Origin of the sequence: Paenibacillus sp. 37, assembly GCF_008386395.1 — a bacterium.
GTDB lineage: Bacteria > Bacillota > Bacilli > Paenibacillales > Paenibacillaceae > Paenibacillus > Paenibacillus amylolyticus_B.
In genome coordinates this window covers 403,700-519,042 of the sequence record NZ_CP043762.1, presented here as the reverse complement: position 1 = coordinate 519,042, position 115,343 = coordinate 403,700, and the positions used below count along the sequence as shown (strand labels likewise).

106 protein-coding genes and 5 pseudogenes (2 of these 111 running past the window's edge) are annotated in these 115,343 nt (G+C 41.4%); 86 read left to right on the top strand and 25 right to left on the bottom strand.

The window, feature by feature from the left end; all coding sequences use genetic code 11:
* The 6 genes from F0220_RS32220 to F0220_RS32195 form a co-directional block, all read left to right on the top strand.
* On the top strand, nucleotides 1–1,518 hold the 3' portion of the coding sequence (locus F0220_RS32220; protein WP_149847196.1) for a glycosyl hydrolase family 95 catalytic domain-containing protein. 1,194 nt of this gene lie to the left of the window's left edge; the window shows 1,518 of its 2,712 coding nt (coding positions 1,195–2,712); the start codon falls outside the window, past its left edge; its stop codon occupies nucleotides 1,516–1,518.
* A gap of 125 nt (nucleotides 1,519–1,643) precedes the next feature.
* Complete coding sequence (locus F0220_RS32215) at nucleotides 1,644–2,594, top strand: ABC transporter permease (protein WP_076222886.1); 951 nt, start codon at nucleotides 1,644–1,646, stop codon at nucleotides 2,592–2,594.
* A gap of 185 nt (nucleotides 2,595–2,779) precedes the next feature.
* Complete coding sequence (locus tag F0220_RS32210) at nucleotides 2,780–3,514, top strand: carbohydrate ABC transporter permease (RefSeq protein ID WP_223200043.1); 735 nt, start codon at nucleotides 2,780–2,782, stop codon at nucleotides 3,512–3,514.
* 61 nt (nucleotides 3,515–3,575) lie between these two features.
* Nucleotides 3,576–5,096 carry an extracellular solute-binding protein gene (locus tag F0220_RS32205; protein ID WP_188310578.1) on the top strand — a complete coding sequence of 507 codons (1,521 nt, stop codon included), beginning with the start codon at nucleotides 3,576–3,578 and terminating at the stop codon, nucleotides 5,094–5,096.
* Nucleotides 5,097–5,212: 116 nt separating this feature from the next.
* Nucleotides 5,213–6,979: a cache domain-containing sensor histidine kinase gene (locus F0220_RS32200; protein WP_149847194.1), complete on the top strand. Its 1,767-nt coding sequence runs from the start codon at nucleotides 5,213–5,215 to the stop codon at nucleotides 6,977–6,979.
* Nucleotides 6,954–7,730 (top strand): response regulator, encoded by a 777-nt coding sequence (locus tag F0220_RS32195; protein WP_149847193.1) that lies wholly within the window; start codon nucleotides 6,954–6,956, stop codon nucleotides 7,728–7,730. The genes F0220_RS32200 and F0220_RS32195 overlap by 26 nt, the downstream gene beginning before the upstream one ends.
* A 51-nt stretch (nucleotides 7,731–7,781) precedes the next feature.
* Here the strand turns inward: F0220_RS32195 and F0220_RS32190 are convergent, their stop codons facing one another.
* Nucleotides 7,782–8,123 carry a winged helix-turn-helix transcriptional regulator gene (locus F0220_RS32190; protein ID WP_342345622.1) on the bottom strand — a complete coding sequence of 114 codons (342 nt, stop codon included), beginning with the start codon at nucleotides 8,121–8,123 and terminating at the stop codon, nucleotides 7,782–7,784.
* A gap of 137 nt (nucleotides 8,124–8,260) precedes the next feature.
* On the opposite strand from F0220_RS32190, the gene F0220_RS32185 reads away from it, so the two are divergent.
* Nucleotides 8,261–9,160, top strand: coding sequence for an SDR family oxidoreductase (locus tag F0220_RS32185; RefSeq protein WP_149847192.1), 900 nt, complete (start codon nucleotides 8,261–8,263; stop codon nucleotides 9,158–9,160).
* Nucleotides 9,161–9,488: 328 nt separating this feature from the next.
* On the opposite strand, the gene F0220_RS32180 is transcribed toward F0220_RS32185, so the two are convergent.
* Complete coding sequence (locus F0220_RS32180) at nucleotides 9,489–9,734, bottom strand: GntR family transcriptional regulator (RefSeq protein WP_223200042.1); 246 nt, start codon at nucleotides 9,732–9,734, stop codon at nucleotides 9,489–9,491.
* Here F0220_RS32180 and F0220_RS32175 point away from each other — a divergent pair.
* The 3 genes and pseudogenes from F0220_RS32175 to F0220_RS32165 all read left to right on the top strand — a co-directional run.
* Nucleotides 9,679–10,086 (top strand): annotated as a pseudogene (locus F0220_RS32175) (carbohydrate ABC transporter permease); the annotation flags it as partial. The gene F0220_RS32180 and the pseudogene F0220_RS32175 sit on opposite strands and share 56 nt — an antisense overlap.
* Before the next feature lie 12 nt (nucleotides 10,087–10,098).
* Nucleotides 10,099–10,407 (top strand): hypothetical protein, encoded by a 309-nt coding sequence (locus F0220_RS32170; RefSeq protein WP_105598973.1) that lies wholly within the window; start codon nucleotides 10,099–10,101, stop codon nucleotides 10,405–10,407.
* Nucleotides 10,368–10,556 carry a hypothetical protein gene (locus F0220_RS32165; protein ID WP_146117037.1) on the top strand — a complete coding sequence of 63 codons (189 nt, stop codon included), beginning with the start codon at nucleotides 10,368–10,370 and terminating at the stop codon, nucleotides 10,554–10,556. The genes F0220_RS32170 and F0220_RS32165 overlap by 40 nt, the downstream gene beginning before the upstream one ends.
* 335 nt (nucleotides 10,557–10,891) lie before the next feature.
* On the opposite strand, the gene F0220_RS33180 is transcribed toward F0220_RS32165, so the two are convergent.
* Entirely contained in the window at nucleotides 10,892–11,074 is a 183-nt protein-coding gene (locus F0220_RS33180) for a hypothetical protein (protein ID WP_146117038.1), read from the bottom strand.
* Nucleotides 11,075–11,343: 269 nt separating this feature from the next.
* Between F0220_RS33180 and F0220_RS32160 the strand changes: the two genes are divergently transcribed.
* The 3 genes from F0220_RS32160 (at nucleotide 11,344) to F0220_RS32150 (ending at nucleotide 15,327) form a co-directional block, all read left to right on the top strand.
* Complete coding sequence (locus tag F0220_RS32160) at nucleotides 11,344–11,757, top strand: Lrp/AsnC family transcriptional regulator (protein WP_076334219.1); 414 nt, start codon at nucleotides 11,344–11,346, stop codon at nucleotides 11,755–11,757.
* Nucleotides 11,758–11,828: 71 nt separating this feature from the next.
* A complete protein-coding gene (locus F0220_RS32155) occupies nucleotides 11,829–14,342 on the top strand; it encodes an excinuclease ABC subunit UvrA (RefSeq protein ID WP_197997659.1) in 2,514 nt (837 codons plus the stop codon).
* A 202-nt stretch (nucleotides 14,343–14,544) separates the two neighbouring features.
* On the top strand, nucleotides 14,545–15,327 hold the full coding sequence (locus F0220_RS32150; protein ID WP_076334221.1) for an MBL fold metallo-hydrolase: 783 nt from the start codon (nucleotides 14,545–14,547) through the stop codon (nucleotides 15,325–15,327).
* A gap of 972 nt (nucleotides 15,328–16,299) precedes the next feature.
* On the opposite strand, the gene F0220_RS32145 is transcribed toward F0220_RS32150, so the two are convergent.
* From F0220_RS32145 to F0220_RS32135, 3 genes are all read right to left on the bottom strand, one after another.
* A complete protein-coding gene (locus F0220_RS32145; protein WP_149847191.1) occupies nucleotides 16,300–17,124 on the bottom strand; it encodes a DJ-1/PfpI family protein in 825 nt (274 codons plus the stop codon).
* Nucleotides 17,121–17,759, bottom strand: a complete 639-nt coding sequence (locus tag F0220_RS32140) for a DUF2306 domain-containing protein (RefSeq protein ID WP_105598975.1) — start codon at nucleotides 17,757–17,759, stop codon at nucleotides 17,121–17,123. The genes F0220_RS32145 and F0220_RS32140 overlap by 4 nt, the downstream gene beginning before the upstream one ends.
* A gap of 112 nt (nucleotides 17,760–17,871) precedes the next feature.
* Complete coding sequence (locus tag F0220_RS32135) at nucleotides 17,872–18,912, bottom strand: DJ-1/PfpI family protein (protein ID WP_076334224.1); 1,041 nt, start codon at nucleotides 18,910–18,912, stop codon at nucleotides 17,872–17,874.
* A gap of 434 nt (nucleotides 18,913–19,346) precedes the next feature.
* Here F0220_RS32135 and F0220_RS32125 point away from each other — a divergent pair, with 434 nt between their 5' ends.
* Nucleotides 19,347–20,033, top strand: coding sequence for a response regulator transcription factor (locus tag F0220_RS32125; RefSeq protein WP_149847190.1), 687 nt, complete (start codon nucleotides 19,347–19,349; stop codon nucleotides 20,031–20,033).
* A 1-nt stretch (nucleotide 20,034) separates the two neighbouring features.
* Nucleotides 20,035–21,387 carry a sensor histidine kinase gene (locus tag F0220_RS32120; RefSeq protein ID WP_149847189.1) on the top strand — a complete coding sequence of 451 codons (1,353 nt, stop codon included), beginning with the start codon at nucleotides 20,035–20,037 and terminating at the stop codon, nucleotides 21,385–21,387.
* A 332-nt stretch (nucleotides 21,388–21,719) separates the two neighbouring features.
* Here F0220_RS32120 and F0220_RS32115 read toward each other — a convergent pair whose 3' ends face one another.
* Together F0220_RS32115 and F0220_RS32110 are read right to left on the bottom strand one after the other, a co-directional pair.
* Nucleotides 21,720–21,980 (bottom strand): hypothetical protein, encoded by a 261-nt coding sequence (locus F0220_RS32115; protein WP_149847188.1) that lies wholly within the window; start codon nucleotides 21,978–21,980, stop codon nucleotides 21,720–21,722.
* Nucleotides 21,981–22,085: 105 nt separating this feature from the next.
* Nucleotides 22,086–22,361, bottom strand: a complete 276-nt coding sequence (locus F0220_RS32110) for a substrate-binding domain-containing protein (protein ID WP_149847187.1) — start codon at nucleotides 22,359–22,361, stop codon at nucleotides 22,086–22,088.
* Here F0220_RS32110 and F0220_RS33175 point away from each other — a divergent pair.
* The 16 genes and pseudogenes from F0220_RS33175 (at nucleotide 22,360) to F0220_RS32035 (ending at nucleotide 37,081) form a co-directional block, all read left to right on the top strand.
* Complete coding sequence (locus tag F0220_RS33175; protein WP_223200041.1) at nucleotides 22,360–22,473, top strand: DsrE/DsrF/DrsH-like family protein; 114 nt, start codon at nucleotides 22,360–22,362, stop codon at nucleotides 22,471–22,473. The two genes, F0220_RS32110 and F0220_RS33175, sit on opposite strands and share 2 nt — an antisense overlap.
* A gap of 16 nt (nucleotides 22,474–22,489) precedes the next feature.
* Nucleotides 22,490–22,579, top strand: coding sequence for a DsrE/DsrF/DrsH-like family protein (locus F0220_RS33530; protein ID WP_076334229.1), 90 nt, complete (start codon nucleotides 22,490–22,492; stop codon nucleotides 22,577–22,579).
* 1,570 nt (nucleotides 22,580–24,149) lie between these two features.
* Entirely contained in the window at nucleotides 24,150–24,845 is a 696-nt protein-coding gene (locus F0220_RS32095) for a response regulator transcription factor (RefSeq protein ID WP_105598976.1), read from the top strand.
* A 2-nt stretch (nucleotides 24,846–24,847) separates the two neighbouring features.
* Nucleotides 24,848–26,095: a HAMP domain-containing sensor histidine kinase gene (locus F0220_RS32090; protein ID WP_181156143.1), complete on the top strand. Its 1,248-nt coding sequence runs from the start codon at nucleotides 24,848–24,850 to the stop codon at nucleotides 26,093–26,095.
* 105 nt (nucleotides 26,096–26,200) lie between these two features.
* Nucleotides 26,201–26,890, top strand: a complete 690-nt coding sequence (locus tag F0220_RS32085) for an ABC transporter ATP-binding protein (RefSeq protein ID WP_105598978.1) — start codon at nucleotides 26,201–26,203, stop codon at nucleotides 26,888–26,890.
* The gene (locus tag F0220_RS32080; RefSeq protein WP_149847186.1) at nucleotides 26,883–29,543 is read left to right on the top strand and encodes an ABC transporter permease; all 2,661 of its coding nucleotides are present in this window, start codon (nucleotides 26,883–26,885) and stop codon (nucleotides 29,541–29,543) included. Before F0220_RS32085 ends, F0220_RS32080 begins: the two co-directional genes overlap by 8 nt.
* 732 nt (nucleotides 29,544–30,275) lie before the next feature.
* Entirely contained in the window at nucleotides 30,276–30,716 is a 441-nt protein-coding gene (locus F0220_RS32075) for an OsmC family protein (protein ID WP_105598980.1), read from the top strand.
* A gap of 58 nt (nucleotides 30,717–30,774) precedes the next feature.
* Nucleotides 30,775–32,457 carry a dihydrolipoyl dehydrogenase gene (gene lpdA / locus F0220_RS32070; protein WP_149847185.1) on the top strand — a complete coding sequence of 561 codons (1,683 nt, stop codon included), beginning with the start codon at nucleotides 30,775–30,777 and terminating at the stop codon, nucleotides 32,455–32,457.
* Between the two features lie 110 nt (nucleotides 32,458–32,567).
* Nucleotides 32,568–32,993: a MarR family winged helix-turn-helix transcriptional regulator gene (locus F0220_RS32065; protein WP_149847184.1), complete on the top strand. Its 426-nt coding sequence runs from the start codon at nucleotides 32,568–32,570 to the stop codon at nucleotides 32,991–32,993.
* A 327-nt stretch (nucleotides 32,994–33,320) separates the two neighbouring features.
* Nucleotides 33,321–33,881: pseudogene (locus tag F0220_RS32060) on the top strand (GNAT family N-acetyltransferase).
* A 229-nt stretch (nucleotides 33,882–34,110) separates the two neighbouring features.
* Entirely contained in the window at nucleotides 34,111–34,434 is a 324-nt protein-coding gene (trxA, locus tag F0220_RS32055) for a thioredoxin (protein WP_076334302.1), read from the top strand.
* A gap of 131 nt (nucleotides 34,435–34,565) precedes the next feature.
* Nucleotides 34,566–35,249 carry an ArsR/SmtB family transcription factor gene (locus F0220_RS32050; RefSeq protein ID WP_076334301.1) on the top strand — a complete coding sequence of 228 codons (684 nt, stop codon included), beginning with the start codon at nucleotides 34,566–34,568 and terminating at the stop codon, nucleotides 35,247–35,249.
* On the top strand, nucleotides 35,246–35,686 hold the full coding sequence (locus F0220_RS33525) for a rhodanese-like domain-containing protein (protein WP_076334300.1): 441 nt from the start codon (nucleotides 35,246–35,248) through the stop codon (nucleotides 35,684–35,686). Before F0220_RS32050 ends, F0220_RS33525 begins: the two co-directional genes overlap by 4 nt.
* A gap of 21 nt (nucleotides 35,687–35,707) precedes the next feature.
* Nucleotides 35,708–36,037 (top strand): thioredoxin family protein, encoded by a 330-nt coding sequence (locus F0220_RS32040; RefSeq protein ID WP_076334299.1) that lies wholly within the window; start codon nucleotides 35,708–35,710, stop codon nucleotides 36,035–36,037.
* Nucleotides 36,038–36,190: 153 nt separating this feature from the next.
* Nucleotides 36,191–36,364, top strand: coding sequence for an alcohol dehydrogenase catalytic domain-containing protein (locus tag F0220_RS33165; RefSeq protein ID WP_223200040.1), 174 nt, complete (start codon nucleotides 36,191–36,193; stop codon nucleotides 36,362–36,364).
* 87 nt (nucleotides 36,365–36,451) lie between these two features.
* Nucleotides 36,452–37,081, top strand: a complete 630-nt coding sequence (locus F0220_RS32035) for a zinc-binding dehydrogenase (protein ID WP_223200039.1) — start codon at nucleotides 36,452–36,454, stop codon at nucleotides 37,079–37,081.
* A gap of 745 nt (nucleotides 37,082–37,826) precedes the next feature.
* Here the strand turns inward: F0220_RS32035 and F0220_RS33160 are convergent.
* Nucleotides 37,827–37,949 carry a LacI family DNA-binding transcriptional regulator gene (locus F0220_RS33160; protein ID WP_223200038.1) on the bottom strand — a complete coding sequence of 41 codons (123 nt, stop codon included), beginning with the start codon at nucleotides 37,947–37,949 and terminating at the stop codon, nucleotides 37,827–37,829.
* A gap of 210 nt (nucleotides 37,950–38,159) precedes the next feature.
* Here F0220_RS33160 and F0220_RS32025 point away from each other — a divergent pair, with 210 nt between their 5' ends.
* Complete coding sequence (locus F0220_RS32025; RefSeq protein WP_076334298.1) at nucleotides 38,160–39,500, top strand: 6-phospho-beta-glucosidase; 1,341 nt, start codon at nucleotides 38,160–38,162, stop codon at nucleotides 39,498–39,500.
* A 129-nt stretch (nucleotides 39,501–39,629) separates the two neighbouring features.
* On the opposite strand, the gene F0220_RS32020 is transcribed toward F0220_RS32025, so the two are convergent.
* A complete protein-coding gene (locus F0220_RS32020; RefSeq protein WP_076334297.1) occupies nucleotides 39,630–40,298 on the bottom strand; it encodes an ArsR/SmtB family transcription factor in 669 nt (222 codons plus the stop codon).
* 330 nt (nucleotides 40,299–40,628) lie between these two features.
* Between F0220_RS32020 and trxB the strand changes: the two genes are divergently transcribed.
* The 9 genes and pseudogenes from trxB to F0220_RS31975 all read left to right on the top strand — a co-directional run bounded on the left by trxB (nucleotide 40,629) and on the right by F0220_RS31975 (nucleotide 47,094).
* Entirely contained in the window at nucleotides 40,629–41,558 is a 930-nt protein-coding gene (gene trxB, locus F0220_RS32015; protein ID WP_149847183.1) for a thioredoxin-disulfide reductase, read from the top strand.
* A gap of 26 nt (nucleotides 41,559–41,584) precedes the next feature.
* Nucleotides 41,585–42,073, top strand: coding sequence for an OsmC family protein (locus F0220_RS32010; protein WP_076334295.1), 489 nt, complete (start codon nucleotides 41,585–41,587; stop codon nucleotides 42,071–42,073).
* 29 nt (nucleotides 42,074–42,102) lie between these two features.
* On the top strand, nucleotides 42,103–42,435 hold the full coding sequence (locus F0220_RS32005; protein WP_076334294.1) for a thioredoxin family protein: 333 nt from the start codon (nucleotides 42,103–42,105) through the stop codon (nucleotides 42,433–42,435).
* 100 nt (nucleotides 42,436–42,535) lie between these two features.
* A pseudogene (locus F0220_RS33520) lies at nucleotides 42,536–43,411 on the top strand (12-oxophytodienoate reductase).
* Nucleotides 43,412–43,516: 105 nt separating this feature from the next.
* A complete protein-coding gene (locus F0220_RS31995) occupies nucleotides 43,517–44,173 on the top strand; it encodes a carboxymuconolactone decarboxylase family protein (protein WP_149847182.1) in 657 nt (218 codons plus the stop codon).
* Nucleotides 44,174–44,198: 25 nt separating this feature from the next.
* Nucleotides 44,199–44,927, top strand: coding sequence for a DsbA family oxidoreductase (locus tag F0220_RS31990; RefSeq protein WP_076334292.1), 729 nt, complete (start codon nucleotides 44,199–44,201; stop codon nucleotides 44,925–44,927).
* 61 nt (nucleotides 44,928–44,988) lie between these two features.
* Nucleotides 44,989–45,504, top strand: a complete 516-nt coding sequence (locus tag F0220_RS31985) for an OsmC family protein (protein ID WP_076334291.1) — start codon at nucleotides 44,989–44,991, stop codon at nucleotides 45,502–45,504.
* Between the two features lie 118 nt (nucleotides 45,505–45,622).
* Nucleotides 45,623–46,813 carry a MalY/PatB family protein gene (locus tag F0220_RS31980; RefSeq protein ID WP_149847181.1) on the top strand — a complete coding sequence of 397 codons (1,191 nt, stop codon included), beginning with the start codon at nucleotides 45,623–45,625 and terminating at the stop codon, nucleotides 46,811–46,813.
* A 125-nt stretch (nucleotides 46,814–46,938) separates the two neighbouring features.
* Nucleotides 46,939–47,094 carry a fibronectin type III-like domain-contianing protein gene (locus F0220_RS31975; protein WP_105598984.1) on the top strand — a complete coding sequence of 52 codons (156 nt, stop codon included), beginning with the start codon at nucleotides 46,939–46,941 and terminating at the stop codon, nucleotides 47,092–47,094.
* 472 nt (nucleotides 47,095–47,566) lie between these two features.
* Here the strand turns inward: F0220_RS31975 and F0220_RS31970 are convergent, their stop codons facing one another.
* Complete coding sequence (locus tag F0220_RS31970) at nucleotides 47,567–48,754, bottom strand: ROK family protein (protein ID WP_105598985.1); 1,188 nt, start codon at nucleotides 48,752–48,754, stop codon at nucleotides 47,567–47,569.
* A 277-nt stretch (nucleotides 48,755–49,031) separates the two neighbouring features.
* Between F0220_RS31970 and F0220_RS31965 the strand changes: the two genes are divergently transcribed.
* The 5 genes from F0220_RS31965 to F0220_RS31945 all read left to right on the top strand — a co-directional run bounded on the left by F0220_RS31965 (nucleotide 49,032) and on the right by F0220_RS31945 (nucleotide 54,817).
* Complete coding sequence (locus tag F0220_RS31965; protein WP_149847180.1) at nucleotides 49,032–49,667, top strand: chromate transporter; 636 nt, start codon at nucleotides 49,032–49,034, stop codon at nucleotides 49,665–49,667.
* Nucleotides 49,668–49,680: 13 nt separating this feature from the next.
* Nucleotides 49,681–50,214, top strand: coding sequence for a chromate transporter (locus F0220_RS31960; RefSeq protein WP_105598987.1), 534 nt, complete (start codon nucleotides 49,681–49,683; stop codon nucleotides 50,212–50,214).
* 353 nt (nucleotides 50,215–50,567) lie between these two features.
* Nucleotides 50,568–52,451, top strand: coding sequence for a beta-glucoside-specific PTS transporter subunit IIABC (locus F0220_RS31955; RefSeq protein WP_149847179.1), 1,884 nt, complete (start codon nucleotides 50,568–50,570; stop codon nucleotides 52,449–52,451).
* Nucleotides 52,452–52,468: 17 nt separating this feature from the next.
* Entirely contained in the window at nucleotides 52,469–53,875 is a 1,407-nt protein-coding gene (locus F0220_RS31950; protein ID WP_149847178.1) for a glycoside hydrolase family 1 protein, read from the top strand.
* Between the two features lie 93 nt (nucleotides 53,876–53,968).
* On the top strand, nucleotides 53,969–54,817 hold the full coding sequence (locus F0220_RS31945; protein ID WP_149847177.1) for a BglG family transcription antiterminator: 849 nt from the start codon (nucleotides 53,969–53,971) through the stop codon (nucleotides 54,815–54,817).
* A 252-nt stretch (nucleotides 54,818–55,069) separates the two neighbouring features.
* Here the strand turns inward: F0220_RS31945 and F0220_RS31940 are convergent, their stop codons facing one another.
* Complete coding sequence (locus F0220_RS31940) at nucleotides 55,070–56,035, bottom strand: LacI family DNA-binding transcriptional regulator (RefSeq protein WP_149847176.1); 966 nt, start codon at nucleotides 56,033–56,035, stop codon at nucleotides 55,070–55,072.
* Between the two features lie 140 nt (nucleotides 56,036–56,175).
* On the opposite strand from F0220_RS31940, the gene F0220_RS31935 reads away from it, so the two are divergent.
* Nucleotides 56,176–57,498, top strand: coding sequence for a 6-phospho-beta-glucosidase (locus F0220_RS31935; protein WP_149847175.1), 1,323 nt, complete (start codon nucleotides 56,176–56,178; stop codon nucleotides 57,496–57,498).
* A 162-nt stretch (nucleotides 57,499–57,660) separates the two neighbouring features.
* On the opposite strand, the gene F0220_RS31930 is transcribed toward F0220_RS31935, so the two are convergent.
* Nucleotides 57,661–58,335 carry a GntR family transcriptional regulator gene (locus F0220_RS31930; protein ID WP_149847174.1) on the bottom strand — a complete coding sequence of 225 codons (675 nt, stop codon included), beginning with the start codon at nucleotides 58,333–58,335 and terminating at the stop codon, nucleotides 57,661–57,663.
* A gap of 225 nt (nucleotides 58,336–58,560) precedes the next feature.
* Between F0220_RS31930 and ytxJ the strand changes: the two genes are divergently transcribed.
* The 11 genes from ytxJ to F0220_RS31875 all read left to right on the top strand — a co-directional run bounded on the left by ytxJ (nucleotide 58,561) and on the right by F0220_RS31875 (nucleotide 67,563).
* Nucleotides 58,561–58,899, top strand: a complete 339-nt coding sequence (gene ytxJ / locus F0220_RS31925) for a bacillithiol system redox-active protein YtxJ (RefSeq protein WP_149847173.1) — start codon at nucleotides 58,561–58,563, stop codon at nucleotides 58,897–58,899.
* Between the two features lie 41 nt (nucleotides 58,900–58,940).
* Nucleotides 58,941–59,405 (top strand): DinB family protein, encoded by a 465-nt coding sequence (locus F0220_RS31920; RefSeq protein ID WP_149847172.1) that lies wholly within the window; start codon nucleotides 58,941–58,943, stop codon nucleotides 59,403–59,405.
* A 36-nt stretch (nucleotides 59,406–59,441) separates the two neighbouring features.
* The gene (locus tag F0220_RS31915) at nucleotides 59,442–59,933 is read left to right on the top strand and encodes an OsmC family protein (RefSeq protein WP_105598995.1); all 492 of its coding nucleotides are present in this window, start codon (nucleotides 59,442–59,444) and stop codon (nucleotides 59,931–59,933) included.
* 40 nt (nucleotides 59,934–59,973) lie between these two features.
* Nucleotides 59,974–60,315, top strand: a complete 342-nt coding sequence (locus F0220_RS31910) for a thioredoxin family protein (RefSeq protein ID WP_145325437.1) — start codon at nucleotides 59,974–59,976, stop codon at nucleotides 60,313–60,315.
* A gap of 142 nt (nucleotides 60,316–60,457) precedes the next feature.
* Nucleotides 60,458–61,138, top strand: coding sequence for a hypothetical protein (locus F0220_RS31905; RefSeq protein WP_149847171.1), 681 nt, complete (start codon nucleotides 60,458–60,460; stop codon nucleotides 61,136–61,138).
* Between the two features lie 52 nt (nucleotides 61,139–61,190).
* The gene (locus F0220_RS31900; RefSeq protein ID WP_149847222.1) at nucleotides 61,191–61,895 is read left to right on the top strand and encodes a cytochrome c biogenesis CcdA family protein; all 705 of its coding nucleotides are present in this window, start codon (nucleotides 61,191–61,193) and stop codon (nucleotides 61,893–61,895) included.
* A gap of 16 nt (nucleotides 61,896–61,911) precedes the next feature.
* Nucleotides 61,912–62,475 (top strand): TlpA family protein disulfide reductase, encoded by a 564-nt coding sequence (locus tag F0220_RS31895; protein ID WP_149847170.1) that lies wholly within the window; start codon nucleotides 61,912–61,914, stop codon nucleotides 62,473–62,475.
* Between the two features lie 102 nt (nucleotides 62,476–62,577).
* A complete protein-coding gene (locus F0220_RS31890) occupies nucleotides 62,578–62,976 on the top strand; it encodes a rhodanese-like domain-containing protein (RefSeq protein ID WP_149847169.1) in 399 nt (132 codons plus the stop codon).
* A gap of 233 nt (nucleotides 62,977–63,209) precedes the next feature.
* Entirely contained in the window at nucleotides 63,210–64,052 is an 843-nt protein-coding gene (gene licT, locus F0220_RS31885; RefSeq protein ID WP_149847168.1) for a BglG family transcription antiterminator LicT, read from the top strand.
* Between the two features lie 107 nt (nucleotides 64,053–64,159).
* Nucleotides 64,160–66,091, top strand: a complete 1,932-nt coding sequence (locus F0220_RS31880) for a beta-glucoside-specific PTS transporter subunit IIABC (RefSeq protein WP_149847167.1) — start codon at nucleotides 64,160–64,162, stop codon at nucleotides 66,089–66,091.
* 41 nt (nucleotides 66,092–66,132) lie between these two features.
* Nucleotides 66,133–67,563 carry a 6-phospho-beta-glucosidase gene (locus F0220_RS31875; protein ID WP_149847166.1) on the top strand — a complete coding sequence of 477 codons (1,431 nt, stop codon included), beginning with the start codon at nucleotides 66,133–66,135 and terminating at the stop codon, nucleotides 67,561–67,563.
* Nucleotides 67,564–67,740: 177 nt separating this feature from the next.
* Here the strand turns inward: F0220_RS31875 and F0220_RS31870 are convergent, their stop codons facing one another.
* On the bottom strand, nucleotides 67,741–68,289 hold the full coding sequence (locus tag F0220_RS31870; RefSeq protein WP_149847165.1) for a cysteine hydrolase family protein: 549 nt from the start codon (nucleotides 68,287–68,289) through the stop codon (nucleotides 67,741–67,743).
* Between the two features lie 121 nt (nucleotides 68,290–68,410).
* On the opposite strand from F0220_RS31870, the gene F0220_RS31865 reads away from it, so the two are divergent.
* The 7 genes and pseudogenes from F0220_RS31865 (at nucleotide 68,411) to F0220_RS31835 (ending at nucleotide 77,090) form a co-directional block, all read left to right on the top strand.
* Entirely contained in the window at nucleotides 68,411–68,851 is a 441-nt protein-coding gene (locus F0220_RS31865; protein WP_149847164.1) for an Lrp/AsnC family transcriptional regulator, read from the top strand.
* A gap of 198 nt (nucleotides 68,852–69,049) precedes the next feature.
* Complete coding sequence (locus tag F0220_RS31860) at nucleotides 69,050–69,343, top strand: ArsR/SmtB family transcription factor (protein WP_149847221.1); 294 nt, start codon at nucleotides 69,050–69,052, stop codon at nucleotides 69,341–69,343.
* Nucleotides 69,340–71,807: pseudogene (locus F0220_RS31855) on the top strand (FAD-dependent oxidoreductase). Before F0220_RS31860 ends, F0220_RS31855 begins: the two are co-directional and overlap by 4 nt.
* 423 nt (nucleotides 71,808–72,230) lie before the next feature.
* Nucleotides 72,231–72,962: a response regulator transcription factor gene (locus F0220_RS31850; RefSeq protein ID WP_188310575.1), complete on the top strand. Its 732-nt coding sequence runs from the start codon at nucleotides 72,231–72,233 to the stop codon at nucleotides 72,960–72,962.
* Nucleotides 72,963–73,003: 41 nt separating this feature from the next.
* Nucleotides 73,004–73,843, top strand: a complete 840-nt coding sequence (locus F0220_RS31845; protein ID WP_149847162.1) for a sensor histidine kinase — start codon at nucleotides 73,004–73,006, stop codon at nucleotides 73,841–73,843.
* Complete coding sequence (locus F0220_RS31840) at nucleotides 73,840–74,508, top strand: response regulator (RefSeq protein WP_149847161.1); 669 nt, start codon at nucleotides 73,840–73,842, stop codon at nucleotides 74,506–74,508. Before F0220_RS31845 ends, F0220_RS31840 begins: the two co-directional genes overlap by 4 nt.
* Nucleotides 74,509–74,651: 143 nt before the next feature.
* The gene (locus F0220_RS31835; protein WP_262928167.1) at nucleotides 74,652–77,090 is read left to right on the top strand and encodes a heavy metal translocating P-type ATPase; all 2,439 of its coding nucleotides are present in this window, start codon (nucleotides 74,652–74,654) and stop codon (nucleotides 77,088–77,090) included.
* A 181-nt stretch (nucleotides 77,091–77,271) separates the two neighbouring features.
* Here the strand turns inward: F0220_RS31835 and F0220_RS31830 are convergent, their stop codons facing one another.
* Nucleotides 77,272–78,156, bottom strand: coding sequence for an SDR family oxidoreductase (locus F0220_RS31830; protein ID WP_105599001.1), 885 nt, complete (start codon nucleotides 78,154–78,156; stop codon nucleotides 77,272–77,274).
* Between the two features lie 144 nt (nucleotides 78,157–78,300).
* Here F0220_RS31830 and F0220_RS31825 point away from each other — a divergent pair, with 144 nt between their 5' ends.
* From F0220_RS31825 to F0220_RS31725, 21 genes and pseudogenes are all read left to right on the top strand, one after another.
* Entirely contained in the window at nucleotides 78,301–78,624 is a 324-nt protein-coding gene (locus F0220_RS31825) for a winged helix-turn-helix transcriptional regulator (protein ID WP_105599002.1), read from the top strand.
* Between the two features lie 420 nt (nucleotides 78,625–79,044).
* Nucleotides 79,045–80,025 carry an ABC transporter substrate-binding protein gene (locus F0220_RS31820; RefSeq protein ID WP_149847159.1) on the top strand — a complete coding sequence of 327 codons (981 nt, stop codon included), beginning with the start codon at nucleotides 79,045–79,047 and terminating at the stop codon, nucleotides 80,023–80,025.
* 6 nt (nucleotides 80,026–80,031) lie between these two features.
* Nucleotides 80,032–81,039 (top strand): FecCD family ABC transporter permease, encoded by a 1,008-nt coding sequence (locus F0220_RS31815; protein WP_149847158.1) that lies wholly within the window; start codon nucleotides 80,032–80,034, stop codon nucleotides 81,037–81,039.
* Nucleotides 81,036–81,821: an ABC transporter ATP-binding protein gene (locus F0220_RS31810; protein ID WP_149847157.1), complete on the top strand. Its 786-nt coding sequence runs from the start codon at nucleotides 81,036–81,038 to the stop codon at nucleotides 81,819–81,821. Before F0220_RS31815 ends, F0220_RS31810 begins: the two co-directional genes overlap by 4 nt.
* A 283-nt stretch (nucleotides 81,822–82,104) precedes the next feature.
* Nucleotides 82,105–83,031 carry an ABC transporter substrate-binding protein gene (locus F0220_RS31805; protein WP_188310574.1) on the top strand — a complete coding sequence of 309 codons (927 nt, stop codon included), beginning with the start codon at nucleotides 82,105–82,107 and terminating at the stop codon, nucleotides 83,029–83,031.
* Between the two features lie 380 nt (nucleotides 83,032–83,411).
* Nucleotides 83,412–84,218: a nicotianamine synthase family protein gene (locus F0220_RS31800; protein WP_105599164.1), complete on the top strand. Its 807-nt coding sequence runs from the start codon at nucleotides 83,412–83,414 to the stop codon at nucleotides 84,216–84,218.
* 14 nt (nucleotides 84,219–84,232) lie between these two features.
* Nucleotides 84,233–85,573 (top strand): opine metallophore biosynthesis dehydrogenase, encoded by a 1,341-nt coding sequence (locus tag F0220_RS31795; protein ID WP_149847155.1) that lies wholly within the window; start codon nucleotides 84,233–84,235, stop codon nucleotides 85,571–85,573.
* Nucleotides 85,570–87,162 (top strand): nickel ABC transporter substrate-binding protein, encoded by a 1,593-nt coding sequence (gene nikA / locus F0220_RS31790; RefSeq protein WP_105599008.1) that lies wholly within the window; start codon nucleotides 85,570–85,572, stop codon nucleotides 87,160–87,162. Before F0220_RS31795 ends, nikA (F0220_RS31790) begins: the two co-directional genes overlap by 4 nt.
* Nucleotide 87,163: 1 nt before the next feature.
* Nucleotides 87,164–88,108 carry a nickel ABC transporter permease gene (gene nikB, locus F0220_RS31785; protein ID WP_149847154.1) on the top strand — a complete coding sequence of 315 codons (945 nt, stop codon included), beginning with the start codon at nucleotides 87,164–87,166 and terminating at the stop codon, nucleotides 88,106–88,108.
* Nucleotides 88,105–88,962, top strand: a complete 858-nt coding sequence (gene nikC / locus F0220_RS31780; RefSeq protein ID WP_105599010.1) for a nickel transporter permease — start codon at nucleotides 88,105–88,107, stop codon at nucleotides 88,960–88,962. Before nikB (F0220_RS31785) ends, nikC (F0220_RS31780) begins: the two co-directional genes overlap by 4 nt.
* A 31-nt stretch (nucleotides 88,963–88,993) precedes the next feature.
* A complete protein-coding gene (locus F0220_RS31775) occupies nucleotides 88,994–89,839 on the top strand; it encodes an ABC transporter ATP-binding protein (protein WP_223200037.1) in 846 nt (281 codons plus the stop codon).
* 6 nt (nucleotides 89,840–89,845) lie between these two features.
* Complete coding sequence (locus tag F0220_RS31770) at nucleotides 89,846–90,637, top strand: ABC transporter ATP-binding protein (protein WP_076331704.1); 792 nt, start codon at nucleotides 89,846–89,848, stop codon at nucleotides 90,635–90,637.
* Nucleotides 90,638–90,674: 37 nt separating this feature from the next.
* The gene (locus F0220_RS31765; RefSeq protein WP_105599011.1) at nucleotides 90,675–91,523 is read left to right on the top strand and encodes a DMT family transporter; all 849 of its coding nucleotides are present in this window, start codon (nucleotides 90,675–90,677) and stop codon (nucleotides 91,521–91,523) included.
* Nucleotides 91,524–91,557: 34 nt separating this feature from the next.
* Nucleotides 91,558–92,268, top strand: a complete 711-nt coding sequence (locus tag F0220_RS31760; RefSeq protein ID WP_223200036.1) for a class I SAM-dependent methyltransferase — start codon at nucleotides 91,558–91,560, stop codon at nucleotides 92,266–92,268.
* A gap of 225 nt (nucleotides 92,269–92,493) precedes the next feature.
* Nucleotides 92,494–94,002 (top strand): nickel ABC transporter substrate-binding protein, encoded by a 1,509-nt coding sequence (gene nikA, locus F0220_RS31755; RefSeq protein WP_149847220.1) that lies wholly within the window; start codon nucleotides 92,494–92,496, stop codon nucleotides 94,000–94,002.
* Between the two features lie 2 nt (nucleotides 94,003–94,004).
* Nucleotides 94,005–94,940: a nickel ABC transporter permease gene (gene nikB, locus F0220_RS31750; RefSeq protein WP_149847152.1), complete on the top strand. Its 936-nt coding sequence runs from the start codon at nucleotides 94,005–94,007 to the stop codon at nucleotides 94,938–94,940.
* A gap of 2 nt (nucleotides 94,941–94,942) precedes the next feature.
* Nucleotides 94,943–95,785 (top strand): nickel transporter permease, encoded by an 843-nt coding sequence (gene nikC / locus F0220_RS31745; protein WP_149847151.1) that lies wholly within the window; start codon nucleotides 94,943–94,945, stop codon nucleotides 95,783–95,785.
* Between the two features lie 7 nt (nucleotides 95,786–95,792).
* Entirely contained in the window at nucleotides 95,793–96,605 is an 813-nt protein-coding gene (locus tag F0220_RS31740) for an ABC transporter ATP-binding protein (RefSeq protein WP_149847150.1), read from the top strand.
* The gene (locus F0220_RS31735; RefSeq protein WP_149847149.1) at nucleotides 96,602–97,384 is read left to right on the top strand and encodes an ABC transporter ATP-binding protein; all 783 of its coding nucleotides are present in this window, start codon (nucleotides 96,602–96,604) and stop codon (nucleotides 97,382–97,384) included. Before F0220_RS31740 ends, F0220_RS31735 begins: the two co-directional genes overlap by 4 nt.
* A gap of 595 nt (nucleotides 97,385–97,979) precedes the next feature.
* A pseudogene (locus F0220_RS31730) lies at nucleotides 97,980–98,240 on the top strand (cation transporter); the annotation flags it as partial.
* 957 nt (nucleotides 98,241–99,197) lie between these two features.
* Nucleotides 99,198–99,968, top strand: coding sequence for a hypothetical protein (locus tag F0220_RS31725; RefSeq protein ID WP_149847147.1), 771 nt, complete (start codon nucleotides 99,198–99,200; stop codon nucleotides 99,966–99,968).
* 1,934 nt (nucleotides 99,969–101,902) lie between these two features.
* Here the strand turns inward: F0220_RS31725 and F0220_RS31720 are convergent.
* From F0220_RS31720 to F0220_RS31670, 10 genes are all read right to left on the bottom strand, one after another.
* On the bottom strand, nucleotides 101,903–104,092 hold the full coding sequence (locus F0220_RS31720) for a hypothetical protein (protein WP_149847146.1): 2,190 nt from the start codon (nucleotides 104,090–104,092) through the stop codon (nucleotides 101,903–101,905).
* 341 nt (nucleotides 104,093–104,433) lie between these two features.
* Entirely contained in the window at nucleotides 104,434–104,691 is a 258-nt protein-coding gene (locus tag F0220_RS31715; protein WP_149847145.1) for a hypothetical protein, read from the bottom strand.
* An 808-nt stretch (nucleotides 104,692–105,499) separates the two neighbouring features.
* Nucleotides 105,500–107,251, bottom strand: coding sequence for a P-loop NTPase fold protein (locus F0220_RS31710; protein ID WP_149847144.1), 1,752 nt, complete (start codon nucleotides 107,249–107,251; stop codon nucleotides 105,500–105,502).
* Nucleotides 107,252–107,266: 15 nt separating this feature from the next.
* Nucleotides 107,267–108,013, bottom strand: a complete 747-nt coding sequence (locus F0220_RS31705; RefSeq protein WP_149847143.1) for a putative phage abortive infection protein — start codon at nucleotides 108,011–108,013, stop codon at nucleotides 107,267–107,269.
* A 1,421-nt stretch (nucleotides 108,014–109,434) separates the two neighbouring features.
* Nucleotides 109,435–109,728: a hypothetical protein gene (locus F0220_RS31695; RefSeq protein ID WP_149847141.1), complete on the bottom strand. Its 294-nt coding sequence runs from the start codon at nucleotides 109,726–109,728 to the stop codon at nucleotides 109,435–109,437.
* A 500-nt stretch (nucleotides 109,729–110,228) separates the two neighbouring features.
* Nucleotides 110,229–110,678, bottom strand: coding sequence for a hypothetical protein (locus F0220_RS31690; protein ID WP_149847140.1), 450 nt, complete (start codon nucleotides 110,676–110,678; stop codon nucleotides 110,229–110,231).
* Nucleotides 110,679–111,127: 449 nt separating this feature from the next.
* Entirely contained in the window at nucleotides 111,128–111,460 is a 333-nt protein-coding gene (locus F0220_RS31685; RefSeq protein WP_149847139.1) for a hypothetical protein, read from the bottom strand.
* The gene (locus F0220_RS31680) at nucleotides 111,444–111,932 is read right to left on the bottom strand and encodes a hypothetical protein (protein WP_149847138.1); all 489 of its coding nucleotides are present in this window, start codon (nucleotides 111,930–111,932) and stop codon (nucleotides 111,444–111,446) included. The genes F0220_RS31685 and F0220_RS31680 overlap by 17 nt, the downstream gene beginning before the upstream one ends.
* Nucleotides 111,922–113,760 (bottom strand): dynamin family protein, encoded by a 1,839-nt coding sequence (locus F0220_RS31675; protein ID WP_149847137.1) that lies wholly within the window; start codon nucleotides 113,758–113,760, stop codon nucleotides 111,922–111,924. The genes F0220_RS31680 and F0220_RS31675 overlap by 11 nt, the downstream gene beginning before the upstream one ends.
* On the bottom strand, nucleotides 113,757–115,343 hold the 3' portion of the coding sequence (locus F0220_RS31670; RefSeq protein ID WP_149847136.1) for a dynamin family protein. 240 nt of this gene lie beyond the right edge of the window; 1,587 of the gene's 1,827 nt are visible here — the last part of the coding sequence; the start codon falls outside the window, past its right edge — the gene reads right to left on this strand; its stop codon occupies nucleotides 113,757–113,759. Before F0220_RS31670 ends, F0220_RS31675 begins: the two co-directional genes overlap by 4 nt.

The following is a 115,343-nucleotide window of genomic DNA, read 5'->3' as shown; positions in this document are numbered from 1 at the left end:
ACCAGTGCACCGCGCTTATATGGAATGTGGACCGGGGAGTGGAATCCTGGCTGGCGGGGTATTTATACGCTTGATGCTAATGTGAATCTGCAGGTTGCTTCCATGAATACAGGCCATTTAACGCAAGCACAGCTCGGATATATTATATTTTTCTTGAGAAATACTCCCGACTTTGAATACAATGCGCGGATGGCGTACGGGATGCACGATGCACTGCAGGTTTCCGTTAACTCTGACGGCGATCGCGGGATGCATGTGGAATATGACAATGATTATCCGTTCGAATACTGGAACGCGGGGGCAAGCTGGTGCCTTCTGCCCATTTATGAATACTGGCAGTGTTACGGCAACCAAAAGATACCGCTTCATGATAATATGCGGATTCATGAACTGCAGACCATTCTGAGTGTACAAGATGGAGGCATGAGCGATGAGGAGTTCACACAGCTGTTAGACAAAGGCTATCTGGATCTTGCAGAAGATATTCTGCTTCCCTTGCTTACCAAGCAGGCAAACTTTTGGCAGCAGATCTGCACACCGGAATATTACACGGACATCAACGGCAAGGCATGCTACCAGTTTGACAAAAAGACTTTGAATTCAGGAGAGAAATACCTAATTATTCCCACATATTCTCCAGAGAATCACCCCATCGGATATAACAGCACAATCACGGCGAATGCCACCATGGACATTTCTGCTGCACGGGATGGTCTATCTATGGTTATCTCCATGGAAAAGGCAGTCAAGCGCGATGGTTATGAAAAAGCCATAGCTAAGTGGACAGCATTGCTTGAGTTGCTGCCAAATTATAAATATGACTATGATGGTGCTTTGCGCGAATGGGCTATGAGTGATTATACGGAAAATAACAATCATCGACATTTGAGCCATCTTTATGTGGCATGGCCAGCCTATGAAACACAAACCGATCCGGAGTTAAAGCAGGCTGCAAAGATTGCGATTGACAATAGAGATCGATTTAATACTGTCGACGATACCGCTGGGCATGGTTGGATGCATAAGGCGCTAGTTCAAGCTAGGCTGAAAAATGGTGACGGAGTGCTCTCAGCACTTCTTCCCATGATGAGGGATGCGGGTTATTACAGCTCCTTAATGACAGATCATGATTCAAACAGAAGATGCAATTGTTATTGCACGGATACCTCTTTCGGTACTGTAGGAGCCATTAATGAAGCGCTGTTATTCTCGGATACGGGTGAAATAGAGATTCTTCCGGCTTTGCCTTCTGATTGGACAAAGGGTTCTATACATGGGCTTATGGCGAGAACCTGGGTCGAAGTCAAGGCATTATCCTGGAATCTTTCCGCCAAAACGGTGCATGTAGTAGTGAGTTCCAGCAAGAATGGAAATACCATCCGAATAAGGGTGGGACTATCTTGGACTCAAGCCAAGATCGACGGAAGTAAAGCGGATGTACAACAGGACTTACGCGGGAAATATATTCAGTTAACACTTAGTGAAGGTACCGAGGTTACAGTTGCGTTTCAATTGTAGGACCAGTCCAACTGTGACACCTTGAAAATGGACATCTCATTATTGGAAATGAACTGTGTTCATGACGGTTTGAGGAACCTATAATTTAACCTAGAAAGCGAGTTAATCTATTAGCCGTCAAGGAGGTGGACATCATTCAAGAAGAACTATTTCTAAAACGTTTACACAAGCAGCTACCCTTTCATTTGTTCGTAGGACTTGGGATTCTTTTCTTGCTGGTCTTCAGCTACATTCCGATGTTCGGCATTATCATCGCCTTCAAGAATTACAAAATTTCTACTGGTATTGAAGGTATCTTCACCAGTTCCTGGGCAGGATTGTCGCATTTTAGAGAGTTGATTAACGATTACAACTTTCCAAGCCTGGTGCGCAATACGTTAATACTCAGTGTACTGAAAGTGATTTTTTCGTATCCGATTCCGATCCTGTTTGCGATTATGCTTAGCGAGGTCAAACATGTATTTTTTAAAAGGTTTGTACAGACTGTAAGCTACCTGCCACATTTCATTTCCTGGGTTGTAGTGACTGGTATTGCATACGCTTTCTTTTCATCCGGTTTTGGAATTTTCAATGAGTTGATGCTATCGCTGCATATCATCAAGGAACCTGTACAAATCCTGACCGATCCCGATTCGTTCTATGGCTTGGCGGTTATGACTGCGATCTGGAAGGAGGCAGGCTGGTGGACAATTATTTTTCTGGCAGCTTTGGCTGGCATTGATCCAGCATTGTATGAGGCAGCGGAGATTGACGGGGCTGGCAGACTTAAACGAATTCTGTACATTACCTTACCGGGGCTCAAAAGTGCCAGCATAGTAGTGCTCATTCTGACCATCGGTAGTATTCTGGGAGGCGGATTGGTAGGGTCAAATTTCGAACAGTCGATGCTGCTGGGGAATCCGCTCAACAACGAGAAGTCGCAGATTATCCAGACATATGCATTTTCGGTTGGTCTAGCCCAGGGACGGTTCTCTTTTGCCACAGCAATTGACCTTATGCAGTCGGTAATCTCGGTTTTCCTGATCTTCACCAGTAATTTTATCGCCAAGCGGTTCTCGGGAACCGGATTGTTCTAGCCTAGGGTCATTACTCAAACAGAAAAGGCAGTGAAGCCATGCGCAGGAAAAGAACGATGGAGGATTGGATACTGGACATTCTGATAACGGTAATTTTATTAATCATTGTGTTTATTACGCTGTACCCCTTCTATTACATTCTTATCATTACATTCAATTCAGGATCTGATTCTAACCTTGGAGGAATGTATTTATGGCCGAGGGAGTTCACGCTGGGGAATTACATCTACTTTATTGAAGATCCCAAATGGGTAAATGCTTTTCTGGTTTCGATCCTACGGACGATAGTGGGTACGGTGCTCGCAGTGTTTTTCACCAGTATGGTTGCATATGGGCTTGCGAAGCGAGATTTGATGTTTAGAAAAACGTATTTTTTTATCGTGGTAGTAGCGATGAATTTCTCGGGTGGACTGATTGCTTTCTACATTGTGCTCAAAAGCCTCGGGCTGATTAACACATTCGGGGTATACGTGATTCCCAGCATGCTGAATTTGTTCTTCCTGCTGATAGCCATCTCTTTCTTTCGTGAAATTCCAGATGAACTAGGAGAATCTGCTCGAATAGATGGAGCAAGTGAACTGAGGATATTCTTCAGCATCGTTGTACCTGTCTCCATGCCGCTGATGGCGACGATGAGCCTATTCATTGGCTCCGGACAGTGGAACTCCTGGCTCGACTCTGCATATTTCGTTCAGAACGAGAACTTGAGAACGCTTACTTATCGGATGATGCAGGTAATCAATCAGTCAATGGTACCCACGGGGGATGCTGCAGCAGCTTCGATGTCCAGAGCTAAGGTTACGCCCTTCTCTATTCAAGCGACGGCAATGGTGGTGTCTATTATTCCGATTCTCGGGGTTTATCCGTTTCTGCAAAAGTACTTTGTTTCGGGGATGATGCTCGGTTCGGTAAAAGGTTAAACATCCGGTAATTTCCAAAATCACATGAATGGGGGAAAGAAAGATGGGGAAAAGCTCACGTATGCTATTTAAGCTTATACTGGCGGTGCTTTTGGTAGTCGGCGTACTTTCAGCATGCAGCAAAAATGGGGAACAGAGTGGTGTTGCATCATCTACCGACAATGGAAATAAGCCAGTGGAGCTGAGTATGTTCGTTGATGCAACATGGTATCCTTTTCAGGACTGGTCCGGGGAAATTCCGGAAATGATCACTAAAGCTACTGGGGTGAAACCGAAAATTACGGTTGCCACGGACGATAAGCAATTGGCGCTGATGGTAGCTTCAGGGGATCTCCCGGATATCATTGTTTCTTTTAACTTCAAGCTAATGTCAGATGGCAATCTAAGCTTGCCGTATAACGAAATTTTTCCTAAATATGCTCCTGATGTGAAGTTCGATCCAGTAAAGGAACTAGTGAATACTGTAAGTGACGGGAATTATTACGCCATTCGTAATGACTTTTCTCCTGAATCCGAGTGGAAGGCTAATCCTTATGCCCATATGATGGTTCCCGGGTTAGCCATGCGCAAGGATGTTCTGGAGGAAATAGGTAATCCGTCCATTAAGTCACTGGATGATCTTGATAATGTGTTCGCAACTGTCAAAGAGAAATATCCGGAGATGACGCCTTTAATTCTTAATCCTAACTGGCAAAGGCCATATTTCGATGCACAATTCGGTGCTTATGGAGGTTTTGTGGACGAGAATGGGAAGATTGTTTACTATCTGAGACAAGACGCTGTACGCAAGTCGATGTTGTATATGAATAGCCTATATCGGAACGGATATATAACATCCGAGAACTTTGCCTATAAGAATGAGACGGAGACAGAGCAAATGATGGCTGCCGGGAAGGGCTTCGCCTATACCTGGACCTATTCCGGGGCAGAACGCCTCAATGCGGATAACAAAGACAACGGTATCAGCTTTGTTCAATTGGCCGAACCGCTTGAACCAGAGGCCTCCATCCTAAGCTCAGGAACCGGGGGGCTGGGAATGTATGTCACCAAGAGTAATAAAAATGTGGAAGCGACCGTCAAATTTTTGAAATATCTATACTCAGAGGAAGGCTGGAGAACGGCAGAGTGGGGCGTAGAGGGCAAGGATTGGAGCTGGAATACAGCCGGGTACCCGGAATTCACTTATGATATTAACGATCTCGAGCTACTGAAGAAAAAAGGGGTGTACTGGTGGGGTGTGCCTACTGAGACAGGTGTAGGAATGGCATTAACATCTTACAAAGAAGGCTCGGAAACGACACGGCAGGGAGAGAAGTACTCACCAATAATTAAGTTTAATCCGGCGATAGGTATGATTAATCCTGACACGGATTCACCCGAACAGATTATCCGCACGAACATCGAAAATATGGTGAAAACGGAGGTCACTAAGATCTATCTGGCTGCTACAGAAGCTGAAGCACAGGCTGCCTTCGACGAGCTGATTAAAAAAGCCGAAAAAATCGGAATGAGCAAGCTCGAAGAATGGGCAACCGCGCAGTACGGTCCTCTTAAGCAAAAGTATGATCAGTTAACGAAGTAACAAGCAAACATACAGGCACTATACCGCTCATACAGGATGCAGGCTCAAGAAGCCCGCATCCTGTATGAGCTCACCAACGTTAAAATACCATATTAGACAGCGGGGAGATATGTAATATGCGTATACGTACAAAAATGTACTTGGGTTACATTCTCCTCATTGTGCTTCCATTTCTGTTCTTCGCTCTGTTCTCCTATATTCAGCTGTATGACAAAATGCTCACTCAATATCAACTTGCAAACCAGCAAAATTTGGAGCAGACTGCATCCAATCTGGATTCAAGCCTGGCTAAGCTGGAATCACTTACTTCGGTTTATCAAAACAATGCAGCTTTAATTGACTTTTTGCAAGGAGGGTTTGTGGATGACCGTGATTTAATCTACTCGTATTTAAAAGAAATTAATCCAGCATTTTCGTTTGCTTATCTGGCAGATCCTTTAGTGCAAAATCTTACAGTTTATCCCAAGTATCAGAAACGGCTATTGGAGGCTCCCGGTTTTCAGAACTATCGTGATATAGGGAGATTCCTAACTCCTGATGAAATTGGAGAGTTGCGTCCAGCCCAGGGACTATGGAAGCAATCTTTCGATCCTGCCGCTCCGGCACTGAGTTATTTCCAGAAGCTGTACAGTAATTCCTATATTACTGATCTAGGTATTATTCAGATAAGTGTTGACCCTGCAATGTTAGATCAATTCGTGTCGGCCTTGACTCAAGTACATCCGGATAATGCAATAATGGTGCTTGATCGTCAAGGAAAGATGGTTAGCTATGTCACGAATACGAAGCTGTCAGATGAGCAAATACGCTCCATTATCCAGCTGTTTGGTAATGAATCCTTGGGAGGATTTCTTGCCGACCATGATCGACTGTTGATTAATTCTGTTCATATTCCAAAGCTGGGGCTAACGATTATCGAGGTGAATAAACGGGCAGCTTTATTTGAATTCCTGAGGGTAAAGCAGTTATGGGTAGCTTGCGGTTTGGCGCTGCTCGCCTTGCTGTCCGCTCTGTACTTTTGGATCGTCTCTTCGCTAACCAAACGAATCGTCCGGCTCTCGCGTCATATGCGCAGAGTGGAGCCAGAGTTCCTGAACAACCCCGTTAAGGGGAAAGCTGGGAAAGACGAAATCGGCTTCCTAATCACGAACTATAATGAAATGATCAGCCGCATGGATGAATTAGTAAACCATGTTCAAAAGGTGGAGATGCTTAAGAAAGAAGCAGATTTCAAAATGCTGCAGGCACAAATTCAACCCCATTTTCTATATAATACCCTAGAAACGATGCGAATGCTTGCCAGATCAAATAAGGATTATAAAGTAGCAGAGATGGCTCTTTCTCTCGGTAATTTGTTCCGCTACAGTCTGTCAAAGTCGGAACATACGACGCTTCGAGATGAGCTAGATCATGTAAGCACCTATATCGCAATACATCAAATCCGTATGAGTGACCTTGAGGTGGAGCTCCAGGTAGAGGAAACGCTATTATCGTTGCCTTGTCCCAGATTTATCCTGCAGCCGCTGGTGGAGAACAGTATGATCCATGGTTTGTCCAGGAACAGGGGCAGCAAGCGGATTACGTTGCGGATAGAAAGAAAACATGGATATGTGTGGATTGAGGTAGCCGACAACGGTTCCGGGATATCGGAGCAGCAGATAAAGTTTCTTCAGCGGCTGCTGGAGGGCAGTATCACCAAGCATGAATCGCAGCATAAGACGACAGGCATCGGGCTTAGTAATGTGGCTGAACGGGTCAAAGCATATTACGGTAAAGAATCATCGCTTGGAATAATAAGTACTCCCGGCAAAGAGACGGTTTGTTGCCTTAAACTGCTGCTGAAGGAGGAATACTCCAATGCTCAAACTACTGATTGTGGATGATGAGCCAATAATTCTGGAAGGTCTGCGAGACATGATTGAGGAAGAAAAGACAGCGTTCAGGCAAATCATAACGGCTCGTGATAGCATCGAAGCGCTGGAACGAATAGAACTTGTCCGTCCGGATTTAATCATTACGGATATCCATATGCCAGAGATAGACGGTCTGGAGCTGATTCGGCGAGCGCAGCAAAAAGATATAAAGCGCTTCATTATCCTAACTGGGCACGATGTATTCGACTATGCACGCACAGCTGTTAAATTGCAGGTGATAGAGTATTTACTTAAGCCAATTAACCAGGTGGAGTTAGCTGAGGTTCTAAGAAGAACAGCATGTGAACTGATTCAAGAACGTGAAATTTTGGAAGTGTCTGGCAATTCTCCTGAAGAAATGGGTACCTCGCAGAACGAACATATTAAACTGCTAAAAGCCTATATAGAGCAAAGTTACATGAAGGATATTTCTTTATCTGATGCGGCGGAATACCTGAATTTGCATCCAGTGTACCTTGGACAGATCTTTAAGCGGGAAACCGGAAATACTTTCGTGCAATATATAAACCAGGTAAGGATAGGTAAGGCTAAGGATATGATGGCTAGCATGAAGAATTTGTCTCTGGATACGATAGCCAGAATGGTAGGGTATGAGAACCAGCGGACTTTTTATAAAGTGTTTCGCAAATTTAATAATGAAACTCCGGGACAGTTCAGAGACCGGAAAGTGCAATCAGACTCGAATTCTCTATTTTTTTAAAGGAAATACAGACCATGGGTATGATGTGAACTGAGACATACTTGCCATGGCCTATGAATTTTTTGGATTATTTGCGATATAATTTAAGCCCCATTCCTCTATCTGATAAAGTATAGAATGAAGGCTCTTCCCGGTCTCTGACAAAGAATACTCTACCTTGGGTGGAATTTCAGAATACACTTGTCGGTTAATCAGCCCATCGTTTTCGAGCTCACGCAGCTGGCGAGTGAGTGTACGCTGCGTAATATTGGGAAATCCTTTTCTTAATTCATTAAACCGTCTTACGCCGAGAAGCGAAAGGTTGTGCAGAATAAGCAGCTTATACTTGCCCCCAATCATATTGACTGTAAATTCAACCGGGCATTGCGAGCAATGTGAGTCTTGATTATCCACTCTGATTCTCTCCTTTTTAGGTATCCTTAAGGATACTATATATCCTTCATGTGCGTACTTACATTATTGAATTTAAACCTATATTATTTAACTATAGTCACTAAATTACTTTTAGTAAACGGAAGGATGATGAATAAATGACAACTAAGGATAAGATATTAGTATATGGAGCAGGCGGCGTACAAGGAGGAGCAGTCGCCAGCAAGCTTCTGAAAGAAGGACACGCCGTTCATACAATCGTAAGAAATTCGGACAAGGCCGCTCAGCTTCAAGAGCAGGGCATTACTGCCTTTGTTGGCGATCTAACAGATGCTAGCAGCCTAACTCCTGCTCATCACGGTATCAACAAAGTATTCCTGGTGCTGCCGGTGGACTACGACTTGGAGCGTAATCGACAATTCATCCGTAATACCGTCGATGCTGCCAAAAAAGCCAATGTTAAACTCCTTGTTTTTAATACCAGCGGTTTCTTTACAGATGATGTTACAGGTGTTGCTGCTTATGATATTAAGAGAGAATTGATCGCTTATGTGAAGCAAAGTGGCATTCCGACTATTATCCTACAACCTACATTTTATATGGAAAACTTCCTTATTCCCGGCGTTGTAGACAACCAAACACTGGCTTACCCTGTACCTGCTGATTCTGCAGTCGCATGGATTAGTATGGAAGATGCAGCCGCTTACAGCGTATATGCACTTAACCACCCAGAACTGGCAGGGGAGACATTGCCTATCGTAGGACCTGAGGCGCTAACTGGAAATCAGCTGGCAGAGCAATTTAGCGCCACATTAAATCGAAAAATACAGTTTTATTCTCTCCCCGTGGAAGCGTTCGAAGAAGCATTATCTCCAATGCTAGGCAAGGAAACAGCAAAAGGCCTCGCCGACTCCTACAAATGGCTTGGATTAAATTCTCATTTTCAATTACTTCCCAAGCCAGACCAGGTCAGCGACGAGTTGCGTTCTGCTACACCGGGCACTCCACTCCAAGAGTGGGTGAAACAAGCTGTACAGAATGGATTTTTCGCACTATAACAACATAGGATTCGGAGCGATCCATTCGCAGAGAAAAGCAAGTTCAGTTTATACCGGGAGGGAGACAGACGATTGCCGAGATCAGCAAGTGAGCTATAACTTAACAATGACCACTACGAGAGTAGTGGTTATTTGTGCTTTGGCTGAAATTAGAGCAGTTAGACTGCATGAGCACGTCGAATTGTTCTAATACTAGTCTCGGATTCCCTTACTTGCTGTCAATTAATTCAGATCTAGTCACGGCTGTCTTATCATGCTAAACAGTGATGAGACGTCATTGGTAGCGCCGACGGAAATGACTGTTTTTTGGGCATCATCAATGAAGGTTCTAATTGTCGTCAATCATTTGCTCCACAAAGGAAAAATGAGGATTGTTAGCTTTAAAGCGCTGGATTTGTTCTTCGTCGGCAACTTGCGTTCCCCGCCCCTTTTGCATCAGCAGAAGTCCTTCTTCTTTCAATTGTGCATATACGCTTTGAATAGTGTTCCGGTTAATCGACAATTGCTCGGCCAACTGATTGGTTCCGGCCCTTTTCGGTTCTGCCTTTTTTATCTTTTTGCCGCTGCAATTCATCCGCACCATTCCTTACGAATTGGATGAGGCTGCCAAGATTGACGGCTGCAGCCGGTTCGGTATTTTCGCGCGTGTCATTATGCCGCTCATTACACCGGCGTTAGTGACAGCGGCCATATTTGAATTTTATTGGTCCTGGGACAATTTCTTCGGGGCCGCTGATTTATTTAGGGAAACCGCTGCTGTACACCATCAGCGTCGCCCTCAGTCTGTTCGCAGACCCGAGCTCAGGTACAGCTTGGTCCGCCATGTTTGCGATGGCTACGCTGTCGCTGATTCCGCCTATTCTCATCATCTTTAAAACCTGCGGTACACTGTAGAAGGTATTAGCACAACGGGATTGAAAGGATGAGACCAATGGAGAATGGCAGCAGACAAACCATGTCTCTGGACTGATCCGGGAAAATTAGTGTCCAAGACCATCGCATTACCCGGAACACCCGACGAGCATGTTCTGGGATCGAAGCCGGAGGTTTCCTCTGATCATCTGACCCGGAAGCATGCGTATGAGGGACGTGCCCGATTTGAACACCAAGTCATTATTCCGGAGGAATGGCAGGGCAAATTACTTTTCTTCACAATGGAACGGACGCGGGAAACGGAGCTGTGGATCGACGGGGTACAGGTAGGATCTTGCAACACGTTATCGACACCGCAGAGCTGTATGATGTGAGCGGTTACCTTGAGCCGGGGCTGCATATTCTCTCTGTTATCGAGGATAACAGCTCCGGAGTTATGGGCTGGAGAAGCATCCGCAATTCGCATATGGCAACGGATCAAACCCAGAACGAACTGGAACGTTCTCCTTGGGGCCATCCCTGATTAGGACGGTATCCATCCAGGTTCAGGTTTCTGTCGGCCAGAAGCTGTACGATGGCGGGATAATTCCTTTTCAGCTTGAAACGGATCCCTCAGGTGGAGAAAATCCGGTCCTGATTTCTGCAACCGATGCTTTACAATTATGGGACGAATTTAACCCTTTCACGTACTATGCATCAAATCATAATTCATTCTTCCACTGAAGGACAACGTCAACAGCCAGTCGATGTCGGCTTTGAAGCCCCCTATACTTTGACCTTGTCGATGAATCGATAAAGTAAGAGTTTGGCGTCTCGGTGAGTGCGCTTGTAATGAGTGCTATGCTCAAACTGATGCAATTAATTTATAGAAAGGCAACTTATACGCTTGCTAAGGCTGATGAAGAAGCCCATACTTATCAAAAATTCTTGAACCTCTACTATCACATAAAATGTTGAGTATTCTTCAAGCTTGTTTGCAGTGTGCAGAATACCGCCTGTTGGCATTTCTCCATTTCCTTGAAGCACTGCATCATAATTCACACCAGGCAGATCATTGTTGCTTTAAACTTCCAACCAAACATCTAGCTGTAAAAATCTTTTACCTCTTTGGGTTGGTTTGCTCCAATTTCGAACCACGCAACGTGATTAAATTGTGGTTTGTCCATGTCATATTCTCCTTTAATAAAAATTATAGTTTACCATCTGCTAACGTGGTATGTGTATACTGTACTTGTAAATTTGTATATAGTAATTTAAAAAATTTGGTATATCCCATCTTTTCTTTTAAATAATAAGGAGTGTATAACTTAATGGATAATACGGATATTGAGATATTAAAACAGCTGAAAAAAAATTCCAGAATTCGTGAAAATAAGTTAGCCCAATTGGTTCATATGACACCCCCATCGGTTTCTGCAAGAATTAAACAAATGGAGGATAAAAACGTTATAAAAAAATATACAATTGAAGTTGATCCGTCTAAGCTTGGGTATACTCATCAGGTGTTTATCGAGACTGAAATGACGCATCTTAGTCATAAAAGATATTTAGAGTTTATTCAATCCAAACAACAATTTATTCTCCACCATTATAGAATTTCTGGACAAATGAATTATATGATCCAAGGTGGATTTCCTTCTAATGATGAGTTGAATAACTTTTTGGAACTGTTAAATGAATATGCAAATTACAAAGTCCTACACATTATCTCTGAGCTAATTTAATCCAATTAAACAACGAATTTAATGTGATACAAAATAATTTACAAAAAAAGAGCTGATAGGAGGTTATAACAATGCAGGATGAAATGAACTATATTCCAACGCATATCAATGTACAGGGAGCAAATGCGAATAACTTGAAAAATATTAATATTGATATTCCTTTGAATCGTTTAGTTGCAATTACTGGAGTATCAGGTTCAGGCAAATCGTCTTTAGCGATGGACACGATCTATGCTGAAGGAACAAGACGATACTTAAATGCCTTGGCCACGTACACACGGCGCCGTATTAAGCAGGTGGGACGTTCAGATGTGAAAGCAATTAAAAATCTCCCTTCAACGATTGCCTTACGCCAACGACCAGACACACCCGGGATTCGCTCAACAGTGGGAACTCTAACCGAAACCTTGAACATTTTACGGTTGATTTTTTCACGTTTAGGTTCTCATGTTTGTCCAAATGGGCATCGTCTAGAGCCGACACTTCGAGTAGCAGAAGTCATGGATTTCATGGGTACAGACGAAAGAATGGGGATTATTAACTGTCCTACGTGCCAAGTCCCTTTCATGGTCTATGGTGCAGAAAGCTTTGCATTCAATTCAGATGGAGCTTGTTCAACTTGTCAAGGAACGGGAGAAGCAAGAGAAATTCAGTTGAAGAAGATTATTCCAAATCCTGATTTAACTATTAAAGAAGGTGCCGTGGCATCCTGGCGATTACCGGGCAGAACGCATATGCATTTACTAGCGGAACAGCAAGGTGTTCGCTTAGATCTTCCCTTTAAAGAACTAACGGATAAAGAAAAAGAAATTGTACTTCATGGACCAGAAGTAAAGCGAGTCATTGTGGTTCCAACTTCAACTGGGAAATCTTTTGAACTTAATGCCAAGTACGAAAATGCTTTTGTAGCAGTAGAAAACAGCTTTAATACTGCCAAAAATGATAATACCATCGAGCGATTAAATCGGTTTTATGATGTAGGGTGTTGTTCCAGATGTCATGGAACTCGCTATAATCCCGAACTATTCTCGACGCTTATTATGGGCAAAAACATTGCAGAAGTCAGCCAATATGATTTATTACAGCTAGAAGAGTTTTCAGATAAATTAGTTAGCTGGGTACCTGCCGAGATGAAAAATATGGCTGGACAACTTTCAAAAGAGTTGAAAGAACTAATAGATCCAATTGTCGCGCTAGGTCTGGATTATTTAACTTTAGATAGAGCAGGGAATGGCCTCTCAACAGGAGAATTGCAGAGAATTCAACTAGCTCGTACGATTCGCAATCAAATGACAGGGATTTTATATGTTTTGGACGAACCAAGTGTTGGTCTCCATGCAGAAAATGTAAAAGCTTTAATACAGATTATTCGGCAGATTATTAAACAAGGTAATTCAGTTCTCGTCGTTGATCATGATGTGGCCATTTTAGAAGCAGCGGACTATTTGATTGAAATAGGACCTTTATCTGGTGAAGATGGTGGAGAAGTTATCGGTGCAGGAACTCCAGGTGAACTATCTACTAATGATCAGTCGGTTATTGCTGCTTATTTAAATAAATCAGCAGAGGTTGTTGTTCGTAACATTCAAGATGCTAATCAGCTGGATAAGATAATAGTTACAGTTCAAGGTAAAAACAACATCCATGAAGTTCGTGCGGAGTTTGTGTTGAATGGTCTCAATGTTGTGACAGGGATTTCAGGATCAGGGAAGACCACATTAGTATTAGATAGTCTCGTCCCCGCTATGAAAGCCAGATTGGCAAAGGAGAAACTTCCCGACCATGTTGCATTAACAGGCGAAGGAAAGATCAAGCAAGTCGTAGAAATTGACTCAAATCCGATTGGGAAAAATATTCGTTCTACAGTAGCCACTTACTCTAAAATTATGGACAAGCTGCGCAAACTCTTTGAAACGGAAGCGGATCAGACACATGCATTCAAGGCAACTGATTTTTCCTATAATAACAATTCAGGAGCTTGCACTTATTGTGAGGGTACAGGGAGTGTAAATCTAGATATTCAGTACTTACCAGATATTGTTGAAGTCTGTCCACAATGTCAGGGCAAGCGATATAGAGATGAGATATTAGATGTTACTTTGCAAGGAAAGAATATTGCGGAAGTACTGGAATTGACGGTTGCAGAAGCACAATCTTTCTTTAAAAACCAATCCAGCATCTCTAAAACATTGAAAGTTTTAAATGAACTAGGTCTTGGTTATCTACATCTAGGCGAAAGCACGCCAGCACTTTCTGGTGGAGAAGCACAACGATTAAAGCTGACTTACTATTTAGAGAAAAAACAAGCAAACTACTTATTTATCTTTGATGAACCAAGTATTGGATTGCATCCTCGAGATGTTGCTACATTAGTGGGTGTATTAGATAAATTGGTGCAAAGTAAAGCAACAGTAATTGTAATTGAGCATGACTTAGATGTGATCGCTAATGCTGACTATATTGTTGATATGGGGCCAAATGGGGGACGCTATGGAGGTCAATTAATGGCAAATGGTTCTGTAGAACAAATTTGCAGAACAAAATCCAGTGTTACTGGAAAATATATAAAGAATTATCTTACATGAATCAATTATATCGTTCTACTTTCTTTAGAAAATAAAGTAATTTGGCTGTTTTCCTTTTTTAATTAATGTAATGATTTTTTATTAGACGGTAAAATGATAATATAAACCGATTAGATTATTATGAGTGAGCAAGTGGTACTTTGATTCAAATCGGTAAATTACAGAGCTCAAATAACTTGATAAATTTAAAGGAGGATTTTCGATGTATATTACGCAAATCAGGAATGCAACGTTAAAAATAAAGTATGGTAAAAAAATCTTTTTAGTAGATCCTATGCTCTCTAAAAAAGGTGAAATTCCTCCATTTGCACCACCACATGCACCGATGCCTATGTCTGGAAATTTGGAGAGTAATCCTATAACTGAATTGCCAATGTCAGTTAATGAAATTCTAGAAGGCGTGGATGCATTGATTGTAACGCATTTGCATCCAGATCACTGGGATCCTGCGGCAAGTGAACAAATAGATAAACAAATTCCTTTATTTTCGCAAAATGAGGATGATGCAACTACACTTCGTGAGCAAGGGTTTAAGAATGTTTATGTAATAGGTGATAAGACACATTTTGAGGGAATTTCTTTAACTCATACCAATGGAAAACACGCAAGTGTTGACGAGATGCTAGCAATATCAGGTCCTGCTTGCGGTGTTGTCTTTAAGCATGAAAGTGAGAAGACTGTATATTTATTAGGTGATACCGTTTGGTATGACGAAGTGGAGAACAATCTACAAAAATATCAGCCGGATGTTGTAATTATTAACGCAGGTAACAATCAATTTGAAATTGGTGGGCCGTTAATTATGGGGGCAGAAGGTGTACTAAAAGTACATCAAACTCTTCCAGAAGCTGAATTGTTTGCAACCCATATGGAGGCAGTTAATCATGCTTATCTAACACGTAAAGAGTTAAAAGACTTTGCAAAAGAGCACGGATTTGGCGCAAAGTTATCAGTTCCAGAAGATGGGGAAAAATTAGAGTACTAATCCTATAAATAAAGAATATCAGTTGAACAATAGATTAGTTGTGCTTTACCTATTTATGTAGGTGGAGCTTCTTTTCTAATTGATAGACGTGCATCTTAGTGAGCGTATGTGATTAAGGAACAATTAATGCTGTTTAAGCAAACGTACAGAGGTATGTACTTAAGGTAAGAATCTGAGTTAATAGAAAAAAATTTATTAACTTTATTATTGTCGAGGGACAAGAACATATTCCTATTGAAGTCGCTATTTTAGCGGCTTTCTTATTTTATCGGTACAAGTTCCCTAAGGACAAGAACTTGTACCGATTGCCGGGATAGACAAGAACATAGTCCGTTAGCCGATTAGATGTATAACTAACGATGAGCACATGCACTTAAAATCTCATTAAGAACCATAATACATGAAAGTGTTCACATTGTTATGAAACAACAGACACGATGAGAGGTTAAACACGGGTGGCTAGGTATTAAAGCGAAATATCGGACTGAAACTAGCTGTTGAGGACAAGAACCTGTACCGATTACCGTATTGGACAAGAGCAGGTTCCTATTGCCGATTATTAGGCACATATATAATTGGTTATTCGCCCATTAATTCATTTCCGAAATTTGCATACAATCACAGCAGTTTTCGGGTTGGAAGCAAGAACGCGAACCTACCAAGGAAAATGTTATGATAATTCAGTGAAGGAGTAATCTTTGAGGATATGAAATCAGAATACTTTACTATAAGAAATTCGAAAGTAGAGCATTTTATACAAAACCTTGGGAATATGTGGAATACTAACATGCAAAACGATTGAAAGTAAAATCAAAAATGAGTCCGGTGCAATACCGAACCCATATTGAGCAAATTGCCTGGCAAAATAACCGTGTCTAACTTTTAGGGGTCACGTCAAAATTCCGGCTTGTTTTCAGTTTCATAGGTGAGAAGATGAAACGACATGTTTCATTGCAACTTATGCTCGATTCCTCACTTCTCGACTTTTTTCTCCAGTGCAGACGGTTGTTCTTTTCTAGACGTATCCTGGCTCGTCCCAAAGTTAATCGGCGGTATGCCGTTTGCTTGCCAAACCGTTCCCCTACGCTCGTACTCGAATAACTTCTCTACGGCATTCTCAATCTGTGGTCCTACTTCACGCTCAACCAAATACAAGGCAACATCAAGTCCAGAAGTAACACCACCGCCAGTTACCAAACGAGAGCCATCTTCCACGATCCTTGCATCGACGGGAATTGCACCGAGAGCCCCTAACGCACTCATGCCTAACTGATTGGTGACAGCATATCTGTCTTTCAACAATCCATCCATAGCCAGCAGCAATGAACCTCCACACACGGTAGCCACCGTAACTTCCTTATTATTCATAGCTTGTTTCATCATCGTTGTTAATCCCGTATCCTTGGCCTGCCTTAATATGTTGGGAATAGCATCTGAGGTATTCCCCGCTGGCTTCCCCGAAGCGCCAGGAACAACAATAATACCGGAATGATCAGGGTCTAACACATCTTGCGCATCGAGGGCAGGTCCATTCAGCCCGCTCGGCACCGAACGCTTACCTTCTGCAGATACTAATTCTACAGTAACTTTTCCACCAGTGTACATTCCGGCAGCAGCAAATACTTCATATGGCGCTAATGCGTCCAGCAGATCAAACCCATCGAATAATACGATTTGTACATGCACGCTTTTACCCTTGGATGGATCTGGATTCTTGTTTGTTTCTGCGCTTGCTGCGGGGGATAATAGACATAGAACGAGCGTTAACGACGTGAGTAAGCTAAGTATTTTTTTCATCCTGATACCCATTCCTTTCGATTTGTTCTGATGATGATTTCAGGAATAACTAGCAGCAGCGCAATCGAGCCGTAAACGCCGATGGTGTAGCTAGTAGGGTAAACGTACCCGAATCCCTGATGAAACAGGGAAGTAATGAGATGGATCAACATGTTAGTGAAGCAAAAGACGTAACTACGAATCATCCAGTTGCGATGTCGAATGATCCTTTTCCTCTTGATTTGAACGAGCGCCGTAATGGTGATAACCAGCCAGATCATATTCAGCAGATTGAATCCCATACTGCTTATTTTGCCGCCTGTCGCGTAGGGGGCCATATATCCGGAAGTTAGTACAACCAGCAGTACGGATAGGATATATACATAGCCGTTTATGCGATGCAGCCTGCGGCTTCTTTCAAATATTCGATTCGAAAAGTTAATCAGTCCTGATGCCATGGCCACACATGCGAATGCAACATGAATGTACATGACATTAAGCCAAACCGGGAGATTAAGTTCGCGTTTCAGCCCGGTCTTATGGCTTAAAAATCCCGAAGCACCTGGATCGATCCAATAGTTTTTCACCAAAGTGTGTAGTATAAATAGAATGCTGACACAGGCTAGCAATAGATATAACGATTTTCGTTTCTTCATCCATTTGCAACTCCCGAAGCTCCATTTTTCATTTCTGAATACGGTAAAACACGATCGACATACATATCTGGAAGTCAGAGCACGTGTATGCCGCGGATTTTCCTTCTTACGATTAGGCAACCCGATTTCCTGTTAATTTGGATGCAGGCAGGAGGCCGGCTTTAGCGAAACCAACCATGTGATCACCATCGACGACAACTTCAAATTTGAGATTCAAGCGCATGGGTTTCGTGATTCGAAGTGACCAGACCAGCTTGTTATCTTCAAGCAAGGGGTTCATAAACTCAATGGTTTCATCTCCTTGCATCGCCGTGCCGTGAATCATACCGTGTCTTGTCGATATTGAGAGCATGATCTCCAGCTTTCCAACGGGCGTAGCGAGGGTGGTATCCCAATCTCCGTCGAAGACCGATGCTTGTACGGTGTTGCAGTGCAGGGTACGGGGCGTGGGGGTCATCGCTGTTTGGTTCACCACGGTGTTTGGCTCTTCGCTCGTCAATGGTTTATTAACGCTTGGCGTTATCCCGATATTCTTCCAAACCGTGCCTCTTCGTTCGTATTCGAATAACTGCTCTACCGCGTGAGCGATACGAGGCCCAAGTTCACGTTCCACCAGATACAGCGCTACATCGAGTCCTGAGGTTACGCCGCCGCCGGTAACCAGATTGCCGTCGTCCACAACGCGAGCCGAGATGGGAACTGCTCCAGTTGCACCAAGTAAGTCCATGCCCAGATGGTTCGTTACCGCAGGTCTGCCTTCCAAGAGGCCTCCCATGGCAAGCACCAGTGAACCGCCGCAGACTGTAGCGACTATCCTGTCTTTGTGCTGGAGAGCCTGCTCGATCATGCCGGTCAATTCGGTCTCCATGGCACGGCCCAGAATAGCCGGAACCGAATCGGGCCCATCTCCCTCGACGTCGCCGGACGCTCCAGGTACGAGAATGATCCCCGCTCGTTCCGGGTCCAGTCCGCCACTCGCTTCAATCCTCAACCCGTTGATGCCGCTAGGCACGGATCTTGGTCCCTCGGCGGTGACCAATTCTACGTTCAACGCATTTTCAGCATTCATGGCTGCAGCACAGAAGACCTCGTAAGGCGCTATCGCATCCAGAAGGTCAAAGCCGTCAAACAACACAATTTGAACGTTAAGCATCCGTAAATCCTCCTTGTCTCTATTTAGTCAAAAGATCTTTCAGCTTACGATATTCCTTCTCATCAATTTCCCCATTGGCCATCAGAATCATAGCGATGTCATTCTTTTGATGACCATTTTTGTAACGATAACGAATCGGATATACTCGAACTGCATGGAAAGAAAACAGCGTTAGACAAAACAAAGGCCCGAAAGGAAAGAACGAGAAGGCGTTATTTTCCAACCCTATATGTATACCTCCTTTATCATGGTGTGCGGGACGATCACCCGAAGTTGGGGCTGGTCGTGTGCGCAAATAGAAGCATACCAAACGAATATCTCAAACAAAGATGAAAAAAGATCACAAAAGTATAAACAAATCATCACAATACATAAGCTCACGTTAGTTCTTGTTAAAAAAAATGATAAACTAGGAAAGCAAAGGTGGGATAAACATGAGCGTATCAAAGACGATTCTGGTTGTAGACGATGACCTAGATATTGTTGAGCTATTAAGGGATTTTCTAGAGAATGACCACTTTCAAGTGAAAACCGCTTGCGACACCGCCCAAGCGTGGGACATATTTAAGGAAAACTCTGTTGATTGCATTGTTCTTGACATTATGATGCCGGGACAAAATGGATTTGAGTTTTGCCGCCGGATTCGCGGGGAGAGCAATGTACCCATCCTGTTCTTAAGTGCTCGCAGCGATGATGTGGATAAGATTCGGGGCCTTACTCTCGGAGGCGATGATTACATCGTCAAAACCGCTTCGCCGGGTGAGATCGTTGCCAGAGTAAAAGCCGTAATGCGGCGTTCCGCTTCTCCACAACAATTGGATAACAGGGTCTTGGATTACGGCCGCATTAAATTAAACCTGTCCACAAGAGAAGTACTAGTGGATGGAAATAACATCGTGCTCACACCCAGGGAATATGAGCTGCTGCGATTATTTGCCAAACATCCGAGACATGTTTTCTCCTATGAACAATTACTAGCGAAGTTTTGGGATGGGGTGGGCGACAGGCATACAATTCGGGTCCATCTTAGTCGGCTTCGTGAGAAAATCGAAGCTGATCCGAATAAACCGCTATTCCTGGTCAACGTATGGGGAGTAGGGTATCGCTTTGAGGGAGGGTAATATGAGGTCACTCCGCATTCGTACGTTTACTATGCTTTGCTTCTTCTTTATCCTCCTATTGCCGTGGATCTTTTTTGTTACTGCGCACTTTATGGAAACCAAGACACTCAGCTTCGAACAAGGTCGTCTGCAAAACGAGACCCTGCAACGAAATATATCGGAAATGACGGAGCGAATTGAATCGGACACAGACCAATGGTCAGATCCAGACTGGCAAAACCAATTGTATTCCGCGCTTCGTATAGCGAAGATGGATGTGCTCATTCAATCTGCAGAAGATCAGGAAATTTATCGTTCCAATCCTGACCGACGAGGCACTAATTTATCAACTGAGCGGTTCTCCGTCATCGAGGACGGCAAGTTGCTGGGAAGGGTTATTCTGTACTTACCTAAATCCAATCAATTTCAAGTGATGTCGGCTTTTGTCGGGCTGCTGCTTGCGATCTTTGTTGTCGGAATGGAAATGAGGCGATTCGTTCTCAAACCACTCGAGAAAATGGGAAATGCAGCAAGACAAATTGCAAAAGGGGATTGGGATGTTCGGTTACCCATGTCCAGGGTCACTGAAATCGCTGAAGTGCGCGATGGATTCGATGTTATGGTCAAGGGACTTGAGCAGTCCTATCGAAAACAGGCTGAACTGGAAGAGGAACGCCGATTCGTCATTGCGGCTGTTGCGCATGATTTACGGACACCGTTGTTCGCTTTGCGAGGCTATTTGGATGGTCTGGAGCAAGGGATCGCTCAATCTCCGGAGAAAATGGCTCAATATGTGGCGGTTTGCAAGGATAAATCAGCTCAATTGGATCGTTTGGTAGAGGACCTTTTCACTTTTACAAAAATGGAGTATGTAGAGTCGCAACTGCATGATGAAACGGTGGATTTTAACCAGGTCGTCCGGAATTCGATTGATAGTCTGGGTCCTCTGGCTCGGCAGAAAGGAGTTTCCATCTCGTTCCATGTAACGGATTGGTGCATCATCCATGGAGATATGCATTTATTAGAGCGAGCCATGAACAACCTTCTGGATAATGCCGTAAGACACACATCTGCGGGTAGTGAAATCGAAGTCCAATGTAACAAAGTTGGTGATAAGGTTAAGTTTACGATACGCGATACCGGGCCGGGCTTCTCTACGGAAGAACTTGAGCGTGTATTTGAACCCTTATATCGCGGGGAAACATCCAGAAGTCGTTCAACCGGTGGCAGCGGATTAGGCTTAACCATTTCACAAAGAATTGTTAGGCAGCACGGGGGAGAACTTGCCGCAAGCAATCATCCGGAAGGAGGAGCATTGCTTGAAGGATGGTTACCTGCAGCAACCATAGAGCAGGTGGATTCGGATGATATATAGTCGTTTTTATTGCTTGTTGAAAAAGCCGCTGAAGTGTATCTCTTACAAATAGACCCCTGGGTTTAACCAATGAGCAAATATCGTGAGCAGGGTGAGTTTGTTTGGTCTACTGGATCAACGGGGAGGGGAGACGTATTTAGATCAGGAACGATATGTTCAGCACTGTAAGTATACTTAATAAACTTGTCCGTTAAGGAACTAAGTTCAGCGATTTTTTTTGTTAAAGCAATTATTATAAAATTGTGAATCAAATTATTTTATCGTAAGGACAATAAGACCGATGTGAGTGAAGTAATTTAAAACGCCAAAGCCAACGAAAACAACACCAACAATTACCACAAATACTTTAGGGTATTCACCAGTTTAGGATTAGGGTTCTCCTTTAAGAAGAATGGGAAGATACAGGCTCCGACACCTGTGATGGCGATCAGTAAAGACATGAAAGTAGCTTCAAACATCGGATAATCAGCAAACCAACCTGAAATCGGTTTTCCTGGTGGAGCAGCGAAAAATTGAAAACCAACTCCTGCAAAACTGATAGAGATCAAAGCTAGGCCCATGGCTGCTGCAAAATAGGAAAGTGGTCTAAGCAAGTAAGGAAGTTCTGCTTTTAGTTTTGCGATGTAAGTAGCCAGGTTAATTAATGTAGTTAGGTGAGTGCACTTATATATAAATTTTCTTTGATATTTTTGAAATCACTAAGTTGTAAGTCTTTCAATCAAAGTATATTCCAGAGGAATCAATGTTTTGTCAGTTGAATGAAGCATGTTCTGCAGAATTAAAATTGCATTCTCTGACTGCTGATCCACAGGATAGTGAATAGTTGTCAGATCCATTAAGTTTGCCACCTCTGTATTATCAAATCCTATGATCCCAACGTCCCCTGGAACCGAAAATTTAGACCTCCTTAGTTCAGTAATAAATCCGGCTGCAACCTCATTAAAGCATCTGATCCAGCCTGTATCCAAAACCATGATTGGCCGAATATTTGAAATGATGCTGCCGCGTGGCAGCAAGAAGCTTGGCATGTCCAAAATGAATATGCTTGGTGTTGGTCCAAAAATTATTCGTGGCCTTATGAACTAATAATAATGTTCCGTATTTGGAAGAATTGATAGAGTCCGTCATTGCACAAGGAGCCGAGTTGGTAGCTTGCCAAATGTCCATGGATTTAATGGGGCATTCAGCGTGAAGATTAATAGACCAAGTTACAATTGGTGGTGTCGGTTACTGTCTTGGACAAGCATCCCAAGCGAATCATTACCTATTTATTTAAAGTCAATTCCTACTTTGAGTTAATGAATAAAAACGTTATTAACAGACAAAGAAAACCAAACTTTACTAGAGAAGTTAGAAAGTAAGAGTAAAGATATTGTCAACGACGCAGCGCCGGGCGTATAGGAGCATAGCGCCGTACTGGTCGAAGCGGCTGGTGAGACCGTCCGGAGGAACGATTACTATTACTGTCAAGCAGCCATAGGATCCACAGAACAAGACGGTAACGCTAATATACATTGAGCTATAAATTAATCCATCTTGTGCTGATCATGTAAAGCGTTTCAATCGCAAATAGTGATTTTTTTATAATGAAGCTTATTGACTGGGAAGCTCTCAATGGGAAACGGATTGAATCTTGTAGCTAAGGTGAAGTGAATTATATAGATTCTCGAGCAAACGAAAGGCACATATCTTTTGATTCAAAACGCAGTTCTCTCTATATCATTGATTATGTAAATAACAAAAGAGGCGTATTCCTCCTTTGATTATCGAGAAGGGGCTGTCCCAAAAGGCCCTTAAACGGCATATCGGTGAAGAACAATAACACCGATATGCTCAAACGGGACGAAGTAGAATTCAATCCTGCTTTGTCCCCTTTGCGTTTTACCATCATTGCCGCTTTCTTAAGCCGGTTGTGCGCAAGGCAAAGCCGCCCGACCTCCAGGCTTACTTTTTGCAAGCAGAGTAGCAGGAATCTCCAGAAACCTCGATTGTTTTTGAATTGCCTAAATACACCCAATTAACTCGCTCATCTGACGAACCGAAAGGGTGTAACCTTTTCGCTGCGAAGTCGTTTCCGCATGGCATTTTTTTCATCATGTAGGTCAGGGACTTGCAATTATAAACTTTAATGATAATATTTACTATAAATTTAATGGTATCTCACAAATAAATACACAAATAATGTCGGATGACAAGAACATTATTTCACATCAAAACCCTGCGAAGATTAAGGCTTTTTTAGGATTTGTGTACAATTGAATTGTCTGATAATGTACAATGGCACAAAGGTACCCTCTTGACTGAAGGTAGGACGATTTAAACCCTGAGCTGACCACACGCAGAAGGATAACCGCTGAGTCCGAGATGGTAGATGTATTGAAATCGACAAAAATCGCGGGCTAAGTACCATTCTAAGTCGCTAAATAGCGGCTTTTTGTTTTAAGAAAAAACATTGTGCCAGTATAGATTAAATTGTTATCTAAAATTCACGCCAAAAGATATTGACACTCAAAATTCATTAGGAAACTGCAGGGCAGTAGTTGAAATCATCTCGCCTATGAACATCACTAACCTTACAAATTGCATTTAGCGCTGTGGCAAGGCTATTTTATGTTTTGATTAATGTCGGATCATAGCAATTACTTTTAAGTATGGTGGATATTATAAATTTAGCTTAGAAACGCAAATGATGTATAATGACTCAGGAACTCTATAATCAACAAAATTAATATAAATTCAAATAGCATAAGCTGAGGTGTACGATGAATCGCTTATTACTCGTAGAAGATGATGAAAATCTGGTGTTTGGTATTCAATATACACTGTCCAATGAAGGATATGAGGTCGTTGTGGCGGGGAACTTGGAAGAAGCCAGACAGGCACTGCAGGCAAAGACGATCGATCTGATTTTGTTGGATGTCACTTTGCCTGATGGATCGGGATATCAACTGTGCAGTGAGATTAGGGTAACGTCGCAAGTGCCCATAATCTTTTTGACGGCTTTGGATGAGGAAGCAAACGTGGTCGCAGGGCTTGATCTCGGAGCAGACGACTATGTAACCAAGCCTGTTCGTACCAAAGAACTTATATCACGAATTAAAGCCGTATTACGACGTAACAACAAGGGAAAACAAGAAGCAAGCTTATGGATGTCCGATAGCATCCAGGTGCGTATTTTAGAAGGAACTGTACTCAAAAACAATAGTGAAATTACACTAACGACGCTTGAATACCGACTATTATTGATGTTGATCTCTAATCCGAAGCAGATATGCAGCAGAAGTTCAATTCTGAATCATCTCTGGGATCTCTCGGGCGACTTCATTGATGATAATACGCTCTCTGTCCATATCCGCAGATTAAGAGAGAAAGTCGAAGATATTCCTGCAGCACCACAATATATCGTAACCGTTCGGGGGATCGGGTATAAATGGAATGTGGAAGTTATAGGGAGATGAACATGATCGAAGTTTTGCGAAATCCAGAGTGGAAATCTATCGCCATTAAAGTACTTGCTCTGCAAGTTCTTTTGTCGTTTATGATGTTTTTATACATGCAGCATCAAGTTGATAGCATCAATACAACTATCGTGAATCAGAATAGCGCCCTAATCGGACATTTGTTGATGAAGGATCCCCAGTTGGAGAATGAGGTGATTCACTTTGTTACCCAAGGAGCCCATACCGATGACATCACTGAGGGGCAACGTATCCTTGCACAATACGGATATCAGGCGGGTATGTCTTTAGAAGATCAGCCGGCTCTTTCAGGACTAGCATTACCCTTAAAAACAGCGACTCAAGTATTGTTGTTCCTGATCCCACTCATGGTATTGCTTCTGTGGGAGTATCGTAAATTTTTTGTGAAAGTCAGAACGATTTCCCATGCGGCCGAGCAGGTTGTGGAACAGCAATTTGATAAAAAACTGCCTGAGACGGAGGATGGAGACTTCGGCTCACTTGGCCGGAGCTTCAATGCGATGGCTGAAAGACTAACTAACAGCCTGGAGCTACTCCAGCAGGAAAAAACCTTCTTGCGCAATCTGTTATCCGACATTTCCCACCAACTCAAAACACCCCTGTCTTCTCTGATAGTGTTCAATGAAAATCTGCTGAATGATCCCGGGATGAAAGAAGAAATGAGAATGACGTTTCTGGAACGAAGTCGGCAGCAGCTTGATCGAATGGAATGGCTCATCATCAGCCTGCTCAAGCTGGCACGAGTCGAAGCGGGAGCCATTGGATTTCGTAAAGAAAGGATCGAGCTAAGGGAGATGGTGGAGAGCGCTGTCTATTCACTCCGGACAGTAGCAGACCAGAAGCGGCAAAACATAACCATCCTTGGAAGCGAGAATGCGTTTGTGCAGGCAGATGAAGAATGGCTTAAGGAAGCTGTCATGAATTTGATAAAAAATGCACTCGAACACACCCCGCCAGAGGGGAAGGTTCGAATCCATTTGGAGGAAAACGCACTGTTTGATACAATCATAATTCAGGACAACGGCGAAGGTATACATCCCGATGATATGCCTCATATTTTCAAACGATTCTATAAAGGCAAGAACCATAACAAGCCCAACAGTATAGGGATTGGTCTGGCTTTGACCAAATCGATCATTGAGGAACAACACGGGATCATTACGGTGGAGAGTGTGCCTCAAGAAGGAACGACATTCAGAATTTCGTTTTTCAAAAAAGAGTGGACTTAAGAAGAAGCTTACGAAAATGTAAGCTTCTTCTTCACTTCAACGTAAGCTTCCACACCTATAATGACAATCAAGCAATGTTAATCATACAACTGGAGGTACAACAGGGTGGAAATTTTGAAGACCGAACATTTATGTAAAATATACGGAAGTGCTGAGTCTAGGGTGGAAGCATTGAGAGATGTTAATCTGTCCGTCAATCAAGGAGAATTCGTTGCGATCGTGGGCGCCAGCGGATCTGGCAAAAGCTCATTGCTGCATCTGCTCGGGGGAGTGGATCAACCAACAAGTGGCCAAGTCATTATTGACGGTATGGATCTGTATTCTCAAAGTGAAAATGAACTAGCTGTGTTCAGAAGACGCAAAATCGGTTTTATTTTTCAATCGTATAATCTGATCCCGGTGTTAACTGCGGAAGAAAACATTAAATTGCCGATGCTGCTTGAGAATAAACATGTGGACGAGGGTTATCTTGAGGAATTATTGAGCGTGCTGGGACTCAGCGATCGAAGGCAGCACCTTCCGTCCCAATTATCAGGCGGGCAACAGCAGCGAACTGCAATTGGACGCGCATTAATCAATAAACCATCGATTATTCTGGCGGATGAACCAACCGGCAATCTGGATAGCAAGAACAGTAAAGAGATTGTGGATCTGCTTACCTTCTCCGTCAGAAAATACAATCAAACCTTGATTATGATCACACATGATTTGAATGTGGCCCAGAGAGCGGACCGTGTTGTAAATATAAAAGATGGTACACTCTTGCAGCAAACAGGGGTGAAAGATCGTGAATAAATATACCAGTCTTACCCAAAAATATTTACTAGGGCAGAAAAAAAGATCAATACTAACGATCGTTGGCATTATTTTGTCTGTGACTCTACTCACAGCCATAGGAACCATTGGCCTTAGCTTCAGAGACAAGGTGGTTCGGCAAACCGTTCAAGAGTACGGGGATTACCATGTTTCTTTTAACGGATTACCGGGAGAAGCAGTCTCAAAAGTCGTCAATAACACATCCGTAGAGAGTGCTGGAATCATTAGCAGAGAAGGTTATTCGGTCATCAGCAAAACGAGTGAGAAAGAAAAGAAGGAAAACCCGTTTGCTGCACCTTATCGGTATTTGAATCTCAAAGGTTATGATGCCGATGCGATGAACATGCTCCAGGTTCAGCTGGATTCGGGCAGACTCCCCAGGAATTCGCATGAAGTTATTCTTTCGACATGGGGCCTGGATCGTTTTGTGACCAAACCAAAGCTTGGAGATTCGATTACCCTGAGTCTGGGAGAACGAACTGTCGCATCAACCGGGGAGATCAAACTTATCCATGGTCTGGGTGATTTTGGCTGGGATCTGGATGAAGGCTTTCGTCCCCAAAAAGAGAGAGAATTCACCATTGTGGGATTTATGAAGACAGGTAGTAACGCTTCGTGGTCTTCCAGCTTCATCTTTCCAGCCATCACGTATGAAGATAATGTGAAAACCGATGCGGATAAAAATTATTTTATTTATGTCAAAATGAAATCGATGAATCAGATTCAGGCAAAGACGGAAGCGATGATATCTTCATTGAAGCTAGAGCAAGTGGATCAAGGCTCTGCCTTAGCGCTGGATAAGGATAATCAATATAAAAATATTCGTGTCGATTATAATAATGAACTGCTTAAGTTGTTTGGTAAAAGCACCTATGAAGGTGTAAACCATAGTTTGTTATATGCATTCGCAGCAATCATCATTATTATTATGGGTTGTACGAGTGCAGTGATATATAATACGTTTCATATTTCTGTTCTGGAGCGGACCTCGCAATTCGGAATGCTGCGGTGCATTGGGGCTACCCCATCACAAATACGTAAATTGGTTCTCAAAGAGGCTACAATACTGAGTCTAATTGGTATTCCTGTTGGATTATTGATGGGAACTGTTTTTATGAAACTTCTGTTTTACAACATCAGCTTTTTGGCGTTGGGATTTCTGAATGATATGCAAATGGTCATCTCCCTACCAATTTTGATCATAGCCGGTGCGTTGGGGTTATTGACTGTTTATCTGTCTGCTATCGGACCTGCGAGACTGGCAGCGAAGGTATCTCCACTTGAGGCGGTGCTTAGCTCGGGAGGCACGAAAGTGGAGAACGTAACATCTGTCCGGAAATCAAAACTGCTGGGGAAACTGTTGGGTATCGAAGGACAGTTTGCTAATCGAAACATCAGGCGGAACAAAAAGCGCTTCCGCATCACTGCCTTTTCCATAGTGGTCAGCATGATTCTATTTATTGTTTTTAGCGGACTAGCTGGTTTGTTGGGGCAACCATCTCAATCAGGTACCAATTATTCCTACTCGGTTATCTATGAAGGACCTTCCAAACGGATCGATGATTCCGTATTTTCTGACATTGTTAAGCTTGATGCCGTTGAACATGCCTATCCGTATTACAATAATCAAGTGATGGCTATCTTTCCGAAAGAAAAAATTAATCCCAAGTATTATGAACTCCGTCCGGGAATGTATTCTGTTGAAGAGGGAGGGGGGTACCGCACAGACAACAATTACCTTGAATCCTATGGAGATAATGGACTCGATGCTCTGAAACCCAGACTAACGGCTGGTAAGATCGACAAAGAGAAGATGAACCGGGAAAATGGCGTTATCGTCAATCAGAAATTAAGTATGATAACAGAGGATGGAAGACAGATTGTTATGGATCAAACCCAACTCAAGGTTGGGGATCACATCAAAGTACGTAGCTTGGAATTGGGCGAGAAGGGCCGTGGTTACACAACACTGACGGTAACAGGAATTGTTGATCAAGGCTTGTTGTCGAGCAGCTATAATGAGAGTGCTATTATTGAATTCATAACGACGCCTGAAGTCGTAGAGAAGGTTACAGGGAACGATACGTACTCCAGAATCTTTATTCTTGCCAAAACCGATATTTCCAACAAACCAATTACGGACTATCTCAAAACCCTGCCCCAAAAAGATGCAGGTTACAGCTACACAGATAAGGTGGAGCAACTTGCCCAAGCCAAAAACGACGCGACAACCGCAAAGATCTTTTTGTATGGTTTTATGGGTGTCATTGTCCTGATTGCGTTCCTGAATATACTTAACACCGTCAGCACCAATCTTATTCTGCGAACCAAAGAATTTGCGGTGCTCAAAGCTATCGGCATGACACAGCGTAATGTAGGGAAAATGATCCTGTTGGAAGGCGTTTTATACGGCCTTTACTCTGCGCTATACGGTAGTATACTCGGAATAGCACTAAGCTATGGGATACATCATCTCTTTAAAGGTGCTTTCGACGTAGGTTGGGCCACTCCATGGTCTAGTGTTGTTCTTGCATGTGCAGGTGCCATAGCAACAACACTCGTTGCTACAGCTTGGCCGATGTATCGATTAAACCAAACAAGTATCGTAGAGGCATTGAGAAAGGAAACGTAAAGAACGGTTAAACTTAATTTAGAAAGATTCGCAGATGATTATAGCCGTTCAAGTAGACTGAACATAATGATATGCTTAGGCCGTGATCGCTTCCCAATACCATAATTGGGAGCGGTCCTATTTTATAAACTTTTTCTGGGTCTTTCAATTAGGAAAGCAGGATTTCTATACAGGAATTATCAAGCATTCCCTCTCCTCAATGAATACCTAGTTAATCAAGATGGTACAGTTTGAGGGAGTTGCCAAGTACAATGTGTTCATTCTTAGTACTCTATAAGAGCTCGTTTTAATAGGTCGGCAATTGTAGAAATCTTAATTTAGTTCTATACATCATAATACATTGAAATATAATAGTGACTGTTAATAACAAAATTAAATCAGATTTTATATCTGAAAAGGAGATGCCTCTATGGATATAAGTAAATATAATGTGCATTGCGATAGTCAGAGCAAATTCAGCAGAGACCTTATGCCGTACTTATCCATTGTCGAGCGACAAGAACATAGTTTGCATAAGGATTAGATTACAGGTTTTTCAGACCTAAGGCAATAATTCTGTTTAATGCTAAAAAGGTATAAGAAGATAGATATAGGGAACCCGGGAGAAATAATAAGAGAGATTATGCCCATAAAAGATTACTTAGCTAAGTATTGACTTTAAACAAAAAGATTGTTATTATTTTCACAAGAAAAGAATGTAATACTTTTCACAAAGTAAGAGGAGGAATAGTTATGTTAACTACATTCAAAGCTACCGCTACAAAATTCCCTGAAGGTTTACAGGTCGAGGCTCAATCCAGAGGTTTTAAAATTTTGATGGATGAGCCCCAAGATTTAGGAGGAACGGATAAAGGGATGAATCCGGTCGAAGCGCTATTATGTGCACTTGGGGCATGTCAGTCCATCGTTGCTGCTGCCTTTGCGGATGCGTACAACTTTTCATATGAAGAATTGTATGTTGAGCTTGAAGGAGACTTGGATCCGGATGGATTCATGGGGCTCGCAGATGTAAGAAGCGGATTTCAGGAAATTCGTTTTATAATGCACTTTAAAACAACAGAAAGTCAAGAAAAAGCAGAAGCTTTTGCAACATTCATTGAGAAGACTTGTCCGGTTGGAGACTGCTTGGCCAACGGAGTTAAATTGGTGCAATCCGGGGTAGTTAGACACTAACATATGCGCTAAGAAGGGATTATCCATCCCTCTCTGGTAGTGAAGGAGCTTGATTTTCATGGAGATAAAAATGTCAATGATTCCTGGAGGAAAAAAAGGAAAAGCCGGGACCATCAATTTCCAACTAGGGGACAAGGTTTCATTCGGAGACTTACTCGTTGAAATTGAAACAGGCAAAGGCAATCGAGAAGTTACAGCGACTGCGGAGGGTACCATCAGCCATATTTTGTTTGAAGAAGGTGGAGAAATTTCCTCCAATCAAGTGTTGTTCACGTTAGAAACCGCTTTGGAAGACGAGGTATTATCTAAGACGCAGGATAATGAACTCAAACATCCAGTCATGACTAAGAAAGTGGAGCTATTGATTATTGGAGCAGGACCAGGTGGGTATGTATCCGCAATTTATGCAGCCAAAAAGGGAATACAAGTTACATTAATTGAAAAAGAAGAATTGGGCGGCACTTGTTTAAATGTAGGTTGCATCCCGACGAAATCATTGGTTAAATCTGCTGAAATATGTCATCATGTCAAGCAATCATCTTTATTTGGTATTAACACAGGTACGGAACTTCAAGTTGATATGCATCAGATTATTCGTCGTAAAGATGAGATTAAGGCAAAATTAATATCCGGAATTGATTATTTGATGGAAAAGAATGAAATAGAAATCATCCGAGGGCAAGCTTCTTTTTTGACTAAACATGAAGTGAGGATAAACGGGCAGACTAACTACCAAATTTCAGCCAACAATATCATCGTTGCGACAGGCTCCAAAATTTTCAAGGTTAATATCCCTGGCATCGATCTTCCCTTTGTAATGACCAGTACTGATGCGCTTGCATGCACCGAACTACCGAAAAGCATTACGATTATCGGTGGGGGTGTTATCGGTATGGAGTTTGCCTTCATCTATCGTTACTTGGGCGTTGAAGTGCATGTAGTTGAATTTATGGACCGACTATTGACCATGATTGACAGTGATATATCCGAAGAGATCAAGCATTCAGCAGAGCAAGCGGGGATTCATATTCACACGAAATCGAAGGTATCCAAAATCCAGCGTTCTGATGATGGACAAGCGATCGTAAGTTATGAGGATGCCCTAGGGGATCACTTGTTGGTTAGTGAAAAAGTATTGGTAGCTGTTGGAAGAGAACCTAATTTGGATGGTTTGGAGGTTGAACGAGCCGGAATCCAGCTTAACAATAATGGGCGAGGCATTGCCGTGAACGAACATATGTGTACTAACGTTGAGCATATTTATGCGATAGGTGATGTTACGAATATTATGCAACTTGCCCATGTTGCCTCGCATCAAGGTATTACTGCCATCGATTCAATTGTAGGCGAATCGGAAGGAATGCGCTATGGTGCAATCCCGAACGTTATTTTCACATCACCTGAAATAGCCAGTGTAGGATTATTGGAGGATGAATGTAAACAGCAAGGAATGGATTACAGTGTGAGTAAGGTCTCCTTTACCAGCAATGGTAAGGCCTTAACAATGAATGAACCGGAAGGTTTTATTAAATTGATTAAGAATAATCACTCACAAAAAATTGTTGGAGGGGCAATTATTGGTCCCGATGCATCTTCTTTAATCAGTAGCTTAACGCTCGCCATAACAAACGAGCTGACAGAACAACAAATTAAACATACGGTCTTTGCTCACCCAACAACGGGAGAAGTAATTCATGAAGCTGCATTCGGCCTTAGTATCGGTGCGCTCCATCAAGCATGAGGAAACGAATGTAAGTATTCATTTCCTATATGGTGAAATGTTTGCTATCATATAATGAATAGTGGAAAAATACACGGCGATAAAACTGTTGGGATTGGTTGGTGTGTCTATTGTTTAATTTAGAGGATTGCCTTGCATTTGTTACAAACCGTAGTGGGAAATTCTTCGCGGAAGCATTGGAAAAAGAGTTTCGAGCCTACCATATCACCAGGAGTCAGTGGATCGCTATGTATTATATCTATATTCATGAGTCCATTACCCAGCGCGAACTAGCGGAAAAAATGTCAATTAAAGAACCGAGCGTAGTTCGTTTGCTCCAAAAACTGGAGTTGGATGGAATGTTATACCGCTCCACTGCAACTGCTGATAAACGTGTAAAGCAGTTGGAACTTTCTGATAAGGGCGTGAAAATCTGCCTTGATTTAATGCCAATTGCCGAAAAGTTTAAAAATGATACAATTGCTGGAATATCCAAGGACGATCTTGAGACATTCAAACATGTGTTGAATAGTATGGTAGAGAATACTTTGAAATAGCCAAATATAAATGGACCCTTTTGCTTTTTTTATTGGAAGCGACAGGGTCCATTTTTATTTAAATATTCTTAGATTATTGAAAAATAGAAAAAGTCCACTCCTAAGTCACCAATAATGATAATTTAATTCTATATATTGTAAATGTAACTTAACTAAATACATATTTATGAATTGTTATACCATTTATTGATAGATATTAATGTCATTTGATACATATATAATTCACGCTCAAGCTATAATGATGTATCTCAATCATTGGAAGATGATCGTTTAAAAATTGTAATCTAAAGATATTTACAAATTTAATGGACAGGAGTATTGATCAACATGAAGACAGACATCTTAATCTCGCAGGCAGATCCAAATTCTCTTGTTGGAGCAAAACTCAATTTAATGGCAGTTGGAGATATGGCACATTCAATTGTGGGGTCAAGTAATCAAAGCATTACTGATGCGACATTCAGAATGCTATGGAAGTCTAAGAACAATCGATTTAGTCATGAATTTACCTATGAGGCAAAAATCGGTGACAAATCGCTCGGAATGATTACGTGTTTACCATATACCACTCTGGATCAATTGGGCTCATCTACAGCGAAACAACTGTTTTCATACCGAAAACTAGGACTGAAGGAAGGATTCGAAGGGGAGTACCATATTGCAACTCTTGCAGCTATGCCCGAAAGCAGAGGCATGGGTATAGGCTCCCAACTCATTCAACATGCAGAAGAGCAGGCGATTAGACAGGGGTATAACCTAAGTTCCCTTACAGTCAAAAAAGAGAATCATCTCGCTGCCAAACTATACGTCAAACTGGGCTAAGAAATTACATCCGAAGTAGTAAAACCTACTTTATCTTTGTATCGAATGGTCAAAAAACTAAACTGAAAGCCCTAATACGCGTTGGTTCGATCAATGTAACCAATAATTGAAGAAAATTTCTAATCTAAAGTCGCTAATGTAGCGGCTTTTTTTGCATTTAGGTTAACGATTGTCCTTGTCCAGAGTTGAGAGATTCCATTTATACCACTTCGAGAGAGTTGACACAATTCAACTTCAAACGTATAATTCAATTAATCGATTGAATAATTGATAAATTAAGTGAGGGGATTATATTATGGGAGCAGTATCATTAACAAAACAAAATTTTGAATCGAACGTTAACACGGGAGTGACTTTAGTCGATTTCTGGGCACCATGGTGTCCACCTTGTCAAGTGCAACTTCCAATCGTAAATGATCTAGCTGATGATTTGGCTGGGCAAGCAACCATTGCCAAAGTCAATGTAGATGAGGAACTCGAATTGGCACAGCAATTCGGAGTTAGAAGTATTCCAACGCTTCTCTTATTTAAAGATGGCAAATTAGCTGAGACCATGATTGGTGTGAATCAAAAACAAGCTCTTAAAGAAAAAATTCAAGGATTGCTTAATTCAAAATAAGTAAATTGTTAATCTTGTTCTTTAACCTATGTGAAGAGAACGACGGATCAGGATTCATCTGAACCGTCGTTCTTTTCAACATAAGAATTGACAGAATGATAAAGTCAAAACCGTAGAAAGGAGTATTTAAAATGGAAGTTACATGTGCTAAATCAGATATTAAAGAACGTTTATATCAACAATTTGCTCGAATTGGGAAATGTTTATCGAGTGACAAAAGACTTGAGATTATGGATATCTTGTCAAACGGACCGAAATCTGTTGATAGTTTAGCTACTCAAACAGGTATGAGCGTGGCGAATGTATCCCGTCACTTACAGATTTTGCTGGAAGCTAAGCTCGTTAAATTTCACAAAAAGGGTACGTTTGTTATATATAACATCAGTGACTCATCTGTAACACAATTCTTGTCCTCATTGTGGAATATATGCGAGGACAGACTCGCTGACATCAAGCTGATTAAAGATGAACTGGAAGAGCAATATGAAGGAGTTCGTAATATTAGTAAAAACGACCTAATGCTTCGAATGAAGCAAGATAACCTCGTTCTCATAGATCTTCGTCCCGTTGAGGAGTATGAAACATCTCACATTCCAGGTGCTATTTCTGTACCCTTAGAACAGTTAGAAGTATTTCTACAAACATTAAATAAAGATGTAGAACTTGCTGCCTATTGCCGAGGGCCTTTTTGTTCTATTGCATCTCAAGCTGTGAATTATATCCAAGAACAGGGTTTTAGAGCATACCGAATAGAAGAAGGCGTTCACGAGTGGAATGCTTACGGAAGTCCGGTTTCAGCCAAGGCAACCATATGATATATGTCCTTATAATCGTTCTTATACTGATGTACTGGATATATAAATATATCCGCTTCATACGTAACGTAACGGTTTTATCTTTAAAATCAAACCTAATCTTGGTGCCTGATCATACTAAATGCCTCGACATAAGAGATAGTTCTGATTTTGAAAAAGAGCACATTCCAAATTCCATTAATATCTCTATAGGACGATTGCCTTATGTTTGGAGAAAAGAAAATTTGACGCCCGAAGATAGCGTAATTATTCTGACCAATAACTACTTTAAAGGAATAAAAGCTATACGTATTTTACGAAAACAGGAATTTTATGATTTGTATTTATTGGTAGGCACGATAACTCAATTCATTGAATGGAGTCAAAGTCAGCAGAGAAATTCAGAACAATTTTGTAATGAATATGATTGGAGCAGTACCCATATATGTTCCGAATAACATACAGTAAGGCGTGATTTTATGACACATGTCCAAGAAATAACTTCAGTGAATGAAATAGATACGTTTATTCAGAATAATCGACTAAGTATGCTATATGTGTCTCAAGATAATTGTAGCGTATGTCATGCAATTTATCCCAAACTGAAAGAATTGCTTAACCATTATCCAGAAATAAAGCTTGCTCATATCGATGCTAGTCAAGTAGAAGCAGTGGCTGGCAAATTGTTAACTTTTACTGTCCCCACGATTATCTTGTTCTATGACCAAAGGGAGTATCTTCGTGACGGTCGGTTTGTCCAATTTGAGCAATTAAAAGCAAGATTAGATGAGGTTTATAACGCTATATAAAATAAGAAAAAAACAAAGGATGTATATTATTCAATTAATTATTCTTTTTGTACTATACTATTAAAAGTCCCATCATTCTAAACTTTTGGGGTATATTTATGGAGAAGATGAAAGCCATGCATATTCCAGCTGCAGAAGAAAAAATTTAGTTAGTTGAAGTACCAGTTCCGCAACCTGCAGAAGGGCAAGTGTACTCCGATTGATGCTTGCGGCGTATGCAATGGAGACTTGATGGCGATGGGTGGTGCGGCGTCAGCCTATCCTCGTATCCTTGGACATGAAGTGATAGGAATTGTTGATAAGCTTGGAGCAAGCGCATCAAAATAGAATATTGGTGAACATGTTGGCATTGGATGGCATGCGGGACATAGCCAGTTTACCGGATTAACGATGGACGGTGGATATGCGGAGTACATGATTGCATATGTAGACAGTTTGTCTAGTATCCCAAATGAAATTTCGGTGATGGAAGCTGCTTCACTAATGTGTGCTGGTAAAACAACCTTTAGTGCCATCAAAAATTGTAAAGCTCGTCCTGGTGATCTGGTAGCAATTCAGGGAATTGGTGGGCTAGGACATCTGGCCGTTCAGTTTGAAAGCAAAGCAGGATTCCTCACCTTGGCTATTTCACGAGGAAATAATAAAGAAGCTCTTGCACGGGAACTAGGAGCTCATCACTACATTGATTCGGCCGAAGAAGATCCATCTGAGGCATTGCAAGGATTAGACGGTAACAAAGTTTACCTAGCAACTGCACCTAACGCAAAGGCTGTTTCCTCTTTGATCAACGGGTTGGGTCAAGACGGCGAGCTTATCATTGTGACAACTTCCTCTTATTCATTAGAATTATCAGCAATGGACTTTATGAAGGGACCTGGCACAGTCAAAGGCACGTTAACAGGGGGAGCGGAAGAAATTCAAGCGACGATTAATTTCAGTGTATTGACGGATACTCGTCCTATGATTGAGTCATATCCATTAGATCGTGCTAGCGAAGCTTATGATAAAATGAAGTCACCATCCCTCATTTCCGTGCTGTACTGAATATTTTTGAATAAACGTGTAATCTCCAGTAGAGATCGCACGATTAGCAGAAAAATTGCAATGTTTGAGTAAAACCACTTGTTCAAGTTGAACAAGTGGTTTTTCTTATAAGTTAAAATAGATCCTAAGCTTTAATACAGATACACGTTATGTCGAGTGACGTTTTCTCCCAAAATGGAAAAACCCAACTGCGCAAAGCTGTCATAAGACCAGCTGCCACTTCATCATTAGCACAAAAAATAGCATCAGGTGTATTTTCCTGTAATACCCACCACTCAGCTATCTCCTCACCATCTCTAACAACAGTTTTATCTTCGAAATGAGAAAGGGATACGTCCTGAGTTTGTGCTTTTTTATAAATTCCGAATGGGCACGAATGCGTACCTCTGTATTTAATCCTTTGGACATGGAATATACACTAAGTATTTTTTGATAACCTTTGGAATGAAGATGCTCAAGACCTGTCCAGTAGGCATGGAATTGATCCATAAAGACAGATGGAGATCATTCTGAAGACGCTGCCAAGTCACAATGGGACCATACCTGGTATAGGATTCAATAACATCCCATTCATTGGATCGTATCATACATACAATAGCATCTAATTGCTTCCTTTTTGGCATCTCCATTCGTGATAAATAGAGTGATGTTGAAACCGTTCTTCTCGGCAATTAAAGTGAATGCACGAACAAAATTAATAATAATGGGAGTAAAAGAGGCGGTTATTATTCCAATCTAATGAGTTTCAACTTTTTTTTAGAGAAATAGCATTAACATTGGGGACATAATCAAGCTCCTCAATAATTCCTAAAACTTTTCGTTTATTTAAGTCACTTACATAGCCACGGTTGTTAATTACTCTCGACACAGTTGCTGTAGATACTCCAGATAAATAGCAACATCTTGAATATTAGGCACCTCTAACCATCTCTTCTGAGAATGCATATCACGTTTTCTAAGCTACCACAAAGTAGAAAAGGACGACATTTGAAGCCTATTTTTTATGCTTGACATGTAATGCATTACATAAATTACAGTACAAATACAGTAATAATTTAGTCATGAGGAGGAACTCTATATGAAAAAAAGGTTGAAGATTGTAACTATCGGTGGAGGTTCAAGTTATACACCGGAATTGGTGGAAGGATTTATCAAACGATATCATGAACTTCCGATAACTGAGCTATGGTTGGTCGACATTGAAGCAGGCAGAGAAAAACTTGAGATTGTTGGTGCCATGGCTCAACGGATGGTAAAAGCTGCGGGTATTGATTGTGAAGTCCATTTGACACTTGATCGACAGGAAGCTTTGAGAGATGCAGATTTTGTGACCACTCAACTGCGAGTAGGACATATGGATGCACGGATCAAAGATGAGACGATACCCATTAAATACGGACTAATTGGTCAAGAAACGAATGGGGCAGGGGGAATGCTAAAAGCATTTCGAACCATTCCAGTTATTCTAGATATCGTTGAGGATATGAAAGTGCTTTGTCCAAATGCATGGCTGATTAACTTCACGAATCCAGCAGGCATGGTTACGGAAGCAGTTCTTCGTTACGGAATGTGGGAGAAGGTTATTGGATTGTGTAATGTACCCATTGTGGCTGTGAAAAATGAATCCGCAGTACTTGAAAAGAATGAAGATGAATTATTTTTCAAATTTGCGGGGATTAATCATTTACACTGGCACAAGATTTATGGAAACAATGGCCAAGATCTTACCCGTCAAGCGATCGATAAACTGTATGGTCCTGAAGCAAAATCAGAGAAAATCGTTGAAAACATTAAAAACATGAGATTCCTTCATGAACAAATTGTACAATTAGAAATGCTCCCATGTCCTTATCATCGTTACTATTACATGACTGATGCGATGATCCAAGAAGAACTTGCAGAAGCGAAGGGAGAAGGAACTCGCGGACAAGTAGTGAAACGCTTAGAAGAAAGTCTGTTCGAACTTTACAAAGACCCAGGATTGGATCATAAGCCAGAAGAACTTGGAAAACGAGGTGGAGCTTATTATAGTGATGCTGCCTGTGAGATTATTAACTCCATTTATAACAACAAAGGCACCCAGATGGTTGTAAGTACACGCAATAATGGAGCGATTAATGACCTGCCAGTGGAAAGTGCCATTGAAATCACCAGTGTGATTACTTCCCATGGTGCTGAGCCTATTCATTTCGGTTCTTTTCCTCCCGCACAACGAGGATTATTACAGCTAATGAAGTCCATGGAGGAATTAACGATTGAAGCTGCGGTTACAGGAAGCTATGCAACGGCACTCCAAGCATTTACGTCCAATCCACTTGTCCAAAGTGGTGATTCCGCTAAGGCTTTGTTGGATGAATTACTCGAGGCTCATAAAGAATACTTGCCGCAGTTTTACCGGGAAGAGTCCCTTCATGTATAAGCGGTTCAATAGTATATTGAATAATTAGATTTTCTTTAAATTAAAAAAGACTTCAAAGCCTAGTAAATGGGCCTTGAAGTCTTTTTTAGATTTGAAAAATATTGTACTTCTTGTGCTCCAGAAGTCAGCCTAATGTAAATGAAAATGTTCCTGCCATTCATTCAAACCCTCTTCCATACGATAAGCTGTAAAGCCTTCAGATTGTAATTTCTGTGCGGCTAATGCAGAGTAGACACACAGTGGGCCTCTACAATATGCAATAATCTCTGTATTTTTTGGGATGTCCCTTATGAATACTTCTAACTCTTCCATCGGCATCGAGATTGCTCCCGCGATATGATCCATTTCATATTCTTCTTTAGGACGTAAATCCACAAGAATAATTGAATCATTTTTTATTCTCTCCCTAACCTCGTCCATGGTAAGTGTTTGAATGTCGTCAAGATTGTTAATAAAGTCATCTTTCATTCTACTGATGTCAGGAATCTGTTTCTCACTAATTCGCCATAAAGAGGACAGAAAATTGATGATCTCCGGGTCAGCTAAAGAATAGATCACAAAAGTTCCTTTTTTCGTGAATTTAACAAGCTTAGCATCGAGTAGAACTTGAAGGTGCCTGGATACATTCGCAACGTTCATATCTGTAGAAGCAGCTATTTTTTCTACTGTTCTTGAGCCATTGGACAACAGGTTTAAAATCTCCAAACGCTTATCACTGGATAGACATTTTCCTATTCTGGCCAATTGTTTATATAGGTCTTCTTTAAAAAGCTTCGCTGAATTCAATAATTCTTCCATAATCGTCAACCTCTATTCTTATTTTATGTTCAACGGGACTTCCCCACTTCAATTCGAACGATATTCTCAACCCTTTATAGATTCAATTGAATATTAAAATTTTAACATGAACAACCTGAGTGAAGTCAAGTTATAAGGCTGAAATGTATCTAAGTAAGAACTCAAACTCCAAACATTCATTTCAATCTATGGATATCCCGCCTGCAGTCAATTGATGAGGATAAGTTGACGAAGAGATCCTACAATGCTATAATTCAATTAATCAATTGAATATTAAAAGATATTCATATATGTAATTGTCATACACACTCAAATTTGGAGGGATAACATATGTACAAATCTGTAATTGTCGGAACAGGGCCAGCGGGATTAACCGCAGCAATTTACTTGGCTCGTGCGAATATGAACCCACTCGTTATTGAAGGGCTTGAACCAGGAGGACAGCTTACAACCACAACCGAAATTGAGAATTATCCTGGGTTTCCTGAAGGAATCATGGGACCTGAGTTAATGGATAATATGCGTAAACAAGCTGAGCGGTTCGGGGCTACGTTTGTTAACGGTTGGGTAAAAGCAGTAGATTTGAATAACCGACCGTTTAAACTGGACGTGGATGGCAAAGGTGAAATTATTACTGAAACGCTTATCATTTCAACCGGTGCCAGTGCGAAATATTTAGGAATACCAGGTGAAACAGAAAATGTAGGTCGTGGAGTGAGCACTTGTGCCACTTGTGATGGGTTCTTCTTTAGAAATAAAGAACTCATCGTAGTCGGTGGTGGCGATACTGCCTTGGAAGAGGCAAACTTTCTGACACGATTCGCTTTCAAAGTGACTTTGGTGCATCGTCGCGAAGAATTACGAGCCTCCAAAATTATGCAAGATCGCGCTCGTTCAAACCCTAAAATTGCGTGGGCTTTAAGTAAAACCCCACTTGAAGTAGTGGCTAGTGAACGTGGAGTGACCGGATTGAAAGTCCAGAACAATGTCTCAGGCGAAGAAGAAATTCTAGACGCACACGGTGTATTTGTAGCTATTGGTCATCATCCGAATACAGAATTTTTAAATGGTCAAATTGAGACGGATGAGAATGGCTACATTGTCACAGTTCCCGGTACATCTATGACAAATATTCCAGGTGTGTTTGCTTGTGGAGATGTACAGGATACTCGTTATCGTCAAGCTATTACTGCAGCAGGATCTGGAGCTATGGCAGCCATGGATAGTGAAAAGTTTATCGACTCTTTAGAAAATAATTAAAGACGTGGGGAAAGGAGCATATTAAAATGCCGGATCAAAAAATGGTTATGAATACGGTTTGGTTCAAAGACGCAAAAGGATTTGGTCGCATTAAAAGCGACAATTTGCTAACCCAAGTTGCTATCCCTATTCCTAAAGGAGGAAGCGGAGAAGGTGCTAATCCACAACAACTTCTGATGTCCTCAGCCATTGCTTGTTACGCTCTGACTCTAGCTTATATGTTAGATCGCAAGAAAGTACCCGTTGCTGGATTCTTTATGGATACAGAAGGGAACACAGCACAAGGAAACCAACTGAGCATTACACATCGTCCGCATGTTGTTTTATCCTCAGATGCCTCCAAGGAAGATATTGCTGTAGTCGAATCACTATTCCTACAAGCAGAAGAAAAATGCCACATTGGTCAGCTGCTTGTTAAAGCAGGTGTACCGGTAGGTACCGAGGGTAAAGTATCCATCGATGCTGGAGATGATCTGACAAGTAACTATATTGAACAACATCAAATGGAATGGTAAACCATTCATTATAAAAGGAGACTATACAAATGAAAAAAATTACCTCTAAGTTAGAATTTGATACAGCTATCCGTTCCCCAAAAATCACTGTTGCTGTCTTTAAAGCAGATTGGTGCCCGGACTGCAAATTTATTGATCCATTTATGCCTGATGTTGAAGATAAATTTGCGAATGATCTGGATCTTATCGAAGTTGATGTAGATCAAGTAGGTAATGTAAGTGAAGAACAAAATATTATGGGTATTCCAAGTTTTGTAGCCTACGTCGACGGTAAAGAGCTTACTCGATATGTCAATAAGCTTCGTAAGTCACGCGAAGAGATAGAACATTTTTTGCAAAGTGCTGTTGAAGGTACGAGATAATGAAAAAGAACGACCTATACAAATGTTAGTGCATCAGGGATTCGATTTCAAATAAACATTTATTAATAAATATATTAAGTAAGTAAACCTGGAGGTTATTATGCACAATTCACAATCTGTTGAAGCTCTTTATTAAACCACTCGAAATGGGAAATCTCAAACTATCTAACCGTATTATTATGGCACCAGTGACTTGAAAATTTTCTCCGAATGGTGTACCGGGGGAGGATATCGCCGCGTATTATCGTCGTAGAGCTGAAAATGGTGTTGGACTTATAATGATTACACTAAACAAGAGATTTCCGAATTGGTTGAAGCCTTCAAACAGGCGGCAGTCAATGCTAAAAAAAGTTGGTTTTGATGGCATCGAGATTATGGCATCACATGGATTTTTTATCGATCAATTTTTCTGGAAAAAAACCAACTCACGTAGCGATGAATATGGTGGCGATATACTCAATCGTACCCGATTTGCTAGTGAGGTTATCGCAGCTTGTCGAAGGAGTGTTGGGCCAGACTTCCCCATTACGCTACGGATCTCCCAGTGGAAATATGATGACTATACAGCAAAACTAGACGACACTCCAGAAGAATTAGCACAATTCTTAGCACCGCTAGTCGATGCAGGCGTAGACATCTTTCATCCTCTATTCGCCGCTTCTGGGAACCAGCCTTTAAAGAATCTGACTTGAATCTCTCAGGATGGATCAAAAAATTGACGGGCAAACCAACCATTACAGTTGGATCGGTTGGACTCGACGCTGACTTCTTGGATTTCTTTGATAACGGAGAAAATGCAAATGGTAAAGCAACCCAAATTGGTGCTTTAGTTGAGAGATTAGAGCGCGAAGAATTTGAGTTGATCGCAGTTGGTCGCGCATTGTTAGCCGAGCCTGACTGGGTAAATAAAATCCGCGAAGGAAGAACAGAAGATTTACTTCCGTTTACGCGTGAGGCACTGAGCACTTTATATTAAAAGGGAACTACAGATTACTCATGCTTGTACTTGACTTACGTATCAACATGTCTTAAAATTCAATTAATCAATTGAATATTTCATTAATGAATAGAGGGATTTTCTATGAGTCATCAAGACAGTTTATTCAAAAAATCAAATTTCAAGCGGATCGGAGAATTCAACTCAGTTTCTCCAGAAATCTTCAAGGCATTTATCTTTTTTGAAAAATTAGCATTAGCTGAAGGAAAGTTAACTGCAAAATTCAAAGAAATCATTGCAATTGCTATAGCTCATACCACAGGATGTCCTTACTGTATTGAAGCTCATGTGAAACAAGCTAAGAAAAATGGTGTTTCAAAAGAGGAAATGGCTGAATCAATCATGGTTGCAACAGCACTTAAAGCCGGTTCGGCTATGGCTCATGGTGTTAATGCTTTGAACGCGTATGATGGAAATGATGACGATGAGTTGTATCGTGCATCATATATTAACCGGCTGAGAGAGTTCACCCAACTAAGTGATTCCTTTAAAGCCTTTGGTTCTTTTGATCAGCAAGCGTTAAAAGCCGGCACACTCAGTACCAAGGAGAAAGAATTGATTGCAGTTGCGGTAGCCCATACGACGGGGTGTCCATATTGCATTGATATTCATACTAAAGCCGCTAAAAAAGCTGGCGCGACTAAAGAAGAGTTGGCCGAATCGATTATGGTAGCTACAGCATTAAAAGCAGGTTCTGCTCTTGCACATGGCGTAAATGCTCTAGTAGCATTTGACGAATAACTTTAACTGAAACGGGAGGATACACATGAATATTGAAATCTGGTCAGACATCGCATGTCCATTTTGCTATATAGGTAAACAAAATCTGGAGAAAGCTCTAGAAGGATTGCCTTATAAAGATAAAATTAATATTGAATACAAGAGCTTTGAACTTGATCCGTCCGCTTCCTCATATGATGGAACAAGTTTTGCAGATAAATTAGCCCCTAAGTTCGGTGGAAGAAAACAAGCGAAAGAATTCATGAGTCACTTGACTCAACAAGCCCATAGCGTAGGATTATCTTTTCAATTAGACACTCTAAAACCTACCAATACACTGGATTCCCATCGTTTATTAAAATGGGCAAAAACGAAAGGCAAAGAAACAATGCTAAATGAAAAATTACTTGTCGCACATTTCACTGAATCAAGAGATGTAGGAGATTATAATACCTTGGCCGATATTGCAGAAGCCGTTGGATTAGAGAGAGAAGAAGCCCTTGGAATCTTGAATACGAAGGATCTCTATGCAGATCAAGTACGAAAAGATCAGGATGAGGCTCGTCGAGTTGGGATTACCGGGGTGCCGTTCTTTATATTCAATCAAAAATACGCAGTTTCAGGGGCACAGCCGACAGAATCGTTTTCTCAAGTGTTGGAGAAAGTGTGGGAAGAAGAGCATCCGGCAGCTAAGTTTGAAATGCTTTCTGATGAAACCACTAGTGAAGGATTATGTACGGATGAAGGGTGTGCGATCCCGCCTAAGAAGTCATAAAGAACAAGCAAAAATTTAATTAAATTCGAATAAGTAAAATATATAATAGAGGACCTTAAACATGAGTAAATTGAATGGTGTAAATGTGAGTATGCTTGGAAGCTTGGTGGAAAATTATAAGAAACATCCAGAAGAGGCGATTACAAGTTTTGCTTCTACAGTAAAATGGAAAGATGGCTTTTACTCTGAAGCCGAGGTTGGGGACTATAAGCCGGTACCTATGGATGAACCAGAATGGCTATCCGGAACGGGAAAAGGGCCAAATCCAGTTGAGCTTCTGTTAAGTGCGCTTGGCGGTTGTGTAGGTGTTGGATTCATTGCAACAGCTAGTGGTGTGGGGATTAAAGTACAATCTCTGGAAGTTGATGTTACGGGAGAAATAGATCCATATGTTTTCTTCGGATTAAAAGAAGGAAATCCTGGCTTTGATGAAATAAATGTTCGTTTCAATGTAGACAGTGACGCAGATGAAGCACAGGTTCAAATGTTGATAGCAAAAGCCATTGAAAGATCACCTGTGAAAAACACCATTGAAAGAAACGTTAAAGTGACTTCGACGTACACACTTAATAGTTAAACCTTGGATACTTGATTTTCTTACAAGAAGCGTGGACATTATGCGAGAAACACATAGCATAATGTCTACTTTTTTAAATGCTAGGATAAAAGTCTTGCAGTAGGAGTGGATAAAACAGATGAAATACGATTTTGATGAAATCATTGATCGAAAAAATACTAATGCGATGAGTACAGACGGTTTTAAAGAATACATTTTTAAGGCATCTAATGATATGACGTTCCCTTTTAAAGATGATGAATTTATTCGCATGTGGGTTGCTGATATGGAATTTGCGACTCCACCTGAAATCATTCAATCTGTTAAAGATCGTTTAGATAAACGAACTTTGGGCTATACCAAAGTATTTGATCCTGACTACTATCTTTCGGTTGTTCAATGGACACAAGATCACTATGATTGGAGCTTTCAAAAAGAACATTTGGTCACTTCACCTGGTATTATTCCCGCGTTATATGAGTTGATTGAGTACATTTGTAAACCAGACGAAAAGGTTTTAATTGTTACCCCATCATACGCATATTTCAAGCATGCTGTAGACTTCAATCATCTGGAACTGGTGACCTCTGATTTAGTGAATCAACAGGGATACTATACGATGGATTATGATGATATCGAATTAAAAGTGCGTGATGAAAAGGTAAGCTTATGTATTTTTTGCAATCCTCATAATCCCACAGGACGTGTTTGGACACCAGAAGAACTGAGTAAGTTTGGCGAAATATGTCTCGAAAATGACGTTATGATTATTTCAGATGAAATTCATTGTGATTTGCTTAGAAATGATATGGTTCATACACCTTTGGCAAAGATCTTTCCAAATACAGACAAGATCATCTCCTGTATGGCTCCAAGCAAGACTTTTAATATGGCAGGGATGATGCTATCCAATATCATCATTCCCAATGATGAAGTCAGAGCGTTGTGGAAGGCACGACACTACAGTATGGAAAATCCACTAAGCATAGCTGCAACACAGGCAGCTTATCAACATGGTGATGAGTGGCTGAGACAATTAAAAACTTACTTAGATGATAATTTTCTTTTTACGCAGCAATATTTAGAAAATCATCTACCTCAGGCTGTATTCCGTGTCCCAGAGGCTACTTATCTTGCATGGGTGGATATCCGTGCATATCTTCCTAATGAAGAAAACATGTCTTTATATTTTGCGAACAATGCAGGAGTGCTACTGGAAGGCGGAAGTATGTTCGTAGCCAATGCTGATGGTTATATTCGGCTTAATCTGGCATGCCCGAGAGCGACTTTAGAGGAAGGGCTAAAGAGAATATGTGAAGTTTTGTATTAGCAGAAAGCCAAAACATACACATGGTAGTAATACTCCTTTTAGTTGGAAAGATTAAGTCCATCTTAAAAGATTTTTATCTTATCTACTATAAGGGGATATTACCATTGAGCTACCCTTTATCATGATTGTCAGACAACCGTCAGCGTTCTGAAAAAGAACTTAAAGGTTTTGCCGAGGTTTCACTTGAGCCAAATGAGGAGAAGACAGATACCTTCACTTTAGATAAACGAAGCTTTGCAGAATGGATTTTTCGCACCCGTCGCTGGAGAGGACGGAATTAGCTGAACCTATTGATAAAATGGCGATGATGGTTAAAATTGTACGATTTTTTTTAGAGGAATTCTGCCTGTTGAGAATGTAAATACTTCACCAGACATACACAACAATGAGTCCATATGTCCAATATGGCTTCTTTTTAATGTAAGGAGCTGTGAAACAACATCCGATAAGAGGTATTATTGCTCGTTAGAGGTATTGATCACTCAGGGTGCTGTGAGATATTAATGTGGGGGTATAGCACTATTCTGTTCCGTTCGATAATGCCCCCAGCGGGTGACATCTGCAAATTCACATATAGGATTGATTGGCGTTAAGCCACTGGACCTGCGCGGTATACTCATTTCTCAATTAGAAAGTAAATAAAAGCTCATGTTTATTAGGAAAGTCGGCTCATTAGCATGTATAAAAATCAAAAAAACTCTGTATTAACCCCTGAGCGGTGGGAACAGAGTTTTGCATTTATTTAACGTTTGTTTACTTCTCCCAACTTTGCATAATCTGGAGTGCGGCTCCAGTCACCACGGCTTCCTCTTTAAGAATACCCGGAGTAAAAATCGGATTGTATTTAGGATAATGGTATATATTTTTGCGGGCAACCTGTATTGCCGTATGATATACTATCGGGTCAGCATTAATAAGTGCTCCACCCATAATGACATATTCGGGATGAACAGTATTGATCAAATTGGCAAGCCCAACTCCCAGATAGGAAGCTGTTTCAATGAACAGCTCTCTTACCAGAGCATCTTCCTGTTTCAACGCATTAACAAGAGAAGGAAAATTAACACATTCAGGTGGGATGATCGAAAGCGAGCTTTCGCGTCCTATTTTAAGTTGAGACTGTACACGCTCTTCAAGTGAAGGAACAGATACATATGCCTCTAGAGATCCGTAATTCCCCTTGTCACTGAGTCTAGGTCCTCCTGTTTGAATGATCATTTGGCCGATCGCTCCTTCAGTGTCAGCAGCACCACGCAAAATCTGACCTCCAGACATAATCGACGATCGTATGTTCACTCCGGCATGGACATACAGCATATGCTCACAAGCTTCATCTCGGAGCGCCCAATGCTCTGCAAGCAAGGCAGTGTTTGCACCGTTATCGAGTTGTGTAGGGATATTAAGTTCCTTTTCCAGCAACTTGCATATAGGAACATTACTCCAAGAATCGGAAGGGAAATATTCTGGCTCTAATATAATACCCTTTTTAGGATCCAAAGGGCCTACTGCACCGATCCCCATCCCCAGAATTTGTTCATGAGCTATATGGTGATGATGTAGCATTTTATTTGATTCGTTCACCACCAGTTCCACTAAACGCTCTGGCGTGAGGCTATGGTCCATCTCCCAACGAACAGCAGATAATCGGTTGAGATGTAGATCAAATAGGCCCAGTGAGGAACTGATGCGTGAGATTTCCAAACCCATAAGATAGCGATAATGTGGGTTTGTTTGAAAGAGTATGGGTTTACGCCCTCCAGTTGATGTACCAAGTCCGGAGACAAGTATAAGTTTTTGAGCTAGCATGTCTTCGAGCATACGAGTCATGCTACTACTCGTGATTGAGAAATATTCTAGCAAATCTGCTTTGGAGACTGTTCCAAGAAAAGCGATTCGATCATAAATTTGCTTCTTAATTGAAAAATGGGAATGATTCAACATTATATTCTGCTCCATTTCCAAGTGAATGAGTCGGGATATATTTAGTATAGCTGATGGAAGACTGGTTTTCCAGCTAATGTTATAGGAATAATAAAGTTTATCCTATAATGAATTTAACTAAGTTATTTTATTCGGACTTTTTTGAATAATATAATATGAATTGTTAGAAAAATCACAATTTACGCATTCTTAGTATTTACTTTATTCCAAAATGAAATTAACGTGTTATAATATTAGATATCAAATATGTAAGAGTTTTATGAAACGGAGGTACCATATGAGTGTAAAACAAAAGGAATACATTAAAATGCTTACACAACTGTTTGTTGTTTTTTTTAAGTTGGGCCCCTCAACTTTCGGGGGAGGATATGCAATGATTACAGCAATTGAGCGGGAAATTGTGGATAAGAAAGCATGGCTAAAACCTAATGAGGTGGGGGATATGATATCCGTTTCTGCATCCGCACCTGGGGGTGTAGTTGTAAACTCAGCTGCTTTCGTCGGATACAGGCTCGCAGGAATAATGGGTGCGATTATCTCCGTCATTGCTATAACACTACCGACCTTTTTAATTGTGCTAAGTCTCAGTATCTTGGGCATGATGTTTCAAGATGTTTCCAAGGTGAATGCAGCTCTAAAAGGAGTTCATGCTGCAATTGTTGCATTAATCATTGTGGCCGCATTCAAAGTGGGTAAGACATCCATAATGGATTCATCCACATTGTTTATTGCAGGTCTAAGCACCCTTCTACTGCTTTTCACATCGCTTCACTCTTTATATCTGATTCTTGGAGGTCCAATTGTGGGCGTGACTATTATTTCAATTAAACGTGCTCTTGGTCTTTCGGCCCCAACAGAGAAGGAAGCAGAAAGTCATCCGTCAGAACTAAATTATCCTGAATATTACATCTGAAGGTGTTGATCGCATGTTGTGGGAATTGTTTATCTTATTTTTGAAAATTGGATCTCTTTCATTTGGTGGTGGGTATGCAGTAATAACTCTCATTCAACGCGAAGTGACTGAAAAAGGATGGATTAAGCCAGAACAGTTTCAAGATATTGTTGCATTAGCTGGGATGGCCCCAGGTTCCATTGCTACGAATACTGCAACTCTAATCGGTTACTCTCAAATGGGCATCTTAGGTGGGATCATATCTACTATTGGGATAATTTTGCCCTCTCTCGTTATAGTCATCCTTTTTGCAGCTTTTTTTCTCCGCGTACAAAGCAATCATTGGGTCCGATCTTCGTTTTATGGACTGCGTCCAATCATTACAGGACTTATCATTTATGCTGCGATCCACTTTGGAATTGGAGGGCATAAGGAACCATTGTTTAGCTGGTCAACCTTCGGGATGCTTGTCATTTGTGTCAGCAGTCTCATCGCGGTAACTAAATACAAGATCCATCCATTCGCAGTAATCTTGTTATCAGCAGTAGGCGGTATTGTTATATATTGATAGATATTCCGGGCTGAACAGATATGTAATAAAGCACTCATGAAGAACAAACGTACCCTTTCTACGATGATAAAGATAAGGAGTATTAAGAACCGTATATTGGGTCAAAGATCGACTAGAAATATACGCTTAACGTATGCTCAATGAAACCGCTTGTATTTTGATTATCGCCCGGTTATAATACAATAAACAAAAGAATAACCGGACATGTCACTGGTAAAGCAGGCAGGATCCATAAAGATTAGATAACACTTTGAAGTGCTATCTAATTTTTAGAGGATACCTGTCTTTTTTGTTTTTGTTTATTGTATGGCCGAACAATAAACGCACATATCCACCGAGGGGGAACGAGAATGAATTATGAAAAAACGGCAAAAGATATTCTGAATTATGTAGGTGGGAAACAGAATGTAGCTCATTTAGGGCATTGTGCAACACGATTACGATTTACTCTGAAGGATGATCGTCAAGCGGATGTTGAAGCGATCAAGAAAGTGCCAGGCGTACTTGATGTCGTTAACAAAGGTCAATTTCAAGTTGTCGTAGGTAATACTGTCGTTGAAGTTTATGATGAACTGATGAAAGTTGGAGGTTTTGGAGGCCAGAAAGAAAACGAGGCTGAAACCAACTCTAACGATTTCAAACAAGAGAAGAAAAAAATCGGATCAATGATTCTTGATTTTTTTGTTAGTGTATTCCAACCTTTGATTCCAGCCATGGCCGGAGCAGGGATTCTAAAATCGATGCTGTTATTGTTATCCGTCATTGGGTTGATCGATTCAAAAGGTTCAACGTATATCGTCCTAACTTCCATTAGCGGTGCTGTCTTTTATTTCTTGCCTATTTTGGTGGCGCTTACTACGGCTGCAAAACTAAAAGTGAATCACGTGGTTGCAGCAGCAGCAATGAGTGTTCTATTGTTCCCTGACATGATTGCAAATTTAGGGAGTGGAGCTAGTTTTCTCTCTATCCCGCTAACTAACGTGAATTATGCTTCGCAAGTTTTTCCATCGATCTTAGGTGTTATATTCTATGCATTTATGGAAAGATTTTTCTTTAAAGTGTCACCTAAACCGATTCGTGTCTTTTTTGTGCCAATGATGTCCTTGCTTTTAACGGTACCTGTGACACTAGCTGTTTTAGGGCCAATCGGATTCCATTTGGGATCGTATTTGACAGCCGCAATACTCTTTTTATTTGCTAATTTCGGCTGGCTTGCCGTGGGTATTTTAGCTGCAATCCTCCCGTTTATGATCGCAACCGGTATGCATAAAGCACTAACGCCATACGGTATTTCCGCATTAGCTGCCTCAGGAAAGGAACTTCTCCTGCTGCCTGCATTATTCGCGCATAATATGGCTGAAAGCGCGGCGAGCTTTGCCGTGGCGATTCGCACCAAAGATACGAGACTCAGAGGGGTCGCTGTGTCAGCTGCTATTTCCGCTATGTTCGGTATTACTGAGCCAGCCCTTTACGGAGTTACACTACAACGAAAACGTGTACTCATAAGTATTGTTATCTCCAGTTTGATTGGCGGATTGAGTCTTGGATTTCTTGGAGTGGCAAGTAGTACGTTAGTAAGTCCTAGCTTAGCGAGCATCACAATGTTTATTGATCAAAACAATAAGATGAATTTTGTATATGCAATCTTGGGAATGGTTATTTCTTATGTCATCTCTTTTGTGCTCACGTTATTTTTGTGGAACGAGGATACTCAGCCATCAGCTGAATCGACTATAGCGGAGAACAAAGAAACAACGAAGAACACGGTAGTTAAAAGCAATGAAGTAGTTGCCATTAAACAGCCCGTTCAAGGAGAAATTATTCCTCTTACTGAAGTGAAGGATGATGTATTCTCAACCAAATCAATGGGAGAAGGCATAGCTGTCATTCCTTCGAAAGGCGAACTGTATGCCCCAACGGACGGGATCATTAAAATGGTATTCCGTACTCAACATGCTGTCGCGATGGAAACAGTCAATGGAAGCGAGTTGCTCTTCCACATTGGCATTGACACGGTGAAATTAAAAGGAAAGTTTTTTGAGTCCCAGGTCAAAATCGGAGACCAGGTAAAAGCAGGAGATATACTCGTCAAGTTTGACATCGAAAGAATCATTGAAGCGGGGTATGATCCCGTATTGATAACTGTCGTTACAAGCAGAGAGGGCTACGATGTCCAATGTGCAGAGGGCAAACGTAAAGATAATGAACCTTTAATGTTTATAACTACTATATAAATGGAGGGAAAGTAATAATGAAACAAGGATTTCCGAATCATTTCTTATGGGGCGGCGCAACAGCCGCCAACCAGTGTGAAGGAGCATTTTTAAAAGACGGTAAAGGGTTAAGTACGGCTGATGTAATGACTTCAGGGGATTTGGATTCTCCCAGAAAAATTACTGAAAGTATTAAGGAAGGCGAATACTATCCGAGTCATGTTGGTATTGATCACTACAATCGTTTTAAGGAAGATCTTTCTTTGTTTGCCGAGATGGGATTTAAGTGTTATCGCCTGTCCATTAATTGGACACGTATTTTCCCTAATGGAGACGAAAAAGCTCCAAATGAGGCGGGATTAGAATATTACGATCGAGTATTCGATACATGCAGAGCATACGGGATTGAGCCGTTGGTCACAATATCCCATTTCGAAACACCACTTGGATTGTTGAAATATGGTTCGTGGGAAAATCGCAAGGTAGTTGACTTTTATTTAAACTACTGTCAAGTTATTTTTAATCGCTATAAAGGCAAGGTAAAGTACTGGATTACATTTAATGAGATTAATGTTATGTCAACTAAGTCCTGGATGGCTGGGGGGATTAATTCGGATGATGAGCAGACAAGAATGACTGCAGCCTATCATCAGTTTCTAGCTAGCGCTAAGGCTGTTCAGCTTGCGCATGCGATTGACCCGGAAAATAAAGTCGGAATGATGTATGCTGGACACTTTTCGTATCCCAACAGTTGTGATCCCGAAGATATGCAAGCTAATGCTGATTTCATGCAGAAGATGTTGTTTTATTGCGACGTACAATGTCGAGGTTATTATCCGGCATACAAGTTAAAGGAATTTGAACGGCAGGGGATTGTTTTGCCTATTCTGGAAGATGATTTGGAACAATTATTGAAAGGAAAAGTTGACTTTCTGTCGTACAGTTATTACTTAACACATGTCGTCGGGAAGGACACCAGTACAGAGTTTAAAGGACTAAATGGAGTGAAAACAGGATACACAAACCCTTATCTGCCAACAACAGAATGGGGATGGACTATCAATCCGATGGGACTTCGGTATTCGTTAAATCTACTCTATGACCGCTATCAAATTCCGCTGATGATCGTGGAGAATGGAATGGGCGCGGTCGACAAAGTCGAGGAAGACCGGAGTATCCATGATTCGTATCGAATCGATTATTTGCGCCAACATATAGAGCAGATGAAAAAGGCCATTGAGATCGACGGTATTCCTGTAATGGGGTATACCATGTGGTCACCGATCGATATTATCTCGGCGAGCACGGGTGAAATGAAGAAAAGATACGGACTAATATATGTGGATGTGGATGATTATGGAAATGGGACATTTCAACGAATCAGGAAAGACTCGTTCTTTTGGTATCAGCAAGTGATTCAGTCGAATGGTAGCGATCTCGGTTAATGATGTTGTTCGTAATCGCCTTGTTCTTTGTGTAGTTTGCTATCTAAATCGTTTAAATTCCCTTTAGATTAGTGAAATGGAAGAGGTGATCAAATGAAGAAGATAAAAAAAGTATTGAATTCAAATGTGGTTTTAGCAGAGGATCAGCAAAAAAATGAATTTATCCTTCTGGGCAAAGGCATTGGATACGGAAGGAAAATGGGGACTGCTATTGAGGAGCATCAAGCAGATCAAATTTTCATTCCCGTCGAAAACATTAAAGTTAAAGAATTTCTTGGTCTTCTGGACACCATTTCTCCAGTGTTTGTGGAACTAACACAAAAGATCGTAACGTATGCGGAGAAAGAGCTTTCGGTTACCCTTAACGCGAGTGTTTATTTTATGCTGATGGACCATTTGAGTTTTGCGGTGGAAAGGCACAAGAAAAACATCAATATAACAAATCGGGTATATTGGGAAATCAAAACTTATTATCCCAAAGAATATAAAGTGGGCGTGTTTGCTCTTCAGCTGATGAATCAAACTCTACAAACGGATCTACCTGTTGAGGAAGCAGCTAATATTGCTTTTCATTTAATTAATGCTCAAGGGGAGCACAGTGACTCTTCCGACGGAATGAAATTTGCCAAGATGATCGGAAGCATCGTTAACCTGGCTAAGTATACGTTTAATATTGAGATGGACGATGATAATGTTCATTACAGTCGGTTTATCACCCATATCAATTTTTTTGTGGAACGATTTTATTCAGGTCAGATGTTGAATGATGAGAGCCACGTTCTATTCGAGCATATCGCTTGCTTGCATCCTGAGGCCATGTCAGGGGCATTTAAGATCCGAGAATATATTGAGCAAGTTTACGGAAAAGCTGTGCCAAACGAAGAGTTGGCATACCTCGCAGTACATCTGCATAGGTTAATTAACTACAATCAGCTCGGGTGACTGAATTTTCAAAATGAGTAACCACTAAATCGTACTGCCGATTTAGTGGTTTTTCGTATGTTTTTCTGGGAGAACCCAAAAACTCCATCGGATTCCATATGGCTTTCAGAATTGTGGCAAGCCAGTGCGAACCGGCAAAAGCAAGGCTACCTGTACTCACACCTTCTAGATAGAAACGACCAAGTGAGAGAAAAAGTCCAATTAAACTCCAGATCATTTCATAAAAAATGTGGGGTGATAATATTGTGATAGTCATGTTGATTGTCGTTCAACTAAAGTATATTTCAGAGGGATTAACTCTTTGGTAGTGGTATCAAGCATGTTTTGAATAATCGTGAAAGCATTCTCTGCTTGCTGATCAACTGGATAATGAATTGTCGTCAAATCGAATAAATGAGCCACCTCGGTATTATCAAATCCGATGATCCCAACGTCCCCTGGAACCGAAAATTTAGACCTCCGTAGTTCAGCAATAAATCCGGCTGCAACCTCATCATTAGCACAAAAAATAGCATCAGGTCTGTTTGTTTGTGCAATCCACCATTTTGCAAGTTCTTCTCCGTCTCGCACATAAATCTTATCCTGAAAATTCGGGAAGTCCACCGTCAATTTATATTTGGTAATAAAGTCAGCGTATGCTCTCATGCGCTCTTTTGTGTTAAGTCCGTTAGATATGGGATATACACTAAGGATCTCTCTGTATCCTTTGAGGTATAAGTGTTCGAGTCCAATCCTATATGCTTCATATTGATCCATAAACACAGAGGGGATATAACTGTTTTCAAGCCGCTGCCACGTGACGATCGGGCCATATTTGGTATAGGATTCGATAACCTTCCACTCATTGCTTCGGAGCACGCATACTATAGCGTCCAGTTGTTTCCGTTTCAGCATTTCGAGTGCCACCAGTTCTTTCTCTACCTGACCATTCGTAATGAACAGAGTGATGTTGAATCCGTGTTTCTCGGCAGACTGGGTGAAGGCCTGCATGAATCTGATAAGTAGCGGATTGAAAGCGACTGCAACAATTCCAATCAAACAGGTAGCGCCCTTTTTTAGAGATATTGCATTGCCGTTAGGTACATAATCCAGTTGTTCCATGATTTCAATTACTTTCTTTCTGGTTGATTCGCTTACGTACGGATGCCTATTAATAACACGTGAAATGGTTGCAGTGGATACACCCGCCAAACGGGCAATCTCGCTGATATTTGCCATGTAGTCCACCTCTTTGTTGTAATCTCGCCATCTCAATGAGCTTATAAATAAATCGTGGTATTGATGCTTGACATGTAATGCATTACACAAATTAGAGTACAACTATGATTCAAATACTCTTACATCAGGAGGTAATAGATATGAAAAAAGGATTAAAAATTGTAACAATCGGCGGTGGTTCCAGCTATACACCGGAACTCATGGAAGGATTTATCAAACGTCATCATGAACTTCCTGTCAAAGAATTATGGCTTGTGGACATCGAGGCGGGGAAGGAAAAACTCGAGGTCGTTGGTGCCATGGCTAAACGCATGGTAAAAGCCGCAGGAATCGACTGTGAAGTTCATTTATCGCTAGATCGCCGGGAAGCATTAACGGATGCAGACTTTGTAACTACACAACTTAGAGTTGGGTTGATGGATGCCCGTATCAAGGACGAAACTATTCCCAATAAATATGGAATGATTGGACAAGAGACAAATGGGGCAGGAGGCATGCTTAAAGCGTTTCGAACCATTCCGGTAATTTTAGACATTGTTAATGATATGAAAGAACTCTGTCCGGATGCATGGCTCATTAACTTCACCAATCCTGCAGGCATGGTTACGGAAGCGGTTCTCCGTTACGGAAAGTGGGACAAAGTGATCGGACTATGCAATGTTCCTATTATGTCCACCAAAATTGAATCAGCCGTATTGGAAAAACAGGAGGAAGAATTGTTCTTCAAATTTGCGGGCATTAACCATCTGCACTGGCACAAGATTTACGATAAGTCAGGACAAGATCTTACCCTTGAGGCAATCGATAAAATGTACGGACCGGAAGCCAAAGCGGATAAAATGGTTGAGAATATCAAAAATATGCGATTTTTGCACGAACAGGTTCTCCAACTGGAAATGCTTCCTTGTCCATACCACCGTTACTACTACATGACGGATGCCATGATCCGGGAAGAGCTGGAAGAAGTAAACACAGTAGGTAGTCGCGGTCAAGTCGTTAAACAGTTGGAAGAAAGCCTTTTTGAACTGTACAGAAATCCGGAGCTGGATTACAAACCGAAAGAGTTGGAAAAAAGAGGTGGTGCGCATTATAGTGATGCTGCATGCGAAATCATTAATTCCATTTATAACGATAAAGGAACTCGAATGGTTGTAAGCACTCGGAACAACGGGGCAATCAGTGATCTGCCAAGTGAGAGTGCCATTGAAATTACAAGCATGATTACTTCTCACGGTGCAGAACCAGTCCATTTCGGCTCATTCCCACCCGCACAACGAGGATTGTTGCAAGTTATGAAAGCTATGGAAGAACTCACTATAGAAGCCGCTGTGACAGGCGATTATGCTACGGCATTACAAGCATTTATCATAAATCCGCTTGTTCAAAGTGGCGACACAGCAAAGGCCTTGCTGGATGAGTTGCTTGAAGCTCACCGAGCTTATTTACCACAGTTTCATCAATAAAGTAAAAATGGTTAACAAGATCACGAATATTCATCAGCATTAGTCACTTGATAATACAGAATATCCCTGAATTCAACGGGGTGGATTAATTCGTACCGAGTTCAGGGATATTCTGAGTAATTACTTACATAAAAAAGTGAATCTAATCGTATACGTTTGCTCTTATTGTAAAAGCATGTCGAATAAAAGAGTCACATCTTGGGACGAGCTTACAGATATTATTTTTGTTTCTGAAGATCCAGCTTTCTTTTTTACAACTTCCGTCATTTCGTTCACGGTAACTACCACATCCGCTTTTTGTATAGCTTGAAAAAGCTCCTCGTCTGGTGATGAAATATCAATCGATTGAATGTCTGCCGATGAACGACGCTGGATTTCCTCCAGATAAAACAGGCAGGCCATAGTTTTGCATTCAATGAAAAGGTAACGCTTCTTCTTCTCGTGTTTGGCTCCAAATAATTGTGTATATGCAAATCCTGACAACATGACATTTTCTAGATTGAAACCTTGTTCAAATGCGTCTTTTACGGTCTTCTCCACGAATGAAAAATAAGGATTTTGCTGCTTGAATTCCTTTATCCGGTCTTCATTAGCTATTCGAGTTCCTCGTCCTTTTTGCATGATCAGCAGTCCTTCTTCTTTGAGCTGTGAATATATCCACTGTATCGTGTTTCTATTAACAGAGAGCTGCTCCGCTAATTCATTCGTTGAAGGCAAAGCATCATCCGCTTTCAGAAAGTCTTTACTGATCAGCCATTTAATTTGTTCTTTAATTTGCACATTAATAGGCAGTGGAGATTGAGGATCTGTTTTGAAGGGCAAACGAGAATGTTCCATATAACCATCCAACTTTCTGGGTTAACTAGTGTTCTAGATAAGCTCAATATTAAAACAATCGTTCACAAAAATCAATGAAGGGCGTAAAACAATAGGAATAATGGTTTTATATGAGAACAGATCATCTTGACAAATATAAATCATTCGAATAACATTATCCTAGTTAACCAATTAACTATGTAACTAGACATCAAGAAATGATTATTCTACTAAGGAGTGATTTTGTTGAACTGGAAAGAGATATCGACACTGGACCAATGGAAAGAAATATTGGAACAGTCGGATCAACGCGGAAAGATAATACTTAAGCATAGCACTACATGCCCAGTGAGTGCGAATGCACTAGCGGAATACGAACAGTACATCAAAGAGAGCCACACTGAAGACATTGATTTTTATCTTGTTAAGGTCTTTGAATCGCGACATGTGTCTAATCAAATTACTCAGGATCTTGATGTTAAACATGAATCTCCTCAAATTATCTATGTTAATAATAAAGAGAAATTCTGGACTGCCTCTCATTGGTCGATTACAAAAGAACACATAGCCGCTGTTTTGAACTAATAACTACTACTTTATAAACCTAAAATGAAGGATGGTATACAATGAATTATTCACACTTTGCCAAACAGTTAGATATCACTCGCGGAAATTTATACAAAGTATTGGAATCGGTATCCGAAACAAGCGCCGACAAACAACCCGTCGGATTCAGTAACACGATACGTTGGAATGTTGGGCACATTCTTACAGTAGCTGAAATGTTTATTTTCAACAATCTCCAAACTTCTGGCCTACCTAAGGAATATACCAGCTTGTTCGCTCCCGGTACCAAACCCTTTGACTGGACAGGTGAGCCCATTCCGTTGTCAACATTACTTGCGCAGTTGCAGGATCAGGTTGTACGCATCAAACAACACGTAGAGATTTATTCTGATGAAACTCTGCCAGAACCATTGAAATTGGGACCTGTTCTCCAATTGAATAGCATGGGGGAAGTGTGTAACTTAGCCCTGTATCACGAAGCGATGCATACGGGATTCATCCATGCCTTAAAGCGCATCGTCTAAGGGAAACTGACTGGATAATAAAAGGAGCGGATCGACATGGCCGATATGAAATCTAATTTGAACACTGCATGGTATAAAGACACTAAAGGTAGCGGTAGACTGAAGGCAGATTATCTTAAAACGAATATCGCGATTCCCGAGTCTTCGGGAGGGAGTGGGGAAGGAGCCAATCCTAAAGAATTGTTGGTTTCCTCTGCCACTACTTGTTACATCATGACACTCGTGTATATGTTGGAACAGAAGCAACTGTCAGTTACTGGAATAGTGATGAACACAGAGGCTGTAAATTCCAAAGAAGAAGGATTTCGAATTGTCCATCTTCCTCAAGTTATTTTGTCCGCGAATTCCACTGAAGAGCAGATTCAGTCTGTGCGCAAAATCATGATTAGCGCAGAGCAAGTGTGTGAAGTAGGAAATCTGCTCAAAAAAGCAGGTGTTCAGATTGAAGTAGAAGGCAAAGTAGAGATTGAATCTGGTACAGATGTAGTAAGTCAATACATTGAGGAAAATCAACTAAACTGGGATTGACGTTCATTCATAATGCAGGTTCGTCAGTGAGGATACAGATATGAAAGAAATGATGGAATTAGCTTCGCTAGATATGGTGGAACGGTTTGTTAGTGAACATGAATTAAGTTTTTTATATGTATCTCAAACAAATTGCAGTGTTTGTCATGCATTGCTCCCTAAGATCAGAATGCTATTAGAAGAATATCCTAAGATTCAATTGGGGCATATCGACATTCACAATGTAGAGAGCATAGCAGAGAAATATATGATTTTCACAGCTCCAATCATGTTGCTGATCATAGAACAGAAGGAATATGTCAGAGCAGATCGATTTGTTCGCTTTAACGAGCTTAAGCATAAACTGGATCAGATATATGAACTGTACACCCAGTCCATGTAAACCCAATAAATCTGAACTCTTGGGAACAACAGCGGGCAAAAGTCACACTTAATCAAGCTGGCACCCATCAGATTTGGAGCCAGCTTGATTCATTTCCCGTTGATTACTTGTGCCGACTGTGCACTCGAATAGGAGATATGCCTTGCAGTTTATTACAATTGGTCCTTTCAATATTAGCCTGGAAATGTTGATCGTTAGTGCTTCCGTACTTGCAGGGTATTTGGTCTTAAAATGGCGTCTGCATGTACTGCGAAACGTTGAAGGAACTTCGATCGATCATCTCATGACAAACATTTTGATTGCAGGTCTCTTTATTTGGAAATTCAGCCCGCTGATTTTGGACTTTCAGCTAGTCATTCACGATCCGTTGTCCCTGATCTACTTTAACGGAGGAACAAATGGCCTCTGGATTGCTGCCTTGTATGGCTGCATCGTGTTGATGATTCATACGTGGAGAAAGAAACTTTCTTTCTTTATGTTCCCTGACCTCTTGCTGACGTTCTACCTGGCTTCATCAGCCTTGTATGGTCTGTTATATTCTATCCTTCTCCAAGGAGGAGTTCGATCTTTAGCGTTAGGCTTGCTCGGCTTGGTTATGGGCATCACTCAATTCAAATTCAGCAACAAACGAATGTTGTCTTTTCTAGGATTGGTAGTAACCGTCTTATGGTACAGCGTGGGCAGAGCAGTGATTGCCTTTGTGGACGGAAACAATGAATTTGTTGTACACGGAATTGCCGCTGAACAGCTGTTTTTTCTTAGTGCAGCATGCATCTCTTTTTTGACTAAAATCATGCTGGAGAGGCGAACCGAACACGATTGATTTTTATTCCACGGGGGAATCTGGTCCGTGAAGGAGTGACGATTTGGAACAAGTGACGCTTTTAGTAGCATTTACAGCAGGTGCGCTTTCGTTTTTCTCCCCTTGTGTCTTCCCGCTTGTACCTGCTTATGTTTCACATATCTCGGATACAATGGTTGAAGCAGGAAGGATTGCGGCGAATCGGAAACAATTATTCCTCCGATCGATCGGTTTTATCTTTGGTTTTGGCGTTATTTTCGTATTGATGGGAGCTTCCGCTAGTGCCATCGGGAGTTTCATTTCTATGCGCAGGGAATTAATCGAGAAGTTCGGCGGTATTTTAATTATCGTATTCGGATTGCAGATGATGGGTTTGCTGAAACTCAAGTTATTGATGAATTCCAAGCCATTGCAAAACGAAAAAAAATATGGTGGCTGGTTCGGTTCCTTTTTTCTCGGACTGGCCTTTGGTGCAGGTTGGACGCCGTGTGTAGGACTCGCATTATCCTCCATATTAATCTTGGCTGGTTCTTCTGAATCCCTATATCAAGGGATTGGTTTCTTAGCGGCTTATTCATTAGGCTTGGGTATTCCTTTTTTGCTTATTTCACTTTTAGTTACATTTTCGCTATCAATCGTTAAGCTCATTAATCGGGCCCTTCCTCTGTTGAGCATATTCAATGGAGCCATCATGGTGGCTTTGGGCGTTATGCTGTATACCGGGAGTTTCCAACGATTAAGTGCAATGCTTGCCAAGTACTCATTTTTCAGTTTCTAATGGAGGACTACTGCTCGTGAAAAATATTCGTAATATGCTCGTTGGCGTTTTTCTGACAGGCTTGGTTGTATGGGGAATCTACGATCATCTGCGCGAACAAAATGAATTGAAGCTTCATGATAACGCGAACGGTATCAACGGCATAGAAACAGGCATCCAGGTGGGCAAAATTGCACCAAATTTTGAGCTGGCATCCCTGGATAACGAAGAAATGTCGCTGACTGAATTGAAGGGAAAACGGGTTTTGCTAAATTTCTGGGCCACTTGGTGCCCGCCGTGTCGTGCCGAAATGCCACATATCGAGAAATTTCATGAAGAGTATAAAGATCAGAACGTTGTCGTCATAGGGATCAATTTGAGTTATACGGAAGATTCGATAGAGGAGGTGTCAACATTCCTTCGAAAATATAATGTAACCTTCCCTATTTTGAAAGATGAGAAGGCACGGGTAGCTGATTTATTTGCGATCCACTCGTACCCGACCACCTATATGATTGATTCCAGTGGGGTTATTCGCCAAAAATTTCAAGGTGCAATTACGTACGATACGATGAAAACAGCGATGGATTCCATGAATTGAAACGCTTTTGGTAAGAAGGATGTCTGGCATTGTCACGTAGCTTGGGGAAAAAGTTCAAGCAAGTTTCAGGTCTTGCAATTTTGTGGAGGAAGGGATAGTACGATGACATTGATTTATATCTTATTGGGGCTGGAGGGTATATGGGGACTGACTCAACTATGGCCTCTGCGTTCCCTTACTTATATTAATATCGAGGACTTGGACCTCACTCAAGAACGTTGGGGAAAGGTGAAAATCCTGGATGTCAGAGACGCGAGCGAGTATTGGACTGGTCATATTCCGGGCACAATAAATATCTCGGTTGGCAGACTGCCTGTATTGTGGAGCAAACATATTGAGCCGCATGATGAAGTATTCATCTTTTCCCGCAGTTGGATTCAGCGAAAAAAAGCTGCCAGAATTCTGGCACGTCGGGGCTTTCGGCAGTTGTATGCTGTTAGAGGTGGTTTTCTTTCAACTAATAAGGGAAACGTGGCATCTCCGTGTCCATGTATGCAATGAAGCGTTTCATTAATGGCTGTGCAACAGATTTAAGGCAAAAACAAGCAGTTGAACAAATTAAAATGGTTATTGCTAAATCTTTCGTCCGAGGCTATAATGAGAATGCGAGTTAAGGATAGTGATTGTTTAATTACAAGCTAGACCTGCTTGCACATCGTGAATTTGCGCTATATTTAGCGTTTATTTCGAGATGTGCGGGTGGGTCTTTTTATTTGTATTAAGGGGGAAATGAGATGATTATTCTTAAGATCCTTAACAATAATGTGGCGGTTACACAAGATAAATTGGGCCAGGAAGTCATTGTGATGGGCAAAGGAATTGCTTACCAAAAGAGAATAGGCGATGCTCTTGACGAGCAAAGCATTGATAAAATTTACTCCCTTTCTACCAAGGAGGCATTTATCAAATTCCAGGAACTTCTGACGGAAATCCCTTTAGATTACTTCGATGTTGCGGATAGAATCATAAATTTCGCAAAAATGACGCTAGGCAAAAAACTGAATGATAGTGTATATATATCGCTCAGCGACCATATTTTCTCAACCGTAAGCCGTTTCAAAGACGGGATCTCCCTCAAAAATGCTTTACTTTGGGATATTAAACGGTTTTACGCGGATGAGTATAAAGTTGGTTTGAAGGCGCTTCAATTCATCAAGGAGTCTTTTGATATTCAGTTTCCGGAAGATGAGGCTGGTTTCCTTGCTTTGCACATCGTCAATGCGGAGGATCGCCAAGAAAGTCAGGATATCTACAGAGTGACTAAAATCATTCAGGAAATTAGCGACATTGTCAGGTATTATTTTCAAATTGAATTCGATGAGCAATCCGTAGCATTCTATCGATTTATTACGCATCTGAAATTTTTTGCTCAACGATTAATCAGTGGAAATTTGCATGAGAATGAAAGCGATCAGGATCTTCTGGATGTGATAAAAGAGAAACATCAGAATGCGTTTCGTTGTGTCGGGAAAATCGAGACCTACATCAAAAACAACTACAATTACAGCCTTACGGGTGAAGAAAAGCTGTATTTGACGGTCCACATTCAACGTGTGGTGTATAAGACAAGATCATAACGTAACCATGAAAGGAGGTGAGGGTTTAAGAGCAAGCCAGGATGGTGACATTAAGTTGGCCAAACCCTTCACTATGCTGTTTCAGCTAGAATATGGAGGAGAACATAATGGGAAAATATCAACAGTTAGCGGAAGAGATTGTGAATCAAGTAGGGGGACCAGATAACATTGGTGACCTCACACATTGCGTTACAAGGTTAAGATTTCATCTGAAGGACGATTCCATACCCGATGATGAAGTTATGAAAAAGCTGGACGGGGTAGTAACTGTCTTACGTTCAGGTGGGCAATATCAAGTCGTTATTGGAAATCATGTTTCTGAAGTTTATTCGGAGGTCAGCTCACTGGCTAAACTGAATCCAGACAATACGAGTTCTTCAACCGAAAAAGTTGTTAAAAAGAAAAAGCCACTGGACGCTTTTGTTGATGTAATATCAAACTTGTTTCAACCTATTCTCGGCATTCTATTAGCTGCGGGGATGCTGAAAGGCTTCAATACGTTGTTCAGCACACTACATCTTTATACAACGGATAGCGGGGCATATATGATCATTAATACCATGGGGGATGCTATGTTCATGTTCCTCCCTGTATTTTTGGGATATACATCTGCTAACAAGTTTAAAGTACAACCCTTTATCGGTATACTCATTGGATTAGCTATGTGTTACCCTGCTATTCAGTTGGATGCCTTGGCAGGATCCAGAGAGCCACTTTACACGCTATTCAGCGGATCTGCCTTCAGTTCTCCGGTTTATCTGGATGTGTTCGGCGTTCCATTGATCAGCATGAACTACACATCCACTGTTCTCCCAATCATCATCGTTGTTTACTTTGCTTCTAAAGTTCAACGTACGCTGGATAAAATTGTTCCGAGTGCGATTAAATTTTTCATGGTACCGATGGTCACGGTGCTGATTTCCTTATCCTTGGGCTTCTTATTGATCGGACCTGTTGCGAGTTATGCGTCTGAATTGATTGCTCAAGGCATACTGGTGGCACGAGACGCAAGTCCATTATTTGCAGGATTCCTTTTGGGGATCTCCTGGCAAGTACTTGTCGTGTTCGGACTGCATTGGGGACTCATCCCTTTATATATTAACAACATTACGAGCATGGGTTACGACACCATCATGGCTTCAGTCTTTGCAACATCTTTTGCCCAGTTGGCCATTGTGCTTGCAATTATCGTGAAAACCAAGGATAAAAAGCTTAAGGCTCTAGGCTTCCCTTCGGCCATTTCTGCATTGTTTGGCATCACTGAACCGGTCGTTTACGGTATTATCCTGCCGCGCAAGAAGCTGTTTATTATGAGCTGTATCGTTTCGGGCGTTGCCGGCGGATTTTATGGACTGTACAACCTTAGAGAGTTTACTTTTGGTGGATTTGGTATATTTGAGTTTTTGACGATGTTCGACCCTAATGAACCAGGCACGTCTAATATTATGATTGCCATTATTGGTGTAGTGTTTGCCATGATTGTCTCATTTGCATTAACACTCGTCATGTTCAAGGATGATAAGCCAGAAGCTGACTCTGCTACATTGTCTGTAGAGCCACCTCAATCGATGTCTTCGACTGGAAAAAAACATACGATGCTCAGTCCGATGAACGGGGACATCATTCCGATTAAAGACGTGCAGGATGGAGCTTTCTCGCAAGAACTATTAGGCCGTGGGATTGGGATTCGCCCTTCTACAGGCGAACTGTTTGCCCCCTTTGCCGGAAAAATCGTTACTCTCTTCCCGACCAAGCATGCCGTTGGAATAATTTCGGATGAAGGAATGGAAGTATTGATTCATATTGGTTTTAACACCGTTCGATTGAAAGGAAAGCATTTTGAAAGCTTCGTTCAAGAAGGGGACATTGTGCAACAGGGGCAGAAACTGGTCGAATTTAACATTGCCGAGATCGAGAAAGAAGGATACTCCGTAGAAACGCCAATGATTGTTACGAACACGGAGAATTATCTGGAAATCGTCGAGACCAAAGCAAATAAAGTGAACGCAGGTGATGTGCTGCTGACAGGCTTGTTGTAAGAGAATAATTATATATTTCATAATAGAGGGAGACGATAAATTTGGGATTTAAAGATGGGTTCTTATGGGGAGGAGCAACCTCGGCTAACCAATCAGAGGGAGCTTATAATGCGGACGGCAGAGGGCTAGCAAACGTTGATTTGAGCCCGACTGGCGACGTGCGAGAAAGTGTTCTTATGGGGAAAACTAAAATGTTTGACTTTGACGAAAATTATTACTATCCTGCCAAAGAAGCAATCGATATGTATCACCATTTTAAAGAAGATATTGCCTTGTTTGCCGAAATGGGTTTCAAGGTATATCGCTTGTCGATTGCGTGGAGTCGTATTTTTCCCAAGGGGGATGAGACAGAGCCTAATGAGGCTGGGCTTCAATTCTACGAAGACTTGTTCAAAGAGTGCCAAAAGTATAATATTGAACCCCTCGTCACCATTACTCACTTTGATGTTCCAATGCATTTGGTCAAGGAGTATGGTTCATGGCGGAACAGAAAAATGGTTCATTTCTATGAAAGACTGTGTACGGTGATATTTAATCGTTACAAAGGCTTGGTTAAATATTGGATTACTTTTAATGAAATTAACATGGTCTTAGAAGCGCCATTTTTAGCAGCTGGGCTGTTCATTGAAGAACACGAAGACGCGGAAGCTGTAAAGTTCACAGCCAGTCACCATGAACTGGTAGCCAGTGCGTTGGCCACCAAAATTGCCCATGAAGTTGATCCGGAAAATATGGTAGGTTGTATGCTTGCTGCCAATGCTCCGTATCCTAGAACATGCCACCCACAGGATATATGGAAAGCGAAGCAGGTTGAGAACCAAAGCTACTTCTTCATTGACGTTCAGGTGAGAGGTGAGTATCCTGCGTATACCCTCAAAGATCTTGAGCGCAAAAATATAGTTCTCCCATTCGAAAAAGGGGATCAGGAGTTACTAAAACAGCACACCGTTGATTTTATCGGATTCTCGTACTATTCTTCCAGTGTGGTTAGCGCAGATCCTACACAAACGGATACGATTGGAGGCAATTTGTTCCCCAGCTTGCCTAACCCCTACTTGAAAGCTAGTGACTGGGGCTGGCAAATTGATCCACTCGGTTTGCGGATTACGATGAACAACATTTATGATCGATATCAAAAACCTTTATTCATTGTAGAAAATGGTCTCGGTGCTGCCGATATAGCGGATGAGAGCGGATATGTTGAAGATGACTATCGAATTGCTTATCTAAGCGAGCACATAAAAGCGATGAGAGATGCTGTAGAGTATGATGGCGTCGATTTGCTTGGGTATACTGTATGGGGACCGATTGACATTGTAAGTGCAAGTACGGGAGAAATGAAAAAAAGATATGGTTTCATATATGTTGACCGGGACGATGATGGTCAAGGAACATTAAAACGCTCCAAGAAAAAATCATTCGAATGGTACAAGAAGGTTATTGAGTCAAATGGTCAGAATCTGGATGCCTAATTCATAATAAGGTCAACATAAACAAAGGTCACTCCCACTTTGCTTGACAGAGTGGAAGTGACCTTATGTTTTCTAATTTTATTATTTTACAATAAAATAATTTTGCAACTGGTTGCGAAGTTTTTCACCTTCAACTTTAATCTGAACTATTGTGTTCTGTAATACCGTGTTTATTTCTTATTGCGATGTGAAATCTTCAGTCGATTTCACATCGCAATACATGCCATTAAGTGCGCCGACAAAGGCATAATGGACCTGTTCAGCTGATACGACCTTATTTTGATAGGATAGCTCTCTCGTTGCACATGCATCTTCAATAAGTGTTGTTTCATAGCCGAGATCCACTGCAGCTCTAACGGTTGCATCAATACACATATGTGTCATCATCCCTACAACCACTACTTTGGTTATTTCTTTCTCTTTAAGTTTGCTTTGTAATTCGGTATTCAAAAAGCTGTTAGGAAAATGTTTATTAATAATACTTTCATTTTCTAATGGTAGAACAGCCTCATGTATTTTTACACCTTCCGAATCTGGAAGAAAGAAACCAATCGCTGGGTCACTTGCGATATGCTGAACATGGAAAATATTATCCTTGTGGTTTTTTCTGAACCAATCAAGCACTTTTGCAGCATTAGAAGCTGCTTTTTCAGGATTGCTTAATTCCATCTTCCCATTCGGGAAATAATCATTTTGAATATCTACAATAATTAGAGCTGTGCTCATTATTCTCCACCTCGTATAAAATATTTTGTTACACTACAATCATAAATCGAATTGTAATTTTATTCGATAAGTTAACGAAACACTTTTGTCCCAAAAAAATTCATGGTGAAAGGAATTTATTATGGAACTTGATAATATTGATTTTCAGATCCTTCGGATACTATCTGAAAATGCACGTATCCAATGGAAAGAATTAGGTGAACAGATTCATATGACTGGACAAGCTGTAGGAAATCGTATTAAAAAACTTGAGGAGTGTGGTGTTATTAAAGCTTATTCTGTAATAGTTGATGAAACGAAAATCGGACTCACTTTTACAGCTTTTATCATTTTCTATATGAAAACAGCTAACCATCATTCGTTTATAAGATTAATGGACGATCGAAGGGAGGTATTAGAGGTTCACCGCGTATCGGGAGAAGGCTGTTACCATTTAAAAATTAAAACTAGCTCTCAAGAGCAATTGAATCGTTTTCTGGACGATATTCTTGAGTATGGGAATTATACTTTACATCTATCTATACAAGAAATAAAAAACCGGAATTCTTTAACTACTACATGACTAAACGTATTTAATTTTCTATAAGTAACAACATAAAAGGTATAATTCTTCTTCCAACGTGTTTTATACCTTTTCTCAGAATAAAGAATTGCGTGATGAATTGAATTTAAGAGAGAACATTGACATCAAAACCGTTATATCGTAATATTACGTTATAGTGATTTAGGAGGGATACTTTTGACCACACCTGCTTTTGATATGAATACTTTAAAACAGTTCGACGAGCCCGCTAATCTGCTGAAAGCTTTATCTCACCCGATTCGTTTATGTATTGTGCGTGGACTGATGCAAAAAAAGAAATGTAATGTTTCATACATGCAGGAATGTCTGGATCTTCCGCAATCAACTGTATCACAGCACTTGCAGAAGCTTCGCAGTGCCGGCATTGTCGCTACTGAGCGGAATGGTCTTGAAGTGAATTATGTGCTTGCAGATCAACGGGTTGAACAGATTATAACGATTTTATTTGGAAAGGAAGACTGTGAATCATGAGCAAAAAAATACTGATTGTTGGCGGTGTAGCTGGGGGTGCATCTGCGGCTGCACGGCTGCGCCGTCTGGATGAACATGCCGAAATTATTATCTTTGAGAAAGGCCCCTATATATCGTTTGCCAATTGTGGTTTACCTTATTATATTGGTGGCTCGATTGATGAGCGAGAGCGTCTGCTGGTACAAACACCAAAAGGGATGGCAGATCGCTTTCGTATTGATGTGCGTACAAAAAGCGAGGTCATGGCTATTGATCCGCAAAAACGTACGGTTCGAGTGCAGAGCCAAGAGCGTGGCCATTATGAAGAAAGCTATGACGAGTTAATTTTGTCACCAGGTGCAAAACCAATGGTTCCCGATATACCGGGTAAGGACAATCCACTGATTTACACCGTACGTAGCATTCCTGATATTGATCGTATCAAAGAACAAATAAATTCATCTAACAACCTATCATCAATCGTTATAGGTGGTGGATTTATTGGTGTTGAAATGGCAGAAAACTTAAAGGAAGCTGGATTGGAAGTAACGTTAATCGAGGGTAATGGACAGCTACTCACCCCATTTGATCCTGAATTAGCAGCAGCTTTGGCCCAGGAAATGGAGCTAAATGGTGTAAACCTGCTATTCTCCCAGCGTGTTCAGGGATTTCATTCCCTTGAGCAGGGCATTGGAGTAGAGCTTGCTGATGGTCATGTTCTGACAGCTGACCTGGTTATTCTTGCGATAGGGGTAACCCCGGATACATCTTTTCTGAAAAGTAGCGGCGTTTCTCTGGGCACACGTGGACATATCATTGTAAATGAAGCTCTGGAAAGCAGCGTGCCACATATCTATGCAGTTGGGGATGCCATCGAAGTAACTGAAACCATTCATGGTACTAAGACAGCTATTCCACTTGCGGGACCTGCCAACAAACAAGGAAGAATTGTTGCTGATCGAATTGCCGGACTAAGTTCTACCTATAAAGGAACACAAGGAACATCCATTATTAAAGTATTTGGTATGACAGGTGCTACGACAGGCAGTAATGAAAAAACACTAAAGCGTCTTGGTGTTGATTATAGAACCGTAATCGTGCATCCTGCCTCTCATGCATCGTATTATCCAGGTTCCAGCGCGATTACTCTTAAGTTGCTTTTCACACCGGAAGGTAAGATTCTAGGTGCACAAGCAGTCGGTTATGACGGAGTGGATAAACGGATTGATGATATTGCTGTAGCCATACATTTTGGCGGTCATATCCGAGATTTAACCGAGCTTGAACTGAGTTACGCCCCACCTTATTCTTCTGCAAAAGATCCAGTGAATATGGCTGGCTACGCAGCAGAGAATATTACAGCTGGACGTGTTCAAACGTTCACCTATGATCAGCTGTCTGAGCGCCAGCCAGACCAGTCTATACTACTGGATGTTCGCAGTGCTCTGGAGCATCGTAATGGGAATATTCCGGGTTCAATAAATATTTCAGTGGATGAGCTTCGTCAGCGGTTAGATGAACTAGACTCATCCAAAGATATCTGGGTATACTGCCAGGTTGGTTTACGTGGATATACGGCTTCGCAAATCCTGCGTCAGCATGGATTTAGCGTGAAAAACTTGAGTGGAGGCTATAAAACATATCGCCAAGCCCAGTTTAAGCCGGCTCCATTTTCTCCTGCAAAACCAGATCATCATGAGCCTGGGCTAGCGTGAAGGAATCAGGGCCAATTCCCACTGCTTCGACTGAGCCACAGCGTATCGATAATGAGTTGAACGTATGCGGTTTAAGTTGTCCGGGTCCACTGATACAAGTGAAGCAGAAAATGGATCAACTATCGAATGGAGAGACCTTGCGGGTTAAAGCTTCCGATCCAGGATTCTATGAAGATGTGAAAGCATGGGCAACCATGTCTGGGTCCACACTCTTACACCTGGAACGAATCACAGGCGGAATTATTGAGGCTGTAATTGCCAAGAATTCAGTGCAACTCGTTTCTGATTCACCTAGCCATGATCCCGCTAGCACGATGGTTGTCTTCAGCGGAGATCTGGATAAAGCGATTGCCTCTCTTATCATTGCGAATGGAGCAGCAGCCAGCGGACGCAAGGTAACCATGTTTTTTACTTTTTGGGGATTGAACGTTATTCGGAAGCATCAGATGCAGCCTGTATCCAAAACCATGATTGGCCGAATGTTTGATATGATGCTGCCGCGTGGCAGCAAGAAGCTTGGCATGTCCAAAATGAATATGTTTGGTGTTGGTCCAAAGATTATTCGTGGCCTGATGAAAAATAATAATGTTCCGTCTTTGGAAGAATTGATAGAGTCCGTCGTTGCACAAGGGGCCGAGTTGTTAGCCTGCCAAATGTCCATGGATTTAATGGGCATTCAGCGTGAAGAATTAATAGACCAAGTTACAATTGGTGGTGTAGGTTACTATCTGGGAGAAGCATCCCAAGCGAATCATAACCTATTTATTTAAAGTCAATTCCTACTTTCAAAGAACACCAAGTGACACTGTACTAGAGAAGTTAGAGGGTAACCGTAAAGATATACTCTCCTTAATGGCATTACCTGTATTACTTGAAAAAGGCTGAAAAGCAGTTTCTGTTATCCACAGAAAGCTGCTTTTCGGCCTTTTTTGATCAATAAGAACAATCAATACACGAGAACAACGATAGATGCGTACAGTTTTGTAGCAGATCCTACATTATTCTTTCATTTAGATATCTAGGACTTGTTGTGAGCTGGTTATCAGCTATGTTCATGATTTGGTTACATTTGAACGATATTACATGTTTCGGATAGCCCTACAGAGCCATTCAGTTAATGACCAGCTGCAGTTATGATTTTCTGTAAACCTGTGGCATCAAGTTCTGTGGTTCATGCAATGGAGGGGAAGCACGTGACCAATATTCACAAAAAAATTTTATTGATAGACCATGAAACTAGAATTCGAGTGCTGATGAGAAGGTATTTGGAAAAAGAGGGTTTCATTGTAGACGAAGCCTCCAGTGGAGGCCAAGCTATTCAGAAATGTTATTTAAACAATGGAAATTACGATCTGATGTTGCTTGATTTATCGTTGCCCGATATGAATGGGATTGAGATCTGCAAATATATGAAGCACAACTATCATGAGATTCCGATCATCATGTTGTCTGAGTACTCCGAAGAAAAGGATCGAATCGAAGGTTTCAAGGCAGGAGCCGACGATTATGTTTCCAAACCGTTCAGCCCTAGGGAAGTTGTCCTGCGTATCCAAAGCATTGTGGCTCGCACACAAGGAATCAGCATGCATGACTTTAAGAGCACATCAAGCAACGAGGTCCTTATTGATGAGATTCTGATCCAACCTTCCGCTCGGCGTGTTTTGGTACAAGATAATGAAGTACATCTGACGCCAAAAGAATACGATTTATTCTATTTTCTCGCTACACATCAGGAAAGAGCATTTTCCCGAAAAGAATTGCTTATCCAAGTATGGAAGTCATCTCACAAAGAAATTTATGATCAACGTACTATTGATACTCACATCAAACGATTGCGCGAAAAGCTTTTTGCCCAATATTCAAAAGGAAATGAGTTCATTCAGACTTTATGGGGATACGGATATAGGTTCCGCAGTCCGGAGTGATCGCCATCTTAAATTGGATTACAGATTGTGAGGAGTTACCTATGTACTATAAACAAATCAAATGGATGATTCTTTTCATTCCAACTTTCACTGTAGCCATCTGGGAATATGTCAGACATCAATTTCTTCTGCCTTACATCTCGATGGATCTGGGCAATTGGCTAACGCCGGTTCTAGTGTATGTCGTCAGTATCACACTATTAACCCAACTATTTCGTATCTTAGAAAAAATACAGAAAGAACTGGAAATTGAACGCTCCGAAAAAGCTGCGCTCGAAGCACGAGAACAGCTGGCACGTGAGCTTCACGACGGGATTGCCCAATCCCTTTTCTTGCTGTCAGTCAAAGCCGAAAAATTAGAAAAGGTACGTAATGAGAAGCAGCATGAACAGAACATTCTGTCCATACGCAAAACGATTCATGAAGTGAATCGTTATGTAAGACAAGCGATCACTAATCTTCGTCTCGATCGGGATGTAAGTCAACCCTCCACGCCAATATCATCAACACTTGTGGAACAAGTTCATGTCATGGCCAAGGACGTACGTGCGCCAATCAATATTCATTGGGAATTAAAAGACCAGCAGCTAGATGAAAAAGAAAAGGTTGAACTGCTAGCCTGTATACGAGAAGCGCTCATTAACATGAACAAATATGCTTCTGCTACAGCAGGATCAATTACAGCGATAGGAATGAGCCATAGCTGGAAGGTTACCGTTAAGGATAATGGAAAAGGGTTCGATGGCGATCCGTTTGCCAAAAAAGGAAAATTCGGTCTACGTATTATGAAAGAACGCTGCAATGAGATGGGATGGATCATGAACATGTATCGAGAGAACAGAGAGACGATCGTTGAGATTCACAAGGGGGCTCTAACATGACATTAACTACCACAACAAGAGTTTTGGTTGTTGATGATCACGCACATGCAAGGGAAGCTATCCGTGAGATTTTGGAAATGGATGATCACTTTAACGTTATCGGTATCGTCTCTAACGGTCAAGAAGCAATCGACTTCATGGAAAAGTGGCTTCCAGACCTTATTTTAATGGATATTCAAATGCCCGTTTTGGATGGACTGGAGGCAACTCGCAGAATCAAGCTTACGTTTCCTTATGTGAAAATTGTCATGATAACCGTGTCGGACGATATGCTTCATTTGCTGGAAGCTCTAAAACGCGGAGCCCAAGGTTATTTGCTTAAAAATCTGGAGCCCTCGACGTGGCTAGAGTACTTGCATTCAATTATTAACGAGGAAGCTCCCTTGTCAAGGGACGTGGCTTATCAAATTCTAAAGGAAGTCAACGTGATCGAACACAAGGAACCCATTGTTAAACTGACAACCAGGGAGCTGGAGATTTTATACGGAGTGGCAGCTGGATGGACGAATAAAGAGATTGCAGGTAGATGTGATATCTCTGAATACACGGTTAAGAATCATCTGAAAAACATATTACAAAAGTTGCAGTTACAAAATCGCGTTCAACTTACACGTTACGCATTGGAACAGGGGCTTGTATCGGAGGCCAAACGACATCCGGAATAAAACGGTAAGAATTTCATGTACGGCTAACGTACAGATAAGGAGAGGCAAAATTTATGCACAATATTGATAGCAGCTCCACGTCAGGGCAACCAACAAATGCAAACGATGCTGGACATCGCCAAACTACGCTTCAGATTACAGGTATGACTTGTGCAGCATGCTCAACCAGGATCGAGAAAGCACTAACCCGCTTGAACGGTGTTAGACAGGCGAATGTAAATTTAACTACAGAGGAAGCAACGGTAGCATATGACCCCGCTTTAGTAGATATTCAGTCCCTTCGCAATAAAATAGATAACTTAGGCTTCGGAACTGCTTCGACTTCCGTTGACCTAAATATTTCAGGTATGACTTGTGCAGCCTGCTCAGCACGCATCGAAAAAGGCCTCAGTCGTCTCCCGGGGGTGACGCGTGTGAATGTAAACTTGGCTCTGGAGTCAGGGCATGTAGAATTTGTAGCTGGAACACTGAAAGGTTCCGACCTCATTTATAAAATCAGGCAACTGGGTTTTGAAGCACGTATAAAAGCTACAGAGGCAGAAGCTCTATCCATGAGGGAACAGGAGATTCAACGCAAAAAATGGAAGTGGATCTTGTCAGCCGTCCTGTCTTTTCCCTTATTATGGGCCATGGTGTCACATTTCTCGTTCACATCTTGGATATGGGTTCCTGATGTATTTATGAATCCACTGTTCCAATGGCTGCTTGCAACGCCCATACAGTTCTATTTAGGATCACAATTTTATAAAGGTGCATATATAGCTTTGAAAAATCGAAGTGCCAATATGGATGTGCTCGTCGCACTTGGGACAAGTTCAGCTTACTTGTATAGTTTATATTTAACATCGCTAACTAGTACCGGTGGTACATCTGGTCATAATCATGGAGGAAGCGTCCCGGTGACAGAGGTTGTAAACACGGCCACTCAAGGACCTGTTAATTTGTATTTCGAAACCAGCGCCGTGTTAATTACATTGATATTGCTCGGTAAGTGGCTGGAGGCTCTGGCTAAAGGAAGATCTGCGCAATCTATTAAAAGCTTGATGCAACTGGCTCCGAGAAGTGCTCGGGTTCTCCGAAACGGTGAGGAGACAGAGCTTCTTCCCGAATATGTACTCGTTAATGATCTAGTCATCGTGAAGCCTGGCGAAAAGATTCCTGTGGATGGGATTGTTGAGGAGGGGGCTTCCTCCGTAGACGAGTCGATGTTAACCGGAGAAAGTCTGCCTGTGGATAAGAAGTTTGGCGATCGTGTAACCGGTGCGACCTTGAACAAAAATGGACGTCTTGTTATTCGCGCAACTCAGGTAGGTGCTGATAGTGCGTTATCCCGGATCATCCATATCGTGGAACAAGCACAAGGATCGAAAGCTCCGATCCAACGCGTAGCTGATTCAATTTCAGGGATTTTCGTACCTGTGGTCGTAGGCATAGCTGTGGTAACCTTTATATTGTCATTGATCTTCGAAAACTCAGAAGGATTCAGCGCTGCTCTAGAGAGAGCAATTGCAGTTTTGGTGATTGCCTGCCCATGCGCACTGGGCTTAGCTACACCAACATCCATAATGGCTGGTTCGGGGCGTGCTGCCGAATATGGTATTTTGTTCAAAGGTGGGGAGCATCTGGAGACTGCGCAACACATTCAGACGGTTATTCTCGATAAAACGGGCACTGTTACTCACGGAAAACCAGATATGACCGATGTAATGTCTGCACCGGCTTGGTCAACCAACGAACTGTTGAAGCGGGTTGGGATTGCTGAGTCTAGCTCTGAACATCCTCTCGCCCAAGCGATTATAGAGGGGATCAGAGACAAAGATATAAAAATCATGTTCACGCCAGAACAGTTTGAGAATATTCCGGGATCTGGCGTACGTGCACGTGGTTACAACCAGGATATTCTCGTTGGAACACGCCGACTACTAGCCGATGCTATGGTGCAGATTCCTACAGAAGCATTGGCCTATATGTCTGAATTGGAGGGTCAGGGAAAAACAGTAATGCTCGTGGCAGTAGACAATGAATGGGCTGGAATGGTTGCTGTTGCGGATACCGTAAAGGAAACATCTGCACAAGCGGTTAGCCGGCTTCAAGCGATGGGAATCGAAGTGGTGTTAATGACTGGTGACAACGTACACACAGCTCGTGCTGTTGCAAGCCAAGTCGGGATCACCACAGTCATTGCAGGCATTCAACCGGAGGAAAAAGCTGCTGAAGTAGAGAGATTACAGCACATGGGGCAGATTGTAGCCATGGTAGGTGATGGGATTAACGATGCGCCCGCTTTAGCGGTGTCTAATATCGGCATGGCCATCGGAACAGGCACTGACGTTGCCGTAGAGGCTGCGGATGTTACACTCATGCGCGGAGATCTCAACAGTGTTGCAGATGCTATTGAATTAAGTAAAAGAACGATGCGAAATATTAAACAGAATCTTTTTTGGGCGCTCGCATACAACGTAGTAGGTATTCCTATTGCTGCCATTGGTCTTCTGGCTCCTTGGCTGGCTGGTGCAGCGATGGCATTCAGTAGTGTGTCAGTTGTACTTAATTCATTACGTCTTCAAAAAATGAAACTTTAATTACGTTAATAACCTGGTGAGTCATTCCGTTTTGTAGCTCCAAAGACTGATTCAGAGAGAGACAACATAAAGTGTAGGGTGGCTGATAAAATAATCTCTCAGGGAATGTACTATAGCACATTCCCTGAGAGATTAAAGTATTATTGCAACGAATTCTAGAGCGATGTTACTGGATCTATTCTTAAGAACCAAAAATTGTTTTTACATGCGGTTGTTGCAACCAATCCTTCAGCGAGGTCAGTTGGAGATCAGGGACAACCACGCGATCTTTCACGTCATAATAGTTCAGGGAATCAATATTAGCTCCAATCCAACGATAGAAGCCTCCAATACCAGCTGCTTGGTCCGCCCCCATTACTGGAGAGAGAGCTGTTTCAAAATCATCATAGTTCAGGAAATTGAAGGTTATATCTTGTCCCAACGCTTGTGTAAAGCGCTCGCCGAGTTCTGCACCAGTAAGTGCTTCCGGACCTGGAGCTAACAGCACTTGTCCTGCCAGCTCAGGATGGGTTAGCGCATAATAATGATATTGCGCTGCGTCTTCGGAGCTGATCCATGGGATCGGTTTATCTGCTGGTACAGGGTAGAAGAGCATTCCATTATTGATCAGACCCGGAATCAAGAAGTTTTCCATATAGAGTGTGGGTTTTACCAAAATAGTTGGAATACCGCTTTGTTGTACGTACTCGATCAATTCTCGTTTTACATCCAACGTTTTGGTGTCGGTTGGCTGTTCTGGTAAAAATCCATTCGAATTCACAACGATCAATTTAACGTGCGCTTGTCGCGCAGCTTCAACGGCATTTGTAATTTGCTGCTTCATTAATGCTGTGTCATACTCAATTGGCATATTCAAGAAGACTTTACTAACACCGCTGTTAACATCTTTCAACGTTTCTGGTGCAGACAGATCACCTACAAATGCCTCTATACCTTGCTCTTTTAAAGCCGTTACGTTTTTGTCATGACGTGTAATGGTGCGAACAGCTACCCCTTTGGAGGTTAACAATCTTGCTACGGCTCCACCTTGTACCCCTGACGCTCCATAGACTAATATCGTTTCCATATATACAACAGCTCCTTATAGTTACATTCATTTGTTCAGTATCGAACTAAATGTTATATTTATAATAACTAACTCACAAACTTTATGTAAGTACGCACATTCGGGATATCAGGTATCTCTTGTGATACTTTTGGAGGTAAACTTATGGAGATCGAACCACTGGAAAATTGCAGTACTTGTCCGGTTGAATTTGCAGTCAATGCAATCGGCGGCAAGTGGAAAATTCTGATTTTGTACCATTTATTGAATAAAGATATTATACGGTTTAACGAACTACAAAAATCGCTCTCCACGGTGACACATCGCACACTTACGCGTCAATTGCGTGAGCTTGAAGAAGGTGGGCTAGTGAACCGCGTTGCTTATGCTGAAATGCCTCCTCGTGTCGAATACTCACTAACAGATAAAGGACATAGTCTCACACCGATTTTGTTACAATTGCAAAACTGGGGTCTACAGCATATGTAAGCACCTTGAACACAAGATAACACCATTAAATTCGCTGTAATAGCGACTTTTTTTCCTATTATAAGGAGCCGGTATTATTTATACTCATAATCTGAATTAAACTGATATCTAAAAGATGCCCCCCAATGATCAAATACATCATTGGGGGGCATCTTTTATTCAAATCATGTATAAAGAGAGCTTTTTTCAGGTATAAGAACCAGGTTCACAAATTGTTTGAAATTATACCATTTTGTCTCCCTCGAATAGCTCAACTGAGCCATTCATCTATTATAAATCTAAGGATAAGCTTATTTAAATGTGAGAAAGAAGGCTTCCTCGTAGATGAAGCGGCTAGTAGCAGACAAGCCATCATAGTTAAAGTGTGAACCAGGGATAATACGGCTTTAAGAAAAAAGATCTAAAAAGGGGACAAAACTGATGAAGGATCGATTTAAATTTACAGTCTTTATTTTAATCATGCTGGTAATTGTAAGTGGTTGTCAAAATACTTCACAACAACAAGAGAGCAACAGAGAGGAAGTTACTATTAATCAACCATCTGAACCTTATCTAACTTTTAAAGACTTTGACGGGGAAACCGTTACACTCCAGGATAAACCTCAAAATATTGTGATCTTGAATGAGCAAGTTCTTTACTCCTTCTATCAAGTTGGAGGGAAAGCAGTCGGTGTTCCGACTCCCTTTAACATTGAACCGCCTAAAGAAGCGATAAAAGTACCGAAAGTAGGTTTTATGCACGAAGTTAATATGGAAAAGGTATTAGAGTTAAAGCCTGATTTGGTGATTGGCCAGCGCTTTGACCATGGTAAATTCAGAGAAACTTTCAAAGAAGCTAATATCCCTTTAGCAAATCTTAACACCCAATCTATTGAAGACATAAAACAGAATACGATTTTGATGGGGAAAATTACAGGTAATGAACCAAAAGCGGAAGAGCTTGTAAATAAGATGAACTCAGAGATCAATCAAGTTATCGAGCAGATTCCAGATGAACAAGAAATGCCTACTTATGCCATACTAACCGTTATGGGAGACACTGCATATGTTGAACAGAGTTCAACAATAGCAATAGATATTGCAGATCAGTTAAAACTGCGTAATGCAACAGTATCCATAGATGGCGAAGCTTTTGCCGGATATATCCCGTTTAGTATGGAAGAGATGGTGATGATCAATCCGGATTATCTCTTTATTCTTTCCCACACAACGAATGATGAAGCTAAAGAAATGATCGAAAACAATTTCAAATCAAATCCAGCCTGGAGCTCACTTTCAGCCATTTCAAATGATCAAATGTATTTTCTTCCAAAAGATAAATTTGTAATGGCTCCTGGTGTTGATGTTGCCGAATCCTATAAATATATGGCAGACTTGATCACTCCAAGTCAAACGAATTAGATATTTATGATTGAGAATAATCAGTTAAAAAACAGGAAGAGCTGGAAACTCTTCATTATTGGACTTTTTATGATCTTCGCTATACTTAGCGTCATAATCAGTTTAGCTTTTGGAGCTGTTTCTGTAGATGTACGGTCCATTTTAAGTGTTTTACTTGGCAACACAGATTCGGACTACTACACGATTATATGGAATATTAGACTGCCACGTACACTTGTAGCCGTTTTTGTAGGCATTAATTTAGCTCTTTCCGGTGCATTATTACAAGGGGTTATGCGTAACCCTATGGCTGATCCCCATATTATCGGTGTTTCCTCCGGTGCAGGTTTATTTGGGACAACCATGCTACTGGTCTTCCCTGCCTTCTCACATTTGTTAGTACCTGTTGCATTTGTTGGAGCATTGACATCAGCCTTATTGATCTATTTGCTCGCTTGGGACAAGGGCGTATCTCCTATGAGGATTATTCTTGCTGGAGTTGCAGCTTCTGCTTTTTTAAATTCTGGAGTCTCAGCACTGTATACATTTTATAGTGACCGCATACAAGGAGCGGTTTCCTTTATGGTAGGAAGTCTATCCGCAAAAAGCTGGGGGCATGTGGAGACGATCATTCCTTACAGCATTATTGGATTAATATTGGCATTGTTAAGCGCCCAACGTATGAATGTACTGTTACTCGGCGATGCAGAATCAAGATCACTGGGACTAAACACGGAGGGCTATCGTTTATGGTTTATTGCTATAAGCGCGCTCCTTGCTGCCAGTGCTATAAGTATTGTGGGTCTACTCGGGTTTGTTGGCTTAATTGTTCCTCATGCTGCAAGGATTCTTGTGGGGAATGATTATCGGATATTGCTGCCTGCTTCAGCGCTGCTGGGAGTGACCGTTCTGTGTTTATCGGACACCATTGGCCGTGTTGCCTTCGCACCAATTGAGCTGCCAGTGGGTATTATTATGGGTGTGATAGGCGCTCCATTTTTCTTATATTTGTTACGAAAGAAGAGAACGATATGACACTGGAGACAAAGAATGTTCATATTGGATATCATGAAAATGAGGTCATTTCGGCTCTAAATCTTCAGTTTGAAGCAGGAAAGATCCACAGTATTCTTGGACCCAATGGCTGTGGTAAAAGTACACTTTTAAAGGCGCTGGGAAAGCAAATTCAGACTACGGATGGAAAGATTTTATTTAAGAATAGCGAAATCAATACATGGAGCAGGAAAGCATTTGCTAGAGAATTAGCTTTTTTAATGCAAGTTCATGAAAGTAATCCCGAGGTTACGGTTAGGCAACTCGTAGAGTATGGCCGTTTCCCTCATAAGAGGAAATTCGAACGATTCAATCAAGAAGATCATGCCATAGTTGATCAAGCCATCGCACTTACTCATTTAGTGGATTTAGCAGAAAGAACAGTAGATCGTTTGTCTGGGGGGGAGCGCCAGCGGGCATGGATTGCAATGACACTGGCTCAACAACCTGCTGTTTTGTTATTAGATGAGCCTACGTCCTATCTAGACATCCACCACCAACTTGAAATCATTGAACTGATTAAACGCTTAAATATCGAACAGGGCATTACAATCATCTTGGTGCTACATGATATTAATCAGGCAGCCATGATCTCTGATCAAATCATTGTGCTTCAAGCTGGAGAACTTTATGACCATGGTGCTCCTCAAAATGTTATTACACCAAAAATGTTACGTGATGTTTTTAAAGTTGATGCTGAAATAGATATTTCTTCTGATAATGAATCGATCTCTGTCTATAACTTTCAACTATTCAACGAATAAATAAACACAAAACAATCTCTGAATAAAAATCAGAGATTGTTTTGTGTTTATCATTGTATTTTAATTCGCGATAGGTTTTAAAGTGCATATACGTCTGGAGCAACGGCAACCATCACAGGATGTTCACGTTTTGGGCAGCTATATAGCTCGAATGAGCCTTTTCTCAGGAATATGTTTTATATACGATAAGATAGAATTTATGCCTCATATCTGGAATATAAAAAGATGGGGATTTACATAGAAAAAATCGATTGTTATCATCTGGATTGCGGCCTTACTTAGCTTGACTGCTGCTTGTGGCACAGACGCGCAGCAGGAGCAGGTTTCATCCAGCCCGGCTGCGGGGGACAAGCAGCAGAATGAGACAAATACAGGGGATTCGGAACAAGCTGCCAGCCCCTATCTCACTTTTCAAGATCTGAATGGTTCCACAGTCACCTTGGAGAAAAAACCTGAACGCATCGTTATTCTGAACAACGAACTAACTGAATTGTTCTATCAGGTTGGCGGCGAAGCCATTGGAATAGCAACATCAGCTGGTGTTGCTATTCCTGCTGAAGCAGCAGATGTGAAGCAACTTGGCCTGATTAACAGCATCAATCTGGAGGAAGTCCTCCAATTAAAACCTGATCTGGTCATCGGTCAACCGCTCTTTCACAAGGATCTGTCCGATACTTTCGCTGATGCTGGCATCCCATTCGCCATTTTGACGGTGAAGTCCATTGAGGACATTCGCAGTAATGCCAAGTTGTTCGGACAGATCATCGGCAAAGAACAGGAGGCTGAAATTGCGATTACAGACATGGATGCGAAACTTGACGCTCTCACAACAGATTTATCAGCGAACAAGCCGTCTTATGCAATCATAACCCTGATGATGAACACTGCGTCTATGCAAAAATCGACCAGTATCGCGCTGGATATTGCGGAGACGCTACACATGAAGAACATTGCTGAAAATCTTCCTTCTGGCAAAATGCCAAGTTCAGTACCCTTCAGTATGGAAAAGCTGGTTGAACTGAACCCAGACTACCTCTTCTTCGTGGTTCATGGGATGGATGAGGATGGGCAACGCATGATCGAAACCCAATTGGAGAGCAATCCAGCCTGGAGTTCGTTGCAAGCGGTGAAATCGGACCGCCTCCATGTTTTGCCGCCTTCCATGTTTGTTACAAATCCCGGCTTGAAAGTGTCAGAATCAGTAAAGTAAATGAAGCAACTGGTGTATTCGCCAGATCCAGCGAAAAAATAAAAATATGTACTGATGAGAGTCCGTAACCGCTATATTAGCGGCTGCGGACTTTTTAACTTGTGTAATATCACAATGTATCTCTATTTGAGAAGATGTATTGACACAGAGCAGCATGCTGGATATTTATGTATTAATATGTTAGAAAGCATTGCAATCTGCTTTGATCTCACAAATTAGACACAAAACGACTATCACTATAGCTAGATTGAGCTATATGGAAAAAATATCTTTTTATGTACACTATGAATAGCATAATGATAGCGCTTTATTTGCAACTCTGTTTATACTCCAATGAATAGGGATTGATGATGTTTCTAATCCAGAACGGAGGAAATACATTGAAAAGTAAATATGCCTTCTTACTTTCCTTGAGATCACTTGAATATGAGATTAAGCAATTAAATGCCTATGCCAAGGAACATGAAGAGTGTTTCGATCTTTTACAACTGAAGCTGGATTCGCTTTGTCAATTTATGACGTTGGAGGAGAACGACAGACAGTGGCTTGCGTGGGGAAGTCAGGAGGAAATCCAGTTATATGGCACGCAACTTCGCGAAACATCTGTGCAAGCGTTATGTGAAATGGAAAAGTATCAATCTGCTCTTGCGATTGAGAATCGTTTGAATGTGAGTGAGTATATCGAAATACTCTCCACATCCGTCCGAAGCGAGCTTCGGGATTTCCAGCTTGATCAACGCTCCAAAGTTCTTTTTATTGGTTCAGGTGCATTTCCTCTCTCCGCATTGACCATTGCTCATGAAACGGGTGCAGAAATTGTATGTCTGGATATCGATCCAGAGGCTGTTGAAAAGGGGAGAAAAGTAGCCGATACCTGGGGACTTGCCGACAGAATTGTTTTCTCTGGAAAACCGATCGAGGAGTTGTCTTTTGTGAGTGAAGCAACACATATCGTCATTGCCTCTCTAGTTCGCAACAAACTGGATATCTTGAATGATCTCAAAGGAAGAATTCAACCCGACACCCGAATCTTGATGCGCTATGGTAATGGACTGAAATCACTTTTTAATTACCCGGTTGAAGAGGAATTGTCTGACGATTGGCAAAAAACTTCGATTTCTGCAGGGAAAGGCTTCTATGAAACAATGATTATTGAACCGAAGCACAGTGTCATACAGGGAAGGTGAGGAGATTGGACAAGATGCAAGAAACATCGGCTCTAGGCAATGTATTGATTGTTGGTGGAGGCCCGGCGGGTATTCATGTTGCCGTGGATCTGTCCAAAGGTTGGTCTCATCGGATCGGTGTGGCGAACCGGAAGGGAATACACGCAGAGCGACTTCTAACGGAGCTTGAAGAGCACGAATTCCACGTATCCACAGAGGTTCTGGTCGAACGTGCCAGACATCTTTCGGCAACTGCCCGCCTGGACAGGTTTTATGCAGGATTCGACACGATAGAAGATGATTGGCAAACCATTGTTTTGTGTGTTCCCTGTCACAGCTACGTTGATGTCATCCGTGAATTAAAGCTGGATTACAGGCTTGAGGTTAAACGAATCATTCTCATCTCTCCGGGCATAGGCTCGAACATGCTTGTTCAAGAAAGTCTCGATGCAGTTAGAGATCGCATAGAAGTGATCAGCTTCTCGACATACTATGCAGCTACTAAATTTGACCCGGCTGCTGCTACTCTCCTGAAATCTATCGTCAAAGGCTTGAAGAGAAAAATTCACATGGGTTCCAGTCGAGCAAATAGTCGTACGCTGTTCCACCTTCAAGACTTTTTCGCCAGTTTAGGCATTGAAGCTGAACAGACCCCGCATCCAATTGGAGCCGAAAGCAGAAGCATTACGACCTATGTGCATCCACCGTTTTTTATGGATTCATTTTCGTTAAATGAAATCTTCAGCCATACTCGTTCCACCAAATATATGTATAAACTATACCCGGAAGGACCCGTTACACCTGGCACCATCCACAGTATGGTCCGGCTGTGGAAGGAAATTTCCTGCGTGCTTGTGAAGTTTGGAGCGGAACCGATGAACCTGCTGAAATTTATGAATGATGACAACTATCCTGTCCAGGAGCAGTCACTCTCCAGATCAGATATCGAGGGATTCGTTCAGTTTGATGAACTTCATCAGGAGTACTTACTGTATATCAGGTACGCCTCGCTCCTCATTGATCCCTTCTCCAGCCCGGGCAAACAGGGTCAATATCGTTCATTTGCAGCTGTACCTTACCAGCAGGTAAGCCTGGATCATGAAGGGAAATGGGTTATTCCGCGTATTCCTTATGAAGATTACAGAAAATTAAAACTGTTATACCATATTGGACAAACTTTGCAAATTCCAATGCCTCAAGCCAGAACGTTCATGCAGAACTTTGAGCATCAATTAGGGGCATTTATGAAACAACAAGGAGCAGATGCATTTCGTTCTGAACTCGTCCAGGACAACACCTTGGAGGAAGCGAAAATTATTATCCGTAAAATGCACACGCTGGATTTAAAGGGTAGAGAGGATGTTTTCAAATCATGAGTTTAGGAATTCGATCACAGCGTAGTAAAATCTTCTTTGGATTTATCTTGATATTATGTGCGGTCACCTTTCTGTCTGGATGTAGTCAGGCTAGTCGTTCCTCCGGTTCATCTAGCGAGGAAAATACGCCTGCTACATCCGTCTCTAAAGACATTACAATCATACATAGTCTTCCCAATGATACGCTGGATCCGCACAATACGTGGATTACGTTGCGTGCTGGTGTAACGGAAACATTATTGCGACTGGATGAAAATATGAAGATTTCTCCGTGGCTCGCAAGTGACTGGGAAACCAAGGATGATCGCACATGGGTCTTCTCGATTCGGGAAGGCATACAATTTCAGGATGGAACACCACTGGATGCTCAAGCGGTAAAAGCATCGTTTGAGCGTGGCATTGCCGACAGTAAAGCACTTGCCGCCGCTCTTAAAATCGCTTCAATGGAGGCGAACGGACAGCAACTTCAAATTACGACAACCGAGCCTTACCCGGCATTTCCTACAGAACTGGTGCATCCGACCACCAGTATTATCAGTGTAGCTGCCGAGAATCAAATGGGCAAAGAGGCATTCAACAATGCCCCGGTAGGAACCGGTCCGTTCAAGGTTACCAGCTTCACACCGGGCAGCGAAATTCATCTGGTGCGTAACGACGATTACTGGGATGGCAAGGCCAAGTTAAATGAGGTTACATTCAAATTTAATGCTGATGCCAATGTCAGAACGCTCGCTTTTCAGTCCAAACAAGCGGACATTGTATTTCATTTGTCTCCAGAGATGCTGACATCTATCGAAGCTGACAACGAGCTCAGCGTTAGCTCGGTTACGAGCTTGAGAACACATTATTTTACCTACAATCCTGCAAGTTCAAGCGTCAGCGATCACCGTGTTCGAGAAGCCCTGGACAAACTGATTGACCGGGATTCGATTGTACAGGATATTATGCTTGGTCATGCTTCACCAGCCAATGGTCCATTTAATGCTTCACTTCCTTTTGGCAATAGAGAAGGGTATCAGAAACTGGACGAAGCAGGTGCACTCCGGCTATTGGAAAGCGCAGGGTACACCAAAGGCTCAGATGGGAAATTTCAAAAAGATGGAAAACCGTTGACATTAAAACTGATTGCTTTTACCGGCGTGAATCCCGAGCTGCCGCTGATACCGCAGGTAGTTCAGTCAGAAGCAGCCAAAGCGGGTATTACGATTGAAATTGTTTCTGTAGAATATCCTGAAGTATACATCGCAGATCATACCGATTGGGATATGTCTACATCGAGTTATTTGACTTCCCCAAGAGGAGACGGAGGCTCATTTCTGAATTCCGCATATGTTCCGGGTGGCTCTTACAACCCTGCCAATATTCAAGTCGATGGATTGGAGCCCATTCTGAAGGAACTGAATGAGACAGGTGATACAGAGAAACGAAACGAGATTACTCAGCAGGCAGTGACAGTGATCAACAAGGCTTTGCCTCATTCCTATATTATCAATCCCAACATTCTGGTGGGGATCAATCAGCGGGTAACCGATTGGAAACCTGGAGCAGAGGAGTTCTATATCGTAACGCATACACTGGATGTGAAGTGACATGGTTCGGCAATCCTTTTCACGAATCATTCAGCTGATCCTTGTACTTTTAATGCTGAGCCTGGCAACCTTCCTGCTGATGAAGCTGGCTCCAGGTGATCCCGTACTTACGATATTGAAGGCCAACGAGGGAGCTGTCTCCCAATCGGATCAGGACCAGGTGCAAGAACAGCTTGGATTGAATTTACCACTTGTGCAGCAGTATGGTCTCTGGCTTCAGGGCGTGATTCAGCTCGACCTGGGAAAGTCATTTGTTAATAACCGGGCTGTGTGGGACCTGATGATGGATCGACTTCCCGCCACAGTATCGCTGACTTCAGGTGCGATTGTCGTGTTATTGCTTATATCCGTCCCGCTGGCTATATTGGGTGCAAAATATAAAGGGAAATGGCCGGATCATCTCAGTCGACTATTCGCATTGATCGGAGCTTCCATCCCCAGCTTCTGGCTAGGCTTATTGTTAATCTACGCCTTTGCCTTCAAGCTAAACTGGCTACCTACGATGGGCAGTGGCAACGTCAGGCATCTCATTCTTCCATCGATTACACTGGGGTTTGTCATGGCCCCCGAGTACATCCGCTTGCTTCGGTCGGGACTGCTGGATGCGTTATCGCAGGAATATGTGCGCGCCGCTCGTGCAAGAGGCATAGCGGAGTGGAGGGTCATCGCCAGACATGCACTTCGTGCCGCTCTTCTGCCAGTCATTACGATTTTCGGAATGAGTCTGGGTGCACTGCTGGCAGGTTCAGTCGTGACTGAAACTCTTTTTGCCTGGCCGGGTCTGGGAAGTATGGTCATGGAAGCGATCACTCAACGGAACTATCCGGTTATTCAGGGATATGTTCTGCTGACAGGCGTATTCATTGTGACAGCCAATGTGCTTGTGGATCTTAGTTATAGTCTGCTCGATCCCCGAATTCGCTCGGGAAGGGGGAGAAACGTGTGAAATGGACATCACTTGAGAATCTTGTGGAATTTCATAGAGGCCAAAGTCTTCGATTGAGTCCGCTACTGTGGCTCGGTGCGGGCATCATTCTGTTTTTCCTCCTTATCGCTCTCATTGGACCCTGGATATTGCCTAACGATCCTCTGCTGGTTCGTATGTCCGATCGTTTACTTCCACCCAGTGCCGAATTTCCGCTAGGTACTGACCATCTGGGCAGATGCATTTTGTCCCGCATTATAGATGGGACCCGAACAACGATGAGCACATCCTTTCTAGTGTTGACTACAGTCATCCTTATAGGTGTTCCCATAGGCATGTTATCCGGATTTTGGGGTGGTAAGCTGGATACGTTACTTATGAGAACCGTCGATGGCATTGGTGCAGTTCCTGAATTTCTATTGGCTGTTGCTGTTGCCGGTTTTCTTGGTCCAGGTCTGCTTCATGTCATGCTGGCTGTGGCGTGTGTGAAATGGATTACGTATGCAAGATTGGTGCGGAGTATTGTGCTGCTGGAAAAGGAAAAAGATTATGTCAAAGCTGCTGTTGTGGCTGGTAGCGGGATGTGGATCATTCTTTATCGTCATTTGGCAAGACAGGTTGCGTCGCCGCTCGCGGTCATGGCTGCACTCGATGTAGGCCGTTTCATTCTGCTGATATCGACGCTTTCATTTCTCGGTCTGGGTGTGCAGGCTCCTGCTCCGGAGTGGGGGGCGATGCTGAATGAAGGACGCTCGTACTTCCAGGCGGCCCCACAACTGATGATTTACCCTGGGTTATGCATTCTGATGGTTGTATTCAGCTCTAATCTGATCAGCGACGGCATTCGGGACCATCTGGACATACGTAATCGTTAAAGTGTTTTAATGTGGATGGGAGGGAAAAGCATTGAGGAAATTAACGGAAAGGCAACCCATCCTGGATGTAAATCATTTGTCGATCAGTGCCGTCCATCAGGGTCACAGCCACAGAATTACGGAAGATATTTCATTTAATATTCATATCGGGGAAACACTGGCGATTGTCGGAGAAAGTGGAAGTGGAAAAAGTGTTACAGCCAGTGCGATCGCCGGCCTTCTGACCAAACCACTCGCCATTACCCATGGGCAGATTGTTTTCCAAGGGATAAACTTGTTAGAGTCACGGGCAGGGTACGTGAAATCGCTGCGGGGTAAAGAAATTGGTTACGTGTTTCAGGACTATCGCGGTAGCTTCACACCATTCATGAAGGTCGGCCATCAGTTGATGGAAGTCATCCGTACACATACCCGGGCTACACGAGCGGAAGCGAAAGAAATGGCGCTAGACTGGCTACACCGTGTAAAGCTTCCTGCCGAACGATCCTTTCGGAGCTATCCGTTTCAGTTGAGCGGAGGACAATTGCAGCGGATTGCACTTGCAGCCGCTTTGATGCTGAAGCCAGCTCTGCTGGTTGCAGATGAACCGATTACAGCGCTTGATGTCGTCACTGGACAAGCCATTATGGACTTGATGCAGGAGCTTCAGCATGAAGTCGGTTGCGCAATTTTGCTGATCTCCCATGATTTGAGACAGGTCGTTAAGCGTTCACACCGAATCGCGGTCATGCAAAGAGGCCATATTGTGGAAATAGGAAGCCGGGAACAGATTAAGCATGCCCCACACCATCCCTATACGCAAGCGCTGCTCAAGGCTTGTCCGATAATCTCTCGCAAGCAGCATACGAGTCCACAAGAAACACAAGTTTGGGGGTAACAGAAGATGGAGCCTTTACTGCTGGTTAAAAATCTGGTTAGAACCTATGGACGAGGTAGGGATGCGGTCCGAGCAGTTCATCAGGTTTCGTTCACCATACAAAAAGGGGAGTGTCTGGGGCTAGTTGGCGAGAGCGGCAGTGGCAAAAGCTCGCTGGCGCGACTGCTGCTGGCCTTGGAAAAACCTGATCATGGAGAAATACGACTGCTGGGAGCCTCACTTGTAGAGGCGAAAAAGAATACGCTCCGAAAGATGAGGCAACACATTCAGGTTGTATTTCAGGATAGTAATGCCTCCCTGAATGATCGGTTGCCTGTCTGGCGTTCTGTACTGGAGCCTTTGGACAATTTTCCAGAGGTTAAACCTCCCTTTCTGGTGGATGTCAGGGAGAACAGACGTGCAACATCGGCAAGGCTGCTGGAGATGGTGGGACTGGGACCGGAACATCTGGATCGTTACCCCCATGAACTGAGTGGAGGACAACGCCAGCGGGTAGCCATTGCAAGAGGCATCAGCCTCAAGCCAGAGCTGCTCATCTGTGATGAGCCCACTTCCAGCCTGGATGTTACCGTGCAAGCGAATATTCTCAAGCTGTTAAAACAATTACAGACCAATCTGGAGATGTCATTCTTGTTCATCTCCCATGATATTGCAGCCGTTCATCAGATGAGCAATCGAATCCTCGTCATGAAGGATGGGGCAATCGTTGATGAGTTTGCAAGCGAGCAAATCAGCGAGCCAGAGAGACATGATTATACAAAATGTCTGCTTTCAGCGGTATATGACCTGGAGCAATAGTTTTTTCTTTACACAAGTTATGATGAAAGAGGTTCTAATGAAAAACGGTGTATGGTTAGCGTTGTTCTCCTCATTGGTATTCAGTGTGATGAACGTTCTTGTGAAAGAGATCAGTGCGACGATTCCACCGGCAGAGATTGCTTTCTTTCGCGGACTGATTGGAACTATTCTGATCCTCGTATTGATGCGTTACGGACAGATTTCTTTTTCCCAAACAGGAATTCCAATGCTGGCATTAAGAGGTGTACTCGGCGGGTTGTACATGCTTGCCTATTTTTTTACCTTGTCCAAGATTCCATTAACTGACGCGAGCATACTTGCACAGATGTCACCCGTCTTTGTCATTGTGCTCTCAGTTATTTTCCTGAAAGAGCGACTTTCCCGCAGAACTATAGCGATACTGCCCTTGATTTTCCTGGGTGCAATACTTCTGATCAAGCCCCATGAGTATGCCAGTTATTCTGCCTATGCTCTGGTCGGGATATTAAGCGCTGTCTTTTCGGCAGCAGCCGGGATCTCCATTCGCTACTTGAGCAAGACTCATCCATCCTATGAAATTGTATTTTATTTTGTGGCTACCTCAGCGCTGGTCGCATTGCCCTTTATGTCACAGCAATTTGTCGTACCAGACCCGATGCAATCGGTGTACCTTCTAGCCATTGGTGTGGTTTCACTGCTTGGACAAGTGTTCCTGACCCGGGCATTCACACATGAAAGTGCTATCGTGGTTCAGGTCGTCAGCTATTTCGGTCTGGTATTGAACGGAATATTCGGCTTTATATTCTGGCAGGAAATTCCGGATATGCTTACCGTGCTTGGCGGTGTGATCATTGTTACGGGGTGTATCGCCCTATCAAGTCGAAGAGGGGCGAACAAGACACGATAGATGTTTGGCCTACGTATTTCAAATGAAGGAGGTTATGATCTTGAACAAACAAACGCTGTATGATGTATGGTGGCACCACCCTGGAGAAGGAGATCAGGGGATGGAAGATGATCATATCCCACACTGGGAGAGAATACTTGGTTTTATACCGGAAGAGCGTCTGGAGCAATGCAGTGTTCTTGATTTCGGCTGCAACCAGGGAGGATTCCTGAGGCTTCTACACTCTCACCGGCCTTTCAAGGAAGGTGTTGGAACAGATCTGGCACGTCAATCCATTGAAATTGCCAATCAGCGCATGGGAGATCTGCCGCTGGAGTTCTATGCTACTGGGCAGCCTGAGCAGTTTGTGCATCGGTTTGATTTAGCTTTTAGTCTGGCCGTGTTGTATTTGATTCCCGATCTGAATAAACATGCGTTGCAGATCAGAACCTGTCTCAAGCCAGGTGGCATTTATTATGCTACCTTTGCCGACTACGGTTGCAACCCCAGTTTGCCCGAGATCAGGGATCGCATTAACGGCAATGCAGCCATTCCTATGCAGGATCACACACTGGATACCATATCCGAAGCGTTCATGCTGGCAGGATTTCAGGTGAGCGTGCGTCGCATGCTGCCAATAGGATTCGTCGATCTGTCTCATGGTAAGAAGTGGTATAAACGAGTGGCAGATCAATTGCAGTTTGCCTATGAACAATCCTATATATTCCGGTTTGTTGCCCCAAAGGCTAGCATAAATGGTCTCTAGGGGTAGATTATAGAAAGGGTATGACTATTGTTGTATCCTCCTGGCTCAAGTGATTGATTTCAATGGCTTGAGCTTTTTTTGTCACAAATTTTAGCTTTAATAGCTCATTGGGGCTATTACGAATATTCATACCCATCAAGTACGATATAATACGTATTGTTTTTTCAATCAGATGCTTTTATCGATGGAGGTTAGACAACGTTGCAGACACAGAGAAAAATAACGATGATTTTGGTTTTATGCACAGTGCTTTTCGTTTCGGCCTGTTCCAGTACGCCGAAGGATGCAACAACGCAACCTGCAGCGACGAAAGACAAGGAAGTTACGTTTTTGTTCAACTTTGCAAGCCAGACGATTGATCCACATCAAGATTATACCCCTTTGAGAGCTGGAGTGACTGAAACCTTGGTTAAGTTGGGTGAGGATCTGCAGATCGAGCCCTGGCTGGCTGAGAAGTGGGGCACGACAGACGGACAGCACTGGACATTTGAGATTAAGAAGAATGTAACCTTCCAGGATGGACGGGCCCTGGATGCCGAAGCTGTAAAACAATCTCTTGAACGGGCGATCCAGGTGAATCCGGGTGTAGAACAGGTTTTGAACATTAAGGAAATGAGTGCATCCGGTCAAACACTGAATATTACGACTGTGCAACCCTTCCCGCAGTTTCCATCCGAGCTTGTTCACCCGAACGCATCCATTCTGGATGTCAATGCGGCTGACCCGGACAAAACACCTGTTGGAACTGGACCTTTCAAAGTTACGTCCTTCACAGCGGGAAGCTCACTCAAGGTGGAGCGCTACGATGAGTATTGGGGCGGAGCTGCCAAGCTGAGTCGTGCCTCATTCAACTTTAATGAGGATGCGAGTGCGCGCCTTTCGGCTCTGATGTCGGGAGATGCGGATATTGTATATCGCCCGCCAACTGAAAGTCTGGAAACGATGAAAAGTGACTCCACTCTTCATTTGGAATCGGTCACAAGCCTGCGCACACACGAGCTTATTTTTAATACAAACCAACCCGAATTCAAGGACAAATATATGAGAAAAGCCTTTGATGCTCTTGTCAATCGTGAAGAATTGAAGGACGTGATTATGGGTGGACAGGCTACGCTCGCAACAGGACCATTCATGCCTGGTTTCTCCTTTATGCCTTCCTATGAAGTCAAAACGACAGGTACCGAAGCAGCACTGGCATGGTTTGAAAAGGCTGGTTATCAGGTGGAACAGGGTAAAGTAAGCAAGAACGGCAAGCCGCTTAGCCTGAAGCTTGTAACGTATACATCACGGGCGGAATTCCCGCTGTTTGCTCAGGTACTGCAAGCACAAGCGAAGGAAATCGGTATCCAGATTACAATTGAGTTTGTGGATAATTATGAAGACTATCTGCTCACCAAAGATGACTGGGACCTGGGCACATACAGTCCATTAATTGCACCACGCGGAGATGCCAGTTACTTCCTCAATGTAGCTTTCAAACCCGACGGGACGCTGAATTTCGGCAAAATTAATGATTTGCAGCTGAACAAATTGATTGACCAGTTGGATCAGATGGTGGATACCGATAAACGAAATGAATTAATTGAAAAAATCCTGATGCATATTGATGAAGAAACTTATTACTCCTACCTGGTTCATCCCAATACGCTCGTTGTGTATAAAGATCGGGTGAAAAATTGGGTAACCAGCAAAAGTGAGTATTACATGCTGACCAATCAACTGGATGTGGAATAGACATGAACAAGCTCCTGAAACGAAGTATAGAGTTCATTCTCTTTATTTTGCTTCTGTCCTTCATTAGCTTTGTGTTCGTAAAATTAGCTCCCGGTGATGCGGTAAGGGAAATACTGCGCTCGGATGATGTGGCCGTGACCTCTTCCCAAATGGAGAAACAGCGTGAGGCTTTGGGGTTAAATGATCCTGTGCTCGTGCAATACGGGCAGTGGCTCGGACGTCTTGTCCGACTCGATTTGGGAACTTCATATATGACCAATCGTCCGGTAACGGAGGAATTACTGGACAAATTGCCGGCAACCTTGCTGTTGACGTGCACTTCACTGCTTGTGCTGATCGTCATCGCCATTCCGCTCGGCACACTGTCCGCCTTATATCCCCATCGCGTCATCGACCGGTTCAGTCGTCTTCTGGCTGTACTGGGCACCTCAGTCCCTAGCTTCTGGCTGGGGCTTCTTTTAATAGAAGGCTTCTCAGTGAGAACACATCTGTTTCCCTCTATGGGGACGGGGAGCATTGCGCATCTGGTGCTTCCATCCCTTACACTGGGATTAACCATGGCCGCCGTATACGTGCGTCTCATTCGTTCAAGTTTGCTGGAAAGTCTGGGTCAGGATTTTGTTCGGGGTGCACGATCCAGAGGAATAGGTGGCTCGCGTGTGCTCCTTAGACATGCCTTCAGGCATGCACTCACTCCCGTTGTCACCATGTTTGGTGTAAGCATCGGAAGCTTGCTTGGGGGAACGGTCGTGATTGAAGTGCTGTTCGCCTATCCCGGTATGGGCAAATTCATTGTTGATGCCATTCAGAGTCGTGATTATCCGGTTATTCAGGGCTATATGGTACTGATGGGCCTGATCGTTACAATCATCCACATGCTCGTCGACCTTCTGAATGACGTTCTGAACCCCGAGATCCGGTTGAAGGGGGAACGATAATCATGCTTAAAACCAAGTTTAGACTTACCCCTCCGGTGCAAAAACCAAAAATGAGCGTTCACATCATCATTTTGGTACTCGTTGTTTTGACCTTGATCTGTGCTCCTTATGTGGTTCCACATGATCCCTATGCGGTCAACTTGGCGATACGACTTCTGCCCCCAGGTATAGATCATCTGCTGGGGACCGATGATCTTGGTCGAGATCTATTATCCCGTATGCTGCTCGGGGGAAGGAATACGGTAGGAACCAGTTTAAGTGTTCTCTTCGGTTCACTCGCCATCGGTATTCCCGCAGGATTAATGGCCGGGTATGCAGGCGGGTGGCTGGATCGAATCTATAAACGAATATCGGATGCTTTTCTTGCATTTCCGGATTTTATTATTGCCATTGTGCTTAGTGGGCTGATGGGACCAGGTATCTTCAATCTGATGATTGCCATCGTTTCGGTCAAATGGATTACGTATTCCCGCATCGTTCGAAATAGCGTGATCGCGGAGAAACATCAGGAGTATATTACCATCGCCCGCCTGAGTGGATTACGTCCTCATCAGATTTTGTGGAAGCATTTACTACCCCATGCGTTGTCTCATGTGATTGTGATCGCTTCGCTGGATATCGGTAAAGTCATTCTCATGATTGCCTCGCTCTCCTACATTGGATTGGGGGCGCAGCCTCCTGCACCAGAGTGGGGGGCCATGCTGAACGAGGGACGGGCATACTTTCATAGCTCACCTTACCTTATGATTGTCCCTGGACTCGCGATTATGCTCGTCGTTCTCTGGTCCAACATGCTGGGAGATCGGGTGCGCGATAGGCTGGATATCAAACGGAGCAGGGAGTGAGAAGCGGATGAGTTTACTCGAAATAAAAGGACTCCGGTTAGTGGCTGGAGAACAGACCCTTATTCATGATATGCATTTATCCATTAAAGCGGGCGACTGGTTAACTGTCATTGGGGAAAGCGGAAGTGGAAAAACACTTACAGGCTTATCGATCGGGCGTTTGCTTCCAAACGGGGTGCGCCATATAGCTGGACAAATCACGTTTAATGGCCAGTCTTTATCCGAATTACCCGAGAAACAGATGAATGGGCTGCGCGGCAAAAAAATCGCGTATGTATTTCAAGACTATACAGGTGTATTTAGCCCGTTTCTTCGGATAGGAAAACAATTGGATGAGACGCTTAGGGTTCATTATACATGGGGACGCCAGCAAAGGAAGGATCGGATAGCGCAAGCTCTGAATGACGTTTCCCTGCCTGCCAAACGGGTTGTTGTCAGCTATCCGTTCCAGCTAAGTGGCGGACAAATGCAGCGGGTATCCATCGCGATGGCGATGCTGCTTGAACCTAAACTGCTGATTGCGGATGAACCCACGTCTGCGCTGGACTGGGTTACGGGGGCAGAAATACTCGATCTGCTCATTCGACTTCGAGAGAAGACAGGCTGCTCCATTTTGTTCATCACACATAATCTGAAGCTGGCAAGACGCTGCGCGGATCAGATTGTCATTATGCGGGAAGGTCGAATCTTGGAATCCGGCACGGCTGAGGACGTGCTGACACAAACCACACATCCGTACACTCAAAAGCTTTTGGCAGCCGAATCCATACTGTCTTATGCTGAACCTGGCATCGTTGCGGAACGAGGTGGATTATCATGAGTGAAGAAGCTGTGTTTACCGTTCAAAACCTGATCAAGACCTACCCTGGACAGACAAGGGCGATCGACGGAATTTCTTTCAGTCTTCATAGAGGAGAATGTGTGGGGCTGATCGGAGAAAGCGGGAGCGGAAAGAGTACACTGGCACGCTGCATTTTATTGATGGAGAAGTTCGATTCCGGGCAAATGTGGTTTCAGGGAAGAGAGATGTTACAACCAAGGACTGCTTCCGCTTATCGAGCCCTTGAGGGCCAAGTTCAGGCCGTGTTTCAAAATCCTGCATGGAGTCTCAATCCCAGACTGCGGATCATTGATTCTGTGATGGAACCGCTGGACACCTTAAAGAATCGAACACCGGTAATGGTCCAAGACTGCAGACAGGACAGGCTAAAGTGTGCCAAACGGCTACTGAATATGGTAGAGCTACCAGAGCGTCTCCTGCATCAGTATCCCCATGAGCTCAGTGGAGGACGGAAGCAGCGAGTCGCTATTGCCAGAGCAATAAGCAGTGAGCCATCCCTGATTATCATGGATGAACCCACATCCAGTCTGGATATGATTACACAAGCTCAGATCATCGAGATGCTTATGATACTGCAAAAAAACATCGGATTTGCCTGTTTATTTATTTCACATGATCTGGCTACAATCCAGCGCATATCCGATCGAATTATGGTGATACAGCAGGGACGAATCATCGACCATTTTGCTAATGAAGCTTTGTTCTCAATTGAGAGGCATTCTTATACGCAACAATTAGTTCATAAATACCGATTTTAAAATCCTATAATACTAATACAGATCCGTTGAACGAAACTTATCTGTAAAATAGAAATTCGCTCCCGACGCTTTTGCGAAGGGGGCGGATTTTTTCGTTAATCAGCCAGTGTTATCCGAGCTTTTTGGTATTATCTTGAATAAGCTGCACCAGAGTTTTGTTCGGCAGTTTCGGGATAGTTTCGAAGTTCTATAACTGGACGATCTGCGATGCGGGGGGGAAAGTTCCATAACCAGCAGTACCATGCTGAGATTTGCAAAGATGAACGGAAGGATTGTTACAACGACATGAATTTGGAACCAGACTCCTATGTTTTGGTGAAAAAGTTCATATATTATTTTCATTTGTGAACTAAAATCGCTTGGAGATAGCTCTTATGAGTCATCCTTTGTTTATTCTTATTCAAGTATGATGTATCTGGTTGGTTACAACGAGTGTTCAACCCGTCTATTACTGAATCAACACGAACGGATGGAGCAAACATGTTCAAAAAAGGAGACCGGAATTATGGACAAGCTTTCCACATCTAACTCAACCCATCCTTCCGATACAGATGATGACCCTGCACTGTGGCAAACGACCCTTCTAATTAAGGGGATGACTTGTGCAGCATGTTCATCTCGTATTGAGAAGGGATTATCTCGTATGGAGGGTGTACAGCAAGCTAACGTCAATCTTGCGATGGAGAAGGCGACGATATCCTATGATCCTGCTAATATCGGTATACATGATTTTCGGAACAAAGTGGAGGCTCTGGGCTTCCAGACCGTCACCGAATCTGTTGACTTGAATATTACAGGCATGACATGCGCTGCATGTTCAGCGCGAATTGAGAAAGGCCTTACCAAGCTGCCTGGTGGAGCTATATAAAAATAATGTGTCTACTTTAAAGTATAAACTAAATAATTTATAGTAACAGCTTTTTTATTAGACATGTGTACAAAATCCTGATTTTGTGTAAATGTATGCAAAGTTTTTTTGTCTGCTGCAACAATTGAATGGTTAATAAGAACTTGTACCAAAAAATTAAAAATACTCAGCTTGGGACAAGAACATTGTCCCGTGACATTCATGAAATCTCTTTCTTTCTATTATGTATCCGTATTTTAAACTGACGAATTGCTCCAAATAAAGCATGGATCATATTTTGCATATTTTGCAATTTTAAGGAATACCTTTAGGGACACAAAGTATTCCTGTTAGAACTAATGCACTAATGGCCAATATGATAACAATCAATTTAATACTTTCACGATGTTTAATAACCCCTTCAGAAATCCTAATGATATAATTTTTAAATTATTTACTCATATGTGCCCACCTCACCTTTCTGATTTAACAAATCCTTCTTTTTACTTCACGTAGTATAAATGCATTAAACTCATCTACAGTAGCACACTTTCGAGCTTCATCAAAAAGTTGATAAATATAGTCATCATCAGTATCTTTATCTATCACATTCATAAATGATCGATATAGATTGTAACTTTCTTCTAATACAAGACTACAGATTTTGGTATTTACTGCTTCTACAACCGATATGCGTTCTTTCGGTACACTTAGTTGGACAATATGAATAAGGGCTTTAATAAGCCTAAAGAAATATCTTTGGGGGAGATTAGGGAAACAGAAGGACAAGATTGACCAGCCAATGCGGAGTCACCTAGAATTTGAATATTTATAAAAAAGCTATACAAAAAAGAAACAGTCAAAACGAAAGAAAGTTAGCAGCCCGATCCATTATGCAATCTACTCACAGAAGATCCTAATGAGTCTTAATAATTTATCCGATATAGTTTCTAGGGAGGGATTACGATGCCAAGTATGTATAGATACATAAGACAAGTAAATATCAAAAGTGAGCGAAACGAAAAACTGTCAAATGAATCAGTGCAAGACCAGATTATCAAACGAGATCTGTTTGTTGTTTTAAAAGTAAACTCTAGATTTAAGAAGCTCATGAGTACCAAAGCCAAGGTTTTTGAATCAATTGCTATCATAGCACTCATCATTTTACTTTTTTCTATTTTAGGTAACATGATCTATCAAGTATGGACAGGCAAAGATACATCATATCTGTTTGGTATTGCTTATGTTGTTCTTTTTTTATTAGGAATAGGTGGTGTTATTGGATCAAGCATTGCTTCAAACTTTTATATCAAAAAGGAGTATAGTGACCTTTCCTTCCTAGTAAATTTCTGGATCCTTAACTTCAATAAAGACGTCCTCTTTTCTATCCAGTGTGATGCGGTTCACACATATCTGAAAAGTAAAGGCAAGATGAATTCAGATTTTATTGATTATCTTATTGGCTACTACATGGAACGTAGCGAAAGCCTCCGAAAATTACGCTGGTTACCTGTGGCTATTTTTACAGCGTTCTTATTTCCTCTATGGAATATTTTTTTAAATAAGATGTTTACTGATTCAGACTTAATTATAGCGCTTGGGATTATAGCGACTCTTATCCCAGTAGCCACTATTAACGTCTGGATATTTAGAAGGAATATTGAGCCAATTTTTTTCGCTAAGCCTAATAAGTATCTTCAATTGGCAACGATTCTAAGAACAATAAAAACTTTCTAAGTTTTAGAATGATAAAGACACCTAGTGATTAACACTAGGTGTCCCTTTTAATTTGCATTTAGTCAACTAATCACGGATTAATTAATCTTATTTTGATGCAAAGATAAATATGACTGGCAGCGAGATGGGAATTTGTAACGGATTATCTCCGTCTAGTCCAAATACTTTTTCCAAAGGTTCATTGGGCTAATAAATTTTTAATCCTGAGAGTCACTTACAATGTTACAATTAGGTTTGCAAACTAATCGATCGCACGCTATATTTCTTGAGCACACTGGCATTCTTTCAAAAACAACGTAATCAATATGAAGGCTATATGCTATATCTCCATAGGTGTCAATATAACACCTTTCCCAATGATTCAATATTTCAATTAACTGTCTGAAGTTCCTCTTCACAACAAGGTATAAGAACTGCTGGTGAATATCATTCTTGGTAACCTAAGCTCATCTGTGAATGTCTAAATGCTTCCTTCTATAAAGGTACTTAAAATCTATTTAAGTACCTCACCCACCGCTTGCATCAATTTCTCAATATACCGGACCCTGATAATAATTTCTTAGGGTCGTAATAAGTAAGATATTGACAACCACCTATTAATACAACTATCTTGCTTCCCTTCGAGAAGTGTGCAGTTTGATCCGAAAAAGGTCGTTGACCTGTTCCGTGATGTGACTGAAGAAACATTCGACATCTTCATTGGTCGGTTCAGTGAATGTTTTCTCTAGGAATGTTTGTAGCTGTGAATTTTCTCCTCCGTAGGTGTAACCACTCACTCAATAAGAGCGTTTCTTGTCTACATTATTTTAATTCCATAGATAAGTCCCTATGGCCACATTGTCTAGTCCTGGAAGGATTCTTGCCACTCAATACCTTAAGAGCCTATGTATTGATAAGCACATTGGAAGTATCTCGTAAATTCATTTTGCTTCTAACTTTATTCCGCCAATGGAACAAGATTATCTCCCGAGTAAATATAAAAAAAGTGCTCAGGCAAATAAATATTTATAATCTTAACGAGGACCATATCCAAAAGTAGTTCACCTGATGGAATTTCGTGAATCAAGCCCTGTTTCGCTACATTAATAGTCTTAAGGATATATTCCCTTAGTTTTAAACTCCTCTTGTAAGGAGTCGCCTTCTAGCAGCTTTTTCTTGTCACATATCCTTTGTAGTAGTATTTACCATCCTTTGCACAATAAATACCAACTTAGAAGAGTTCCCGCCACCAAACCCAGACAAAATATTCTTTCGTTCTAACCGATAAATGAAGGTTTCTTTAGAATGAATACTTGATTCTTCTAATAATCATAGCAACTAGTTGTTCCATGGGAAACCGTTCAACAAATTGTTCCTTTCCTTTTACGCGAGATTTCGTATGTCCTTTAGAAGGCATTGAAGAGTTGCTGTTTTCATTAAACTTTGCCAATAACATGATCGATCTTCTCTTTAACGATCTAATATTTTTATGATACTATCCGGATTACAAGATATCATAATCACAAATTCGCGGAATTGATATGGCGATCCTATCAGATCTTGTAACGCTCCTGATTATTGGGTCCAAACTTTTCAAATTGAATTTTAGGAATATGAAAGTTCGTTAAACTCGTTACAAAGCTGTATTCCATCTCCAGGTTATATATGAAAATTTCCCTTGAACTTGTAGGAATTCACTTCTACCTGCACTATTATTCGTTTCAATTCAAATGTAAAAATGGGGTTTATATTTTTTCAGAAATCAGGCTATTCCATAGAAGTCTGATCACTCCCACCATACTACTCATATCAACTGAAATAGGCTACTATTTTCCAAGTTTATGAAAAAGAGATCCCTCTCAAGCGTTGGATTGTGATAATCTAAAAAAATTGAACCTCTCAGTGCAAAAAAAGACGCTGTTTATACAGCGTCCCTCCCGTCCTGATATATCAATTTAATTTTTATACACATTCATGTTGAATACTAGAGACAATGCCTCTTCAAGTTGCCGCTGTAATGCAACAATAAGCTTCTGCACATCTTCAGTGTCCGCAGAACTATGATCTTTGATTGGGTAATGATCAGCGTAAATATTGAACTGCTCAGAATCAACTTGAAAGATACGCTCAGATTGTTTCAAAAAGGCGTTAAAAACGTCCGTATTAGAATAGTTCGTACTCCAAGCTTTGGTGAACGTATGATGGTAGAGCACATCAGCAACAAACTGATATTTTCCCCAGTTAAAAAACTGAATAACTGAGGTAATAAACTCTTTCTTCCCTTTATCATCAAATTCACCGTAATATTCCACCGCTGTATTAGCCAATTCAGCAATAAACTCAGCTGACAGTAAGTTGGCTAAATTTGCAGGGAAGCGGACATGGAAAGAATCATGGTGTTTGAAATAGTCCACACGAATATTGGAGTCCCATCCTTCTCCTCTCTTCAAACGAACCACGAGAGCATTAAATCCATTACCATGGGGTCTTAAACCCACATTTTGATCAATGTTTTCAATTGCCGGTTTCCTAACTTGACTATATGTTTCTTTCTTTAACCAAGTTTCGTGGAGAAGTTGAACTAATTTTCCAATATCCACTACGAAAGGTCTTTGGGACCAGCCCGTCTCATGATACTTGAATTTTATGAATGTAGCAGATTGCAACAAATTGTCTTCAACAATTTTTACAATGTTGTTAATAACAGTGTTGGCACTAAACTTTGGATCAAGTAAGGATTTATCCTGCTGATTCACAGGATCTTTAAACATCACTGGCAACACGGAGATTAGACCTTGCTTACGTTCTCTAAGTGCTGTGGTAAAAGATTCAGTTGTTTCCCTAGCACGTTCAACGACACTTAGAAGCACATCCAGTTCGGATGACTCTGATGTGTCATCATTAAAGAGGTCCTCCATGGCCTCAGTTGCTGTCATATGGTCTTTTCGTAAGCTATCTACATACTGATCAGCTTTATTGCCGAGGAAAAACACTGGAACATTCTTCTTGAACTTAGACAACTCCTGGGACATTAAAAGTTGAAATTTCGCATCGTTAGAATTTCCAAATAAAGGAGTTAAGCAAATCAAAGCATCATATCTTGTGTTATACAGCATATGGCGTAAACGGTCTATTTCCAGATCCTCATCAGAAGCTTCATGGTAAAGTCCTTGAGTATCAATCAGTGTAAAACTAATAATACTCTGACTAAAATCCTCATACACTGATCGATTATCATGCTGTTTCTTACTTGCCAGGATATTTTGCACAATTGTGTCCTTCATCGGGATATGAATTACAATCTCATCACAAAGAACTTCTATAGAAAGCTTGGAACCCTTATGGACATTGTTATTGGAAAAAAACGCTACTATAAACTCCTTGTGTTGAATCAAATCATCAACATCAATTATCTTAAAATAAAAATCGTCTCCTGCTTTATCTTGCTTAGCAAAGAAAGAATGAAAATAGTCCTCCAAAGCTATATTCAAATGAGTATATACTGAATTTAATACACTCTGGATGTCCAAGTTGTTCTGGATAAATTCATGGAGTCTAGTTTTAATAGCGTCTCTCATTTTTTTTGAGTTTTTGGCTGCTTCGTCTACATCGAGGCTATTTGCAGCATAATTGTAAATATCAAGACCATAAGACTTTATAAATGAGGCAACTGGAACGATTAAGTCTTTTATCGCTTTCTCAATAACTTTTTGGGCTAGAAGAGAGTATTCCGCGTGAGTATTCATAGTTTTGTTGAATGCTCTTTCTAGATCTTTCTCAACTTCATTTTCTATTTCAGAAATGTTTATCATTCGAAGTTTCTTGTTCGTAATCGCTAGACGTTCCACTAATTGAGAGGTAATACGCCCAGTAAACTCAGGTAGAGGCACAAAAGTACTTTTAGGTTTTACACTGACAATAATGTGATGTGAGAGAGCACTGGTATACACCAAGTGCCTGTCTACGATTGTGGAACTACTTTCGCCAATGTTAAGTTTAAGGAGTCGGGAAGCGTTATATGCGGCAAACTCAGCAGCAACTGTGGTTTTCCCACTAGCAGTTGGAGCTACCAGGAGTGCGGTAACGCCGCTAGGTCGAAGCGTTACCTTAGAAGGGTCGCTCTGTAAAACTTCAATCATTTTCATTTGGACACATCCCTTTCTTTTTTAATCAATTCTAAAGATCGCCTAGGATAAACGGTAATGTTGTTCCTATAACATAAAATGAAATGAGCCAAGCGGATTAGAGACAGACAATATACCTAATGCAAATAAGTGTTAATTGCAAGCCGAATGTGAGGGAGTCAAGGCAATGAAACTTATATTGCCTTGACTTCATGATACCTTCACCCAACATTCCCCTGCTTAGAAAAGATTCTCAGATTAGGGGAGAAAACATCTCTTATTCTCATTTGACTACGGTTACATTTTTCATGTTTATGGATAATATCATTTTATTGGTTACTACAATATATGTGTAAATTAAGTCAAATTATGTGTGGGTAAATAGTGATTAAGAGAAAGACCAGGCGGATTAATTTAGTAAGTTTCCCAACCCAACTCTTCCAAGGTGTATTCTTATGCACGATGTTTAAAGATACAGTTGTGAAGTTACTTCCGCCAATGGTAAGTTTTGAAAGTCGGTCTGCGGCAAATTCAGCAGTTACTGTGGTATCTCCACTAACATTAGAAAACGCCAGTGTTACCTCTGATGAGTCTTTTTGTAGATCTCCAATAATTTTCATTCGTTATAATTCCTCTCTGTTCGGATTAAAACCAAAAACCGCCACGCTACAAAGGTAGGGGCGGATAAGAACAGAAAGGAAGGTGCATTTCTTTGAAAATGTCCTGGCCAAACTTTCCAACGCGCATCCTACTTGTTAGCTCCCTCTCGGGATGCTTTTATAAGTTTTGATCGCAAGGGGTATTTAGTTTAATAAAATTATAAAAGGAGAACTATAAAAAGTCAAGAAATTTCTTCCATCTGGTGCATTACTGAAAAAGTAGTAACCCCCTTCATGGTTCCCACTTCGATTCAGAACAATAAGCATATCTTTTTATGAAAAGTATGACTCTTTTTAGGAAACTCCTCCTCGATTTGCAGTCATTGAAAAACCACAGATGAGGAGAGATACATTATATAAAAGATAACATAATGTCTCGGTTACGTTATAGACTTGAGGTTATGTTGCCTCCTTTCCCACAACGAATTATTCACAATATAAAGGAACTTAAAAATCTAGATGTAGTCCATGCAAAGCTGAATTTTCCATTGATAATTATGACGGGAAATTCCCAAAATCATATTTACTGTGGACAATAGCAATTTGGTTAAGTGCTTAAGTTATTCAACTCCTAGTGTGGGATACAGACCACTAGACTGTTATGGGACATTTGCAAATCAAAAAGCAATTGCATATGTGTTTGCTACAGTAGTGAATTAAGGAATTTATTTACGTTAAGTCACATGTACTTACTTAGAGTGGGTGAATATAATGTATGCAGAGGCTTGATGTTGAATTAATAGTCCAGAAAATAAATCCGGAACTGTACTTATGTCTTTTGAATGATCTCATCTAAAGTATCACATAAGTTTTGAAGTAAATGGCTTGATAATGGAATAGGACAATCTACTGATTCAACATTGTTCTTTGAAGAAATATAAGATTTAAGTTTTTTAACAATTTCTTTTAATGGGTCAATATCTCCAATTATAATTTGGTTAGTGGAATAATTCTGATATCGATAGTAAATAGCTGCTCGTACTTTGTCCAGTGCGCTATTATTTAGTTTCTTTAAGCCTTCTATAAATCTGTCCTCTTCAATATATTTAAAAATAGGTACATCGTATGCTGTTTTATTTAAATCATTTATTTTATTCACGAATTTTTCTGGGCTTGTCTCAAGATATGTTATTAGGTCTTTTGCTAAGATTGCATTTTGTTCTATTTTCTTCCCCTTGATTTTATCATTAACATAATTATTTATTTCATTGACCCTAGAATTAAGCTTGCTTTGCACGTTTTTAAAATTGAAATCTTCACTCAATGTTTTAAACTTGTAGTCAATCGATGCTTTGAATCTACTTAGTAGATCAGGATTTTCGTAGTAAATTCGTGGAAGTAAATTCTTATCTTTAAAATTGCCAATATGTGCATATATATTCCCGAACTCATAGAGTTCATATTGTCCAGCTTCAACTTTTTTCATCACAGTACCGATAGCATTCAGAAATACTTCATCCTCTAACTCCCAATACGGGCCCCACAAAATCTTTTCCGGATCTGTTTCTTTTTCATCATTGCTTTGAGAGAAATTCTCCTTAAATTCTTTTTCGTCAAGGCTTCCTGTTCTTAGGTAACGACTGATCGATGGATAATAATAAATTAGTTCTCTGAACATCGAATGCTTGTGATATTTTCCAAACATTCCGTGAAATGACCCTTCAATATTCTCATTATAATTTGCTTGATAAAATACTCTTTCATTATAAGTTTCTACAACGCTCAATGCATGACTAATATCCTTATATTGCATCTCTATGGACAGCATCAAAGTAAAAAGTAAAGACTGGATCTTTACGGTATTATGGATCGTTTCATCAAATGTGTTATAAACCTTGTGAAAGTCAATGAGGGCACGCTTTAGTATTCGCAGATTAATAGCTTTTCTCATTTTATTTCTTTTATTTTTTTCAGTAATTATTAAAAGTTCTTCTATCACGTCAGTAACTTTAATTAAGAATACATGGTAGTCGCTATTTCTACTATTTTTGTATAATTCATCGATCATTTGTTTTATAGCATATGATAAATTTTGTTCGAGACGAATAGTCTTTCCAATTATTTTTTCTTTGTAATCTAAATATCTTTCAAGATCTGTTTTTTTTACTTTTTCCTCATTACAAAGAAAAATCGTTTTTATTTGTTTATGTTCAACGTATAAATTAACATGCCCAAATATATTTGATATTTCCATTTCAGCTCGTTCGAGATCATCAATACAAAGGCATAGTTTCTCAGTATCAAGATATTGTTCTATTTCGAGCGGGTTAGGTTCTGACTTCAAAAATACAGCCTGTCTGAACCCTAGCGCCATTCGAGAAGAGAACTCTTCCTGTGTTTTCACTCCATTTAACGTTATGTAACATGGAATCATACCTTCTTTGTTTAAATAAGGAACGATCATATTATTCCAATAATATGTTTTTCCTGCTCCCCATACTTGATCAATCATTAAAGCATAGTTAATTTCTCGTGATTGTAAATAATTTTCTATAACATTACTAGTGGAATCTGCTTTCAATGTTAATTCCTCTCCTTACTTAGAACTCTTGCTAAGCTTTGTATATTCTACTTTCAAAATCTCACCAGCTTCTCCATGCTCAATATGATCCAACTCTTTTAGTAATTTATGATCAATTATATAATCCCTAAAAGCTAAAGCTGAACCTTTATCAGTCAAACCGTGGTATGCAAGAAGAATAATTTCATATTCTGATAACTGTGAAAAAAGAATTTTATAATACTTGTTTTTATTATCAATTTCAGACTCATCAATGTACTTTATCATGTGTTCTAAATTACGGAAGTAATGACTCATAACTGCATGATACATCTTATAATTCCTTTTATAAGTCTCAACTAAAACTTCCTTATTTACTTGACTTTTCGCATTTCTTAGATTTTCACAAGTTTGCTTAATTTGTTGACAAATACGGTCAAACAATTCATTAACATTCCCTCCAGAATCGAAAACGATCGTATGATGAAAGTTAAGGAGTTGAAAGAAGTGATTTTCAAAGCTCTGAGCTTTATTGTTTAATCTCTCAGTCCATATTGTATAAATGAGGCCAGATAAAGCTAGTCCAGAGAAAAGAGCATTCACAACACCGAATGTATCCCCTAACTGAGCCGTTTTCTCAATATTTACCGTAGGGATTTTTAGCATTGATATATTTGTGAATGTTGATATGACCAATAGTATAAATGGAATAAAAATCCATATTCCTACAAATGAAATAAACATAATAATTAAAAACTTTGGGATTCTTACCCACTCTATCATTTATAATTCCTCCACTATGATCTAAATAGATTGATGCGAGTACCAATATTGAGGTAACGATCCAAACCCTCTAACTGGTACAATTTTCCTGAGTATCATATCATACAGTATCTGATAAATAAATATATGGTTACCATTTTCGGAAGATAAACTATCGGTTAGAAGTTAAAAAACTCATCACCCCGATTCCTGATTGAAGTTCGAATGACAGTTAGATCTCTTAAGTCGAACTCCCATGAGGCTTAATCACTTTATCAATACCGAGATAAATCTTTTATTGCTCGCCTAAGCTTGAGTAGATTGATCATTCTTTGAAAAATCGTCCGGCTTTGCCTAATGACTAAGATATATATGGCTTGACGAGCGCCAAGATTCTCAACTGCGCAAATCGGCAATATATATCTTGTTAAGTTGAGTGAGATTAAATTCACTTCTAGTTTTACTTTGCTCTACAATAATGTCATTTTTAAGAACGTAACTTTTTTCATTAGTATCTATCGTTAAGCTCAGTTGTACTTGACTTCCGTGTACAAATTAAGATTCATTATTTGTGAATGAATTACAACATTAAACCCGATGCAACCTTATATGGACAGAAATCTTAAATTTCTCCTAAATGATATGCATTCTAATAATTCTTTTATAAATTTCTATCTCACAGTATCATTAGTTGATCTGCCCCGTTGTATAAAGTGAAGGAAGAAGAAACTTGAAATGAGTATTGATCTATGTACCGAACTATATATGCAGTACCATTCCTCCGTGTTCTCTATCTATACCGATTGTGTGGTTCTCCGGAGACAACTGAGGAGTTAGTTCAACAAACTTTCTACAGAGCTATGGTTTCCATGAAAGCGGACCATGCAGAATATGTTAGAGCTTGGTTGTATAACTAGGCATAAATTGGGGTGGCTTGATTCGTTGTCTCCTTTGAATATTCACTTGATTTTCTTGAAAGATAAGCCCATAAAACTATATTTAACCCCCTTTGGATTAGTCAAATTAACCGAAGCAGATCCTGATATGAACTGCTGCTCAATACTAATGAGTGGGTATTGATGTGTTTTTCCTCAGAGTTGAAAAAGTATCCGTTGACCTTAAACCTAAATTCAACAACGAAGTTAAGCGATCATGTAGTTAGGAGCACTGGGACCCTGATTAGTTTATCGAGAGAAAAAGAGTCCGATTGCAGTACATGTCGTTATCGTTTCCGAGTATTGGCTTAAGGTTATTGGGTTGGATTTTGTCCAGTGAACTTGAGATCCAAAGAATTGAATGTTCTTTATTTGCCATCGATCCCGTAAAGCGAAAACCAAAATGCTCTTAGTTAAGCGTTTAAAATCCCTCTGGTAATGATTCTTTTGAAATACCAGATATAAAAAAACGGTCCCGTGATAACTGGGCCGGATTCTATGAATTTACTATAGAATTTCGTCGAGAGTGAGTTTGAAAGAATTCATTTCATGATGATCGACTTGATTCATAATCAAAAAAGCGTTCCTTTCTTTGCCCTGAATAGCGACAATGATTTCTTCGTCTGGAACATTTTTAAGTGACAACTGTGCAGCACGGATATCGGAAGCTGTTGCATAATCATTATACTCGTCAAACAACTGATAGACATTGAACTGACCGTCCGTTTCAGATTCTGTGATGATATAGATGTTCCCATTATTGTAGCCTTGATAGATATTGGGGTAAGCGATGGTTCGCATATATTTTTCTCCTTTCGGTTCTGGCCGAGTGTATTCGCCAAAATCGACGTTTAGTTTTATTACATTTGGTGTGATAACATGTTTACAGCAATGCGTTAATCAATCGGCGAAATTTAACTTCTTTGATACCGTAGGGACAGTCGGTCTCGTGTCGAACGGCGAAATTTGTCATTCAGTCTGTTGATAGGAAGACCATACCATATAATTACATAATACCCCATTATTCATTCTTAACGATGGTGATTACTAAAAATATCACAGTTATGAACTACTCGTACTCTTTCTCTACGTTATTATTGATTCTGCTGCTGTATGAGGAAAGTTTTAATGTTACGTAAACGACCCAGAGACATTTAACATCCAGCGTATTATTAATTTAATAATGATAGATATGACGATTTCAGTGGTGGCAATATTGTTTAATCTACAAATTAGCGTAATGTTTGGCAACAAAACGTTTCTAAACAGCTTGGGAATTTCCTTGTTTACTTTAGTACTTCCTAACTCGGCAATTCCAATTCGTACCACATCGGAGCAGATGTACCTGGGGTATCACGTATGATAAATGGTTTGATGACTTCTCTGCCTCCAATATGCGTATATGGCATTGGTTCAATCCCTGTAATACCAGCATGACACAAATCAATAATGCATTCGTTCTCCACCTCTTTATGGACTACTACATCCTTACCAAAGACTAAATTAATCCCATCCTCATTTTGAGTAACGATAGCTTTTTGCATTGGAAACTCGATTGGTCCAACTTCTGGCAATACAATATTCTCTCCCGTGTCAGACAATGTACACAAAATTTTAATTCCGATAAAATTGTCGTTCGAGTCATAAAGCAATTTACATTTGATATCTGCTAAAGAACCTTCATGCTTATGTATCTTCTTATCTTTGAGGCTTATGTACAATTGGGAATTATCATATATGGAAATCTGCATTTCGTGCACCCTTTCACTGATTATTGTTTATAAAGTAAAGTTATTATTAATCGTATTTTCTTCATCACTCTTAAAGCCAATTTCTTCTTATTCTCTATTGGTATAATACTATGTTATTTCATGACCTAATAGAGAACGAACGTTCTCTATCGTTGACCATTTTTCTAAAAATAATATTTAAGGAAAGGCTATCATTAGCATGCTTAAAACCTTTACACATAAAGTATCTTTAATTGCTTAAAAAGAATAATTTCCATAATTTCTCATATAACCAGAATTCATAAGGAATATCGCCATAACTCGGTGATAGTTTAATTAAACAAAAACTCCTTAGCTCGTAAGGATTTAATACATAAATATTCATTAGATAATAAACAAGATCTTAGCCATCTTAGGATGTTTTTTTATAGACTATTTAATGAACAAGCAGCAACCGAGTTGTTATGAAATCACTTCGCTCTCGCTGATACTCGTTTTTGGGTTTGTAGCCTTGCTTTCTCCGCTTTTAATTCAATGACAAAATCCTTGATGGTTTCATTTAACTCTTTTGCACCAGGACCGTCTATCAACATCATTTGGTTTGTTATGGTTTGGATCTGTACATCAATTTGAACAATAGATTGAATCAAAGCATCTACACGCCGCCGTCGTTCACGAACTTCTACTTGAGTAAATCGTTCCTTTTCTTTACTGACCCGTTCTTGGGCTTCTTGATATTTCTTACTTCGTATAAGCTCTAGAATAGCGTTAATACCTCCAAGGAAATCATTTCTCATGTTCATTATCTTTATCTTCTAATAGAATTTGAATAGAACGATTTACAAGTCCTATCAGTTCCAATTTCACCTCATCACCTGTCTGAAGGGTGTTTAGACTTCCATACAAATCCTGTAATAAACCTTGAATCGCCTCACTCTTAGTAGCTAATGAATTTCTTCGAGCGATTTCTGTCTTTACGAGAACGTCCGCTTGTTTCTGTAGAAACTCACCCTGCTCACGAATAACTTTCACAACAGAATCTGCTTGGACTGCTGTCTTTTTGATATCTACCAATGACATTGCCAAGTTCAATAAATCGGGAATGGATTCCAGCGCTTTCAAGGCGGCTTGTTGTTTAAATAACTCACTGTTCTGATTCCGGACTACAATAACATTATTGTCACTTATATCATTTGCATCGATGACTTTTGATTCACGCCGCTTTTTCGATAGTGGCAAACTTCCATGTAGATCTGTATGCCTATTATCTTTCATAATGTGTCACCTCGATCGTATCTTTTTGGCTCAATATGTCGTTAATGTCAAAAACCATTTCTTGTAATAATTGGACATCTTGGGTGAGTTCATGTTTTTTTTCAGGCATACTTTCTCGATATACTTCAAAATATGCTCGTACATTTTCCATATTATGTTCTTTTAACTGTGTAAGATCTTTGCTCACCATTGTTATGGTTTCATCACGCCATGTATCTAGTGCTTTTCTAATGTGCCTCTTTAAGGTTGGTTGCCAGGTTAATGAATCAATCATATAAAATATACCTTCAACAATAACGGCAGCTGCTGCAGTTACGGCTTTCGTCGAAGTGGCACCCATCTTCTTTAGAAATGATGCTAGAGCATTATGAGTATCCCTTGAAAAGGTCTTATTAAACATTTTCCCAACCTGTTTAAGCCCCTTCTTTGCTGCATTGGCCACGCCTGCTCCCGCTCCACCCGCTCCCCCGAATTGTTTAAAAAAAGCGTTCAAACCGTTTCCCGCTGCTTTATGGGCAAGTCGGTTGCTGATGTTTACAAGTAGCGGTTGGAACAAGTTAGATTTCAATACTACTTTCTTTTCAAACTCCACAACAGCCGTATTTAGCATGGCAAAGATTTCTTCATCGAGCCGCTCCAATTCATCTTGAATCCAATTCGAAATGCTTTTGGTCTCGTTCTTGACATGGAGTGGAAACATATGATTCTGAACGAAACCAATGCACTCATCTTTGCTGGCCCATTTGTTAGTATCATCTAGTTCAATGTCTATTTTGCCTTTAATAGTATTAGCTGCACCGTCAAACAGCTTCGCTAATTGACCATTTAACTTATCAAAAACGACGTTAATCCGTTCTAGTGCCCGTTCCTCTGTTTCAAGAAGTGGCTGCATGGCATCTAATACGTCCTGCTCTTCTTCTGCTGACATCTGATGCGCCACTAACCGCTGCACTACATGTCCCTTCATCTCCAGCAAGATATCGTCCTGATACGCTATAAACGCACGCTGGAGTGCTTCCTTTCGCTCTTCCTGTTCCAAGATCTGATGAATATCGTTCCATAATCCAGCTTCACTAGGTAGCACAGGTTGCCCTTCCCTATAACTGCTTCGCACGAGCTGGAGACGAAGTTTCCGATGCAGGCAGTCCTCTGCATACCCACGAATTTCCTCAATACGTGTATCACTCGCCCCAATCCCTTCCGGTACACGATTAATGACGAGTAACACTTCTGTATCGGGGCCAATCAGTTCATTGACATACTTCAAAAATTCATAATCATTTTGTTTAAATCCAATTCGATGAGATACAACGTAAACAATAACATCACTATTCGGGATAAAATCTTTCAATACTGCTTCATGATGTTCTACTATACTGCCGTAACCTGGTGTATCAAAGAGACGCATATCTCGCAGGTCATGAGGAAAAGTTGGTACGATCACACGTAGACGGTGCAAATCAGCATCAGGCTCAAGGGCAAGACTTCCAAAAGTAGTTAGTGAAATTTCTTCCATTGTGGCATCTTTATTGATCGCATAATAGGTCTCTACTTCTCGTTGAACATCTTCATTAGGGTTACTCATCACTTCCACAATCGTGCCTGTTGTTGGTTTAGCACTTGTTTTAAGCATTTCCTTTCCGAGTAGCCCATTGAGGAGCGTCGTTTTTCCACTACTGGTTTCACCTAACATGACTACAAAACTTTCAGGGTGAGCAATTCGTTCAGATAGGAAACGAGCTAAGACTTGTATAGGTTCATGATCTAAACGAGTTGCTAGCGTGCTAATCGCCTGCATTCGATCATTTAACACGTTAAAATCGATCATACGAGTTGTTCCTCCAAACGAACTATAAATGTACTTTCCTCTTCCAACTGTTTCCGAGTTTTCTCTACATCAGCCTCACTCTGTTGAAGAATATGGCTGTGAGTAGTCCTATCATTTCGAAGAGAATCCTCTTGTAGCTTCTTAAATACACGTAGTTCTGCATCTAAACGATCAAACATCTCGTCACATGCGGTTTCTATGTGGGTCTTGAGCATGTGGCGGAAGCTACGAATCGGCTCCTCAAGATCTTGAAGCGTATATTTCTGTCTAACCTCCACAATCTTTTTCTTTGCCTGGATTCCTAACCAAGAGGAAAGGATGGCGATTCCGGTTCCAACGACCACACCACCTATACCGCCAACTACTGAACCCAAAGGTCCTAAGGCACTTCCGACAAGAGTTCCAACTTTAAGACCTAGCAGACTACCAGCGATACCAAATGAAGATGGGATTGCTTTTTCAAACTTGAAGGATTCCTTTTTATGGAATTCACTAGTTTTGTCAAACTCTCCATTGATATCTTGAATCTCCAAATCTTCCAGCAGCACAGAAGTATCCTTTTGAATTTCGAACAATTTCAACGAGAACTCTTCCAACGTATCTTCCATCAAGGAATCTCTTGTTTCGGTGAAAGCACGATTCAACAATTCTCCGTCTACTACACCAGATCCAATAATTCGTCGCATCTCACTCCGCAGGTTCTCCTCTTGTTGTTTGCTGACCGTTATCGCATAATCGCTCATTAACATCCGATGATCATATAGTTTGTCGGAATAATCTGCAATTCGCCGTTTATTCCGGCTTACCACTTCATCAAATTCTCGTTCTTGTGCTGCATATTTCGCACGAAGTTCCTCGGCACTCAAATCTAGATCATTATGGCGCTCGTCTATTTTTTTTAGAATTGCTTGTACAAGATTCCGAATATACAACTTGAATCCTTCTGTTAGAACAGATTTCCAGTTGGACGATACATCTTCCAACATCAGACGGAGTTCTTGCATACCGGAAGCTTGATATCCTGGCAGATCATCTTCTAATCTGGCATTAAGTCCTTTATATACATTGATAATACGAAGATCCTCAGGGGCTTTTGTCTTGGTTTGTGTAGCAATATCTTTGATAATCGCGAGGTTATGTTCCTTACCATCGGCAACTTCTTCCTTGCTCTCATCGTTCCACTGATTTTGAATAAACCAAGCATTTGAAAGCTTAGGCCAGGTATGAGTGAGGAAAATTCGTTCAGGACGTGTAATTGGAGGAACGGTCCGCAGTAAAAAGATTGCGCCAGATAATTTCTCAATATAGTGCATGGTGGTCTCCACATTACGAGCAGTCATACTTCCTACGCCGGGTAGATCTACCAATACAACTTGATTGGCTAATAGATTATCGTTTTTGTAGATCACAATATGTGAGACCTGTTTTTCGTTTCCAGGATTGAAACGATTGTGCACATATTGTTCCATTTTGGTCTTGTCATAGAAACGTTCAATATCGTTTCGTCCTTCAAAATAGACATGAACTTCCCCATCATTATGACGACCGTATCTAATTTCAACTGGTATGCATGTAGTTTCGTC

Excerpts from the sequence above, each read along its gene's own strand:
- F0220_RS32210 (WP_223200043.1), top strand. The coding sequence starts at position 2,780 with ATGTATTTATGGCCGAGGGAGTTCACGCTGGGGAATTACATCTACTTT.
- F0220_RS32205 (WP_188310578.1), top strand. The coding sequence starts at position 3,576 with ATGCTATTTAAGCTTATACTGGCGGTGCTTTTGGTAGTCGGCGTACTT.
- F0220_RS32200 (WP_149847194.1), top strand. The coding sequence starts at position 5,213 with ATGCGTATACGTACAAAAATGTACTTGGGTTACATTCTCCTCATTGTG.
- F0220_RS32195 (WP_149847193.1), top strand. The coding sequence starts at position 6,954 with ATGCTCAAACTACTGATTGTGGATGATGAGCCAATAATTCTGGAAGGT.
- F0220_RS32185 (WP_149847192.1), top strand. The coding sequence starts at position 8,261 with ATGACAACTAAGGATAAGATATTAGTATATGGAGCAGGCGGCGTACAA.
- F0220_RS32180 (WP_223200042.1), bottom strand. The coding sequence starts at position 9,734 with ATGAATTGCAGCGGCAAAAAGATAAAAAAGGCAGAACCGAAAAGGGCC.
- F0220_RS32170 (WP_105598973.1), top strand. The coding sequence starts at position 10,099 with ATGGCAGCAGACAAACCATGTCTCTGGACTGATCCGGGAAAATTAGTG.
- F0220_RS32160 (WP_076334219.1), top strand. The coding sequence starts at position 11,344 with ATGGATAATACGGATATTGAGATATTAAAACAGCTGAAAAAAAATTCC.
- F0220_RS32155 (WP_197997659.1), top strand. The coding sequence starts at position 11,829 with ATGCAGGATGAAATGAACTATATTCCAACGCATATCAATGTACAGGGA.
- F0220_RS32150 (WP_076334221.1), top strand. The coding sequence starts at position 14,545 with ATGTATATTACGCAAATCAGGAATGCAACGTTAAAAATAAAGTATGGT.
- F0220_RS32145 (WP_149847191.1), bottom strand. The coding sequence starts at position 17,124 with ATGAAAAAAATACTTAGCTTACTCACGTCGTTAACGCTCGTTCTATGT.
- F0220_RS32140 (WP_105598975.1), bottom strand. The coding sequence starts at position 17,759 with ATGAAGAAACGAAAATCGTTATATCTATTGCTAGCCTGTGTCAGCATT.
- F0220_RS32135 (WP_076334224.1), bottom strand. The coding sequence starts at position 18,912 with ATGCTTAACGTTCAAATTGTGTTGTTTGACGGCTTTGACCTTCTGGAT.
- F0220_RS32125 (WP_149847190.1), top strand. The coding sequence starts at position 19,347 with ATGAGCGTATCAAAGACGATTCTGGTTGTAGACGATGACCTAGATATT.
- F0220_RS32120 (WP_149847189.1), top strand. The coding sequence starts at position 20,035 with ATGAGGTCACTCCGCATTCGTACGTTTACTATGCTTTGCTTCTTCTTT.
- F0220_RS33175 (WP_223200041.1), top strand. The coding sequence starts at position 22,360 with ATGATTGGCCGAATATTTGAAATGATGCTGCCGCGTGGCAGCAAGAAG.
- F0220_RS32110 (WP_149847187.1), bottom strand. The coding sequence starts at position 22,361 with ATGGTTTTGGATACAGGCTGGATCAGATGCTTTAATGAGGTTGCAGCC.
- F0220_RS32095 (WP_105598976.1), top strand. The coding sequence starts at position 24,150 with ATGAATCGCTTATTACTCGTAGAAGATGATGAAAATCTGGTGTTTGGT.
- F0220_RS32090 (WP_181156143.1), top strand. The coding sequence starts at position 24,848 with ATGATCGAAGTTTTGCGAAATCCAGAGTGGAAATCTATCGCCATTAAA.
- F0220_RS32075 (WP_105598980.1), top strand. The coding sequence starts at position 30,276 with ATGTTAACTACATTCAAAGCTACCGCTACAAAATTCCCTGAAGGTTTA.
- lpdA (WP_149847185.1), top strand. The coding sequence starts at position 30,775 with ATGGAGATAAAAATGTCAATGATTCCTGGAGGAAAAAAAGGAAAAGCC.
- trxA (WP_076334302.1), top strand. The coding sequence starts at position 34,111 with ATGGGAGCAGTATCATTAACAAAACAAAATTTTGAATCGAACGTTAAC.
- F0220_RS32050 (WP_076334301.1), top strand. The coding sequence starts at position 34,566 with ATGGAAGTTACATGTGCTAAATCAGATATTAAAGAACGTTTATATCAA.
- F0220_RS33525 (WP_076334300.1), top strand. The coding sequence starts at position 35,246 with ATGATATATGTCCTTATAATCGTTCTTATACTGATGTACTGGATATAT.
- F0220_RS32040 (WP_076334299.1), top strand. The coding sequence starts at position 35,708 with ATGACACATGTCCAAGAAATAACTTCAGTGAATGAAATAGATACGTTT.
- F0220_RS32035 (WP_223200039.1), top strand. The coding sequence starts at position 36,452 with ATGATTGCATATGTAGACAGTTTGTCTAGTATCCCAAATGAAATTTCG.
- F0220_RS32025 (WP_076334298.1), top strand. The coding sequence starts at position 38,160 with ATGAAAAAAAGGTTGAAGATTGTAACTATCGGTGGAGGTTCAAGTTAT.
- F0220_RS32020 (WP_076334297.1), bottom strand. The coding sequence starts at position 40,298 with ATGGAAGAATTATTGAATTCAGCGAAGCTTTTTAAAGAAGACCTATAT.
- trxB (WP_149847183.1), top strand. The coding sequence starts at position 40,629 with ATGTACAAATCTGTAATTGTCGGAACAGGGCCAGCGGGATTAACCGCA.
- F0220_RS32010 (WP_076334295.1), top strand. The coding sequence starts at position 41,585 with ATGCCGGATCAAAAAATGGTTATGAATACGGTTTGGTTCAAAGACGCA.
- F0220_RS32005 (WP_076334294.1), top strand. The coding sequence starts at position 42,103 with ATGAAAAAAATTACCTCTAAGTTAGAATTTGATACAGCTATCCGTTCC.
- F0220_RS31995 (WP_149847182.1), top strand. The coding sequence starts at position 43,517 with ATGAGTCATCAAGACAGTTTATTCAAAAAATCAAATTTCAAGCGGATC.
- F0220_RS31990 (WP_076334292.1), top strand. The coding sequence starts at position 44,199 with ATGAATATTGAAATCTGGTCAGACATCGCATGTCCATTTTGCTATATA.
- F0220_RS31985 (WP_076334291.1), top strand. The coding sequence starts at position 44,989 with ATGAGTAAATTGAATGGTGTAAATGTGAGTATGCTTGGAAGCTTGGTG.
- F0220_RS31980 (WP_149847181.1), top strand. The coding sequence starts at position 45,623 with ATGAAATACGATTTTGATGAAATCATTGATCGAAAAAATACTAATGCG.
- F0220_RS31970 (WP_105598985.1), bottom strand. The coding sequence starts at position 48,754 with ATGTTGAATCATTCCCATTTTTCAATTAAGAAGCAAATTTATGATCGA.
- F0220_RS31965 (WP_149847180.1), top strand. The coding sequence starts at position 49,032 with ATGAGTGTAAAACAAAAGGAATACATTAAAATGCTTACACAACTGTTT.
- F0220_RS31960 (WP_105598987.1), top strand. The coding sequence starts at position 49,681 with ATGTTGTGGGAATTGTTTATCTTATTTTTGAAAATTGGATCTCTTTCA.
- F0220_RS31955 (WP_149847179.1), top strand. The coding sequence starts at position 50,568 with ATGAATTATGAAAAAACGGCAAAAGATATTCTGAATTATGTAGGTGGG.
- F0220_RS31950 (WP_149847178.1), top strand. The coding sequence starts at position 52,469 with ATGAAACAAGGATTTCCGAATCATTTCTTATGGGGCGGCGCAACAGCC.
- F0220_RS31945 (WP_149847177.1), top strand. The coding sequence starts at position 53,969 with ATGAAGAAGATAAAAAAAGTATTGAATTCAAATGTGGTTTTAGCAGAG.
- F0220_RS31940 (WP_149847176.1), bottom strand. The coding sequence starts at position 56,035 with ATGGCAAATATCAGCGAGATTGCCCGTTTGGCGGGTGTATCCACTGCA.
- F0220_RS31935 (WP_149847175.1), top strand. The coding sequence starts at position 56,176 with ATGAAAAAAGGATTAAAAATTGTAACAATCGGCGGTGGTTCCAGCTAT.
- F0220_RS31930 (WP_149847174.1), bottom strand. The coding sequence starts at position 58,335 with ATGGAACATTCTCGTTTGCCCTTCAAAACAGATCCTCAATCTCCACTG.
- F0220_RS31920 (WP_149847172.1), top strand. The coding sequence starts at position 58,941 with ATGAATTATTCACACTTTGCCAAACAGTTAGATATCACTCGCGGAAAT.
- F0220_RS31915 (WP_105598995.1), top strand. The coding sequence starts at position 59,442 with ATGGCCGATATGAAATCTAATTTGAACACTGCATGGTATAAAGACACT.
- F0220_RS31910 (WP_145325437.1), top strand. The coding sequence starts at position 59,974 with ATGAAAGAAATGATGGAATTAGCTTCGCTAGATATGGTGGAACGGTTT.
- F0220_RS31890 (WP_149847169.1), top strand. The coding sequence starts at position 62,578 with ATGACATTGATTTATATCTTATTGGGGCTGGAGGGTATATGGGGACTG.
- licT (WP_149847168.1), top strand. The coding sequence starts at position 63,210 with ATGATTATTCTTAAGATCCTTAACAATAATGTGGCGGTTACACAAGAT.
- F0220_RS31880 (WP_149847167.1), top strand. The coding sequence starts at position 64,160 with ATGGGAAAATATCAACAGTTAGCGGAAGAGATTGTGAATCAAGTAGGG.
- F0220_RS31870 (WP_149847165.1), bottom strand. The coding sequence starts at position 68,289 with ATGAGCACAGCTCTAATTATTGTAGATATTCAAAATGATTATTTCCCG.
- F0220_RS31865 (WP_149847164.1), top strand. The coding sequence starts at position 68,411 with ATGGAACTTGATAATATTGATTTTCAGATCCTTCGGATACTATCTGAA.
- F0220_RS31860 (WP_149847221.1), top strand. The coding sequence starts at position 69,050 with ATGAATACTTTAAAACAGTTCGACGAGCCCGCTAATCTGCTGAAAGCT.
- F0220_RS31845 (WP_149847162.1), top strand. The coding sequence starts at position 73,004 with ATGTACTATAAACAAATCAAATGGATGATTCTTTTCATTCCAACTTTC.
- F0220_RS31840 (WP_149847161.1), top strand. The coding sequence starts at position 73,840 with ATGACATTAACTACCACAACAAGAGTTTTGGTTGTTGATGATCACGCA.
- F0220_RS31835 (WP_262928167.1), top strand. The coding sequence starts at position 74,652 with ATGACTTGTGCAGCATGCTCAACCAGGATCGAGAAAGCACTAACCCGC.
- F0220_RS31830 (WP_105599001.1), bottom strand. The coding sequence starts at position 78,156 with ATGGAAACGATATTAGTCTATGGAGCGTCAGGGGTACAAGGTGGAGCC.
- F0220_RS31825 (WP_105599002.1), top strand. The coding sequence starts at position 78,301 with ATGGAGATCGAACCACTGGAAAATTGCAGTACTTGTCCGGTTGAATTT.
- F0220_RS31820 (WP_149847159.1), top strand. The coding sequence starts at position 79,045 with ATGAAGGATCGATTTAAATTTACAGTCTTTATTTTAATCATGCTGGTA.
- F0220_RS31815 (WP_149847158.1), top strand. The coding sequence starts at position 80,032 with ATGATTGAGAATAATCAGTTAAAAAACAGGAAGAGCTGGAAACTCTTC.
- F0220_RS31810 (WP_149847157.1), top strand. The coding sequence starts at position 81,036 with ATGACACTGGAGACAAAGAATGTTCATATTGGATATCATGAAAATGAG.
- F0220_RS31795 (WP_149847155.1), top strand. The coding sequence starts at position 84,233 with ATGCAAGAAACATCGGCTCTAGGCAATGTATTGATTGTTGGTGGAGGC.
- nikA (WP_105599008.1), top strand. The coding sequence starts at position 85,570 with ATGAGTTTAGGAATTCGATCACAGCGTAGTAAAATCTTCTTTGGATTT.
- nikB (WP_149847154.1), top strand. The coding sequence starts at position 87,164 with ATGGTTCGGCAATCCTTTTCACGAATCATTCAGCTGATCCTTGTACTT.
- F0220_RS31770 (WP_076331704.1), top strand. The coding sequence starts at position 89,846 with ATGGAGCCTTTACTGCTGGTTAAAAATCTGGTTAGAACCTATGGACGA.
- F0220_RS31765 (WP_105599011.1), top strand. The coding sequence starts at position 90,675 with ATGAAAAACGGTGTATGGTTAGCGTTGTTCTCCTCATTGGTATTCAGT.
- F0220_RS31760 (WP_223200036.1), top strand. The coding sequence starts at position 91,558 with ATGATCTTGAACAAACAAACGCTGTATGATGTATGGTGGCACCACCCT.
- nikA (WP_149847220.1), top strand. The coding sequence starts at position 92,494 with ATGATTTTGGTTTTATGCACAGTGCTTTTCGTTTCGGCCTGTTCCAGT.
- nikB (WP_149847152.1), top strand. The coding sequence starts at position 94,005 with ATGAACAAGCTCCTGAAACGAAGTATAGAGTTCATTCTCTTTATTTTG.
- nikC (WP_149847151.1), top strand. The coding sequence starts at position 94,943 with ATGCTTAAAACCAAGTTTAGACTTACCCCTCCGGTGCAAAAACCAAAA.
- F0220_RS31740 (WP_149847150.1), top strand. The coding sequence starts at position 95,793 with ATGAGTTTACTCGAAATAAAAGGACTCCGGTTAGTGGCTGGAGAACAG.
- F0220_RS31735 (WP_149847149.1), top strand. The coding sequence starts at position 96,602 with ATGAGTGAAGAAGCTGTGTTTACCGTTCAAAACCTGATCAAGACCTAC.
- F0220_RS31725 (WP_149847147.1), top strand. The coding sequence starts at position 99,198 with ATGCCAAGTATGTATAGATACATAAGACAAGTAAATATCAAAAGTGAG.
- F0220_RS31720 (WP_149847146.1), bottom strand. The coding sequence starts at position 104,092 with ATGAAAATGATTGAAGTTTTACAGAGCGACCCTTCTAAGGTAACGCTT.
- F0220_RS31715 (WP_149847145.1), bottom strand. The coding sequence starts at position 104,691 with ATGAAAATTATTGGAGATCTACAAAAAGACTCATCAGAGGTAACACTG.
- F0220_RS31705 (WP_149847143.1), bottom strand. The coding sequence starts at position 108,013 with ATGATAGAGTGGGTAAGAATCCCAAAGTTTTTAATTATTATGTTTATT.
- F0220_RS31695 (WP_149847141.1), bottom strand. The coding sequence starts at position 109,728 with ATGCGAACCATCGCTTACCCCAATATCTATCAAGGCTACAATAATGGG.
- F0220_RS31690 (WP_149847140.1), bottom strand. The coding sequence starts at position 110,678 with ATGCAGATTTCCATATATGATAATTCCCAATTGTACATAAGCCTCAAA.
- F0220_RS31685 (WP_149847139.1), bottom strand. The coding sequence starts at position 111,460 with ATGAACATGAGAAATGATTTCCTTGGAGGTATTAACGCTATTCTAGAG.
- F0220_RS31680 (WP_149847138.1), bottom strand. The coding sequence starts at position 111,932 with ATGAAAGATAATAGGCATACAGATCTACATGGAAGTTTGCCACTATCG.
- F0220_RS31675 (WP_149847137.1), bottom strand. The coding sequence starts at position 113,760 with ATGATCGATTTTAACGTGTTAAATGATCGAATGCAGGCGATTAGCACG.